Genomic DNA, 112044 nt, shown 5'->3' with positions numbered 1-112044 from the left:
AGGCGGCGGCGTTACCCGGCAGGTCGCCGTAGCGCACGAGGCAAAGCGCGACGAGCAAACTCATCACCACCGTTATCGCCGTGGCCAGCAGCATGATGGGCCAATCGTGAGCAATGCTCGCAAGCGTTTCGGCAGTGAGCGAATGAGCCACCAGCAAGCCGATGCAACCCTGACCGAATTTGAAAGCGAGCGCGGGTACGCGGATGCGGGCCCCTCGCACGCCAAGTCCAATGGCGACCAGCATGGAGCCAAGGAAGTCAGCAGCTGGCATTCCGATCTGTCGCAGCACTTGACCTGCGATGACCGCAAGAACGAGCAGAAGCAGCCACTGCCACATAAGGGCAATGGAGTCGAGAGAGGGAAGGGTAGGCAAGGCGATTCTCCGTACGCGCTGTGGGGCTGGGTGTGTCCAACGCGCAACGGCAGTATTCTGGTGCTGATTCATCAAGTCTATTTTCTAATTGTGATGAACCGATAATTCAGAGTTATCGATTATGGATCTGCGCGACCTTGCCTATTTCGAGACCATTGCTGAGCTTGGCCATCTGGGCCGTGCTGCGGAGCGTCTGTGTCGTAGCCAGCCTGCTTTAACCAAGAGCATTCAACGCCTGGAGGAATCCCTTGGAGTCAGCTTGTTCCAGCGTGATGGCCGACGCATCAAGCTGACCCCGGCGGGGCATTTGCTCCTGGAGCGAAGCCGTCAGTTACGCCACAGCGTTGATGAGACGCGTCGCGAGGTGCGCGACTTCGCCAATGGTTTGGTAGGAAATATTCGACTGGGCTGTGCAGTCTCTATGGCCGAATACCTGCTGCCGCAGCTCACAGCAACGCTGCTGAGTCTCGCTCCCAATGTGACATTGACACTTACGGTTGGGATGGACGATGTGCTTCGCGAGGGGTTGTTGCAGGGAAATCTGGACCTGGTCATTAGCCCCTTCGTCGACAAGGTAGAGGGACTGGAAACCCATGCTCTGCTGGAGGACCAAGCCGTGGTTGTGGCACGCCGCGATCATCCGCTTTTCAGCAGGCCTATCAGCCAGCGCGAGCTGTGCCGTTACCGCTGGGTGCTGCCACCTCTTTCAGCCAGTGCGCGCAAGTGGATTGACAACGCCTTCATCAGCCGACAACTGCCGACACCCATGGTGCAGGTGGAAAGCACGTCGATTTCCTTGATGCCACGTTTGATTGCCCGTACTGACTTACTCAGTTTCATTGCCCGTGAACACCTGTTAGGTGGGAAGGCGGAGGCCAGTCTGCGGGAAATTCCATTGGCGGATACCACCATGACGCGGGTAATCGGGGTGAGCTATCGCTCCGAGGGTTACAAGTCGCCGGCGACGGCAACTCTCCTGGATATTCTGCTGACTCATCAGGCCAACCTGTTTCTACAGCTTGATTCATGAGGTCCGGCCAACCTTCTCCGGCATGGCAACCCGACGCGACGGGGCATCAAGCAGGCGCGCTGGCTATTGCTGCGCAATCCGGACGAGCAACAAGTCTAAGTCCGCTTTTGGCCGATTCTGTTGAAAAAGTAGCTGGCGCCCCATGCCGCCGGCAAAATCACGCGCTCAGCGTGCGTGGAGGCAGGCAGCATGATGGGCAGTTATCGGGAGGACAGGCGCGCCTGTTTTAATCGTTCAATCTGGAAGAGCACGTCCATGCGAGTGCTGTGGGAACGCTCGATACTTGCGGGCGTTACAATGGCGCCCGCGCCGATTCCCCGAATCGGGCACGCCCGGAGCCAGCTTCAGATGTTCACCCTTGTAACCCTGGACACATCACCGCCCGAATCCCTGAAGAGTCAGGTACTACAAATGGTGGTGGACTACTTCAGCGACATCAGCCCGGTGCCGCTGATGCCCAGCAATCCGCTCTATCAGTTGTATCAGTACGTGATTGGCTACGAGGTGCACCTGTATCTGCAAGCCATGGACAGCTCTCTGGATACTGCGGCGCGCTTGATCCTTGCGCTGGATGATGAAGATCCCTCCCAGGTGCTGGGTTTTGCCCTGTACCTGCCGAGCCAGGATGATTCCGAGGCCTGCACTCTGGCCTATATGGCCGTCAAGGCCAGCCACCGCCGACGCGGTATTGCCCGGGATTTGTTGCAGCAGATGGCCAAGCATCGGCCCCACGTCGAACTGGCCTGCGTGGCGAACAAGGTGCCGACCTTTGAGTCGATGGGGTTTCAGGTACTGGCAGCGCAAGGGCCACATGTGCTGCTGAACACCCGCGATCACCGCTCGGACGGCATGGTGGCGGTGCAGGACCTGACCCCGATTTTCCAATCCAAGGAAGTGCGGCAGATCCACGCGTATCTGGTGCAGCAACACGGCAAGAAGGCCATGAGTGAGGCCGAGAACAAACGCGACCGCCTGCTCGACCAGATGGCCTACCAGGCTCAGGGATTGGTGAAAGAGCGCTTCCCTACGATTCACTGACAGCCGAAGTGGCAGAAGATTTTTTCTGCTTTGGACGTCCGTTATTGGTCATTGGCTTCGGTAAGGCTGACCTGGCGAGTCGGCGTCCATCTTGCTCAGCGGGAGAATCCTCCTGTGCCTTGACTATCAGGGCCTGAGGACGACGATTGCGAGCCGCTGCCAGACATATGCGTGGGAAAAAACGAGTTCCGCGCGGCATGCGCGCTGTTCACAATAAGACTCCCAACGATTGAATATCCCCCTGAGACGCTTTATTTGCCTGCCTTTGAACTCACAACAACAGGACTTCCTCCTTTTTTGTGCTTCGTAAGTTTAGTTGAATTTGTAACAAGGTTTGATGTTGGATGGCTGTTATAAATTTACCGGCAATGTAATTTGGAAGTCGGTTCTGAATATCTGTTCGGATAAGACGAGGTGGAATCGGTGGTTCACTCGCATTGTTCCTCAAGGCAGAGAGACCGCTTGGCTAACCGGGTATTTGTTTCCGCAGTCAACAAAAGAGACCGGCACGGCCCAGGCTTTTGGGGGGACTACATCCGTGCCAGCCAACGCTCGTCGGATTGAGCATTTTCAGCTTGAACGAGAACTGGCTGCGACCGCGTACCATTTATCAACCTGGCCAGACCGTCCGGTAACTATGCCTACAAAGAGGTACGCCAGTACTTCATTAGTTGTAACGCCAATGATCCAAACAGCCGCGCAGAAGTATAAATAACGGCATTGCGACGGCGTCGGAAAAGTGTCGGAGTTTCAGGTCGCCAATTATTGGTACTTGCCAGTTTGGCAAATTTGAAAGACTCGGAGTGGTTATTCGTTTGTGTCGCTTAATGGCTGGTTTTGGCCGTTACCAGTCCTCTGGAAACCCTTGCCATCGACCTGTCGTCGGCACGCAGGTGGCCTGAGAGTCCGGCAATGTCACTCAATGTGCGACAGCGGGACTACCGGGATTGCCGCGGAAGGCACCGATTGCTTTCACCACGCCGAGTACGATCAGCGAAATTCCGAGCACTTCCGGAGCCGTGGGCCACCGATGGGAAAAAAGCAAACCCAGGCACGTGGCGAAAACCATCTCCATGGACAGCAGTTGACTGGCGAGCGTTATGGGAAGGCGCTGGGACGCTATGGTCCAGGCCCACGCGCCGCCAATCGATGCAACCGCCGCAAGCATGAGGGCCGGGAGATACAGGTGACCAATGGCGCTCAGTCCAAAACCCAGCATCGGGGCGTTGAACAATTCCATGCCCGCACCCACGGGTAGGAATACGAGGGTTTGCAGGCTGCCGCCGACCATCATCATGGCTGTCCAGAGCCAGGCATTCATGCCGGGACGTTTCAATAGCGCTCGTTGATTGGCGAGTCCGAACCAGACCCATAGCGCCACTGCAACCATGGAAGCGCCAACGCCGAGGGCTAACGAGGCGTATGGCAAACCCTCAGGCTGGGCGACGTTCTGGACATTTACCAGGACCAGCCCCAGAGCGGCCAGCGAAAACGGAATCTGCAGCAATCGCCATGAGATTCCACCTTGGACATTTCCGCTGATGGCCAGAGCCACGGGCACCAGGCCCAGAAAGGCGGGCGCTATGACAGGGCCCGCATAGGTGGCGGCGATGGCGACCGCCATGAAGTACCCCACATATCCAATGAATCCCAGCCCTGCAGCGGCCAGCCAGTCTTTCCACCCGAGGTTTCGGCAGGATTCGAAATTTGCCATCAGAATCACTGCGCCAATCAATCCGGAAATGATGAATCTGCAGGCCGCAAGATCGAAGATCGAGTACTCGCCGATGAATAGCGGCGCGATGAAGTTCATCGACCATGTCAGGGAGGCGAATGTCGCTGCGGCAATGCCAGTCGTGAGCCCATGTTTCATCTTCGTCGCTACTCATCCTGGATGAACTTGATTGCATGCTGGTTCGTTTCGCTCCCGAACAAGTCAGCTCGGAAGTCGCGACACCAGAAGACAAGGCGCGCATCGAGACCAATAGGGATCTCGGTCCGCCAGAGGATTCTCTGGTGTGCACAAAAAAATTAGAATCCATTGGATTTTCCAAGCACCTGTTCCATAGCGGAACAAAAGGGGGACTCGGATGGACAGGTACAGCGACATGTTGATCCTGGTCGCAGTGGTAGACGCAGGTGGCTTTTCGCCGGCCGCGCGCAAGCTTGGGATGACCCACTCGGCCATCAGCAAACGGGTTCAGCGGCTGGAGGATCGGCTTGGCACGCAGTTGTTGTTGCGCACGACTCGGACGTTGGCGCTGACTGAAGCCGGAGGGCGGTATGTGCGTGAAGCGCGCCCGATCCTCGAAGATATCCGGGCTTTGGAAGCTGCCGTATCGCTTGATTCCGACGCGCCAAGGGGCATGTTGAAAGTCACCTCTTCAAATGCCTTCGGCCATCATCATGTGGTGCCAGCCGTCGTCGATTTCATGCGGGTCTATCCGGAAATAAGAGTAGATCTGACCCTGACGGATGCCATTGTCGACATCAGGCACGAACGCATCGATGTGGCGATAAGAAGCGGTGCGCTATCCGACCCAAGCCTTGTCGCGCAAAAACTTGGATCGAATGAACGTGTCGTTTGCGCATCCCCCACCTATCTCGAGCTGAACGGGATGCCCGCCAGGCCCTCCGACCTGTCTGAGCACCTGTGCTTGAAGCTCAACTTTGAAAGCCGGTTCAACGATTGGGAGTTCCGTTCAGCTTCCAATCGGGCGATTCGGCTGGAGGGGAGTTTTTCCTGCAACAGTGTCGAGGCCATTCGTACTGTGTGTCTGGCTGGGGTCGGAATAGCTCGTCTGCCAGCGTTCATGGTGCGCGACGACCTAGCGTCCGGTCGCCTGATTCCGCTGCTAAAGGATTTTTCACGTTCCTCAGACGCCGCGATCTATGCGCTCAGGGTCGCAAGCGATTTTGTTCCGGCCAGGACTCGAGTGTTCATCGAGTTTCTGTCGGCCCGTTTCGCTTCGACGACCTGATCGACACGAAAGGTCGACAGGCCCTTCAAGGCGGGCTGCTGCCGGCGCCTGGCCGGCGGTTGGGGAGGAGGGCGTCAGTCTGGCAAGGCCACAGCATGCAGCGGCTAGTGTGGGAAGTCTGTTTTCGGGCGGGATTGCTCGGGGCTGAGGTACCATGCTGCGCCGAAACTTACGTCGAACCTCTCTGGCTGCTTATGTCCTCCAACGCGCTGTACACCGACCTGTCCGCTTACTACGACCTGATGTGCGCCGACATCGACTACCGGGCGCAGAGCCACTGCGTACGCCGGCTGCACCAGTTGTTTGGCAATCAGGGGCGCAGGCATCTGGATCTCGCCTGTGGCACCGGGCCGCACGTGCGCCATTTCCTCGATTTCGGTTACCGCAGTGCCGGCCTGGACATCAATCAGCCAATGCTGGATATCGCCCAGCTGCGCTGCCCCGAGGCACAGTTCAGCCGACAGGACATGGCGAGCTTCGGAGTGGGCGAGCCGCTGGATCTGATCACTTGCTTCCTCTACTCGATCCACTACAACGCCGGGCTGAAACAGCTGCAGGAGTGCCTGGCCAGCGTGCACGCAGCGCTTGAGGATGGAGGCGTGTTCTGCTTCAACACGGTGGACAAGCGGCAGATCGATAACCGCTCATTCGTGCGCCATACCGTGGAGCACGAGGGCAGCTGCTTCACCTTCGGTTCCGGCTGGTACTACAGCGGCGAGGGCGAGCAGCAGGCACTGCGCCTCAGCATCGAGAAGACCACGGCGGGGGAGACCCAGGCCTGGCAGGACGAACACGCCATGGTCGCTCTGAGTTTCACCGAGCTGCAGCAGCAGTTGCAGCCCCACTTCGAGGTCCACGTCTTCGAACATGACTACGAGCGGATCACGCCTTGGGGCGGCAAGTCCGGGAATGCATTGTTTGTCTGCGTGAAGCGCTAAGAACCGGTCAGCGATCAGTTGATCGTCGGCCATGCAGCTACGCAACTCAGGGCCAGCCCTACTTCTTGCCGCCTCTGATGTTGCCCACCACGCCACCGGCGACGGCACCGACTGCGGCGCCGGTCCAGCCGCTACCGCCAGCGATGGCCGCAATACCGGCGCCGGCCGCGGCACCGATTGCGGCACCACTCAAGGTACCCTGCTGCTGGGAACTCATCGAGGTGCAGCCGATCAGGCCCGCCGCGACGAGGACGGCGGCAAACGCTTGGAACCCTTTCATGTTCTTCTCCGCTACTTGTTCTGCTGCAAGCCGGGCACGACCATCTCGAACCAGATGGTCTCGATGACCGGCCGCTTCACGCGGTCGGGGTTGGCGGCATACCACTGGTCGAGTCCATCGCGCACGGTGTCGAGCGTGTGGCCCTTCAGGCCTCTGCCGAAACGGGGAATCAGACTCTGTTCATCGGACGGCGGCTTGGTCGCGTGGTAGGCCGCCTCCACCTCGAACGCGTTGGCAATACCAATGAGATAGGCTTTCTTGAGCTCCGGCGATGATTGCGTCCATTGCTCGCCGGTAATCATGGGCACCTTGTCAGCGCCCCACGCCGTCGCCAGGGTCACGCTCAGCGCCAATGCCAGCATGCCCATCCGAACTGTCTTCATCGTCTCCTCTCCTCGTCAGGCTGAACCCCACGCCGTGGCCGGCCTCCCTGCCCGATCGCTGGCAGGGAGGCCGTATCGATGACTCAGTAAGTGTAGGTGGAGGGGGTGCAAACCGCGGCAGCCTTCATCTTCACGATCACTTGACCCGCCCGTTGGATGGCCGGTGAATCGCGATTTCACTCAAGGCCAAGAGGGCGCCTTTGCCGGATAGCCGGGCAATCCCGGCCATCCCTGTTTGCAGGATCCAGACAATCGCTGGATTACCGGAGCAGCTATGAGCCGTTCAGTCGTGACAGGTTGGGATGGTATTTCCGCACCGATAGTGCGTTACCGCACCGAATGCTGGGTTCCCAAAGGGCTTTATCCAGAACTCTATCCATGGCCAGGGACTGACCAGCACTGCACTGGAGAAAGCGATGAGAAGCAAGCTGGAGAACCGACTGGAGGGGAAGCTCGCTGCAATTCTTCCTGAACATGTCGTCAAGTGTTCATATGGGGCGGACGGCATCGTGGCTGTCGCGATTGAAAAGCCCGCAACGAAGGAAAGCTGGTGGATCACCGGAATCGCCATGCAATCGTTGATTAGGAAGGAGACGCTGACAGAAACCGCCGAGCAGATTCTGGTCGAGGTCAATGCCGCGAGCGGGGGGGGCACTGAATTGCTGGCAGATCAGGCCGCCAGTGCGCAGTAGCACAGGCTCGATCATCGCCTTCCAATCAAACGACTTTGATGAGATGTGCATGTACTTCGGCGGTCAGCAGTTCGATACGCACCGTCAACTCTTTGGTAAGCGCTGTGAGCTGAGTGTTTTGCTCCAGCAGTTCCAGCAACTGAGCGCTGGTTTTTGCCGCATTTGCGTGGTGCCGTTCATTGGTGACTGCAAGTGCCTCCCGATGTTTTGCATCCGCTTCGGCATGCGCTTTGTCTCGAGCGGCCTGACGTGTTTGTGCAAGCAGAATCAGGGGCGCGGCATACGCTGCCTGGAGACTGAAGGCCAGGTTGAGCAGGATGAACGGATAGATGTCGAAGTGCGCCAGGCCGGCGACGTTTACACCTATCCACGCCATGACAACCAATGTTTGCGCCCCCAGAAATAGCGGCGTACCAAAGAACCGGGCAAAGGCTTCGGCTTTGAGGGCGAACTGGTCGTTGCCAAATGTTGGAGCAAGATGTTCGTGCGGGCGATGGAAACGCAGGTGATCAGTTTCAGCTAGGGGCGCGGTGTTAGAGGGTGACGTTTTCATTGAACACTCCTGCTCGAGACTGGAACCAGTGCAACAACCTTCCATGAGTTTATGTGCTTGATCGGAGATGGAGCCGACACGGCTTAATCCGTGGGACGTAGAGGGAGTCGAGCCGGGCCTTGGCACTTTTTCCAAGGTGGAACGATGGGAGCTGGGGTAGAAGGGAACCCGGCACATGGCCGGGTCCCGGGTGGTGTGTTGGCCGATGGTTATTCGGGGATTATGCGGGGATTGTGTTCGTCGGGTTTGACGGGCCGCTCTACGCCAGGATCGCTGGGGTCTACCCAATCATCAGGCCGGTCATCGCGCTGGGGATCAAGCGGGTCCTGGGGGGCGTTCGGGTTTTGATTGCCCGGATAGTTCTGGTTCTGACTCTGAGTCATACATCACCTCACGTGAGGCCCAGATTGGCCTCAACCGTTTGAGGTACAGGGAATCAGCCTCGTTCAACCTTTCCGCTGGGGCGACCGTCAAGAGTTTCGAAGCAAACCCATGTGATGGATGTGGCCTAGACGGTGGCTTGCCAGCCACTGCCTTGGAGATTGCCCGAAACATAGCCTTCCACCTACCAGGGCCGAATGATCACTTTTGGTCGATAGCGACCGACTGCTTCCGGCAGATTCTGTTGAAAGAAGGCGGTTCTGCGGCAGCCAGTCGGCCAGATGTTCCAGCTTTTGAAGGGGTTGCAAGCCACTCCAAGTTGCCTTTCGGCCTTTCACTGAGCGTCCGGGCTCAGGTTTGCCGTGCTCCAGCATCCCGTGTGTGCGACAGGCCCAATGAGATGGCGTACAGGCCCGATGACGGCAGGGTCAGATCGAGCCGCGAGGTGTCGGCACCGCGCACTATTGCGGCCAATTGGCCAAGAGCGGGGTCATTCAGTTCGTACTTTTTCAGGAAGGCATCGAAGCTGCACAGCTAATCATCGTGGCTGATCATGCAGCACCTCTTGCCTGTGTCTACAGGCTCTGGGTGGGCTGACCGGCGTCGCGCCAGCCGGTGAAACCATCGATCAGGTAGCGGGCGTCGAGCCCCATGGCTTCCAAGGTCGCGGCGATACCCTGGCTGATTTCGTGGCCATGGGCGCAATAGAGCACCACGGGCCTGTCCCGTGGCACCGAGTCCTTCCAGGCGAACACCGACTCAGGCTCCAGCCACCGCGAGCCGGGGATGGCCGCCGCATCTGCCGCGCGGATACCTGCGCGGCGCACATCCAGCAGCGTGAAATTGCGTCCTGCCGCTTGCCACTCCATCAATTCACAACTCGTGATCCGACTCATCGCACACCTCTCAGGTACGCAACAGATGCACCACCAGCCCTACGAGTGCGCAGGCCAGCAACACCTGAATGACGCCCCGCTTGTATCGGAACAGGGCGATCGCTGCTGCCACGGCGATCAGCGCCGACGGCCAATCGAAGCGGCCGTCGAAGCCTTGGGGCCAGAGCACGTGGTAGCCGAAGAAGAGGGCCAGGTTGAGGATCACCCCCACTACCGCAGCGGTGATCCCGGTGAGCGGAGCGGTGAACTTCAGCTCGCCATGGGTGGATTCCACTAGCGGTCCGCCGACGAGAATGAACAAAAACGACGGCAGGAAGGTAAACCAGGTAACCAGGGTGGCGGCTACGGTGCCGGCGAGGAAGGCTTGTTCGGCGCCGAACATGGGGTGCACATAGCCGCCGATGAAACCGACGAAGGCGACGACCATGATCAGCGGCCCCGGTGTGGTTTCCCCCAGGGCCAGGCCGTCGATCATCTGAGTCGGTGTCAGCCAGCCGTAGTGGCCCACCGCGCCCTGGTACACGTAGGGCAACACGGCATAGGCACCGCCGAAGGTGAGCAGCGCGGCCTTGGTGAAGAACCAGCCCATCTGGGTCAGGGTGCCCTGCCAACCGAACAGCGCAGTGAGCAGGCCCATCGGCAGCACCCAGAGTAGGGCGCCCACGGCTACCAGGAGCAACAGGCGTGACCAGCGAAAGCGCGCATGCTCGGGTGTAGGCGTGTCGTCATCGATCAGCGCCGGGCCGTAGGTGGTCTTCGCTGCGCCATGGCCGCCACCGAGAGCGAACCTGTCCGGGGCGAGACGACCACCGATGTAACCGATCAGGGCAGCTCCCAACACGATCAAGGGGAAGGGGACATTCAGCGCGAAGATGGCCATGAATGAGGCGGCGGCGATGCCCCACAACCAGTTGTTCTTCAGGGCGCGCGATCCGATGCGGTGGGCGGCCTGGACCACGATGGCGGTGACTGCCGGCTTGATGCCGTAAAACAGACCGGCGACCACCGGCACTTCGCCGAAGGCGATGTAGACCCAGGACAGGGCGATCAGGATGAACAACGAGGGTAATACGAAGAGCGCGCCGGCAATGACGCCTCCCCAGGTCCGGTGCATCAGCCAACCGATGTAGGTCGCAAGCTGCTGGGCCTCCGGCCCGGGCAGCAACATGCAGTAGTTCAGGGCGTGGAGGAAGCGTCGCTCGCTGATCCAGCGCCGCCGCTCCACGAGCTCCTGGTGCATGATGGAAATCTGCCCGGCGGGTCCGCCGAAACTGATGAAACCCAGCTTCAGCCAGAACAGGAAGGCCTGGAACAGCCCCACGGGGGCGGTTCCGGTTTGTGTCTGCCCGGCGGTACGCATGGTGTGCTCACTCATCGTTTTTCTCTTCATTCGCAAAGGCGGTCAGCAGGCCATCGAAGATGGCGCTGGCGGCGGCCAGCAGCTGATCGTCATCAAGGATGCTTTCCCGCAGGCCGGCCAGAACGCGTTCGATGCCAGCTGCTTCCACCGGCTGAACGCCCCCTACATCCAGGTAGTGCACCAGGGCAGCGACCCGTTCCAGGGAAAATGCATTCAGCTCGAAGCTGGCTTGCAGGGTCTCGAAGGTGACGCGGTTGCCGACGTGGCTGAAGGTGGCACCGTCGAAATCGAATCCGAGCGCATCCACCGGGCAATCTTGGGGAGAGTCTAGCCAGAGGATGCGTGCGTCGTGATCGATGAAGCGGCGGATCAGCCAGGCGCTGGCCAAGCGGTCGACCCAAGGGCGCTTGCGGGTCGCCCAGCTACGGCCCTGGTAATCCTGTTGCCTGAGCACTGGAATGGGCTGGTCATGGCTGCATGGCTCGTCTGCCGACAGGGCACGGCTGACGGCGGTTTCCAGCTCTTGCAGAGCCGTATCGACGTCCTGGCGGGGCTGGCCAGGGAAATAGTCGATGGCGATCAACTGGGCGAAGGCCTTGCGCAGCTTGCGGATTTGCTTGGTAGAGCCCAGCGCATTCTCGGTCGTCAGCTGGCCACGGCATGCGTCGACCTCGGCGCGCAGGCTTGCGTAGTCCTCGCTGCGGTCGAAAAGCGGAATGAAGCGCTCACCCTGCGGGTCCTGGATGGGGAGCAGGTAGGCGGTGCCATTGATCGAAAGGATGTCGCGCTCGATGTCGGCGAGGGCTTCGCGGCAGGCGTCGCTGTCAGGGAGCAGATACACCCCGTCCCGCAGCACTGCGGCGCCGCAGGCTTTCAGCGCCCGCCAGGCGCGCATGCGCGCGGTGGCGTTGGCAGTAGGGAGGGCGAGAACAAGGGATATCCAGCGCATGATGTAGAGTATCTAACAAAATATGTCTGATACATTACATTAGTACTTGCTGTCGTATAAAAGAAGATCCGCCTGTCCAAGCGACCTCGGCTTTTGGGGCGATTGGATATTGGCGAGCCGGACTACCCGCTGCACGCCGTCCGGACCGCAGGCGTGCAGTTCGCCGAACATGGCGCGCTTCCAGCCGCCGAAGCTGTGGTAGGCCATCGGTATCGGCAGCGGCACGTTGACACCGACCATGCGCACTTCGATCTCGTCGCAGAACAGGCCTACTCGTGAACTCTCTGCACTGTGGTCATGCCTGCGTTCCTCGTCAGATATCCAGGACCAGTGGCTGTACGCCGCTTTCATCTTCCGCGGGCACGGCGCAGCAGATGAGCGCCGTGCCCGCTTCCGGCATTTCTGCCGGGGGGTTGGGATAGTGCACCTGCCCGCTGAGCACTCGTGTGCGGCAGGTGCCGCATGAGCCGCCGCGGCAGCTGAAGTCGGGAGACAGCCCACGGCTTTCCGCCAGTTCCAGCAGGCTGCCGCTATCCGGTTTCCAGCGGGCTTCCTTGGCCGAGGCGGAGAAGTACACCGGCACCGGTGATGTCGCCGCCGGCGGCTGGGCGGGCTTTGGCGGTTGCGCGTCGTCATTGCGTCGCAGCGTCGAGGGGCCGAAGGTTTCGGCGTGGATGCGCCCATCGGCGATGTTCAGCGCGCGCAGACCGTCGTAGATGGCCTGGGTAAAACTCCCCGGCCCGCACAAGTAGAAGTCGTAGTCGTCCAGTGGCAGGTGGGACTTGATCTCCGCGATGTCGATGCGTCCGGTCAGCTCATGGTCGCGCCCCTGAATGGCGTCCTCGCCCGGATTGCTCAGCGCACGGCGCACCCGCAACAAGTCAGGGCAACGCTGGCGCAGTGCCTCGATCTCCTGTTGAAAGGGCAGTTGCTGCAAGGTCCGCGCGGACTGGAACAGGTAGATGCGGCGGTTGCGACCCTGTGATTCGTTCTGCGCAACGAGTTCCCGCAGCATCGAGAGCAGTGGGGTAATGCCAACGCCCGCGCCGATCAGCACCACGGGCCGCTCGGTGTCGCCGGCAAGGGTGAAGTTGCCCATGGGCGCGCGTACTTGCAGCCGGTCGCCGACCTGGAGCTGTTCGTGCAGGTGGCGTGAGGCCCTCCCTTGTGCCTTGACGCTGATGCGCAGGTGGCCGTCCGACGGCGCGCTGGAGAGGCTGTAGGTGCGGATCAGTACGTCTTCGCCGTTACCCGCGGGAATGCGCAGCGGCAGATGTTGACCCGGTGTGAAGCTCACCGTCGCACCGTCTGGGGGCTGGAGGTAGAAGGAGCGGATGTCCTGGCTCTCCTGTTCCAGGCGAGCCACTTGCCATTCCTGCCACTGCTGGCGCTGTTCGCGCTGGCGCAGCTTTTCGTCGGTCTCGGCCCATGTGCCGGTCATCAGGCTGGTTGGCGCGTACTCCTGGAAATCCCAACGGATCGACAAGGCGTGCGGCCGTAGCACGGCCTTCTGCACGTCGAAGTTCCAGAGACGCTCGGCGCCCTCGAAGGCGGCGATCATCGGGTTGTCGAATATCAGTTCCGTGGTCCCGGACAGTTGCAGCACGTCGCCGCTGGCGAAGTCGACGAAAAGTAATCCGGCGATCGGGTTGAGCTGCAGGTTGCCCAGGGTGTTGAAGTGCAGGTTGCCGGCGTAGTCCGGGATGGTCAGGCGATTGCCCGTGACCTTGACGAAGCCGGGCCGACCGCCGCGATGGGAAACATCCACCGAGCGTTGCCCGTCCTCGTGTTCGACGTAGCTGGCAACGAAGAAGGTGTCGGCCTTGCGGATCATGTCCGCCAGCGTCTCGTTCAGCGCCAGGAAGTCCTGGCGCGGGTTGCGCTCGCCGTTCCGTTGTTCGTCGCGGGTATAGGCGCGCTGCTGGATGTACTGCGGGCAGTTGCCGAAGGAGTGTTCGACGGCGACCTCCAAATGGTCCGCTTCGACTCGCTGCAGGATGCCGTTGATGCGGTTGCGCCGACGTGTGTGCAGCTCGATGCCCAGCATGCCGATGGCGCCGCCGGCTTGCAGGCCGCTGGCGGCTGGGTCCTGGCCGTCTGGTTTGGTGGCCAGCACCAGACGCCGGGGATCGGGCGAGGTGACGAAGCCTTCTGGCCCTTCGAGCAGCGTCGCCCAGGGGCGTCCCTGGTCATCCACCGCGCCGGCGACCATGAACGGCAGCTGGTGATAGAAGTCGCGGTGCTGATCGGGCATGTAGTCGCGGATTACCCGCTGACCGAAGACTTCCATGCGCTCGGAGACACCGACGCGTTCCTGGAGCGCCTTTTCACCGGCATGCCAGGGTGAGTGGCGGTGCTTGGGAAGATGGTCCATGGCAGACACCTCGTTGGAAGGCTGCCGGATTCCCGGCAGCGGACGGCTGATTCAACCGGCTTGCAAGCCCGCGGCGGTGCGCTGCATGGGGACGAAACCGGGGAGCGCCTCGATCCGGGCCAGCCAGGCACGCAGGTTCGGGTAGTCCTGCAGCGACACGTTGCCTTCCGGCGCGTGTGCGATGTAGGCGTAGTTCGAAACATCGGCGATGGTCGCGGCATCGCCAGCGAGGAAGGGGGACTTCGCCAGCTCGCTGTCCATCACCTGGAACAGTGTGTGGGCGCGGGTGAGGACTTCCTCGGTGTTGAAGTTGGCGCCGAACACCGTGTTCAACCGCGCTGCTGCCGGGCCGAAGGCAACCAGGCCGGCGGCTACCGACAGCCAGCGCTGCACGCGTGCCGCTCCCTGCGGGTCTTCAGGCAGCCAGTTGTTGCCGTACTTCTTCGCCAGGTAGACGAGGATGGCGTTGGAGTCGCTGACGATGGTGCCGTTATCGTCGATGACCGGCACCTGGCCGAAGCTGTTGAGGGCGAGGAATTCGGGGTGCTTGTGGGCACCCTTGGCGAGGTCGACGAAGACCAGCTCGGTAGGCAGCTCCAGAAGCGAGAGCAGTAGCTCGACGCGGTGCGCGTGGCCGGACAGCGGGTGGCGGAAGAGTTTGATGGGGCGGGACATGGCAGCGACTCCGAATCGGGTGGGGGGAGGCAGCGCCGAGTCGGACCGGGTCGGGGTTCTCGCGCTGACGGATGCATCCTGCGCCGTGACGAGCAGCAGCAGAATCACCAGTCAGGACAATCCAGCATTTCAGAATCCGAAAGAATGGCGCCAAGGCTCAGCCGCGCAGGGCCGGATGGGCGCGCAGGCGGGGCACCGCGAAGTCGAGGAAGGTCCTGACCCGCGCAGCGGCGCGGCGGCCCTCGCGGTAGATCAGTCCTACCGGCAGGCCGGGCGCCGCGAAGTCTTCCAGCACCGCTTCAAGCCGGCCTTCCTGCAACTCCTGATGCGCCTCATGGCTCATGCAGCGCGTCAGCCCCAGGCCCAGGGTGGCGGCACGGATCGCCGCGTTGCGGGTACTGCAGGTCAGCCGCGGGGCCAAGCGTACCGAGCGCGGCGCCCCTTGGTGGAGGAAGCGCCACTCGCTCATGGCGCCGGTGGCAATGATCAGATGCGCCTTGAGATCGTCGGGCGTTTGCGGCCGCCCCTGGCGAGCCAGGTAGTCCGGTGCCGCGCAGACGATGGGGTTCACCATTCCCACCGGCAAGGCAAAGTCCGAGGAATCGGGCAGGTGGCCGATTACCAGAGCGACATCGATACCGTCCTCCAACAAATGGGGCACGTCTTCGTGGGTCTGCGCGATCAGTCGCACGTCCGGGAAGGCTGCCAGGTAATCGAGGGCGATGGGCGCGAAAACCTGGTGGGTCATCAGCAGCGGCACCGAAATGGTCAACTGCCCGGCCGGGTGCGCGTGCAGGCCAGTCACCGAACTCTCCGCTTCGGCGATCTCCTGCAGGAGCTGCCGACTGCTCGTGGCGAAGGCTTCCCCGGTGACGCTCAAACCGATGCCGCGCGGCCCCCGCAGCAGCAGCGTGGTCTGCAGGCGCGTCTCAAGCGCGGTGACCATGCGCATCACGGTCGCCGTGGACAGGCCGAGCAGCCGGGCCCCGGCGGCAAGGCTACCGGCCCGCGCCACGGCGTCGAACACTTCCATTTCCCGGTAACGGCCCAAGGCACTACTCCGCCGCAATGGCCTGCAGCGCCGGATCGTTGCGCAGGCGCTCGAAGCAGTGGTCGACGAAGGTGCGGACCTTGGCGGATACCCGCGTGCCGCCCTGATGCAGCAGGTGAATGGGGAGCGGCGGGATGCTGTACTGCTCGAGGACGATTTCCAGCTCGCCTCGGGCGACGGCTTCGGCAACCTGATAGGACAGCACCCGGGTATAGCCCCAGCCCCTGCGTGCGGCGTGGATCGCCGCATTATTCGAACTGACCACGAAGCGTGCCTGGGGGCGCTGGGTAATGGGCCCTTCAGGTCCGATGAACTGCCAGTCGGTCAGCAGTGAGCTGGCCGAGGACATCACCACCGGCGCGCCGAGCAGATCGGCAGGTGTCGCGGGCCTTCCAGCCGATTCGAGGAAGGCCGGAGCAGCACAGATCACTTGGCGGACTTCACCGACCTTCAGCGCGGTCAGGTCGCCCTCGGGTAGCTGGCCGATGCGCAGGGCGACGTCCACACCTTCGTCGATCATGTTCACCACCCGATCCACCAGCATGGCGTTGATCGTCACCTCGGCATGGGCGGCGAGGTAATCGGCAATCAACGGCACCATGTACAGCTCGCCGAAGATCACGGGGGCGGTCACGGTGAGATTGCCGCGTGGGCGCAGAGCGCTGCCGGAGGCCAACTCCTCCGCTTCCTCCAGCTCCAGCAGGATGCGCCGGCAGTCTTCCACGTAGCGCCGGCCGGCCTCGGTCAGCCGGACGCTGCGCGTACTGCGCGCCAGCAGCAAAGTGCCGAGCCGCGCCTCCAGCGCCGCGATCGCACGGGTCACGCTGGGCGGCGAGAGACCCAACTGCTTCGCGCCCGCCGCGAAACTTCCCGCTTCCGCCACCACCACCAGCACTTTCATTTCCTGGAACCTGTCCATGCTTCACCGCTTCGTGCCTGCAACCTGACGAGGAAGTATGCATGGCGACGATTGGCTGCAGTGCTGAAATCATCGCGAAGCAGGCATTTGGCTGATGCAGTCAGCGCAGGGAACTGAAAGCGGCACGCACCTCGCGGCTGAATAGATCCGGTTCTTCCCAGGCAGCGAAATGCCCGCCCTTGTCGACGCGCTGGTAGTAGACGAGGTTGTGGTAGGCCCGCTCGGCCCAGCTCTTCGGCGGTTTGTACACCTCGCCGGGGAAAATGGTCACCGCGGCGGGAATGTTGATCGGAGCCATGGAGGGGGCGTTAGCAGCGTTCTCCCAGTAGATGCGTGCGCTCGAGGTTGCCGTGTTGGTCAGCCAGTAGAGGGAGATGTTGTCGAGCATTTCGTCGCGGGTGAAGGCACGTTCCGGCTCGCCACGGCTGAACACCCATTCGCCGTACTTGTCGTAGAACCAGGCCGCCAGTCCCGCCGGTGAATCGGCCAGGCCGTAACCGAGGGTCTGCGGCCGGGTTCCCATGATGGCAGCGAAGCCGAATCCCTTGCCGAGGAACTCCCTGGCCGTATCGAACACTTCCCGTTCTTCTGCATTCAGATTCGCCGGAGCAGGGTCGCCGCACTTCAGCGCCTTGGCCACCTCGGGTGGAAGGGTGGTCGCACGCTCCACCCGATTGACGTGGATGCCAAGCAGGCCAGCGGGGGCCTGGCGCCCCATGGCGTCCGAAATGATGGCGCCCCAGTCGCCACCCTGTGACACGTAGCGGCTGTAGCCGAGTCGTTTCATCAGCGCATCCCAGGCGCGCGCGATGCGATCGGGGTTCCAGCCCGTGCTGGTGGGCTTGCCGGAAAAGCCGAAGCCGGGAATGGAGGGCAGCACGAGGTGAAAGGCATCCTTGGCCGCGCCACCATGTGCCGTGGGATCGGTCAGCGGGCCTATGACTTTCAGCAACTCGAAGACGGAGCCGGGCCAGCCGTGGGTCATGATCAGCGGCAACGCGTCCGCATGGCGGGAGCGGACGTGAATGAAGTGGATGTCCAGGCCGTCGATGCTGGTCAGAAACTGGGGAAAGGCGTTGAGTTTGGCTTCGGCCTTGCGCCAGTCGTAGCTGCCGTACCAGTAGCGCACCAGCGCTTGCAGCTTGGCGAGTGGCACCCCCTGGGAACGGTCGTCGACGGTTTCCCGATCAGGCCAGCGGGTTGCGGCAAGGCGGCGGTGAAGGTCCTGCAGCGCCGACTGCGGAACATTGGCGCGGAAGGGGCGCAGCGCGTCAGCCGCAAGCGGCTTCTCGGCGGACTGAGAAAACGCCGCCATTGGCCGGAACATCGTGAGGGCCGTCAGTGCGGCGCCTTTCAACATCAGGGAACGACGGGACAGGGCGGTGGTTTTGATCAGTTGCTGGATGGCCATGGTCGTGATTCCTACCAGATGCAGGATCGAGGTCACCGGCAGGCGCTTACGTCGAGATCACAGCCAAGCACGAGGAACGAGCACCAATCGGCACCGGCATCGGACCGCAGCAGCCATGACCTCAACTACGCGACGCACACGCACTGATGTCCTGGACGGGCGGGATGTAAATGGAACTCTAGTGGATGGCATGAGGAATGCCATGAAGGCGCTTGGCAGGCACGACAGCCGCCTTTCCAGGGGGGAGGGCCCTCAAATTCTGCTCGAACGTGATGGGCCGGGCCCTGTGGGAGCGACTTCAGTCGCGAAGACACTTCACGGCAACACGTCCTTGCCATCTGCAATAAACGCCGGCAAATCCCGCCAGGCTACCCACAACTCCCGCTGCCAGCGCACTACACCAACCTGCCGGTTGGACCAGCTGATAAAGCACCGCCGCGGCTCTGCGCTCGGGTCACGGTGATAGTCATGCAGCGTCGGCACCAGCACCTCGCTCAGCCAGCGACTGATGTCGACATGCTCCGGCCGGGCGAAGCGAAACAGCGCCTTGTAGGCACCCGCATCGCTGATGGCTTCCACTTCCTCATGAAAGCCGCATACGTTCGCGAGCAGGATGGTGCGCTTTTCAAAGCGTTCCAGGACGTGGAGCAAGCGACGGGAACTACGGACACCCATCAACTGGGCAAAGTCTTGGGCGACGAACCAGGGCTGGTTGTCGATCATCAGGGCGCGCAGGCGGAGGTTGTGATGATGGAAAACGATGGGGGCGTATGCGTCGTGCATGGTGGAGCTCCTGTTAGCTGGTTAGGAACTGCCATCAACGTCGCCAAACGGAGGTGGCAGACCGCGCAGGGTTGGCGAACCGGCTAACAGGCCCCGGCAGACCCGAAGGTCTCCCCGCGCGATCTGCCATAAAGCGATGCAGCTTTTCTGCAATCGTGCGGGGGCCTACGAGAACATTCGCTGTTCTCGCAAACACCTTATGGCGCTGTCGCGCCTGTTAGTAACGGGTCGCCAAACCCGGCCACGGGATTGACCGTGGCCGGGGCAGGATAGGGATGGAGAAGGGGGAGGGCAAGGGGAGGGGGCTATTGAGGCTGCCTTTGACTCGAATCGGAATTTTTCTGGTTGTTGCGTCTGGCGATTAGCTGTCCACCGCGAGCGGCGGCCAAGAGCGGTCAACGAGTGGCCGCAATGTCAGGGGCTATTCACCGATGCGTGACGAGAATGTGGGTTGTAAGCGAGCTTTGAAGGGGCGAGTAAGTCCGCTTGGCTAGCTGATCTTGAGGTTCGCTGCGAGAAAATCCATGAAGGCTCTGACACGAGTAGGCAGCTGTCCGCCTTGCCCAATGTAGACGGCATGAACCTCGATCTTATCCGTGGGCATGAAGTCTTCCAGAACCGAGACAAGGCGGCCGTCGTCCAGATCCTGCTCAACCTGGCAAAGCCCAACGCGCGCGAGGCCAAGCCCAAGAATCGCCAGTTCCCTTACACCATTACCGTCGCTTACCCGGGCGTTTCCGGTCACGGATATGGGGGTGAGTTGGCCATCAGCTCCCTTGAGGCTCCACTCCATGGCGGGTTGGCTGAAAGTGAACCCCAAGCAGTTGTGGCCCTCGAGATCGGCCGGAACCTTCGGGGTACCCCGGGCGGCCAGGTAGGTCGGTGATGCGACGATAAGGCTTCGCGTATCGCCCAGGCGCCTGGCCACCAGATTGGAGCTTTTAAGTGGGCCGCTGCGGATTGCCACGTCTGCCCGCACGCTTATCAGGTCGACGACTTCGTCGCTGAGGAAAACTTCCACCGATACCCCTGGGTAGTCTCGCAGGAACTCGTTCAACAGAGGCAGCAGATACAAGCGCCCGATATCGACGTTGCAGTTCACCCTTACCGTTCCCTGTGGTGCTGAACTCGCTGCTGCTTCCTGCTCGGCCTCATCGAGTGCAGTCAGGATGGTCAGGCTGCGCTCGTAGAACGCTGCCCCTTCAGACGTGAGCAACTGCCGCCGTGTCGAGCGATTAAGCAAGCGAGCACCCAGCCGGTTTTCCAGCCTCGAAACCAGTTTGCTGACTGCCGAGGGAGTCATGGCACAACTCTTGGCCGCTGCGGTGTAGCCGCCGTCTTCGACGACCCTGACGAACACGCTCATTTCCGCGAAGCAGTTTATGTCCAAACGTCTCATATGAATTCACGTCACAAGTTGAATGCCCCGGGACCGGCTATATCCGCCGTGACGGCGCTCTTACTCTGTTTTCCAGAGCCTGCACCAGAGCTCGAGACTGAGCAATAGATGTGCCAACGATGGAAATGCCGAGTCCGGAGGATGAGATGAACAGCAAGATCAAACTGATCCTGATCTACGGCGGTAAGGATGAAGAAGGCCTCTGTCCTGCGCTGGTGAAATGGGCCTCTGAGGTTATAGCGCAACGTGCTGAGTTCGAATTCTGTGTCATCGAGCTCGATGACCTCGTAATCAGTCCTGACACTGCCGAACACGTACAGCGACACGAAAGTCTGCGACATCTCGCAAAGGCTGATGCCTTCCTGATCGTCACCTCGGAGCAGAGCAATGGTTACCCCGCCGAGCTGAAAGCGTTCATCGACCAGGTTTCGGTTCGTTGGCACGCAAGACCGGTGGCGTTCATCGGTTACGGCGAAGAGTCGGGTGGAATGCGCGCGATCGATCAGCTCCGCCAGGTTCTGGCCGGGCAGCACGCGGTCCCCATCTGCAATTTCGTGTCCTTTCCCAACCCCCGGGCGCTGATCGATGAGTCCGGGGTAATGCGTCAGCCCGATCAAACCAGGCTTCCAATGGCTCGGATGTTGGTGCAACTGAACTGGTGGGCAAGAGCCCTAAAGGCTGCGCGGGAACAGGTGTCCTATGAACTGGTGAGCTAAGCGTCAACGCATCGGAGTCGAAGCAGAAATGGGCAAATACTCCGGAGGAATCGACTAACGGGCTCTTGTTGCCCGTCCTTAACCTTATTTCCAGGCCCGCTAGCTGGGCGAACAGAAGAGGAAACCGACCATGTTGAACATCGAAGGAAAAGTCATCGCAATCACCGGCGCAAGCAGCGGTATCGGTGAGGCGACCGCGCGACTGCTGGCTAGCCATGGCGCGAAAGTTGTGCTCGGCGCTCGGCGTACCGACCGCCTGAGAATGCTTGCTGGCGATATCAGTGCCGCAGGCGGCAACGCGAAGTTCCGCGCTCTGGACGTCACAGACCGCAAGGACGTCCAGGACTTCATAGGCTTTGCCGTTGCCCAGTACGGTCGGGTCGATGTGCTGGTCAACAACGCTGGTGTAATGCCGCTTTCCAAACTTGAGGCGCTCAAGGTGGATGAGTGGGACCGCATGATCGATGTGAACATTCGTGGCGTGCTGCACGGTATCGCCGCGACCCTACCGCTGATGCAACGCCAACGGGCGGGACAGATCATCAACATCGCCTCTATTGGTGCCTATGCGGTGAGTCCGACTGCGGCCGTTTACTGCGCCACGAAGTACGCCGTGCGAGCCATTTCCGAAGGCCTTCGCCAGGAGGTCGGCGGGGACATCCGGGTCACCGTCATCGCGCCTGGCGTTACCGAGTCGGAACTGGCCGAAAGTATCTCGGACGAGGGTGGTCGCGCCGAGATGAAGGAGTTTCGCAAGATCGCCATTCCGGCCGACGCCATAGCGCGAGCGATTGCATACGCCGTCGAACAGCCTGCGGAAGTTGATGTGAGCGAACTGATCGTACGGCCCACGGCGAGCCCGTTCTGACGGGGCGCGCAATTGAGTACGAAGGTCGACGCTGGCCTGCGGGCCAGCCCCGTGTTTTGGTTGTTGTCCTGGAGCTTGCTCATTGCTCCGCTGCTGCCGCTCTCAATGGCTGGGGCGGGGCAATCCTCAACTCGACTCGCACATAGGAACGATGAAATGGCACGTCCCTCAAGTGATCAGAACAAGTATGTCGGCATGTGGGTGACCGCAGATGGCCGTATTCGTCATGAACTGCTGCCCGGGGGCCGCTACGATGAGGCTCGTGGGAACAAGAAAAGCGCTTACCAGGGGCGCTACTGGTTGGAAGGAGACCACATAGAGTACGTCGACGACACCGGCTTCACCGCCGACGGTGAGTTCCGAAGCGATGTCCTTTATCACGCAGGGATGGTCTTGTACCGAGAGAAGTAGCGGGTGGTGGAAGTGGTGCGCTTATGAAAGATGAAAACGCTGGGGCTCTCTCGCTTCGTGAGGTCCTAAATGCAAAGCGCGTCTGTGTAGTGCTTGTTCGGGCAATCGATGGCGCGGGCCAAACGGAAGGCCAGAACCCAAACTAGACAGGTCGAACCTGATTGTTCTGTCGCAGTTCTTGAGAAGTTTATGAAGCACTATCCGGTGTCCGGTACCACTCGCACGTCAGCTGAGGGGCTGGAGTCCTTTATCCAGGGCGAACTGCTTGCCGCATCCGCAGGCAGTGCCTCCAGGGACGTCCTGATACAGATCTTCAACCGTCGGCGGGTTGAGGAGACATTCATAGTTCCCGCGGTAGCTGAACCTCTGGTCGTCTGGGTCCTTTCCGGGTGCGCCATTGTGGAAGAACGGGAGCTTGGCGGCGAATGGGCGTGCTCCGAAGTTTCCAAAGGTGATTTCTTTCTCACGACCTCTGCCGTGCCCTATGAGATGCGCTGGCGGGCTAGCGGCCCGGAACCATTCGAAGTGATGCACATTTATCTCGGCATCTCGTTGCTTGAGCGTGCGATGCAGGAGGTGCATGGCAGAGGGGCGGTTCGCTTGAGAGAAATCTCTGGCGGACAGGACGCAGCGCTTTCTCGGCTCCTCGATCAGTTTCGTATTGAGCTGAGCAGTCAGTATGAGGTCAGTGGGTTGTTCATCGATGGCATCGCCCAATGTCTGGCCGTGCACCTGGCGAGGAACTACCTGGATACCTGTGCCGAGAACCTCGCTCGGCGTAATGCCCTGCCAGCCTACAAACTCAAACGCGTCGTAGGTTCGATGGAGAATGGGCTCCATCTGGAGTTCAGCCTTGGCGACCTGGCGCTGGAGGCGGGTATGAGCGATTACCACTTCAGCCGACTGTTCAAGAAAGCCACGGGCCATCCACCCTCCCAGTACTTCATCAGAATGCGGATGGCCAAAGCACGTCAGCTGTTGACGGAAACGGAGCTGAGCATCATCGACATCGGCATGGAAGTGGGCTATTCCAGCCCCAGTCATTTCTCCCAGGTGTTCCGACATCATGTGGGGCTGACACCTAGCCAATATCGGGCTCAGCGTTAGTGCCCGGGCCGGGTTGCTGGGGTCAAAGATTTTGCGGCAGGAACTGATCACGAAAACAGAGTGTGTCCCCGGCCACCATGAACTCGCCGTGCCCGCGGTAATGCAGCGTTCTGGGGCTGGCCACGTCAATTGCTACATGAGCCTTCACGACCTGCCAGACGAATAGACCGTACTCACCGATAAGTGCTGAATCCCACAGTTGGCATTCGAAATTCGCGTAGCACTCGTTGATGAGAGGGGCCGCGATTTTCTCCGCCTTGAAAGGCGATAGCTCAAACTCTGCGAACTTGTCTATTGAAGCCCCTGAGCTGTTGCCCACGTTCACGACTTGTTGGGCGATTTCGACCGTGGGGATATTGATGCCGCACTCCTGGCTGTGCCGAATGAGGTCGTAGCTGTGGTTGCCGGTCCAGATGTAGCAGCCGAACAACGCAGGGGAAAACTGCATCATCATGTGCCACCCCATGGTCATGATGTTCCTCTCGCCTTTGTAGGCAGAAGTCACCAGCACAATGGGGCCTGTTTCAAGGTGGCGTCTGGTCTCGACGAGTGGGTAATCGAATTTCTTGTACGCGGGCATGGTTACGTCCTCTCCTTGTCCCGTGTCGCACTGGGAAGGGGATACAGCGACTTGCTGTACCCCTTGATCCGCGTGGATTAGCCCACTCGAACACTCATCCCGCCGTCGGCCATCACCACCGAGCCGACCATGAAGCTGGCGCGATCGGACGCGAGGAAGGCAACTATCTCGGCAATTTCCTCGGGAGAGGCTGCGCGACCGATCGGAGCCGACTTGCCATGTTCCGCCAGGAAGCTGGATCCGTCCTCCATGAAGTGGTTGAGGAGGTTGGTCACCACATTGCCGACGCCAATGGCATTGACCCGAATGCCATGCTCGATGACTTCCAGGGCCAGCGTGCGAGTCAGCTGGGCTAACGCGCCCTTGGACGCGGTGTAGGCGGCGATGTCAGGGAAGGCGAAGTAGGACGCGTAGGAGGCGATGTTCACGATCGCTCCCGACTTCTGTTTAATCATCTCCTTCACCGCTTCGCGCGAATGCAGGAAAGCTCCGGTGACGTTGGTCTCCATCTGCCAGTTCCACTCCTCGCGAGTCAGCTCCACCACCGGTTTGTAGATGATGCGGCCGGCGTTGTTGACCAGGATATCCAGCCTGCCGAACTCCTTTACCGCCAATGCAACAGCCTGTTCCGCTGAGCCGTCTTTGGTGATGTCGGCAACGAAAGGGACCAGCCCGGGACGCGCTAGGGACACAACGCTCGGGTCAATATCTTCGGCGATGATTTTTGCGCCGCGGGTGTGCAGAACCTCGGCTATCGCTTTACCGATACCGCTGGCTGCACCGGTTACCAGGACGACCTTGCCGGCTACTTCATTTGGGGTAGGTGTGAAATCAGTCATGTCATCTCTCCAGTGAGAAGGCTTGGTTACTGAGATTCGAAGCAGAACGCTTCGGACGTTTTCACTTTCTCCCGGGACGGCGAGTTCCTCTCTTGGGGAATTGCGGAGCCTGTTGGGGTTTTGCGCGAAACTGACCAAGAAGGGGTAGAAAGGTCCGCACTTCGGTCAGGTGCACCAGCTTTCGAAGTGGCCGCAAGCCACTTCACGTTGCCTTTCGGCGTTGCACTGAGCCATCGGGCTCCGGTTTGCCGGTTAATTCGAGGGTTTCTGCTCGCCGCAGGTGTACCTATCCCGTGAGCGGTGATCCGCTTGAGGTGGGCAAAGGGCATCTCGACTTTCTTGCGCTCGCAGCGGGAGCGGAGGTACTCCGGCGTCTTGGCCATGCGTCGCGCTGCGGCGCGAGCCGCTTCATGGATGCTGCGGACGATCATGCGGTTTGACGTTTTGGGACAGCACGTGGCTTTCAGCGGGCAGGTGGCGCAGCCGGCTTGGCTGGAGCGGTAGATGATGGTGTTGGCCTTGGTCACCCACGTCCTCTGTTGGAGGCTATCGTCCTTGCGCTCGGTCTTGTCCCACACCGGCGCATGCGGCTCGATGTCCTTCTCTATTCCGGTGCGCAAGGCGTATTTCATTCTCGGATGAGTCCGGCCCGGGCGGATAACGATGACAACTTTGCCGTCGACTACCTGGGCCTGTCCCGCCCCGGCTCCGCTACACGCGGATGAGACTTGCGCCCGGCCCTGGCAAGCCGGAACGACGCGTCGTGCGAGCAATCAGTCCTGCGTCACGCGGGAGCGCCGACAGCCCGTACGTCAAAGCAGCCTCCAAGGCCGGTTGCAAGGGTTATAACTACTAGAACAAACGGTGGGTCACTCAGGATAGGCCCTCCAAAGGCAGCGCCTGGGAAATCCCGGGGGCCTGTCAGTGACTAGAGCACGGCGAGCGTGCGCAAAGCTCGCTTGGGGCTACCGCTGGCGACGAAAGTCCCAGTTGGTGTTTCCTGGTTGCCTGGGCTAGCCCTCAGGCCTGATCGGCGCCTGCGGCGCGGAGCGAAGTGATGAGTTCCAGAGCACGGCGATGGGCTCGCAAGAGCCTTCTTGGCTGTATCGAGCTGGCCTTGCTGGCCGCTCCGCTGTGCGCCAGCGCCACGTTCAAGTGCCAAGCCCGGGACGGAACTATCAGCTACACCAGCCAAGCCATCGCCAGCGCCCGCTGCACTCGCCTGGATGGCATGGCGGGCGCCACTGTCGGCGCCAAGGCCCCGGCCCAGCCAAGGCTTGTGCGGGCCGACAACTCAGGCGCGGTGCGCATTCGGGTGTACACCTTCGTCCACAAGGGGATTCGTCAGTATGTGAGCCGGCGCCCCGTGGGGATCTCCGCTCGGGTCGATGTCCTTGAGCTCTATTACATCAAGGGCTGCTATCTGTGCATGGCACCGAAGGATTTCAAGGTCGCCTCACTGCGCCTGGACACCCGTTCCTATCGGCGGGAGATCGAAGCCGCTTCGGGTCATTACGGCGTCGACAGGGCGCTGGTCCGCGCAGTGATACATGCCGAATCGGCGTTTCGCCCCAACGCCATTTCCGAAGCCGGCGCCCTGGGGTTGATGCAGTTGATGCCCGCCACCGCCGAGCGCTTCGCCGTGGACGATCCGTTCGACGCGCGACAGAACATTCGCGGCGGCGTGCGATACCTGGCTTGGCTGCTCAAGCGCTTCAACGGTAACCAGGTGCTGGCGTTGGCAGGTTACAACGCCGGCGAAGCGTCCGTGGTCGAGTACAACGGGGTGCCTCCCTACGCCGAGACGCAATCCTACGTCACCCTCGTGCAATCCTTGGCCGAACGCTATCGCAAGCATCGCTAGTAACGTAGGGCGCATAACCCGGATTAGGTCATACGCCGCCCCCCACGGCGGATAGCGCTGGCTCGTTATCCGCCTTGCGCAAGCAATCAGGTTCCGCGCTCAATCAGTACGCCGGGCGGGACATGACTCAACCGAACTCCCACGCTCACTGGTAGCTAACGGCCCCAAACGGCCTGTCTATCGGCCAAAACATCCCATCTGGGCTGCGATTACTACCTTGAAGGGCTCCTCATCGTCACCGCTACTCTCGACGTAAAGGCAAAAAAAACCTCGACCCACACCAGCAATGAGCCGAGGTTAAAAAACGGTTGTCTGCTTCGCCTGTTCCGATGGCTATTTCAGTGCCCAGGTGGACGTTCGGAAACTGCGAAGCGTTGCACCAGTTAACTCTTGGGCGGTGCCTACAGAAGGGACAGCGGATAGCTGATGATCAGCCGGTTCTCATCGAAGCTGGTGTTGCTACCCCAGTCACGACGCATCGTGGAGTTACGCCATTTGATGTTCAGGGCCTTGAACGCGCCCGACTGCACCACGTAAGACAGCTCGGTTTCGCGCCCCCATTCCTCGCCGTCAGTCACGGCACCAACGTGGACGTTGTCGCCACTGAGGTAACGGTTCATCAAGGTCAGACCCGGAATACCAAGAGCCGCAAAGTTGTAGTCGTGACGCAGTTGCCACGAACGCTCGCCCGCGTTGTCGTAGCTGGAGCTGAAGCTGTCATTGCCCAGAGGGCTTCCGCTGGCGCCGTTGACGCGCATCCAGGCGTCGTCGCCGCTGACCTTCTGCAGGCCGACGTAAAAGGTGTGGGCGCCGTACTTGGCAGAGAACAACCCGTACGAGGTGCGGTTGTCGAGGTCACCCGCAAGGGCACTCCCATCTTCTTTGCCATTGAAGTGACCGAGGTTGGCACCCAGTGTCCAATCGCCTACCGGTTGGCTGTGCACCAACTGAACATACTGCTGCTGGTAAATATCTTTCAGCTCGGCGCTCCACAGACCCACCAGGGTTCGGTTGTCGTTGAAGCTGTATTCGCCGCCGACAAAGTTGAAGCTATCAGACGTGAAGGTGGGCTTTCCGTTCATGAACATGTCTTCCATGCTCGCGTCGTTGCGTGGGCTGTTGCCGCGGAACTGACCGCCGTACAGGGTCAAGCCATCGATTTCTTTCGAGGTGACTTGCGCACCCTGGAAAGTCTGCGGCAGGGATCGGCCATCGTCAGAGCGCAGAATCGGCAGCAGCGGCATCCATTCACCCACCTTCAGTTCGGTGTTGGAGATGCGCATCTTGCCGGCTACCGCCAGGCGGCCGAAGTCGTCTGCGGGGCGGCCATCAGAATGCACAGGAAGGAGTTGAGTACCCTTCGTGCCCTTGCCGCCGTCGAGTTTGACGGAAAGCAGACCGAGGACATCCACGCCGAAGCCCACAGGGCCCTGAGTGAAACCCGACTTGGCATCGAGGATGAAACTCTGGGTCCATTCTTCCGCCATGCCTTGGGTCGTTGAGTCGCCAACGAAATTGCGGTTCAGGTAGTAGTTGCGGAGGTTCAAGGTGGCCGCGGCGTCTTCGACGAAACCACTGTCTTCGGCGGCATAGGCATACCCGCTGCTGCCGATGACGCATTGGGCGGCAAGACCAATGGCGCAGAAGCGACGGGTCGGGGCGCGAAAATTCATTGTTGTTATGTCCTCGCTAGGTTGGTGGTGAGGGGAGGCCCTAAAACTTCAAGGTTCGGGCCTTTGCCATGGCTGCCAGGCGCACGGCGACATTGGTCGCGCCGTAGCCGGCGTAGCCGTTCTTGCGTTGCAAGATTTCAAAGAAGAAGCGCCCCTCGAACGGTTCCGTGTAGACGTGGAACAGTTCGCCTCCCTGCGCGTCGCGGTCGTAGAGCACGTTGTAGTAGGCCAACTCGCTGAGGAACTCGTCGTCGAAGTCGAAGCGCGCCGCCAGGTCGTCGTAGTAGTTCAGCGGGATATCCAGCAGCGGCACGCCGGCAAGCTTCGCGCGGCTCACCTCGGCGAAGATGTCCTCACAGGAGAAGGCGATGTGGTGCGCGCCCGAGCCGCCGTAGCTGGACAACGCGTGAGAGATTGCGGTGTTGCGGTTTTCCGAGATGCTCAGCGGCAGGCGGATGCTGCTGCAGCGGCTACGGACGGCGCGGCTCTTCACCAGGCCGTACGGGTCCGGCAGCACCACCTCATAATCGGCCTCGAAATCCAGCACGCTCTTGTAGAACAGCACCCAGCTGTCCAGCCCATCGGCCGGCAGCGCCAGGGCCATGTGGTCGATGCGATCGAGGTTGCCAGTCTGCTCGGCGCCCGCATCGAGGACGAAGTCGCTGTCAAAGATGGTCTGCCCTGCGGGGGCCTGCCCCACCAGGTAGATCAGGCTGCCATCCGGCGCGCGCACCGCGGGGATCTCGCGTTCGTTTGGCCCAACCAGGCCACGGAACGGCTGGGCCTTGAACTTGCAGGCGCGGGCTAGTGCGCCGCTACTGTCCTTCACCCTCAAGCCGGTTGCGCACAGCGACGGGCCGTGGGCCTCGAAGTAGCCGTGGGCAAAGGAATAGGGTTCGGCATTGAGCACGATGTTGATGTCCCCCTGGCGCAACAGGCTCACGGCCTTGGAGCGATGCTTGCCGGCGCGGGCGAAGCCCAGGCGCTCCAGCCAGTTGGCGAGCTTGGCGCCCTGGGCCTCGTCCACGGCGAACTCGAGGAATTCCACGCCGTCGTAACGGCTGGCCTGTGGTGGTGCGAAGAGGGCGTTCCGGTTGGCGGCGGGACTTGCGTCTTTTTCCAGCAGCTTGCGGGTCTTCTCTTCGAGGTAGAGCAAGGAACGCAGACCATCGGCGGCATTCGCACGGGGCGGCGCGGCGCGGAAGCCGTCGTTGAAGATTTCCAGCGACAGCGGGCCGGTGTAGCCGCTGCGAATGATGGGGGCGAGGAATCCCGCCAGGTCGAACTCGCCCTGGCCGGGGAAGCAGCGGAAGTGTCGGCTCCACTCCAGCACGTCCATGGCCAGTACGGGCGCGTCGGCCATCTGCACGAAGAAAATCTTGTCGCCGGGAATCTCGGCGATACCGCTGGGGTCCCCCTTGATCGACAGGGTGTGGAAGCTGTCCAGCAGCACGCCGAGGGCCGGATGATCAGCCTGGCGCACCAGGCTCCAGACTTGCTGCCAGCTGTTCACATGGCGACCCCAGGCCAGAGCCTCGTAACCGATACGCAGGTTGCGTGAGTCAGCACGCTCGGCCAGCAGGCGCAGGTCGTCGACGAGGATTTCCTCATCGGGCAGGGCGTCAGGCTGGACGTTGCTGCACACCAGCACCAGGTCGGTACCCAGTTCCTGCATCAGGTCGAACTTGCGTTCGGCGCGGTCGATATTCTTCAGCAGGCGGTCGCGGCGGCAGCCTTCGAAATCACGGAACGGCTGGAACAGGGTGATGGCGATGCCGAGATCAGCGCACATCTGGCGGATATCGCGCGGGCTGCCGGCGTAGTACAGGAGGTCATTCTCGAAGATTTCGACGCCGTCGAAACCAGCGGCGGCGATGGCCTCGAGCTTTTCCGGCAGGGTACCGCTCAGGGAAACGGTGGCAATGGAACGCTGCATGCTTCAGATCCTTTGTAATTGTTAGTTGCGGTTCACGAGCAGCTCAATTTGGAGCGGGAGCACTCCTGAAACCTGACCGAGCCGACCCTAGCTGCTGTGCATTTCGGGGCGCCGAAACGGCAATCGCCGCTCGCCATGCCCGATCTCCAGGCGCAATAAAATCCGGCTGGACCGGCGAGCCGCCGTCCAACGGCTACTTGGCAACGTTTACTGACTGCTGCGAGGGGTATCGAGAAAGGCGAAATGCTGAATCGCCAGTTGGTAGCCATGGGTGCCGAAGCCAGCCAGAACGGCTTTAGCCACAAGCGAGACATAGGAGTGATGGCGGAAGCTTTCGCGCCGGTGGACGTTGGATATGTGGACTTCGATGACGGGCACCTCCGCGGCAATCAGCGCGTCGTGAATGGCCACCGATGTATGAGTCCAGGCGCCCGGATTGATGACGATGCCATTCACCCGGCCACGCGCCTGGTGAATCCAGTCGATCATCTGGCCTTCGTGGTTGGTCTGTTGGAATTCAATTTCAAGGTCGAACTGGTTGGCAGTTTGGCGACAAAGCGCTTCGACATCGGCCAATGACTCGTGTCCGTAGACCTCTGGCTGGCGCTTGCCGAGCATGTTGAGGTTCGGGCCATTCAAAACGAGAAGGATGGACATTGGCAGCTCCAGTCAGATTGGGGCTCCTCGCAAGGCAGCCCCCGGCAATTCGTTGTGCTTGCTGCTCAGGCTGGATCACCTCCTGAACAGTCCTCTGCAGTAGCTGGATTTATTCCCAGTAACGGGAATTTAATTAATCAATCACACTCGAAATCGGCAATAAGCCCGAGGAATACTGAGCCATCTGCTGTCGGAGGGAATACTATTTCCCAATTGGTAGAATTTCAATGGAAAAATGAGAGCTCAACCGAAAACTCAAATAGCAGTAAAGCCCATGTATTTCATGTATTTACAGATTTTATATGCGACAAAGATATAAATATCTCGCTTATTAGAATTATTTTAATTCCTTTATTGGGGAATTTAGGCGCTACGCCTTGAGCGTGAGCAGAGGCAGCTGAGCGATGAGTTGCCAGAGGCGCAAGTCATCTGAAGCCCACGATTTGGGGCTGAGAGAGGTGCAGGTCTTGGCGCCGGCAAGGCTGCCGCGGCTGGCGTTGGAGGACGAAGGTATTTGCCCGCGAGGTGCGAGGCCGCACCGCTCCGAGCTTCGCGGTGGCTGCTTCAGGGGCGGTCAGAGAACGTCAAGCAGGTGCTATCTCGAGGCGTCCTGGAAGCGCTGGAGGCGACCCTCGGCACGCCCGACGGCCTAGACGCGCAGTTGAGCGTGCAGCTGCAGGACATGGAGCGCAGCACCTACACCAAAGCGCTCTTTTAAGCCAATCAGCCAAACAAAAAGCCGCTCGTTGAGCGGCTTTTAGCTTGCAAGACAGCGCTGCATCGTCAGCGCACTAGGAAGCCCAGTATTACCTCGGTTACGTGGGAAAGGCGTTCATTGAGCGCCTTGGGCGTAACCAGGTCACGACCATGGATGGTCGACAGGGTGTATTGGTTCGCGAGATAGAAATAGGTCATCCCCACGAGGGTGAAATAGAGCTGCACAGGATCGACACCGCCACGAAATGTGCCATCGATGCGGCCTTGCTCAAGAATCCGTCCCAGACTCCCCACCAGGGGCGAACCCAGCTCCGGCAGATGCTTGGAAGTCGAGAGGTAACGAGCGCGATGGAGGTTCTCGTTGTTCACCAGCGCCATGAAATCAGGATGCTCATTGTAGTAACGCCAGGAGAACTCGATCAGACGGCGAATGGCATCCATCGGCTGCAGACTTTCCAGGTCAAGCTCTCGCTCGGCCCGACGCAAGTCCAAGTAGCCGTTTTCCAACACGGAGAGAAACAACTCTTCCTTGCTGTCGTAGTAGTAGTAGATCAATCGCTTATCGACGTTGGCGCGCTCAGCGATCTCTTCGAGGCGAGCGCCTTCCAGCCCCTGCTCCGCGAAAACCGAGCGAGCTGCCTGGAGAATTGTCTCTTGCGTACGCTTGGCGTTGCGCGAGCGCTTCCCTTGAGTTGCTTCGATACTTGAATCTGCCATGCCCGAAAATACTGTCGTATTCCTGATTGGGTGAGCATCGCAGAATACCTCAACTTTGCAACCTGGGGTGGAGACCTGCTCCTTGGTCTCCACCCTGTCTGCCGAGGCTGTCAGTCGGCAGTCTTCAGCTGGATGTTGAGCGGGTTCGGCTGGGGCCTGTGATCATTGGCTCCAGGATGCCTACCCAAGTCATCCATTTTGATTTTGTACGTTTCCCGCGCAGTCCAGGTTGCCACTGCGGCGATGGCGCATCCCACCAAGGCGAGGCCTGCAGCTGCTAGCCATGGCGTGCTGCCCTTCATAAAGGCTGCGGCGACGATTGGTGCGAGCCCCGAAAGTGCAAACCCGACCTGCGTCCCGATGGCCATGCCAGAAAGCCGAACCTTAGTGCTGAACATTTCGCCGAAGAAGGCCGGCCAAATCCCATTCGCAGCGCTGAAGCACACGCCCGACATCAACACCCCCAGCACAAAGCTCAGCGGCAAATTGTTCTGGCCGAGCGACCAGAGGAAGGGAGTCATCAACGCACCGGAAGCAAGCACGCCAAACAAGTACACCGGACGGCGACCAATCTGATCGGCCAGGCGCGCCCAGAGCGGGATTGCGAAAAGTGCCACAATGTTGGTGATGATGGTCAGCCAGAGCATCGTGCTGCGCTCAACGCCGACAATGTTTACGGCATAGGACAGGGCGAAGATGCCGAACAGCGTGCTCACGGTAGACACCATGGCCGCCATGGCCACGCGAAACACGTCCGCTTTATAGTCACGAAGCAAAGCTACCAGTGGAATTTTTGCGGTCTGCTTGGTCTCCTTCGCTTCCTGGAACACTGGCGTCTCTTCGATGTTGCGCCGGATCAGGTAGCCAACTACCAGCACGATCAAGCTCAACCAGAAAGGAATGCGCCACCCCCAGGACAGCAGATCCTCTTCCGGCAGACTGGCGATCGGCAGGAACACCAGGGTTGCCAGGATAAGGCCCGCTTGGGTGCCGCTAATCGTAAAGCTGGTGAAGTACGCTCGTTGATGGTCGGGCGCATGCTCAAGCGTCATGGAGTTTGCGCCGGACTGCTCGCCAGAGGCCGAGAAGCCCTGACATAGGCGAAGTATCACGAGCATGATCGGAGCCGCGATCCCGATGCTCTCGTAGGTGGGCAGGCAGCCCACGAGGAAGGTCGAAACGCCCATCAGCAGCAGCGTTAGCACCAGCACTCGTTTACGCCCGTATTTATCACCGAGGTGACCAAGGAAAAGGGCACCAATTGGTCGGGCGAGATAGCCGACGCCGAACGTGCCCAGCGCCAGCAGCACGCCCATGGCCGGGTCGGAACCTGGGAAGAAGATCTTGCCGAAGACCAGCGCTGCCGCTGTTCCGTAGATGAAAAAGTCGTAGTACTCCATCGCGCTACCGATCCAACCGGCGAATGCGGCCTTGCCCGGCGTTTTCTTGTGTTGTGTTGCCTGGGTGTTCATGCTACCTCCGATATCGCCCCGCTCTCCCTCGGATTAGGTTGGGAAAGCGCGGCGTGTGTGCGTCAACACACACTCTGGATTGCGTTTTGTTCTTGTTGGTCCAGCAAGGCCCTATTCGGCCTGATTCTGTTTGCTCGCCAGTAGATGAACCCTCCTCAGCGATTATCCGAAGTTGAGTGAAAGCTCCACCGCTCAGTGATGAGCGGCGGGCGCAGAACTCGATTCGAAATGGATTTCTTGCGGCAGGCTTGCAAGCAAAGCCTGAGTTTTCTCCAGCATCCGCCGAGCCCGCTCAACGGCAGGCAGCTCAGCGGAGAGGCTGCGCATCGGCACCTCCAGGCTGAGGGGGATGCCCGGCGGTAGCGCCCGTAGCAGGCCCACCAAATTCAGGCCGCCGTCGCCCGGCATCAGTCGCTCGGCGCGGGCCTGATACAAGAGGGTGTCGAGGTCAATCGGTCGCCGAGCCGGTGCGTCACACAGCTGCATCAATCGGAAGTAGTGCGCCGGCAGAGCGGTAAGCGTCTCGAGTCGCTCCCCGGCCCGATCAAAGTGGATCGGGTCCACGAGGATGCCGGCATTTGTGCAGCCTGCCGCCTCAATCAGGCGTGACGCAGCTGAGAGGTTGCAGATATCAACCCAGGGGGTGGGCTCCAGGTTAGCGGAGATGCCGTATTTACCCGCCAGCTCGCAGAACCCCGCGAAGAGATCGGTCATCTGAGCAAAGTCGGCGACCTGACCCGATACGACAGCGTTACGCGCGCCGAGTAATGCGCCGGTTTCAAGTGCAGCACGAAAGTCTTCGAGTCGGGTCTCCGGCCGCAGGCGGAACAGTTCGATATCCGATACCTGGATCCCGGTGTCTCGCAGGCGACGAGCCGTTTCGCGAATCAACGGGGTGTCCCCAATACTGTCGCGTTGCGGCTCATCGGGGGTCGCCGGAATTAGTCGCAGGCCGACGCAGTCAAAGCCGGCGGTAGAGGCGCACTCCACCATATCGGCAGGCGACAACTCCAGGTGCGAAAGGGGCGCAAGGCCCAGCAAGCGCTTCATGAGCCCCCCTCGCAAATCTGCGGCAAGGCATTGCTCACGACGCTCATGATGCGCCGCCCACCAGATGTACGACGGAACCCGAGGTGGCAGCTTCGTGCACGGCCAGTGTCGCTTCGAGGGTGCGCAGGCCGTCTTCTGCGGAGCAGATGGGCTGCTCGAGCCCCTCCATCACTGCACAGAAATGCCGCAATTGCTCGGCGTAGGGGCAGCCGATGTGGGGCACGGCGCGCTCGACGGTGATCTGGTCATGCCATCCCGCCTGGTTGTGGTAGCGCCACAACTCCAGGCGAGGCAGAGTCAGTGAGCCTTCCGTGCCCGAGAAGAAGTGCGAGTTGACATCATCCTGGCGCGGGAAGCGTTCGGCCTCACCTGCCGACAGGTCCCAGTTCCAGGGGGCGGCCGTCGTATCCGAAACCGATACTGTGCCCAGGGCTCCGTTGCAGAAGCGCAGCATCACGGCTGCCGTATCTTCTACTTCAAAGCGGCGAATTCGGTTCGAGGTGATTGCTTGCAGGCTTTCGATTTCACCGAAAAGGAAGCGCAACAGATCGATGTCGTGAATCAGGTTGATGAGCACCGGACCGCCGCCTGCCTGCCGACGCCAGGTGGTTTCGAAATACTCGTCCGGCTTCAACCAGGTGCACAGTGCTGTGACGCTGACCGGCTTGCCCAGCGCTCCGGCCTCAACAATGGACTTGGCCTGACGCATGATCGGGTTGTAGCGGCGCTGGTGGCCGACCAATGCGGGTACGCCATTAGCCACTGCGGCCGCACAGATTCGACGGGCATTCTCCAGGGTGTCAGCGATTGGCTTTTCCACCAACACGGCCACCTTGCGCTCAAGGCAAGCCACGGCGACATCCGCGTGAGTCACATTCGGGGTGGCCACCACCACGCCTCGCGGCTTGGCCGCCTCCAGCATCGTGACGTAATCCGCGAACCACGGCACCCCGAGCGACTTAGCCAACTCCTGCGCGGCGGGAGAGGGGTCGGCAATGCCTACCAGTTCCACATTCTCAAGCGCTTGGGCGCGCTCGATGTGCGTCTTGCCGATCAGCCCTGCGCCGATGACTCCGAGCGGGATCCTATTCATCTTAATTCCTGTTTTTGTGAATTGATCAATGCGAATCGCCAGGAAAATTCGCAAGAAAGCCGAAATCGTGCGGATTCGCGTAAGCCAAGTAAAGATTATTTCCCCAAAACAGGAATATCAAACTGAAAATCAGAAGAATAAAAATTTCAAGCAACTATAAAAAGTCTTTGTTAACAGAGGCTTATGATTTTTTAATAACAAAAAAGTCATTTTGTGCGTGTAAATAATCATAAAACGGTATATTAATAATTCCCTATATGGGGAATTCTGGAGTGGTCTGCTGCCCCACGAACGGGAGCGACAAGCCAACACTGATCAGGTGGGTAGCAGTAGGCCGGCGCGCGATATCTGTTTGCACGCCCCAGCTCGAAGACGCGTCCAGCCTCGTAAGGAAGTTGCGACGAGCAGTCAGTGATGTACCGAAGAGTTCAGATGGGAGAGGCCAATCAAGTGACCGGGCGAGAGGCAGGCGGGGTGCGGCAGGCGGAGCCGTTCAGGCAGTCAAGCGCAGAGTCTGTAATGTGGACCCATCGCTACCGAGGCCCGGGATGGACCAGCACCAACTATCTGGGCCAGTGGAGCCCTGTTTCGCAATCGACAATCGGAAGAGACACCCCAGCCGAAGCGATTTATTGTTGCCAACGTCGGTTGATACAGCTGGGGAGGCCAATGTAATGAGCGCAGGTACCGCCAAGCGAGACTGGATGCTCCATAGTCACTTTCCGAGCAAGGTGGAACGAATCGAGGCCTATTTCACCGGCCACGGTTACGAGCCGCATCGGCATGACACCTACGCCATCGGTCGAACACTCTCCGGCGTGCAAAGCTTTCGTTACCGCGGCGCCATGCGGCACAGCCTTCCCGGTGGAGCACTGGTACTCCATCCGGATGAGCTTCACGATGGCATGGCTGGCACTGATGAAGGCTTCCGCTATCGCATGCTCTACGTCGATCCTGTGTTGATCCAGCAAGCGCTAGGCGGCAGAACCCTGCCTTTCATTGCAGGCGGTCTGTCCAATGACGCACGCATCCTTCGGGCAACCGACTCGTTTTTGCAGGCTATGGAATACCCGGTCGAATCGCTGGAAGAAGACGATGCCATCCATGACCTTGCTCAGGCTCTGGAGGCGGTGGCGAATACCAACCGGGGACGCCGCGCCCTGGACTATCAGGCCGCCGAACGCGCCCGGACTTACATTCTCGACATGAATGGCGCGAGCATCACGATTGAAGAATTGGAGCAGGTCAGCGGGCGAGACCGCTGCAGCCTGTCGCGAGACTTTCGCGCACTTTTTGGCACCAGCCCCTATCGCTATGTGACGATGCGACGCCTGGATATTTGCCGTGAGCTCCTGCTGGCAGGCTCAAGCCTTGCCGATGCAGCCCTCTCTGCGGGCTTTTTCGATCAGAGTCACATGACACGCCACTTCCGTCATGCCTTCGGACTGTCACCAGCACGCTGGCTGTCGCTGATGAAATCCCGCTAGGTTGCAGGATCGTACAAGAGGCTCTGTTCGTGCCTGGATAGGCTTTTGAAAAGCCAACACGAGGAGCCAACCATGTCCAGCCACCTCCATAACCTCAACCAGCAGCCGATCAACCTCCTTCACAAGCTCTCACAGGTCACTGAGCTGTGGTCACCCAAGGTGGTCGCTGAAATGAACGACTACCAGTTCAAGGTCGTACGCATTCAGGGTGACTTCGTCTGGCACTCTCATTCAGACACGGACGAGGCTTTTTTCGTGCTGGAGGGTGAGCTTCGCATCGAGTTCCGGGATCGGTACGTGACGCTCGGCAGTGGTGATCTGTTCATCGTGCCAAAGGGCGTCGAGCACAAGCCTTATGCCGAGAAGGAAGTAATGCTGATGCTCATAGAGCCCCGGGGCGTAGTGAATACTGGCGACGAGGTCGGAGATCGCACAGCAGAGAGCAATGTCTGGATATAGGCCTGATACAGCAACGGTGGACCACGCTTCACCGGTCCATCGTGCGGGGTCCGGCTGGGCCCCGCCGGTAGCTGCCCCTAACAAAGGGCAACTACCGGCCCCAGAACACCGCAAGGCCAGAAAACCAATCAGCCCACAATTGCATCTATAAACGGCGCCTTCCGAGCCAGATACTCACCAGTCCCCTCGCGATTGCTCGCCTCCAATGCGTTGTCGGTAGCCCGGCTCCTGGGGTCAGGCAAAGTCATCACCCACCCAGCGCAATGATCGCGAATATCAGCGCCGTGCCAACGAGCGCCATCACCGCGCCCGTGGCCCACGGGTTGCCGCCGGAATAGCGGGCCAGCAGCCAACCTGAAAGAAAAAGCATCGCCAACGACACCAGGTTGGAAGTTCGGATCGCCGGTCCGGTCTGGTCGATCAGCAGAAAAGGTATGACCAAGGGGAATGTCGCCAGCACGACCAGCAGGAAGGTGCCCAGTGCCCCGGCGAAATCTTGCAGGTCCAAACGCGCGCGAACGGGTTGATCGGCGTTGGCAAGCAGGCGCAAACGCAACGATTCCAGTCCGTCCGGGCCTGCAGATTCGGTAATGCGCAGTGGCAGGGCGTCGGCAATCAGCTCCCGGCCTTCGGCCGGACTTGCATCGCTTTGCAGACGCGCGAGCAAGGTGCGGCTGCGGGTGCGTTCGGTCCAGGTACGCAGCAGGTAGATGACGGCATCGGCCAGGCCCCAGGCGAGGTTGCAGCCGAAAGCCGCGATCAGCATGGTTCTGGCTTCTTCACGGCCTGCCGTGGCAACGCTCAGCGATCCGATGAAGGTCATTGCCATCAGCAGTCCGAATATCACTTCGGTGATGCGGTCGACGGGTTCGAGTATTCGCTGCCGGGTGCCTCTTTCCTTGTTTTCCATCGCATACCCTCGCTCTATCAGCTTCGCTAGAGGAGTGTAGGCAAGGCGTCAGACCAGCGCGGGCTTCAGGGGGGAGTGGGGGGCGGTTTTCTAGCCGCAGTCGTGGTCCTGTGCACGCGCCTTGAATAGCCTGTGATGCGGACTGGAACTCGGCATAGCGCCAACTACGCTTGAGCCTGTCCCCAAGGCGGGGATTGCCCTGACGCCCGACCTGATAGCGGGAGTAGTAGCAAGGGGACAGATTCTCTTTTCCGCACTTTGCATTCTGCTTTCCAGGCAAATGGAAGGCGGGCATTCAGATTATTTTCATGGGGGCTTCATCATGCGTTCGAACTTGATTGCTGTAACGGTCGCTGCACTTCTGGCTGCGGGGGGATGCTCGAGCACAATGGTCGAGCCCGCTAATTACTCGGGGTTCCTCCCCAACTACAAGGTGCTGGAAGAGCAGAAGTCCGTCAGTGGGGCGAAGGTCGCCCGCTGGATAGACCCCGACATCGATCTGTCGCGCTATAGCAGCATTTATCTGGAACCCAGCCAGTTCTACCCGCGTCCTCAGACCAGTGCGCAGATACCCCAGGCCACGCTGGATGACATCACCCGCTACTACGATGCGGCGCTCAAGCGAGAGCTCGGATCGGTGGTGAGGATCAGCGACTCGCCCACGGCCGACAGTATCGTCGTGCGCCCGGCCATTACGGCTGTTTCGACGTCCACCGAGGGGCTCAAACCTTACGAGGTGATTCCCATCGCTCTTGTCGTCGCCGCAACCTCCACCGCGATTGGCGCCCGGGACCAGCAAGTGGAAATCGCCACTGAAGCGATGTTCCTCGATGGGGGCAATACCCGGCTCCTGGCGGAGGTCGTGCGCAAAGGCACTGGCGAAAGTCTGGAGAACAAAGAGGCCGTGCTTTCGGTGAAGAACATCCAGCCGGTGATCGACGGCTGGGCAAACGACATGAGACTCGCCTATCTCCAGATCCACAAACGCCCCTGATTCAGGCCTGCTGCCGCAGGGTGAGGCCAGGGAGCAACCTCTGTCGCGGCGCAGCTCTTTCTCGCAGGCAAAAAAAGGCCCGCCATAAGGCGGGCCACAAGACATCCTGCATAAAACTCAGTAGGCGTCGTCCATGCCATCGTCGATGGTGATGCCTTTTGCGCGCATCCGCTTGATCTGGAGAAAGAGGGGAGAGATCTAATTGTCTACCTGATGTCCCTTATGGCCGGAAGCTGCCGATGGCGAGCGGCAGCTATCGATTGAATCCACAAACACTGGGTTTAGGTAGGACATGGGGCGATCGGTCACTGTGCGTGGCGGAAGCCCGGCCAGGGCCGGAATTCACAGGCTGTTTCGAGCCTCATGGGTTGAGCGCACGCAAGCTTTCTGCGGGCAGCGGGCGTCCCAGGTAATAGCCTTGGAGCTCATCGCATCCCAGGTCGCGCAGTGACTCGAGCTGTTCAGCGGTTTCCACGCCCTCTGCGGTGACTGTCATCGACAATGCATGGCCGAGCTGGATGATTGCGCTCACGACAGCGAGGTTGCTGCCCTCTTTGAGTCGGGAAACAAAACTGCGGTCTATCTTCAGGGTGTCGAACGGGTACCGCCCCAGGTAACTGAGGGAGGAGTATCCCGTTCCGAAATCATCCATGGACAAGCGGACCCCAAGCTCACTCAGTCCTTTCAAGGTCTCAAGCGCTCCTTGGGCATCATCCAGCATCATGCTTTCGGTGATCTCGAGTTCCAGACGGCTAGCCGGTAGGCCATTGTCTTCCAATGCAGACCGCACCTGCGCCACCAGTCCGGGTCTGCGGAATTGTTCGGCGGAAAGGTTGACCGAAACGAAGAGGGGGGCACCAAAGCGCTTGCCTTGCATGCAGGCTTCTCGTAATACCCAGGTGCCCAGCGCCACAATCTGGCCACTGCGCTCTGCCAGCGGAATGAAATCGCCAGGACCGATAAGACCTAGCCGGGGATGCTGCCAACGCACCAGGGCTTCCATCCCACTCAGCTTCAGGTCACGAGCACGATGACGTGGTTGGAAGTGCAAACGCAATTCATCGTTCGCAATGGCGTGGCGTAGTTCCAGCTCCAGCTGCCGTTCGGAAACCATTTGGCGTTCGAGCTCGCGACTGAAGAAGCACCAATAATTGCCAAGCTCCAGTTTTCGTGCCTGATGAAGCGCGATTTCGCTACAGCGCAGCAGTTCGCGTGCTGTATCCGCATCCTCTGGGGCTACTGCTATTCCGACCTGGATGCCGAGCCTGAACTCTTCATCGGCGATGAACAGCGGGCGTTCGACATATCCCACGAGCTGCTTGCACAGTTCGTTGACCTTCTCTCGGTTCGAGTAGCCAGCATCGAGCAGCACGACGAACTCATCGTTGGTGTAGCGAAATATCTGGACCTCGGCAGCGAAGAATTCTTCCAATCGTTGTGCAAACTGGACCAGTACCTGATCTCCCCCTGTGCGCCCCAGGTGATCGTTGAGTTGCTTGAAGTGGGCAAGATTGATTGCCATCAAGGTCAACCTCTCGCTCTCTGGCTGCAGCAAACCCAGGCGTTGTCTCAAGACCTCAAACAGGTGACTGCGATTGGGCAGACTGGTGAGCTCATCGAAGTGCTGAAGGTGCTGCACGCGCAATTGGCTTTCTGTCAGCGCGGTGGTGTCGCAGGCGGTTCCGCGATATCCCGTTATGCCGGATGGCCCACTGATTGCTCGTACCATGAGGTTACACAGACAGTATTTCCCGCCGGCTGACCGGTAACGGCACTGCAGAGGCGCGTGAGGTGTCGCGATTTCTGTTGGACGGTTGAGCCAGTCGGCGCCCAGCTCCGTACTCGCCTGGAGCAATTCACCAAGGGGACGTCCGATCCAGGTATCAGGGGTGTGCCCGGTGACCGCCTGAAAGCGACTGGAGAGGAACGTGAAACGCAGCTCTACATCGGTTTCCCAAAGCCAGTCAGAGGTCGCTTCGGCGATGTCCTGAAACCGTGCCTCGCTGGCTTGCAAGCTGGAGTAGCTTTCATCCAGCCGTCTTGCCGAGGCCAGGCTCTGACGTGTCACCAGCCAGCCAAGCCCAGCCACGATAAGGCCCGCGACACCCAATAGTGGCAACAGGATCATGAGCAGCTCATCACCAGGCCTCAGCGGGGTCCAGCGCAGGAGTAGCGGCGTCTCCTGCCCGGATGTGAGCATCAGGCGCGGCTGTTCCTCTGCATCCTGGGCGCTTCTGGGGCTGCGAAGCTGCGGCAGTGCGTGATCTTTCCCGAGCGAGTCCAGCTTCGTGGGTGTGAGCGTATCGGCGAAGAGCAGGACCGAAGGCGCGCCGGGGACCGCGGGGGTCATCGGGTCGCCCCCTTGAGTGAATACAGCGGCGACAACCAGTGCTGGCTGGCCGGATACCTGAAACGTACCTATGACAGGCGCGGGCTCACCTGCCAGCGACCTTGCTCGCTCGACCAGGGCCGAGACATCCCCCTGGAGCCAGTGCTGGGCAGAGGTCGGCTCCAATTGCCCGTTGATTACCGCGTAAACCGTCTGATTGCCGGGTGCAATCACGAAGATTCCTTCATAACCGAAGTCTTCGAAAAGAGAGGGCCCCAGGTTACGGCGCGTGTAAGCCCACTCGATGTCGACCCGCGCGTGAAGGTTCTGGTACGCGTCTCCCCAGAATGCGTAGTCGCTGATAGACCTCAGGAGGTTCTCTTGCCGTGACTTCAGGGCTTTCTCAGCAAAGAACGTACTCTGCACCAGGGCTTGTTCATTCTGGCTAAGGGCAATTCTGACCAGGAATGTCGCCATCAGAACGAAAGCCAGGGCAAGCAGGGAGGCCGTGCGCACCAGGGTCTTACGGGTAAACCAGGCACTGGAACCAGCGGCGATTCGGGATGGTTCTTCAACGTTGGGAAAGGCCATGCAAATCCTTCTTGACCAATCGACAGGGCCATAGCGGCTTCTGGCACCCAGGCATCTGAAGCATCAGTACTTCGCTTGCCCACTGCTGGAGCCAGATTGTGGCTGCATCAGTACCACCACTCAAGCTATCAGTTGTGGGCAGCAAGGCTCTTTCCCGCAGGCAAAAAAAAGGCCCGCCATAAGGCGGGCCACAAGCCGTCCAGCATAAAACTCAGTAGGCGTTGTCCATGCCATCGTCGATGGTGATGCCTTTTTCGCGCATCTGCCTGATCAGGCCCGCACGGGTGTCCGGCAGGTTGAGCAGGGTGACGCTGCGGATTTTCGCGACTTCAGCCTCGGTGTAGGGCTTGTAGTCGTCCGGCACGCTGCTGCCGGCAATGCCGTCCTTGCGCATCATCCAGTTGATCAGATCGGCCAGCTGGGCGTTGTTCAGCGCCGACTGGGACATGCCTGGCACCCGCACGAGGAACTCACGACCGCCTTCCACTTTGAGGAAGTTGCCGACGAAGCCTTTCATCTTCGGCGTGTCGTTGGCCTTGGAGCCGGTACCGTCGCCCAGGTGGCAGCCAGCGCATTGCAGCTGGTAGTTCACCGGGGTGCTGTAGCCGGCCTGGGAAATGGGCTTTTGTGGCTCTTCGTTGCCCGGCGCGTGCTTCTGGTTCGGGTCCGGAATGGCGCGGGCCATGGCCAGCGGGGCCGCCATGGCGCACATCAGTCCAGCGATCAACAGGTAACGCATGGCAGCCCTCCGGCGGGTCAGATCGCGACGCCGCGGATGATGGAAACGGTGCAGTGGTAGATGTGCGACTTGGCCGCCAGGCACCAGTTGACGTCGTTGTTGTTGAACGGACGGTACGCCGGTTCCTCGCTGTCGTTGCGGGTACAGGCGCACTGGGCGCAGCTGTGCTTACCGCAGCAGTCGTTGTAGGAAATGATGTAGTCCTTGTTGTCGGCCGGGTTGCGGCAGGTGCCGATCCAGGTCACCTGGGAGGCCTCGGTGCCGGGCGGGCAGGAGGTCACCGAGCCGCCACAGCAGCTGCACAGGAAGCCGTCGACGGAGCAGTAGCGCCAGTAGTCGCAGCTGTTGGGATCACCCGGATCGCCGGCCTTCGGGGCTTCGGCGGCCAGGGCCTTGCTGGTGCGGTCGATCGGCAGCAGTACCGGCAGGGCGGCGCCAGCCACCATCAGCGAACCCAGGCGGGCCAGAAGTTTGCGCCGCGAGGTGGTGTCGGCCACGTGGCGCGTGGAGCGTTCGAACAGACGGTCTAGCAGTTTCATTGGGTGCTCCCTTCCTTGTTAGTGGTTATGTGCGCCGTGGGAATGCGAGTGGTTGTGCAGGTACTGCTGCAGAGTGGCGCTGCCCAGGTGTTCGGCCTCGAACAGGCTGTCCAGGTGCTCGCGGGAGTTCACCAGGCCTTTGGAGCGCAGCACACCGGCCTTGTCCACCAGCGCTGCGTAGGGGAGCTTGCCGATCTGGTAGGTCATGCCCACTTCCGGGCCGACCACGTAGGTGGCGTCTTCCAGCTTGTGCTCGGCGATCAGTGCTTGCTGGGCGTCCATGTCGCCGTCGCTGACGTAGATCACTTCGAGGCGGTCGGCCTGGTCCTTGGCGATGGACTTGATGGCCGGCAGCAGGGATTTGCAGATGGGGCAGGTGGGCGAGAGGAAGAACAGCAGCTGGGCTTTCTCGCCGGCATAGCCGAAGTTCACCGGGCGGCCGTTACGGTCGGCGGCAGTGACTTTCGGGGCGGGTTCGTTGACAGCCACGCCTTTATCGACCATCAGCGCGCCGGCCGGGGCCAGGCGGCCGTGGAGTACACCAATCTGACGCACCAGGCCCATGACGGCAAAGGCCAGAGCGATCAAGAGGCACCAGAGCAGGACGTTGGAAACGATCAGGGCTTCCATAATTCACCTTCCAATGAGTTTGAGCAGACGTGGAGCGTTGGCCATCAGGCCATCCGCAGCGGCATAGAGGAGCAGGGTCGCGGCGCTGGCGGCGATTACGACAAAGATGTCGAAGGCGCCTAGCTCGCGGGTGTGGGGGGCGACGCTGGCGACCAGCGCCAGGCTCACCAGTACGGCGTTGCGCGCCAGCAGCACCGGGCGGATCGGCTGGGCCTGTTCAGGGCCTGCGCAACCGCAGTCGATGTCGCGGCGGCCACGCCACAGGTTGATCGAGATGGCCCCGGCGTAACCGGCCAGCAGTGCGGCTGCGGTCAGCGCGGCAGCGTGGCGGCTAGCAGGTACCAGCAGGGCGAAGGCCACGGCCACTTCGATGAAGGGCAGTACCCTTGCGACCGGGCGCACCAGGCCGCGAGGCAGCAACTGGTAATCCTCCACCTGGTTGGCGAAGCGCGCCGGCGCACGCAGCTTGTGGGTCGCCGCGCTGGCCAGGATCACCGCGACCGCGAGGGCGGCGGCGATGATGAAAATGGGATCAAGTTGCATGGCTGCACCTCGTCAGTGGCTGAGGATCTGGGTCGCGGTCTTCTGGATGCGTTCCATGGTCCCGGTGTGCTTGCCGCTCTTCAGATCGAATATTTCCAGGCCGCCGGCGATGTTGGTGCCCAGCAGCAGGGGATTCTCATCGCTGGTGGCTTGCAGGCTCCAGATCGGGTTCGGCGCTTCCAGGGTGCCGATGCGCTTGTGGGTCTTGAGGTCATAGACCCAGACGATCGGGCTCGGGTCTTCCCACTTCATCGGCTCATGGGCGTCGTGCATCAGCACGTAGAGGCGATTCAGCTTCGGCGCAACGGTGATCAGCTGCCAGCCACCAGGAGCCCAGCCTGCCTTCTTCTCGGCGGCGTCGGTTACCAGGTCCCAGGCTTCGAGGACCTTCGGCTGCTTGCCGGAGAAGTCCACACCGCGCACGGTGCCGGTGGTGGTGACGAAGTAGTAGATGTCGCCCACGGCGTAGGCCCGCTCCACCAGTTTCTCGGCATTGGGGTCGAAGAAGGCGGTGTGGGTGCGGGAGATTTCCTTGCCTTCGTCGTTCAGCGTCACCAGTTGCACGCTGCCGTCTCCGCAGAGGGAGGCGAAGGCGCGCTTGCCGACGGGGTAGTTCAGCACGCAACCGGGAATGGAGATTTCGCCGGCCACGGCCTTGGCCTTGACGTCGACCACGGTCACCGAGGTGGACGGGGTGAAGTTGTAGACGTAGACGAAGCGGTCATCGGTGCTGGTGCCCAGGGAGTAGCGCTGGGTCAGGGCCTCGGCACGTTTGGTGGGGATCAGCACTTCATAGGAAGGCGAAAGGGTGCTGGTGTCCCAGGCGGTCAGCACGTCGGTGCGAGTGCCACGGGTGCCACGGGAGTAGAACAGGTCGGCGGTGAAGAGCGTCTTGCCGTCGCGGCTCAGGGTGGACGGCGCGGCGAAGCCGGTGGGTACCATGCCGAGCATTTTCTTCTTCTCGGGGTCGACCACGGTCACGCGGCCGGCGACGAAGCTCTCGAACTCGACGTCGATGATGTAAGCGCGGTGCGGTTCCGGCGGGAAGGGCAAGGTGGTCTGGCCGATGCCCGGATCGGCCGGCAGCTCGGCGCTGGCGGTGCCGATGCCAGCGAGGGCAACGCCCAATGCCAGCGTCGATTGGGCGAGGATCCTGGATATTCGCATACGGGGCGGCTCCCTGAATTATTGGTCTTTGTTGCGGGTGCAGGGCAGAAATCTGCAGTCCTAGTCTGCCGCTGGCAGTCGGCGTGGAGCTTGTTGTCCGTGCCAACCCCTTGTGTGCCTGTGCCACTTCTTTTGGCAGGCTGCCAACGCTTTGGAGAACGCGTCAGAAAGCATAGACCGGGTGGGGGATGAACTGAGGCAGGGAGAGTGAGTGGCGGAATTGCATTGGGGGGGCAGTTACGCCGCCTTTGGCGCTTGAAATGGCTATGCCTGCATTACATGTTGTGGGCAGCTGCATTGCCCGTAGGAGCTGGCTTGCCAGCGAATGGCGGCGTTTCGCTGGCAAGCCAGCTCCTACAAGGCTCTAGGCCCTAGGGAAAATTTCTCGCAACAGCTAACGCAGACGTAGCGATTGAAATCGCCCCTACAGGGAGCCGCGAGGCCGTCAGGTCCCCGACTTCAGCTTCGTCCAGGCACGGGTGCGGGCACGTTCGGCATTGCGCTCGAGCGGCAGCAGGGTGAAGAGGGTGGCCTGGGCCTCGGCGGTGGGATAGAGGTTGGGGTTGTTGCGGATCTCCGGGCTGACCAGGGCGGTGGCGTCCTTATTTGGATTCGGGTAGCCGACGAAATCACTGACCGGGGCGATCACCTGGGGCTGCAGTAGGTAGTTGATGAAGGCATGGGCGTCCTCGGGGTTCTTCGCGCCCTTGGGGATCGCCAGCATGTCGAACCACACCGGCGCACCTTCCTTGGGCAGACGCATGTCCACAACCACTCCGTTGCCAGCTTCCTTGGCGCGGTTGGCCGCCTGGGAGAAGCTTCCCGAGTAGCCCACGGCTACGCAGATGTCGCCGTTGGCAATATCGGCCATGTACTTGGAGGAGTGGAAGTAGGTGATGTTGGGGCGGATCTTCTGCAGCAGTTCGCCAGCCTTGTCGTAGTCCTTGGGCTGGTTGCTGTTGGGCGGCAGACCGAGGTAGTGCAGGGCAATGGGCAGGATTTCCGACGGCGAATCCAACAGGGCCACGCCGCACTGCTTGAGCTTGGCGATGTTCTCTTCCTTGAAGATCAGGTCCCAGCTGTCCACCGGGGCGTTCTCGCCCAGCGCTGCCTTTACCTTGGCCGGGTTGAAGCCGATCAGCACCGTTCCGTACATGTAGGGCACGGCGAAGCGGTTGCCCGGGTCATTGGCCTCGATCAGCTTCATGAGCTGCGGGTCCAGATGGTTCCAGTTGGGCAGCTTGCTGCGGTCCAGAGGCTGGAACACGTCTGCCTGGATCTGCTTGGCGAGGAAGACGTTGGACGGCACCACCACGTCATAGCCGGAATTGCCGGTGAGCAGCTTGGCCTCCAGCGCCTCGTTGGTGTCGAAGATGTCGTAGATCAGCTTGGCGCCGTTCTCTTTCTTGAAGTTGTCCAGAGTCTGCGGGGTGATGTAGTCGAACCAGTTATAGACGCGCAGGGTGCGTTCTTCGGCCAGGGCATGGGTGGCGAGCAGGCCGCACAAAGCGGCGCCGAGGAGGCGGGGGAGTCTGTGCTTGATCAATTGCGGCAACCTTTGGGTGGCTTGAGTTGGACCTAAATCGATATCTATCTGTTTGGGTCGCAATTTTGAAAGCAAATGCCGCGCCATATAAATGGAAAGGCCGATATACATCGGTTAATGGTCCCGGTGGCGGGGAATTGAAGTGAGTGGGGATTACCGGGCGTAACGGCCAGTGGCACCAGGCTACCCAGCTGACCGTATCGATTTGCTGTAGGAGCGAGCTTGCTCGCGAAAGATTGTGCTCGGGCTATTCGCGAGCAAGCTCGCTCCTACAAGTTCGGGGATGAGCCCGGCGCAGGGATCCTGCCTCAGCGCGTGAAATCTTTTTCGCGATTGAAATCGCTCCCACAGGATTCAACTGGCAATCACCCGCACCAGCTGCCAGGCGGCAAAGCCCAGCAGGAAAACGCCTGCAGTTCGGTCGATCCATTGGATGGCGCTTACGCCCAGCCGGTGGCGAATCATGGATACGCCAAGGCTCAGGGCCAGCCACCAGAGCGCCGAGCCGCAGAACACGCCGAGCACCATCACCAGGCCGTCCGCGCCGGACAGTGCCTCGCCGCCGGACAGGGTGGCGAAGATGGCAACGAAGGAAAGGATGGTCATCGGGTTGCTGAGTGTCAGCAGGAACACCGACGCAAAGGCCGGCAGCGCCTGGACCGGGTCACTGGCGCTGGCGGCGCGTTCCGAGGGCGTTGCGCGCAGCATCTTCATGCCCATCCAGGCCAGGAACAGGGCGCCAGCCAGGGCGAGCGGCGAGGCCAGTGCAACGAAGACGCTGGTAATGGCGCCGATGCCGAAAGCGCCCAGTGCGCCATAGCAGGCGTCTGCGGCCGCCGCGCCCAGGCCGCTGATGAAACCGATACGCGCGCCGTGGCCCAGGGTTCGCTGGATGCACAGGAGGCCGATGGGGCCGACGGGGGCGGCGATGGACAGCCCAATCAGGACGGATTTGAGAAACAGAAGGGCTTCCATGCGGAAGGCTCCGGGGTAGTGGACTTGGGCAATAGTCTGCGCTGCACTGCACTTAGCCTGAATGCAGGGATTACGGTAGTTTTTGCGGATCTCCTGAATATTTAACGAGTTTTAGCGAGGGGGCCTGAAAAATATGGAGTTGGATGCAAAGTCCTGGAAAATCCTGCAGGTCGTGCAGCGTGAGGGGCGGATCTCCCTGACCGACCTGGCATCGAAGGTGGCGCTGTCCCTACCCGCCACCTCCGAGCGCCTCAAGCGTCTGGAGGAGGCCGGGGTAATCGAGGCCTACCGTGCCTCGGTGTCGCCAGAGAAGGCCGGCTACCAGGTGATGGCACTGGTCGGCATGACCACGCCGCAGCCGGAAAAGGCGCGGCTGATCGCCCAGTTGCAGACGATGCCGGAGGTGCTGGAGTGCCTGCATGTCACCGGGCAGGACTCCTTCATCCTGCGGGTTGTGACGCGGGATATCCGTCATCTGGAGCGCTTCGTCGGCAGCATCAACCACTTCGGCGAGACCCGTACTTCCATTGTCATGTCGGCACCGATTCCCCTGCGCGGGGTGGAGCCGCCGCGCGATTGATCGCACGGGGGCAGAACCTTGTGGGGGCAACTGCGCAGGTGGTTATCCTCGCGTTCTATACGTCGCTGGACCTGGCCGGGCGGGTATCCAGCAGCCAGGGACGTGGCGCGGTGCTTTGGTTCTGCGGCGGTGCCGTTGCCATGGGCATCGGTATCGGGTCCATGCACTTCATCGGCATTCTCGCGTTCAGTTTGCCCACTGCACTGGGCTACGACCTTCCGCTGACGCTACTTTCGCTGCTGATTGCCGTGCTGGTTTCCGGCTTCTCGCTATGGAACCAGCCCGAGCAACCCTTCTGGCAGTGAGCTGAAGATCGACCGCGGCTTTGCCCGCGACCTGGAGCGCGACAGCGACGACGCGGCGATCATTTCCGCCACCGTCGCCTTCGGCCAGGCGCTGGACCTGCGCATCGTCGCCGAAGGGATGGGGACCGAACCCAGCAGGCCTTCCTCACCGGACTAGGCTGCAATTCCCTGCAGGGCCTCCTGTTTGGCAAGCCGGTGCCGGCGGAGCAGTTCATGAGCGGAATCAAAGCCTGGCATGAGGCGGGGCGCTGCGATAATTTCATACCCCCAGGGGTAATCGTCAGACGAGGCAATCGATGACCAGCGATGTGGTGGCGAAGCATCAGGAGGCCATGCTGAAGCGCCTCGCCCGTGTCGAAGGACAGATTCGCGGACTGCAGGCCATGATCCGCCGGGGCGACGACTGTGAAGCCATCGCCCAGCAGTTCGGCGCCTCACGCAAGGCGCTCGACCGCGCCTACCAGCAGATGCTGATGTGCCTGCTGGAAGCAGCCGTGCTCGACCCGCAACAGGAAACGGCCGACACCCTCGAGCGCGTCCGCGCCATCTTTACGAAGTACACCTGACACCAGATGGGCAAGGATTGTGGATGTGGGGGACTTGCGCGTCTGGATCGTATACCCCTGGGGGTATATTATTTCACCAACCTAATCCCTGCGGCCGTCACGGCCAGGAGTCCACGATGACAATCGACTGGCCTGCTTTCACACCCTGGAGTGCCCTGGCTGGCGGTGCGCTGATCGGACTGTCCGCCGGCCTGTTCATCCTCGCTAATGGCCGCATCGCCGGTATTAGCGGGTTGCTCGGCAGCCTGCTGGAGCGGACGGGCGACGGTCGGGCCGAGAAGGCATTGTTCCTCGCGGGCCTCCTGCTGGCGCCGCTGCTCTGGATGGCCGTCGCCGGGGCACCTCGGGTCCGCTTCGAGTCGGGTTGGCCGGCACTGCTGTTGGCCGGTTTGCTGGTGGGCGTCGGCACCCGCTATGGATCAGGTTGCACCAGCGGCCACGGTGTTTGCGGCCTATCGCGCCTGTCGCCGCGTTCATTGGTGGCGACCCTGTCCTTCATGACGGCAGGTTTTATTACCACCTATTTGCTGCGGCACCAGATCGGAGCGGGCCTGTGAGCCGGGTCAGCGCGTTGCTAGCCGGGGTGCTCTTCGGCCTGGGGCTGTTGCTTGCCGGTATGGCCGACCCGGCCAAGGTACTGGGTTTCCTCGACCTGGCCGGTGCCTGGGACCCTTCTCTGGCCCTGGTGATGGCCGCGGCCATTGCCGCGACCATGCCGGCGTTCACTCTGGCCAGACGCCGGACCAGATCGTGGCTGGGGCTTCCCATGCAACTGCCTACCCGGCGTGATCCAGACCTGCGGTTGATCGGCGGCAGCCTGTTGTTTGGGGCGGGTTGGGGGATTGCCGGTATCTGCCCAGGCCCAGCGCTGGTGCTGCTGACCGCTGGCCATTGGCAGGCTTGGCTGTTCGTTCTGGCGATGCTCGCCGGAATGTGCCTCTACGCCTGGCTGGAAGCTCGGCACAGGCCTTGACCAGGAAACTAAGCTGAAAAGACCTGCCTTGGAGCTCATTCCATGAATCCGCGCGTGGAAGCCTTCTTCGACGAGGCCACCTGTTCCTACAGTTACGTCGTCAGCGATCCCGCCAGCGGCCACTGCGCCGTCATCGACCCGGTGCTGGATTACTGCGCCGCCAGTGGCCGGACGTCCCATGCCGGGGCTGGGCGCATTGCCGACCATGTGCGGGCGCAGGGCCTGACGGTCGACTGGCTGCTGGAAACCCATGTGCATGCCGATCATCTGTCCGCCGCCGCCTGGCTCAAGCGCGAGCTGGGAGGGCGGCTGACCATCGGCGGGCTGATCACTGAAGTGCAGCAGCGCTTTGGCACGCTATTCAATGCCGGGCAAGGCTTTGCCACCGATGGGCGCCAGTTCGACCGTCTGCTACAGGACGGTGACCGCCTGGCCATCGGCAACCTGGAGCTGCTGGCGATCCATACGCCGGGTCATACCCCGGCCTGCATGACCTACCTGATCGGCGATGCCGCGTTCATCGGCGACACCCTGTTCATGCCCGACTACGGCACGGCCCGCTGCGATTTTCCGGGTGGTGACGCCCGCGCCCTGTATCGATCTATCCGGCGTCTGTTCGATTTGCCGGATGCGACGCGGCTGTTCCTTTGCCATGACTACAAGGCGCCGGGGCGGGACGAGTACTGCTACGAGACCACGGTGGCCGAACAGCGTGCGCAGAACGTGCATGCCCACGAGGGCATCGACGAAGACGCCTTCGTCGCCATGCGTACCGCGCGGGACGCCACTCTTTCCATGCCGGCGCTGATCCTGCCGGCGGTGCAGGTGAACATGCGTGCCGGTCAGTTACCGCCCGCCGAAGACAATGGCATCCACTACCTGAAGATCCCCTTGGACGTGCTCTAAGGCCAAACAGGGCAGGGCACCTCAGTTGGCCAGCCCCAGTTCCTTGGCCCGGGCGATGGCCTGGGTGCGGCGCTCTACACCGAGCTTGAAGTTGATCCGCTGGGCGTGGGTTTTCACCGTATGCAGGGAGATGAACAGGCTTTCGGCGATCTGCTGGTTGGAGTGGCCACGCACGATCAGCCGCAGCACTTCCAGCTCACGCCGGCTCAATAGGGAGGCCGACACGTTGTTGTCGGCACCAGCGCTTTCGCCAGACCAACGCATCATTGCGGGGTTGCGCAGGGCGAATGCCCGTTCGACGCTGGCCAGGCCCATTTGCCGCGAAAGCGCCAGAGCCTCCAGCAAGGCCTGGCGGGCTCGCGCCTGGCGGTTGTCGGCGTACAGGCCTTCGGCCAGGCTGAAGCCGATTTCGCAGGCCAGTGGTCGGCGCCCTTCTACCGTTGCTTGCTCGAGCATGGTTTCCAGTTGCGCCAGGGGTTCACTTACCACGCCATTTGCCAAGCGCGCCTGCGCCAGTAGCAGGCGCAGGCGCAGGTGCAGGTCGGGCGCACCATAGGGGGACATCTCAAAAGCTTCGGGGGGCAAGGCGAGCAGTGCTTTCTCGGCATGGCTGGAGCGACCCTGGTGCAGCCACAGGCGCGCTTTGGCGCGCACCAGCAGGCCCTGGTACATCGGCACGCTGATATGCCGGTACTGCATCATTCGTTCGGCATCGGCAATGCGTGTGAAGGCCCTCGGCAGGTCTTCCTGAAGGGCATCCAGTTCTGCCAGGCCGAGGAAGGCCCAGAACGCAGCCGCGTCGGAGCACGCCTGGCTTTCCTGAAGGCCGGCGAGGTAGGCCTCTTCGGCTGCCTCATAGCGCCCTTGCTGCAACAGCAGGGCGGCGCGACGCAATTGCACGCGTCCGCGCATGGGGCTGGCTTCCGCGCCCCAGGCGACGCTCAGTTCGCTGTACACGCGCTTGAGCAGGGTTTCCGCGCGCAGCAGTTCTCCGCGCAGTTCCAGCAGCTTCACATGCCCCAAGGCGAACACGGCTTCCATGGCCGGGCTCGCGTGCTCGCGGGCTTCCTTGATGGCCACGCGATTCAGGGCCTGCGCGTCGTCCAGGCGGCCTTCGATCAATGCCAGTTCCAACTGCAGGGCACAGCAGAACAGACGCTGCGCCCAGGCGTGTTTTGGGAGTTCGGGGACGGCTTCGTCGAGCAATTGCCGGGCCTGGCCGGATTGCCCACGGTGGAAGGCCAGGTTGCCCGCCAGGGCTTTCCATTGCGCCAGCAACCCCCGCTGACGGCGTGCATCGGGTTGGGGGAGGAAGCGCGCCAGGTTGTCGGTAAGTCGCTGGGATTCGTCCAGTCGGCCGCATAGCAACAATGCCCAGGCGTTCAGCAGGACCAGGCGCGGAGTGCTTTCCAGCAGGGTCTCCGGCAGCTCGCTGCGCCATTGCATCAGCAGGGCCAGGCTGCGTCCCTGCAACAGGCGGTCACGGGTGTAGTGCTGCATCAGGCTGGCAGCCACTTCCGGTTGCTCGGCCTTGAGGGCATATTCCAGCGCCGGGCGAATCTGGTCCTGGCTCATGTACCACTGGCATGCGCGGCGATAGAGGGTTCGGCTCATGCCTGAGGGCAGCTGGGCTGCCAGCAGGGGCGCGATGGCCGGCAGGATGCACAGGGCATGTTCGTCGTCGCCAAGCGCTTCGATGAACAGGCCGCACTCACGCAACTGCGACAACAGGTGGCCACCTTCGCCCGTGCCGAGCAGGTGCTCGCACAGCTCGAGGTCAAAGCGCGGGAAGTGGGCCAGGGTGAATAGCGCCTGCTGCCATTCGGGTGGCAGGGCATCGAGCAGCTCGTGGCGCAGGTAGTCCTGCAACAGCGAGCGATACAGCTCCGCGGCCTGCTGGGTGCCAGCCTTGAGACCAAGCATCCGTAGCAGGGTGCCGGCACACCAGCCGCGCATTTCCTGTTGCAGGTCCTGGGCGGCCGACCAGGAGGCGCCCTGGTCAGCGTGCTGGAGCAGTTGGGCAGTTTCCGCTGCGGTGAACGCCAGTTCGTTGCTGCCCAGTTCGAAAAGGTCGCCATCGAGCAGCATGCGCGCCAGCTGAAGCTGCGGCCGGCGGCGGCTGGAGATCCACCATTGCACTTGTCGCGAAGCTGACTGGATCAGTTCGTTGAGCAAGCGGTCGAGTTCTACTGCTGGGAAGCGCGAGTAGTCATCCAGCACCAGCCACAAGGGCTGCTGTTCGCGCGCCAGCAACTGGCGCAGGGTGGCGAAGTCGGAGGTTTCGCAGCCCAGGGACTCGGTCAGGCGCCGGGTGAAGTCGTTCGGCGACAGCGTTTCGCCGCGCAGGTCGAGGTAGGCCACGCGGGTGCCTTCCGGGATTTGCTGGAGGCATTCGGCCAGCAGCACGCTCTTGCCGTAACCGGCGGGGGAGCAGAGCAGGCGCAGGCGGCAGTCGCCCTGAAGCAGGGCCTCATGTAGGCGTGGGCGGGGCAGATGACCGGGTGGCAATCGCAGTGGGTGTTTGGACGGCATTGAGGCGCTCGAAGACGTCACGCAGGGTGAATTCATCCTTGCAGAGGAAAACGCAGTACGCAAAAAAGGCGGCCCCTGGGGGCCGCCGAACACAGGAGTACATCGATGACACAACAGTGCGCCGGCTGATTTCTCAGCGCACGCCAGTCTGGCGCAGGGCAGCCGGGGTGTAGTCGGCGGCCGAGGCTGTGGCGCCGAAGACGAAGCTCTGTTTTTCCTCGTTCTTCAGGCCCAATACCGAGTAGCGACCGGAGATCAGGTCGTACAGGGATTCGGCGGTGTAACCCGGCACCTTGTGGTTGTAGTACTGCTGGGCATGGCCTTCACCCACGCGCCAGAGCTGGCCACGGCCGTCGTAGTGGTCGACCTCGGCGAGCTGCCAGGTGTCTTCGTCGAAGTACATGTCGCGCTTGGCATAGATGTGCCGTTCGCCCGGCTTCAGCGTGGCCACGACGTGCCACACGCGGTGAAGCTCGTAGCGGGTCAGGTCCTGGTTGATGTGGCCGGCCTTGATGATGTCGCTGTACTTGAGCTTCGGATCATCCAGCTTGTAGCTGTTGTAGGGGATGTACAGCTCCTTTTTGCCGACCAGTTTCCAGTCGTAGCGGTCCGGCGAGCCGTTGAACATGTCGTAGTTGTCGGAGGTGGCCAGGCCATCGGCGGCGGTGGCCGGGCCGTCGTAGGCCACCTGCGGGGCGCGGCGTACGCGGCGCTGGCCGGCGTTGTAGAGCCAGGCCATGCGCGGTTCCTTGACCTGGTCGATGGTCTCGTGGACCAGCAGCACGTTGCCCGCCAGGCGAGCCGGACCGGTTACCCGCTGGATGAAGTAGAAGAGCACGTTCTCTGCCTTGGCCTTGTCGAGGTCCGGCAGGTTGGCCGGGTAGGACACCTCGTCCTCGAAGTGGACCATGTTGAAGGCGCCGTTGGCCTGCGGCTGCACGCGGGTCATGTAGCGGTGGATGTTGCCGCCGCGATAACGGGTGGTGTGGTTCCAGACCACTTCGACACCGGACTGGGGAATCGGGAAGGCGTAGTAGCGGCTTTCGAAATTCTTCAGGCCATTACCGCCATCCAGACTTTCGGTCCTTTCCGCGCTGGTGCGGATGGCTGCATAGAGCTCGTCAGGCAGGGCTGCCGTGCGGTGGGTCTTGTAGACCGGGATCTTGTAGGTGTCCGGGTAGCGCTGGAGCATCGCCAGCTGACCCGGGGTTAGTTTGTCCTTGTACTGCTGGGCATTGGCCGCGGTGATGGTGAACAGCGGCTGCTCACCCGCGAAGGGGTCGGCAAGGAAGCCCTTGGCGTCTGGCTCGCCGGCGCTGGTGGGCAGGCCGCCAGTCCATGCGGGGATGCTGCCGTCGGCGTTGCCGGTCTTTTCCGCGCCGATGGGCGTCAGACTGGTTCCGAGTGTGGCCACCTGGTCGGCCGGAGCCGCAGCCATCACGCTGGCGGCCAGCAGGGAAAGTGCCAGTACGCCCGATTGCAGGATGCGCTTTTTGTTTTTCATGGGGATCGCCTCCGGGGCTCTCAGAAGTTCACGCCGACGCTGAATGCGAGGAAGTCGCGGTCGATCGAGGTGTTGAAATCGCCACCGAAGAAGTCGGTGTACGACAGGCTGGCGGTGTAGGTGTTCTGGTAGTCGGCATCCAGGCCGAGGCTGACGGCCTTGCGGCCTTCCTCGAAGTTGCCGCCGGGACCGGGGGAATAGCCGTCGACGTCATGGGACCAGGCGATGCTCGGCTTGAGGTTCACCCCGGCGAACACGTCGTTGTAGTCCCACACTGCGCGGACTCGGTAACCCCAGGAGGTGCTGGTGGTGAAGCCGTCGTCGTTGCAGTACTTGCTGACGTTTTCGCCATTGGGGCCGACGGTGCCGGCGTTGATCGCGCGGCAGGTGTTGTTCGGCAGGGCGCCGGGGCCGTACACCGGGTCGCGGCCATAACGCGCCTGGTTGGTGCTTTCCAGGCCGCCCACATGGGTCACGCCCACTTCGCCGACCATGGTCAGTCGCTCGGCGCCCATCACCTGGTCGAAGAAGTGCACGAATGTGGTCTGCAGCTGGGTGATTTCCTTTCGGTCGTAGCCGTTGAGCGTGCTGCCCGGAATGGACGCCGGATTACCACCGAGGATCGAGAAATTGGAGAACGCCGCGAACGGGCCGCCGAACTGCGCCAGTCCGCGCACGCCGCCGTAGAGCAGGTCGGTGGTGTTCAACTGCACCGGAGCATTGGGTCGGTAGCTGACCTCGCCGCTCCAGGCCGTGCCGGTGGGCAGGGTGGTAGAGAAGCTCAGGCCGTACAGGCGGATGTCTTCAGGGTACTCGATGAAGTAGTTGCTACCGCCGGCGACGTTGGCGATGGCCACGCCCTGTCGAGCCGCGCCCGGCACCACCGGTGTCGAGGTGCCGGCGAGAACGCCGAGGGATTCACGGTAGGTGGCCTGGTTCGCAGCCTGGACGCTGAAGATCGGCGCTCGGGAGTGGTAGTTCATGAAGTAGGCGCCGAACTCGGTGTCCAGCGGCTCGAACATATAGCGGATCGCCAGGCCCCACTGGCCATCGTCACGGGCATCGCGGTCAGGGCCACGGGGCACGATCACGCCTTCGCCGGTGGTCTGGTAGCCGAAGGCGCGGCCAAAGGGCGCCAGGGCCGGGGTCAGCACCGCCAGGTTGCCGTCGCAGCCGTCGGCGACCACGTCCGGTTGAGAGAAGAAGGTGCCGCAGTTGTCGACGACGGTTTGGTCCCACTCCAACTGGTAGAAGGCTTCGGCCGACAGATTGTCGGTCAGGCTCTGGGACACGTAGAACATGTTCACCGGGATCAGGCCTTCCTTGATCTCGGCCCCGGGACGGCGGAATGCCGACACATCGATGGGGTTCACGGTGTTGATGCCGTTCTGGATGAAGGTGCTCTCGCCCCAGCTCACCACCTGTTTGCCCAGGCGCACGCTGCCCGGCATCTCGGCAAAGGTGTAGTTGTGGTGGATGAAGGCATCCAGCAGCTGGGCGCCGGCGGACTTGGCGCCTTCCTTGCGGCCGCTGTCGTCGATGTCCTTGAACGGACGCTGCTCGTCCTTCAGCTCGAAGTCGTACCAGTACTTGCCGCGCAGGAAGACGCCCGTGTCGCCGTACTTGAGTTCGAGGTCATGGATCCCCTTGAAGATCTTCGAGAAGGTCTCCCCCTTCTTGAAGTTCAGGTGCGCGTCGTCGGAGGTATGCGCCAGACCGTCGCCGCCGCTGTTGGCGCCGATGAGGTCCGGGTCGGCGCTGCGCATGGACCAACTGGCACCTACCGAGAGGGATGAATCGAACTGCCCTTCGATCTCCCCGATATTGAAGGTCACCGCCTGGGCTGTGGCGGAAAGACCCAGGGCGATGGCGGCTGCCAGTGCGTGGGGTCTGAAGTCTGCGTGCCTTGTTCTTGTAGTCATGGGGCCACCCTTATTGTTCTGTTGGCGGCCGAACGTTAATGAATCCTCCCAAGGCGGGTAACGGACGAAGTAGTGATATTCAAAGTCATACTTTGTAGTGACACGACTCCGGCGCGGCAGGTGCAGGATGCGGGGTGGCATCTCGTCCTGGTGGGGCGGCACCGAAGGCGCGCATGCCGCAGGTTGCGCATCCGGGGGCTGAAGGGCGGTTATCGTCCGATGGAAGGCCTGGGCTTCTACGTGGCGGCGCATAACCTTCCTGTAAGACCAATGTCGTCGCCACGGGGTGATCGACGACCCCCGGGGCCGTTGGCCGGGAGCAGTGCCTATGAGCAGTCGATCGTCTGTCCTGTATGGCCGGCGGCTTCGCCGGAATAACCGCTGGCCATTGGCCGGTGCCTGTCTCTGGTTGTTCCTGATGACGTTGCTGGGTGCCGAGGTGGCCGCCGGCGAGGCGCAGGGAATCCCCGACGAGGGGTACGGCCTGGAGGAGGGCAGGGGACGGACGGGCGAGGGACACAACGGCACGGGCTTATAATCGCCGGTGCAGTACTTCCAGAGTTCAGCACCCCCGCCATCTTGCTATTCGCGCTCGTGCCAACTCTGACGGACGGTTGGGGCCTTGGGCCCACATACCACCGGAGGAGAAGGGCGGTTCGCACGGCGATCCTGCACGGCCAGCGCCAATCCAGCGACCCATCCATCCGGCGGCACCTCACCTGCCGCCCGGTCACTGCCCTCGCGATAGGGCTTGCCGACCCGCCTCCTTTCTCCGCTCAGCGGCCACCTGCCATGTCCAGGGCAGATGCCTGACAGGAGGTACAGAAATGAAAAGAACAATTGCACTCGCCATTCCAGTGCTGCTGCTAGCCGGCGCATTGGCCTCCACGGCCCTCGCTGAGGACGACCTGTTGCGCTTCAGGGGTGGTATCGGCGTGCTGCCGGTTTCCAGCGGTCAGGGCACTGAAAACATTGCCACGGTCGTCAATCGCAACCTGGTGCGCGGTGTGCAGCCCGCCGGGCAGATCTGGGTTATTCGCACCTTCGAGGCCAGGGTCAGCATCACGGGAGCATTCCGGGCCGAAGGGCGGGGGCTGATCCTGGGCGGTGGCAACAACATCGGCAGGGCCACTGGACAATCGGTGTTCGCTACCCTGTTCTGCGGCGGCGTCGCGCCCTTCATTGAAAGCAGCACCGACCTGGTCGGCGTCCCCCTGACCGAGGATGGTGATTTCGTGATCAACGACGTCTTCGATCCCGTCCCACCGAATCCCTGCGACAGCCCGGTGCTGCTGATCCGCAATGCCGCCAACTCCAGCTGGTTCGCGGCAGGCATTCCGCGGGTGAGAAACAACCTGCCGGATGACATGAACGACGACCTCCCCATTCCTTTGACGCCCAGAGGCTCCACGCTCATAGCCCTCTCCCTGGCGGGAGAGGGCGTCTCGGCAGGCATCCTTCGCCGTCGGCGGCAGCACGGATATACTGGCCCACATTTCCCGACCGATCCGACAGGAGTCTGCCTTGGACTACCTCGCAGCATTGCTGGCCATTTCCGGCGTCCTGGTGCTGAGCGTCGTCAGCCCCGGTCCCAACTTCGCCATTGTCACTTCCACCGCGACCCTCAGCTCGCGCCGTGCCGGTGTGGCCACCGGGCTTGGCCTGGCAGCTGCCTCCGCCACCTGGGCGCTGCTGGCTGTCGCCGGGTTGGGGCTGATCGTGTCACAGGTGGAGTGGCTTTATCTCGGCATCAAGCTGGCCGGTGCCGCCTACCTGATCTGGCTCGGCGGCCGGATGATCCTCGGGGCGCGCAAGCCCCCGGTTCCCACGCCTGAGGCCCTCGAGTCCGGCGTTTTCGCTGCCGCCCGCAAGGGTTACCTGGTCAGCATGACCAACCCCAAGGCGCTGGCCTTCTACGGCAGCATTTTCGCCGTGATGGTCCCGGTCCAAGCGCCGGTCTGGTTCCATGCAGCCATCGTCGTCATCGCCGCCGGATTCTCCGGCCTGTGGTACTGCAGCATGGCACTGCTCTTCTCCAGCCCCGCAGTACGCAGCGGCTTCATGCGCTTCAAGGCGGTGTTCGAGACTCTGATGGGCGTGTTCCTGCTGGGCTTGGGCGGACGGTTGCTGCTCAGTCGCTGAGCACCAGGGCGAGACGTGCAGTTCCGTAGGATGCGGTGGAGCGGAGCGATACCCATCAGAGCGTGTGTCGATGCGGCCGAAGGGCGAACCTGCGGTCCGCTTGGCGATTGAAATGGCTCTCTCTGCATTACGTGTTGCAAGCAGCTGCATTACCCGTAGGAGCTGGCTTGCCAGCGAATGGCCCCGTTTCGCTGGCAAGCCAGCTCCTACAAGGTTCTTGGCCCAATGGTGAATCTCTCGCAACAGCTGACGCAGACATGGCGATTGAAATCACCTCCACAGGAAAGTCGAGTGCCCTGAGAAGGGGCATGCTGGCTACGTAGTATTACGTAGTCGTGCTTCGTAGTTGTGCGAATGTCTCCGCGGGCTCAAGGCGCCGATAGTGTCCGCTGCCCCTATCCGGGCATAAACAACAACAAAAGCCGCCGCAGGTGACCCCCAGCGGCAGGAGACAATTCAATGACTCAACTGGCTACCCGAATCGCCTGGTTCGCCGTTGCCCTGCTTGGCGCATTCGCGCTGGGTACCGTGGCACTGCGTCGGGGCGAAGCCATCAACGCCCTCTGGATCGTTACTGCTGCAACTGCGATCTACCTGATTGCCTACCGCTACTACAGCCTGTTCATCGCCAACAAGGTGATGCAGCTGGACGCCTCCCGCGCAACACCTGCAGTGCTCAACAACGATGGTCTGGACTACGTTCCGACCAACAAGCACATCCTCTTCGGTCACCACTTCGCTGCCATTGCCGGCGCTGGTCCGCTGGTCGGTCCGGTACTCGCCGCGCAGATGGGCTACCTGCCCGGCACGCTCTGGCTGATCGCCGGCGTGGTCCTGGCCGGTGCCGTGCAGGACTTCATGGTGCTGTTCCTCTCCACCCGCCGTAACGGCCGTTCCCTCGGGGACATGGTCCGCGAAGAGATGGGGCGGATTCCGGGCACCATCGCCCTGTTCGGCTGCTTCCTGATCATGATCATCATCCTCGCGGTGCTGGCTCTGATCGTGGTGAAAGCCCTGGCCGAAAGCCCGTGGGGCATGTTCACCGTGATGGCGACTATCCCGATCGCGGTGTTCATGGGCGTCTACATGCGCTACATCCGTCCGGGCCGCATCGGCGAGATTTCCCTTATCGGCGTGGTGCTGCTGCTGGCCTCCATCTGGCTTGGCGGCATAGTGGCCGCCGACCCGGTCTGGGGTCCGGCCTTCACCTTCACCGGCGTGCAGATCACCTGGATGCTGATCGGCTATGGCTTCGTGGCCGCCGTGCTGCCGGTTTGGCTGATCCTCGCTCCGCGTGACTATCTGTCGACCTTCCTCAAGATCGGCACCATCGTCGGCCTGGCCATTGGCATCCTGGTCATCGCCCCCGAGCTGAAAATGCCGGCCCTGACCCAGTTCGTCGACGGCACCGGACCGGTGTGGAAGGGCACCCTGTTCCCCTTCCTGTTCATCACCATCGCCTGTGGTGCGGTATCCGGCTTCCACGCGCTGATCAGCTCCGGTACCACGCCCAAGCTGCTGGCCAACGAAACCCACGCCCGCTATATCGGTTACGGCGGCATGCTGATGGAGTCCTTCGTTGCCATCATGGCCATGGTCGCCGCCTCGGTGATCGAGCCGGGTGTGTACTTCGCCATGAACAGCCCTGCCGCGCTGGTCGGCACCGACGTCAACGCCGTCGCCGCCACCGTCACCAGCTGGGGCTTCGCCATCACGCCGGAAGTGCTCCAGCAGACGGCGACCGATATCGGCGAGCACAGCATCCTGGCCCGTGCCGGCGGTGCGCCGACCCTGGCCGTGGGTATTGCGCAGATCCTTCACCAGGTGCTGCCGGGTGAGAACACCATGGCCTTCTGGTACCACTTCGCGATTCTCTTCGAGGCGCTGTTCATCCTCACCGCCGTGGACGCCGGTACCCGTGCCGGGCGCTTCATGCTGCAGGACCTGCTGGGCAACTTCGTCCCGGCCCTGAAGAAAACCGAGTCCTGGACCGCCAACGTCATTGCCACCGCCGGTTGCGTGGCCCTGTGGGGCTGGTTGTTGTACCAGGGCGTGGTCGACCCGCTGGGCGGTATCAACACCCTGTGGCCGCTGTTCGGTATCTCCAACCAGATGCTGGCGGGTATCGCCCTGATGCTGGGCTGCGTGGTGCTGATCAAGATGAAGCGCCAGCGCTATGTCTGGGTCACCCTGGTACCGGCCGTGTGGCTGCTGATCTGCACCACCACCGCAGGCCTGATCAAGCTGCTCGACCCGAACCCGGCCGTCGGCTTCCTGGCCCTGGCCAAGAAGTACAGCGATGCCGCGAGTGCCGGCCAGATCCTGGCACCGGCCAAGGATATGGGCCAGATGCAGCACGTGATCTTCAACGCCTACACCAACTCGACCCTGACCGTGCTGTTCCTCTTCGTGGTGCTGAGCATCCTGTTCTACGCCATCAAGGTGGGACGCAGTGCCTGGATGAAGTCCGAGCGCACCGACAAGGAAGCGCCGTTCCAGCCGATTCCGGACGCTTGAGGAGACCGCGAGCATGTTCAATGACCTCGGCCGCATGGGTAAGTACCTCGGGCAGGCCGCGCGCATGCTCGTGGGCATGCCGGACTACGACAACTATGTCGAGCACATGCAGAACAAGCACCCGGACAAGCCGGTGATGAGTTACGAGGAGTTCTTCCGCGAGCGGCAGGACGCCCGCTACGGCGGTGGCAAGGGACGGCCCATACGCTGCTGTTGAACGCCTGATGCGGTAACCTGAGCGCCACGCCTGTCGTGGCGCTCTTGTTTCCGGTCATCCCCCCCGGAGCCCAATTTTTTGTAGGAGCGAGCTTGCTCGCGAAGAACTGTTCGCGAGCAAGCTCGCTCCTGCGGGTTGAAACCTGATTTCGAGGATTGCCCCGATGTCTGCCCATCTCCCCATTCCCGTCACCGTGCTCAGTGGTTTTCTCGGTGCCGGCAAGACCACTCTGCTGAAACACATACTCAAGGCCGAGCACGGCCTGAAGATCGCCGTGATCGAGAACGAGTTCAGCGAGACGCCCATCGACGGCCAACTGCTCGGTGAAGAGCCGGTGCAGGTGATGACCCTGGCCAACGGCTGCGTCTGCTGCTCCATTCATGTCGAGCTGGAGAAAGCGCTTTTCCTCCTGCTGGAGCGCCTGGATGCTGGCGAGTTGGCCTTCGACCGTCTGGTAATCGAGTGCACCGGCCTGGCCGACCCGGCGCCGGTAGCGCAGACCTTCTTCGCCGATGAAGAGCTCTGCGAGCGCTACGTACTGGACGGCATCATCACCCTGGTGGACGCGGTGAATGCCGAGCGCCACTTGCAGGAAACCATCGCCCAGGCCCAGGTCGGCTTTGCCGACCGGATCCTGGTGAGCAAGCGTGACCTGGTGGATGAAGGCCACTTCGACGTGCTCTGCCAGCGCCTCTCACGCATCAACCGCCGTGCCCCGATCCGCGTGGTGGACCATGGCCGCATCGATCTCGCCGAGTTGCTCGACGTGCGCGGCTTCAACCTCAATGCCGATGTCGGCCCGGCGCTGACCCTGCGCCCCCTGAGTCCGGCCGGCACCCCCGATCGCATCGGCACCCTGGTGCTGAAAAGCGAGCGGCCGCTGGATATGGACCGGCTAAGCGCCTTCATGGAAGCGCTGCTGGAGGAACACGGCAATTCCATGCTGCGCTACAAGGGCGTGCTCTGCGTCGAGGGTGAGCCTCGCCGACTGGTGTTCCAGGGCGTACTGCGGCTCTACGGCTTCGATTGGGACACCGAGTGGCAGGAAGGCGAGGCGCGCGAAAGCGTGATGGTTTTCATTGGCGACCAGTTGCCGGAAGAGAAGATTCGCGCCGGGTTCGAAGCCTCGCAAGTGTGAGGTCGGCGCATCGCGAATGAATTCGTTCCCACGGTTGGGTCACGCTTCATCGATCCACCATCGGCGTCGCCCAGGTACCTGTGGTGGAAGTGAAAAGCGACTTCCACCCTACGAGAAGTGAGTGACATGCAGCTCAAGTACAAGATCGTGACGCTCAGTGTCCTGCCGCTCATCGTGTCGGTACTGTTCATCTGCGTCCTGGTGTTCGCCCAGAGCCAGAAGCTGGAGGAAGAGCAGGCCAAGCTGGTGGAGAGCAGCATCATGGCGGCCAAGAAGGCCGAGCTGAAGAATTACCTGGAGCTGGCCCTGAGCCTGATCGCGCCCCTGTATGAGAGCGGCCGCGACGACGAGGAGGCGCGGCAGCAGGCGCTGCGCATGCTGGCGCGGGCGAGTTTCGGGCTGGACGGCTATTTCTTTGTCTACGACCGGCATGGCAAGAACCTGATGCATCCCCGTCAGGCGAACCTGGTGGGCAAGGAACTCATCGGCATGAAGGACAAGAACGGCCTGCCGGTGATCCAGGCGCTGCTCGACAGTGCCGAGCGCGGCGATGGCTACCAGCTCTACGCCTGGGAAAAGCCCTCCACCCGCCAGGTGACTGAGAAGCTTTCCTATGTGGTGATGCTCGACCGCTGGGGCTGGATGCTGGGCACCGGCATCTACATCGACGACGTGGAAGTGGCCACGCTCAAATCACGGCAGGAAGTGGCCACGGGGGTGCTGACGACGGTGCTGGCCATCGCTTCGTTCTCGCTGATCGCGATACTTGTGGTGTTCACCGGCGGCCTAATGCTGAACTTCACCGAGCACCGCTTGGCCGACCGCAAGCTGTCGGCCCTCAACCAGCGCATCGTCCACCTGCAGGAAGAGGAGCGCTCACGGGTATCCCGTGAGTTGCACGATGGTATCAGCCAGCAACTGGTGTCGATCAAGTTCCAGTTCGAGCTGGCCGGCCTGGAGTTGGAGAACGGGCGGGAGAGGGGACTGGAGAACCTGCGTGCGGGCACGGCGCGCCTCGGCGAGGCCATCGGCGAGATCCGCCGCATCTCCCACGACCTGCGGCCGTCATTGCTGGATACCCTCGGCCTGTCGCCGGCCATCGACCAACTGATTCACGAATTCGAGCAGCGCACCGGCATTCGTACCCAGTACGAGCGCGGCCTTGACGATGCCAGCCTCGGCATGGACGTCCGCGTCACGCTGTTCCGCATCATCCAGGAAGCCCTGGGCAACATCGAGCGCCACTCCAGGGCCAGCGCCGCTATAATCTCGCTCGCCGCCAGCCAGGGCGCCATCGTCCTGCGGGTCGAAGACAACGGCGTGGGATTCGACACCGGGCTGGTGGACAGGAGTCACGGTATTGGCCTGAGGAACATCAGGGAACGGGTCGATCATCATCGCGGGGCATTCACCATCTCCTCTTCTCACGGCCGAACGGAGCTTCAGGTCGAGATACCCGTGCAGAGAGCTTGATCGGCTCGACTTCCAAGCGAACCAAGAGGCCGTCATGAGCTTTCCCAACCCCATCAGAATCGCCCTGATCGACGACCACGTGCTGGTCCGCGATGGCGTGAAATCCCTGCTCTCGGCAATGCCGCACTTCGAGGTGGTGGCCCAGGCCGAGTCCGGTGCCGAGGCGCTGGAGCTGGTGGCCAACACCGAGCTGGACCTGCTGCTGGTGGACGTCGGCCTGAAGGACATGAACGGCCTGGAGCTGACCCGCAGGCTGTGCAGCCTGTATCCGGGCATCAAGATCCTGATCCTCAGCATGTACGACAATCAGGAGTACGTGCGCACCTCCATCAACGCTGGTGCCTTCGGCTATGTGCTGAAGAATGCTCCCTCCACCGAGCTGATTGCCGCCATCGAGGCCATCGTCGCCGGCGGCAGCTTCTACAGCCCGGAAATCGCCCGCAAGCTGGCCACCAACGTCCGCGACGAGAACGAACTGACCCCGCGGGAGTTGCAGGTCTTGTCGATGCTCGCCAAGGGGTTGAACAACAAGGAAGTAGCGCGCGAGCTGGATATCAGCGTGCGCACAGTGGAAACCTACCGCCTCAGCATTCGCCGCAAGCTGAACATCGATACCCCTGCGGCGCTGGTCAAGTACGCCCTGGAGCATGGGCTGATCTCGATCTGAGGAAGCCGCAGGTTGGCGCCTCGCGCTGCGAGGCCCAGCGCAGCGATGCCGAGCCTGGAGCGTTGGGCTTCGTTCCTCTGCCCAACCTACGGCAGGACCGGTCTAGAACAGCGCCATCTGCTTGTCGATCAGTGACGCGAAATCATCCCCCACGAAGGGCAGGATTGCGTCCGCAATGGGTTGCAGCTGTCGGGTCAGATAGTGGTCGTAGTCGATGGCCGAGCGGCGCGTCTCCAACGGTTCGGGGCCGTTGACCGTGATCAGGTAACTGATCCAGCCGCCGTTCTGGTACTGGCGCGGGCGGCCCAGGCTGTCGTTGAAGTCGTCGGCCATGCGCGCTGCGCGGACGTGGGGTGGTACGTTGCGGGTGTAGTCGTTGAGTTGGCGGCGCAAGCGCTTGCGATAGACCAGCTGCTCGTCCAGCTCACCGGCCAGGGTCCGTTGAACGTAGTCGCGCACGTAATCCCTATACGACTGACGGTTGAAGATGCGCTGGTAGAGCTCCTGCTGGAACTGCTGGGCCAGTGGCGACCAATCGGTGCGAACTGTTTCCAGGCCCTTGAAGACCATTTCCTGGCTGCCGTCGGCACGCTTCACCAGGCCGGCGTAGCGCTTCTTGCTGCCTTCCTCTGCGCCACGGATGGTGGGCATCAGGAAGCGCTGGTAGTGGGTTTCGAACTGTAGCTCCAGGGCGCTCTCCAGTCCGTATTCCTGTTGCAGGTGCTCGCGCCACCATTGGTTGACCTGCTGTACCAGGCTGCGGCCGATGTGCGCGGCTTCGCTTTCCTCGTGGAGACGCTTGAGCCAGACGAAGGTGGAGTCGGTATCGCCATAGATCACGCTGTAGCCCTGGGCTTCGATCAGCTCGCGGGTGCGACGCATGATCTCGTGGCCACGCATGGTGATAGAGGACGCCAGGCGCGGATCGAAGAATCGGCAGCCACTGGACCCGAGCACACCGTAGAAGGCATTCATGATGATCTTCAGCGCCTGGGACAACGCCTTGTTGCCGTCGCGCTTGGCCTCATCGCGGCTCTGCCAGACTCTCGCCACGATGGCGGGCAGGCTGTGCCGCGTGCGGGAGAAGCGTCCCCCGCGAAAGCCGGGAACGGAGTGCTCGTCATCCGGTTGCCTGAGGCCCTCTATCAGGCCCACCGGGTCGATCAGGAAGCTGCGGATGATCGACGGGTAGAGGCTCTTGTAGTCCAGCACCAGGACCGACTCGTAGAGACCGGGTCGCGAGTTCATCACGAAACCGCCCGGGCTCGCTTCGGGTTTCTTCTCGCCAAGATTGGGTGCGACGAAGCCCTGGCGATGCATCAGCGGCATGTAGAGGTGGGTGAAAGCCGCTACCGATCCGCCGCTGCGGTCGGTGGCCAGGCCCGTGACCGTGGCCCGCTCCAGGAGGAAGTGGAGCAGTTCGGTTTTCTCGAAGATGCGGGTGACCAGCTCGCAATCCTTGAGGTTGTAGCGCGCCAGGGCGGGTTTGTCCTCGGCGAACATGCGGTTGATCTCGTCCATGCGCTGGTAGGGCGTGTCGATCGCCTTGCCTTCGCCAAGCAGTGCCTGGGCCACACTTTCCAGGCTGAAGGAGGGGAAACTCCAGGTTGCTGAGCGCAGGGCTTCGATGCCATCGATGATCAGCCGTCCGGTGGCCTCGGCGAAGAAGTGGTTGTTGCCGCTGCCGTGCTCGCGCCAGCCCATGGGATCGCCGCCTCGTCCCAGGAGCAGCGGTACCTTGAGTTTCTCGGCGTGGGCCTGCAGCACGCGCAGGTCGAACTGCACCAGGTTCCAGCCGATGATTGCATCCGGGTCGTGTTCAGCGAGCCATTGGTTCAGCGCCTCCAGCAGCGCGGCGCGGCTGTCCCGGTAGTCGAGCTGGAAGTCGACCTCGCTGGCATCGCCATTGGCCGGGCCGAGCATGTACACCTGGCGTTGGCCGCAGCCTTCCAGGGCGATGGAATAGAGTTCGCCGCGCTCGGTCGTCTCGATATCCAGCGACACCAGCCTGAGCTTCGGGCGGTAGTCGGGCTCTGGTTTGAGCTGGGCATCCAGCAGCACGCCGTTGGCGTCCGGGGTGCCGCCAAAGCGCACGGGCGCGGTAATGAAGCGCTCCATCAGGTAGCGTTCCGGCGGGCGGATATCCGCTTCGAAGACATCCACGCCGGCCTTGCGCAGGGCCTTGTCCAGGCGCATCAACTGGCGATGCTGGTTGCAGTAGAGCCCTAGCACCGGCCGATGCTGGAAGTCGCAGAGGGCAAGGTCGCGCAGCTCCACGTCGCGCTCGCCGGCCAATACCGATTCGGCGCGCTCGCGTTGCACGGCGGGAATGAACGCAACGGAGGTCTGAACCGGCAGGCGCACCTGTCGCGGGCCAGCATCGGTGGCCAGCCAGAATTCGACTTCCGTGCCCTCCGGCGTGTCCCGCCAGTGCCGGGTCAGGACGAACCCTTGCTGTAATTCCACCACCGCTACCTCGGAACCTTTCTTCACCGCGGGATTCTACTCGTCATCGTTCCGGCGCGCGCGCCGGGCGAGGCGCGGCTGATAATTTCTGTTCGACATGAAGAAATTTAGCTAAGCCATTGAATTGACAGCATACGCCCTGTCTGAAGAACCTGATTTTTCCTGGCCAGAGAGGGGGCTTTTCTTTATGCTCCCCGGCCTTTTTCACCCGTCCGGGAGACGACCCCATGCTGGACAATACCCTCGTACAACTCGAACAGCTCGTGACCGAACTGCTGCAGCAGAACCAGGCCATCGCCGACGATAACGCACGTATTCGCGCCGAGCTGCGCAAGGCCCGCGAAGAAAACGACAGCCTGCAACTGTCGATGATGGAGCAGGAAGAGAAGAGCAACGCCGCCGCCGAACGCCTGCAGGCCCTGGTCCGCCGCGTCAGCGAGAGCCGCGCCAGCGCATGAGTACCGACAGCGTCCGCGTGCTGCGCATCCTGGGGCGCGAGTACAACATCAAGGCGCCGGCCGGCGAAGAGCAGGTGCTGCAGGACGCGGCAGCAATGCTGCAGGCGGAGATCGCCTCCAACAAAAAGAAATTCCCCTACGTCACCGCCAATGAACTGGTGGTGCTTTCTGCGCTCAACCTTTGCGCACGCCAGCTGAACGCCGCCGACACCCCCCACGATGCGGCGGACGTCAGTCAGCGCCTGGCCAGGCTGAACCGGCGAATTCGCGCGCAGCTGGACAGCGTCGGTTCCTGAGTTGTCCGCAGGTGCCACTTATCCTGCTAGGTCGTAGTGGGAGCGATTTCAATCGCGAATGAATTCGCTCCTACAAGGTAAACGCTCCACGAGGAACTAAGAGCGAACCTGCGGTACGCTTGGCGATGGAAATCGCCCCCACAAGTGCTGTGCCGGGGATTGGCCATTTTGTGGGGACGAATTCATTGGCGAAAGGACGGCCAAGCCGTCCCCTCGGCACGGGGTCAACCGATGACGCGGAAAATATCGGCGCGGTTGATCTCGGTGCGGCCATCTTCGTACCACACCGGAATCGCTTCCTTGAGCAGTTCCTTGTCGCCATCGAGCTTGAACGGCTGGGTGTAGCGTTTCTTGCGATAGGCGTAGATGTAATAGGTGCCTTCGCGATAGAGGATGCGGTCGAAGGTGTAGAAGCCGATGTGCGACCCGTTGCAACGGGCAGTCAGCACAACGTCGCCTTCCTCGTAGGGCAGGGCGCCCTCGGCGCACTCGTAGGTGAAGAACTCGCGGACATCGTCCCAGGCCACGCCATCACTGCTGGATTTCAGGTGATCGCGGGCTTCGTCTTCGGACTGCTTCGAATGGTCGCTGTACCAGATGAACAACGGGATGCTCTGGTTGGTGTCATCGCCCAGCCAGCCTTCGCTGTCCAGGTATTCGGCGGTACGCGCCAGACCCGCCTGCATACGGCGATGGTTCTGCTTGTAAACGTCCAGCGCATCTTCAAAGGCCTGGGCGTGGTTGCAGGCCATTACGCCTTCGATGCCCTTGATCGCCTGGACGCGTGCCAGGTAGGCGTCGTACAGGGCGGCGTCGGTGATGACGGTGCAGGTATCGCGCACAAGGCTGACGCCGACCTGGGTGAGGTTGGCGCTGCCGACGATGACGACATCCGGCTCGATCAGGTAGAGCTTCCAGTTCACGCTCGCCTGGTAGCGGAAGTCCACCGTCAGGGCCAGATCAGGATTGGACTCGTTGAGGCAGTGTTCGATGAAATCGGGGGCGGTCAGCGAGTTGATGGTGCCAACCAGAATATCCAGCTGGTTGCCATTCTCGATCAATTGGTCGATCAGGGGCTCAGTGCCGCTGGCGAAGGCAGAAACTATCGTGATCTTCTTTCCGCTCAGTTCGCCCAGATAGGTTTCAAGGCTGTCTTCGTAATCCAGAATTTCCATACAGTCTCCAGCGACATCTGTTTCAGCAATTCAGCCATTTTCGCACAGGCAATGCCATAAACCAGAGTCCGAAATGCTTCGCGGACCCGCTGATCGTCTCGGACGCACGTTGAGTCGTCCAAAACACCAGGCAAGAAGCTGCGGATGCTGGAGTTCCTGGTCTCAACCGTTGCTTTCGGCGAACTCGCGCAGGGCGTCGCCGTCCAGGCGATAGCGCACCCATTCGTTCTGGGGCCGGGCGCCGATGGAGTGGTAGAAGTCGATGGCGGGTTGGTTCCAGTCCAGCACGCTCCATTCCAGGCGACCGCAGTCGTTGGCGCGGGCTTCGCGGGCGATTTCCCGCAGCAAACGGCGGCCTGCGCCAATGCCGCGCTGATCTGGCGTGATGTAGAGATCTTCCAGGTAGATGCCATTGCGGCCTAGCCAGGTGGAGTAGCTGTAGAAGTACACGGCATAGCCGATCGGCTGGCCGTCTTTCAGGCACATCAGCGCGCGGGACGGCGCGTTGTCGGCGAACAGGGTGCGGCGGATGTCTTCGACATTGGCGATGACCTCGTTGCCGGCCCGTTCGTAAACCGCCAGTTCGATGATGAAATCCAGGATCTGTTGGGCGTCTTCAGGCCTGGCGGGGCGGATTTCGATGGTCACGGGGAGTCTCCACGGGTAAGTGATGCCGCCATGCTAGAGCCTTTGATAGAGTGCATGAAGTGCATTTGTATCATTGGAAAGTGAATATCATGCATTCCGCTCTGCGCCGTCTCGACCTCAACCTGCTCCTGGCCTTCGACGCCCTCTATCGCCATCGCAGCGTCACCTCCGCCGCCGCCGAGCTGGCCATCAGTGCTTCGGCCTTCAGCCATGCCCTGGGCCGGTTGCGCGAGGCGCTGAACGACGAGCTGTTCATTCGCCAGGGCAACCGCATGCACCCGACTCACCGCGCCGAGCTGCTGGCGGAATCCGTGAGCGGCGCCCTGAAGACCCTCGCCGAGGGGCTGGGACAGTGGGAACCCTTCGACCCGGCCAGCAGCCAACGCACGTTCACGTTCGCCGCCACCGACTACACCGCTTTCGCCTTGCTGCCCTCCTTGATGCAGCGTTTGCAGGTGGTCGCACCGGGAATACGTGTGCGCCTGGTGCAGTCCGAGCGCAAGGTGTCCATCGAAGACCTGGCCAGCGGCCGCATCGATTTCGCCCTCGGCTACAGCGAAGGGCGGGATCAGTTGCCTGGCGGGGTGGAAGTGCTGGACTGGCTGAGCGACCGCTACCTGGTCATCGCCCGGCGCGCCCACCCACGGGTGCGCGGCACCCTCGATGTCGCTGGCTACCTGGCGGAGCGCCACGTCGTGGTAACGCCCTGGAACGAATCCAGCGGCGCTATCGACCATGTTCTGGAGGGGATGGGGTTGCAGCGAGAAGTGGCGGTGCAACTGCCTACCGTGATGGCAGCGCCGTTCATCGTCGGCAGCACCGACCTGCTCATGACAGTGCCCGGCCATGCCGCGCGTACGCTGCAGCAGGTGGCCGGTGTCGAACTCTTTCCGGCGCCTTTCGAGATCCCGCCCTATGCGCTGCGGCTCTACAGCCACGCCAAGTACGCGCGCAGTGATGCCCACGCCTGGATGCTGGAGCAGTTGCGCTCTCTGAGGGTCCGCTAATCTTGCCCTAAGACCCGGCCTGTGGAGGGCGAGGGCGTGATTGTGTTGGCGAGTGTGTTTCTTGCCCTGCTGATGGGCTTTGCCGTGCAGCGTGGTGGCACCTGTATGGTGGCCGCACTGGAAGACGTGGTGAACAAGCGTCGATGGGCACGCTTTCGCGCGTTGCTGGAAACCTCTCTCTGGGTGCTGGGTGGATTCGTCCTGCTGCGGGCCTTCGATGTCCTGCCGATGGTTCCCATGGGCCGTGCATTGCACTGGCATGCGGCATTGGGCGGCGCGTTACTGGGAGTCGGTGCGTTCATCAATGGGGGCTGCGCCTTTGGTGTAGTGGCGCGGATCGGCTCCGGGCAATGGGCCTGGCTGGCAACGCCGCTGGGCTTTCTTGCCGGCTTTGCCCTGGCCGGCCGTATTGTCGGCATGACCTCCGCCATGCCAGTGGCGATTCCCGACTGGCTGGAGCAGGTGCCCATTGGCCTGGTCCCGATGATCATTGCGGCGTTGGTGGCGCGCCTGGGCTGGTTGGCCTGGAACCGGCACAACGGCGCAGTTCAAGCAACGATCTGGTCTCCGCACCACGCCACCATCGTTCTCGGCGTGGCCTTCCTCCTGCTTTTCGTTTGCGTCGGCGCCTGGGCCTACACGGACATCCTTGCCGAGATGGCCACCGGTCGGTTCATGGAGCTGGGCCTGCGCGGTTTGCTGTTGCCGGCGATGTTCATTGGCGCGTTGCTGGGTGGCTGGAGCGCCGGGCTCTGGGAGCACCGCTGGCCGACACCCCTGGCCTTGCTGAAATGCTTCGGGGGCGGGGTATTGATGGGGTTCGGCGCTACCCTGGTGCCGGGCGGCAATGACAGCCTGATCCTGTTCGGCATGCCGCTTCTGTGGCCGAACGCCTGGCTGGCGTTCGCCTGCATGTGCGTGGTGGTGGTGCTGACGCTGTGGCTGGCGAGGCTGGGAGGAGGGCGACAGCGGTGAACAGGGCGGATCGGCGCACCCTACGAGAGCAAGATCAGCCTCGAGCCGTTCACCAGACATGAAAAAGCCCGGCAATTGCCGGGCTTTTTCATTCAACGGGTGCGGTCTCAGGCAGCGTGATCGAACGCCTTGCCCTTGGCCTTGCGTTCCACCTGCTTGCGGCAGGCTTCACCAAAGGCTTCGAAGATCTTCACCGAGTCGGGGTTCTTCGCGGCCTGCCATTCCGGGTGCCATTGCACCGCGAAGAGGAAGGGCGAAAGGTTTGGTGCGTGAATGGCTTCCACCAGTCCGTCTTCAGCGCGGGCGATGGCCTCGATGCCCTTGCCGAGGGTTTTCAGGCCCTGGCCGTGCAGCGAGTTCACCTGAATGGTGTCGGTACCCAGGACCTTGTGCAGCCAGCTGTTCTGAACCACACGCACGCTGTGCGCCGGGGCGTACTGGACGTCCACCGGATCTTCAGTGTTTTCGCGGTGGTCGTTGAAGCCGGGCTCGGCATAGACCTTCTGGTACATGTCGCCGCCCAGGGCGACGTTGATTTCCTGCATGCCACGGCAGATGCCGAAGATCGGCAGGCCGCGCTCGATGGCAGCACGAACCAGGGGCAGGTCGAAGAGGTCGCGATCCTTGTCCTGACCTTTCTCCGGCGTCAGGTTCTCCTGGCCGTAGAGGGTCGGGTCGATGTTGCTGCCGGCACCGGTGAGGTAAACGCCGTCAGCCATATCGAGGTACTGCTGGAGGTCTTCGGTGCCGCAGCAGGTGGGCACGAGGACCGGTACACATTCGGAGATTTCTACCAGCGGGACGATGTACTTGTGGGTCATCACCTGGTAGTCGTGGCCCTTGCGTTCCTGGGCGCCCATGGACATCAGGACGACCGGTTTACGAGTGGTCTGTTTCTTATTGCCAATGTTGCTGTTGGACATATTTCACCTTGGGACAGGCTCAGCCTATCGTTGCTGTGCAGGCGCGCCAGTCAGTTCCAGCGCTACCTGAGATCTCGAGCACTGCCGGCAATCGGCGGGCGATTTCCGGTCGAGACCTGCTATATAGCCTGCCAGAGCCGTTTAATATGTCAAACGAAGCCGACGAAAAACGTAAAAAATAATGGCCGATTTTTATCGGTTTTTAATTGTTAACTGATTGATATTTATAGATATTTTCTAGCAGATAAAAATATTTTCTGGTTCAGCATCTAAAACGAGTGTTCAGAATGCTGGACCATTGCGCCCGACATGGGAGCCTCGTCCTAGAGGGTCGTCGCCTTGCCCTGGCTATCCAGCTCGAACACCTTGTTGCGCATCAGCCGCTCCCTTAACCAACGCTTGGCTTTGCCCCGGCCTTGCCGACGCGGCCAGATCAGGTCCACGCCCACCAGCCAGTCCGTATGGGGATAGGCCACGAGATCCAGCTCCATCAGATCACCGACGGCCAGCTCCCGATGGATCAGTTGGCGGGGCAGGGTGGCCCAGCCGAGGCCGGCGCGCACCATCTCCAACAGCGCCATATAGCTTTCTGCCTGCCATAACTGGGTGGAACGCAGGTATTCACTGCTGGGCAGTTTGTTGGCGTGGGCACTGAAAGCCAGTCGCCTATGGGCGTGCAGGTCGGCAAAACTGACCTGGGCCAGCTGCGCCAGCGGATGTGAAGGGTGGGTGACGTGCACCATGATCAGCTTGCCCAACTGCTGGAACTCCAACTCCCGTGGGTATTCAGGCTGGGAGAAGGCGATGCCCATCTCGACTTCGCCCTTCTGCACCATGCCTGCCACATCGCCATACACCGGGTGGCGGACGACCAGGTCGACATAGGGAAAAACCTGCTCGAAGTCGCGCAGTACCGGCATCACGGTGTTGTAGGGCACCTCGATGGCCAGCGTCAGGCTCGGCTCGGTCTCCACTGTCAGGCTGTCGGCATGGCCTTCCAGAGCCAGGCAACGCTCCAGTACAGCCTCGGCCTCCAGCAGAAGCTTCTGACCGGCAGCGGTCAGTGCGGGAATGCGCGTGGACCGGTCGAACAGCTCCACGCCCAGGTCGGTTTCCAGGTTGGCGATGGCGGCACTGACCGTCGACTGCGTGCGCCCCAGCCGGCGCGCCGCCGCGGAGAAGGAGCCCGCCTGGGCAACGGTGACCAGCACCTGCAACTGATCCAGTGAAAAACGCATGGCGAACTTCCATTGATCCATCGATAGAAACGATGGTTATTCATTTGTTCCATCGTCAGCAAGCAGGGAATATGCCCCGCAGCCAGCACTGCCTCCTCGAATCGCTGGGCAACCCACACCCAAGAACAAGAACACGTTGCTTTGCAGGAGTACCTCCATGAACCATCCGCACCCGGTGGACCAGCTGCTTCCCGTTCGCCAGCTCGTTACTTACGGCCTGCAACATGTGCTGGTGCTATATGCCGGCGCGGTGGCCGTGCCTCTGATCCTCGGCAGCGCACTGGGGCTTTCCAGCGCCGAAGTGGTGTTGCTGATCAACGCCAACCTGCTCACTTCGGGCATTGCCACCCTGATCCAGACCCTCGGTTTCTGGCGCTTCGGCGCGCGCCTGCCGCTGGTGCAGGCCTGCTCCTTCATCGCGCTTGCGCCGATGATCATGATCGGCAAGTCCTACGGACTGACCCAGGTGTTCGGTGCGGTGATCGCCGCAGGGGGCATTACCATTGCCCTGGCACCCGTGTTCAGTCGTCTGCTGAGGTTCTTCCCGCCGGTGGTGATCGGCAGCCTGATCACCATCATCGGTATTTCGCTGATGCCGGCGGCGGCCATCTGGCTGGGGGGCGGCAACCCCGGCGCGGAGGATTTCGGCAAGCCCGCCAACTTGCTGCTCGGTCTTGCCACGGTCGCCGTCACCCTGGTGATTCATGCGCGATTCTCGGGCTTCGTCGGCAATCTCAGCGTATTGATCGGGTTGTTCGCCGGTAGTTTGATTGCCGCTGCCTTCGGTATGACCGACTTCGGCCGGGTAGGGGAGGCGGCCTGGTTCGAACTGTCCATGCCGATGGCCTTCGGTGCCCCGGAATTCTCCCTGACGCCCATTCTGATCATGACCCTGGCGATGCTGGTGATCATGGCCGAGACCACTGGTAACTGCCTGGCCATCGGCAAACTCACCGGCCGCACCATCACCCAGCGCACCTTGGGCGACGCGTTCCGCGCAGACGGCCTGTCCACGATGATCGGTGGACTGTTCAACAGTTTTCCCTACAACGCCTTCACCCAGAACACCGGCCTTATCGCCCTTTCCAACATCAAGAGTCGCTTCGTGGTGGCTGCCGCGGGTGGACTGATGATCCTCATGGGGCTGTTTCCCAAGCTCGGCGCGCTGATCGCCGCCGTGCCCACGCCAGTGCTCGGCGGCTGCGCCATCGTGATGTTCGGCATGACCACGGTGGCTGGCATACAGGAGCTGTCGCGAGTGCGCTTCGAGGGCACCCGCAATGCCCTGGTGGTAGCAGTGTCGGTGAGCGTCGGCGTGCTGCCCATGTCCTTTCCGGCCCTCTTCGAACACTTCCACGGCGCGCTGCGCCTGGTGCTGGAGAGCGGCATCTTCCTCGGCGCACTGAGCGCCATCGTCCTCAACCTCCTGCTGAACCGGGAGGCGTCCGCCAGCCAGGGCGAAACCGCCAAGCTGGCCGACTGATTCGCGCATTCGCGCCTTTACTGCCAAGGAGCCATCCATGACTTTCAGCAACCTCGTTCCCGCCGGCGTCAACGAACTCGATCTGGAACTGCTGCGCCTGTCCATCCGCCTGTCCGAGGAGTCCCGCGAACGCGGCCGGCATCCGTTCGCCGCAGTTGTGGCCGATCGCAGCGGCAGGGTCATCGCCCAGGCCGGAAACAACTCCATGCCGCCGGAAGGCGACCCGACCCAGCACGCCGAACTGGCTGCGGCCGCCCAAGCCGCCAAGGTGTTGAGCCCTGATGAGCTGGCCCATTGCACGCTCTACACCAGCGCCGAACCCTGCTGCATGTGTGCTGGCGCGGTGTACTGGACTGGCATCGGGCGCGTGGTCTACGCATTGTCGGAACACGCGCTGCTGGGCCTGACCGGCGCCCATTCGGAGAACCCCACCTTCTCCCTGCCGTGTCGTGAGGTGTTCGCGCGCGGTCAGCGCGAAGTCGCTGTGCTGGGACCGATGCTGGAGACCGAAGCCGCTGCCGCTCATGAGGGGTTCTGGACGTGAGTGGTGGCATCTCCATCCATGTGGTGGATGTCGCCAGCGGCTCCGTGGCCCAGGGGCTTGCCCTGCGCCTGGAGCGGCTGGAGGGAGATGTGCGCGAGCTGATCTGCTCCGGCCGTATCGGCGTCAATGGTCTGCTGGACGAACTGGCTGGACTTACCGATCGCTGCCGTCCCGGTGTCTATGAAGTCCGTTTGCAAGTGGCGGACTTCTACCGGGCGCGTGGGGTGCAGCTGCCTGAGCCGCCGTTCCTCGACGAAGTGGTTTACCGCTTCGGCACCGCCGATGCCGCGCAGCATTACCACCTGCCATTCAAGCTCACCGGCTGGGGGCTTTCCTGCTTCCGTGGCGGGGCCTGAACGCTGCGCCTTTCGCAGGTTGAGTCGGGCGGCGTTCCGCGAGCGAAGCGAAACCCAACGAGTCACTGGCCCGGCCCATGTTGGGCTTCGCTGCGCTCAGACCAACCTACGGCAGGACTGCGTCCTGCCTCGCGAATGAATTCGCTCCCATCAGCGCTGTCTTTCATGCCATGTTTTCCCGGCATTAATCGCAAGGCAGCCCCCTTCATGAGCAACTTCGTTCCTCGCATCGTCATCCTTGTAACGCTCCTGGCCCTGGCCGCTTGCGGCACGCAACGACCGGAGGAGCTGGTGCTGCGACCGGCCGAGGTGCGTGCCAAGGTCGTGAAGCTGATGCCGGCCAAGGTGCCGGACCGCCAGGGTTGGGCCGCCGATATCCAGGCCGCCTTCGCCGCCCAGGACATCGCCCCCAGCGACAGCAACCTTTGCGCGGTGCTGGCTGTCACCGAGCAGGAGTCCACCTACCAGGTGGACCCACAAGTGCCCGGGCTGGCGAAGATCGCCCGGCAGGAAATTCTGCGCCGCGCCGGTGGCCTGCACGTACCGGCCTTCGTGGTGAACTCCGCCCTAAAGCTCGACTCGCCTACGGGCAAGACCTACGACCAGCGCCTGTCGGCCGCGCGCACGGAAAAGGAGCTGAGCGCCATTTTCGATGACTTCATCGGCATGGTGCCCCTCGGCCGGCAGCTGTTCGGCAACTTCAACCCGGTGCACACCGGCGGCCCGATGCAGGTGAGCATTGCCTTCGCCGAGGCCAGCGCCAAGGACTACCCCTACCCGGTCAAGGGTTCCATTCGCCAGGAAGTGTTTACCCGTCGTGGTGGCATGTACTTCGGCATCGCCCACTTGCTGGGCTACCCGGCGCACTACCCGAAGCAGCTGTACCGCTTCGCCGACTTCAACGCTGGCTGGTACGCCAGCCGTAACGCTGCCTTCCAGAGCGCAGTGAGCCTGGCCTCAGGGATTGCACTGGCGCTGGACGGTGACCTGGTCATCCACGGCTCCAGCAAGGCCGGCTCCACTGAGCTCGCAGCACGCGCGCTGCAGCGGCAACTGGATCTCAGCGATTCGGCCATCCGCCGTGCGCTGCTCAAAGGCGACACCCTGGAGTTCGAGGAAACCGACCTGTACGAGCGGGTGTTCGCCCTGGCCGAGAAAGTCGAGCGGCGCAAATTGCCCCGCGAGGTGATGCCGGGCATCGACCTGAAGAGCCCGAAGATCACCCGCAAGCTCACCACCAAGTGGTTTGCCGAGCGGGTGGATGGGCGCTACCAGGGCTGCATGAAACGCGCGTCAGGGCTCTGAGCGTCAGGTCAGAGGAAGGCCTTGGAGTAGGTGCCGCGTTCCATGTCCTGCATCTGCACGCTGAGTTGCACATCCAGGCCGTCGGGCTTGCTGAAATTCTGCTCGATGGCTTCCAGCACGCCACGGGAGAGCGCCTGCTTGACGTTCTCCGGGCGACCGGAAAGCAGCCACAGCGTGGCATGCACGAAGCCTCGACCATCGCAGGTGGTGCCCACCAGGAAATGCTCGTGGCGTACGGCGCGGCTCTTGATGTCCGCTTCGGAGAAATGGCCGGTTTCGGCCAGGAAGCCATTGCAGGCTGCGAGGGTGGCGGCGGCATCGAAGCCGGGGAGGTTCGCGCTGTATTCGATGACGAGATGGGGCATGGGGCGTTCCTGTTCTTTAGGTTGATCGTGTCCCGCTCGCCTCAGGCGCCCGGCTGTGAAGCGCTTTCTGCCTCCAGGGCGTGCCACAGCAAAGGCACCGCGCCCATCACCGCGCCCACTGGGAGGCGTCCGCCCGGGCCCCGGAGAATGCCGAACACCTCTTTCCGCAGGTGCGCCAGGTCGGTGTGGATCAGCCGCACGTAGCGAATCGCGCAGTGGCCCAGGTCGTTGGCTTCCAGTCCCTGGCGGGTGCGATTGAACAGGCACAGCTGCTTCAGGCGCAAGCGGGAAACCAGTGCTGGGAGGGCAGCGATCATGGGGGATGACTAAAGGTTATCGCGGGATCAGAAGCTCTCATTAGGCAGGCCTGTCGGGGATTCGTAAAGTCCCCGCCAACACCCAGCAATGAGAGTCATCGTCATGAGACTGATCCAGTTCGAGAGCACATCCGGCCAGCGCCATGTGGGCGTGATCGAGGGCGAGAGGGGGCAGTTGGTGCGCGGAGCCGCCACCACCCGCGCCCTGGCCCTGGCCGCCATCGCGGCGCGCTCCGGCCTGCAGGACGAAGTCCTGACTCGCGGCACCGAGCCCGGACCGAACTACCGCTTACTACTGGAATCCGCCGTTCGCGATGGCCACCTTCAACCCACCAGGTCAGGGAGACGAGCATGACCGTCATCACTGGTTTCAACTTCATCGCTGGCGGCCGCAGCGCCGCCGGCGCCGTCACCGTGCAGAGCTTCGATGCCACCAGCGGCGAAGCGCTGCCCCATGCCTTCCACCAGGCCACCGAAGCCGAGGTGGATGCCGCGGCGCGAGCTGCCGAGTCGGTCTATCCCGCTTTTCGCAGCCTGCCTGCCAGCCGCCGCGCCGAGTTCCTCGACGCCATTGCCGATGAACTGGACGCCCTGGGCGACGATTTCATCGCCACCGTGTGCCGCGAAACCGCGCTGCCAACCGGCCGCATCCAGGGCGAGCGCGGCCGCACCAGTGGCCAGATGCGCCTGTTCGCCACCGTGCTGCGCCGGGGCGATTTCTACGGCGCCCGCATCGACCGTGCGTTGCCGGAGCGCAAACCCCTGCCGCGCCCGGACCTGCGCCAGTACCGCATCGGTGTCGGCCCGGTTGCCGTGTTCGGCGCCAGTAACTTCCCCCTGGCCTTCTCCACGGCCGGTGGCGACACCGCCGCTGCCCTGGCCGCTGGTTGCCCGGTGGTGTTCAAGGCCCACAGCGGCCACATGGCAACTGCCGAATGGGTGGCCGATGCCATCGTTCGCGCGGCAGAGAAAACCGCCATGCCGGCGGGGGTGTTCAACATGATCTACGGCGGCGGAGTCGGCGAGTGGCTGGTCAAGCACCCGGCGATCCAGGCCGTGGGCTTCACGGGTTCTCTGCGCGGCGGTCGTGCCCTCTGCGACATGGCAGCGGCGCGTCCGCAGCCGATCCCGGTGTTCGCCGAGATGAGCAGCATCAACCCGGTCCTGCTGTTGCCCGAAGCCCTCAAGGCCCGTGGTGAGCAGGTCGCCGCCGAACTGGCCGCTTCCGTGGTGCTGGGGGCAGGGCAGTTCTGCACCAATCCTGGCCTGGTGATCGGCATCCGTTCGCCGGAGTTCAGTGCCTTCCTCGAACGGTTCGCCTCTCTCATGAGCGACCAACCGGCGCAGTCCCTGCTCAACGCTGGCGGCCTGAAGAGTTACTGCCATGGCCTGGAGAACTTTCACCAACACCCCGGCATCACTCACCTGGCGGGCAACCGGCAGGAAGGCAGCAAGGCCCAGGCCCAGCTGTTCAAGGCCAAGGCCAGCCTGCTGCTGGACGGGGATGAACTGCTTCAGGAAGAAGTATTCGGTCCTGCGACCGTGGTCGTCGAAGTGGCCGACAAGGCCGAACTCACCCGCGCCCTCCAGGGATTGCGCGGCCAGCTCACCGCCACCCTGATCGCCGAACCGACCGACCTTGCCGCCTTCGGTGAGCTTTCCAGCCTGCTGGAGCAGAAGGTCGGACGCTTGCTGCTCAACGGTTACCCGACCGGCGTGGAAGTCTGCGATGCCATGGTTCATGGTGGGCCGTACCCGGCCACCTCTGATGCACGCGGCACCTCGGTCGGAACCTTCGCCATCGACCGTTTCCTGCGTCCGGTGTGCTACCAGAATTACCCGGACGCGTTGCTGCCGGACGCGCTGAAGGACGCCAATCCGCTGGGCATTCAGCGGTTGGTTGACGGGCAGAGTACGCGCGACGCACTCCAGGGGTGACTCGTCGGGGCCACCACTGAAGCTCCATCCGGTGCAACGCCCGAGGCACGCGCCGGGTGGGGGATGCCGGCTTCATTCCGGGGGCTGCTAGATTCAGGAAGGTCGGCGAAGGTCCGGAGATCATTCCACCATGACTGAAGAACAGCAGAAAGAACGGCTGGATGACGATATTTGCGTCCATATCTTTGCTGCATCGGCGGCGATGGTCGGCGTCTGCATTACCGTCATCGGCATCTTCCAGGTCGTGGTTGCACTCAAACGCGAGGACGCGGTCGGGGACGACCTGCTGGCAATCAATGCCATCCTCTACCTGACCACGGCTATCCTCTCCTACTGGGGCCTGCGAACGCGGAAGTTGAATCGCAATCACCTGCTGGAGCAGGTGAGCGATGCCTTGTTCCTGATCGCCCTGGCCTTCACCACAGTGGTTGCCGGCCTGATTGCCTGGACCATTACCCTGGATTGAGTCGAACTTTTCGATTCAGTCGTCCGTCCCTGCGCGCGGCTTGGCTGCGGGGCTCGGGGTGTAGAACAGGAAACGCCTGGTCTGCGCAGTCTCGACGTACTCGTGGGCCCAATCCGGTGAAACGTCGCGGTCATGGAAGTACAGCGCGCCGCCGGTGCGGTCCTTCAGTTGGCCGTTGAGCGCCTTGCGCGCAATTTCCGTGGCCAGTTCGTAGCGATCTTCCTCCACCACTTCGTCGGGGCGGCCGTCGCACCACCAGGAAAACTGGCAGCTCTTGGTTTCCGAACCCTGCTTGACCACGGCGCAGACCGTATCGGGAAAGTCGTCGCTGGCCAGCCGGTTCATCACGACATTGGCGACCGCCTCCATTTCGTGCGGCGGCTCGCCCTTGGCTTCCCAGTAGATGGAGCGGGCGAGGCAGGTGATGGCGTCATCCAATGGCGCCTCGCCAGCCGGGTCAACCGCTTGTGCCTCGCTGGGGGTAATGGGGGCGGTCTTGCCGCTGGTTGGTGGTTCGTCCCTGGCTGCCTTCTCTTCCAGAACTTCGGCTTTGTTCTCTGCCGCCTGGGCCTTCTGCTGAGTGTCTGTGGCTGATGCGTAACCCCCCAGGAGCAAGGCGGCTACGCAGAGTGACCCTGCTATCCAGCGCATGTTGGACCTCGCTGATGCCATGACATCGAAGCCGTCACGTGACAGCGAGGAACGGGACGGCAGTCGGCGAGTATGCGTCGCTGGGCAGACCCGCTTGAGGGATAGACTGCGGCCCCTGCTATTCATTCCAACTAAAGGCACTGGAGCCCACGGGCGGCGTGGGCTCTCGCCGTTTCACCCGTTTTGTTCAGGGTGCCTGGTGGTCAGTGTTCCATCACATAGGTGCCGGGCGCTGCGCAGAGTGGCGGGTACTTGCGCGAGCCGGCTTTCTTCGGTGCCGCAAGGCTCTCGCCCGAGCGTTGCTGGATCCACTCACGCCAATGGGACCACCAACTGCCCTGTTGCCGCTCGCCGGCGTTCTGCAACCAGGATTCCGGGTCACTGAAACTGGCCGGCGCTGCATAGTAGAACGACTTCGGATTGCCCGGCGGGTTGACCAGGCTCTGCAGGTGCCCGGCATTGGACAGCACGTAGGTGGCGTCCTCGCCGAACAGGCGGGCCGTGCCGTAGCAGCCTTGCCACGGCGTGATGTGGTCGGTGGTGCCGCCGATCACGTAGGCACCGACCTTCACCTGGGTCATGTCGATGGATTCGCCGGCAATCGAAAGGGTTCCCGGATTGCTGTAGGGGTTCTGCTGGACCAGATCGAGGTAGTCCGCATGCAACTGTGCCGGCAAACGTGTGGTGTCGTTGTTCCAGGCGAGGATGTCGAAGGCGGGCGGCTTGTTGCCCAGCAGGTAGTTGTTGACCCAGTAGTTCCAGATCAGGTCGTTGGGGCGCATCCAGGCGAACATACGCGCCATGTCCTGGCCGCTCAGCACGCCCTTGCGCTTCGAACTGGCCTTGGCGGCACGCAGCGCGGCCGGAGTCGCGAATAGCCCGAGGGTGGTGTCGTCCAGCGCGGACGGCATGTCGAGCACGCACACTGCCCAGCTGGTATTGGCCACCTTGTGGCCCTCACCGCGGGCCGCGAGCCAGCCCAGGTAGGCCGCCAACGTGATTCCGCCGGAACAGGAGCCCCACATGTTCACGTCCGGGCTGCCGGTGATCTGGCGCGCCACATCCACCGCCTGATCGAGGCACAGGGCGTATTCGGACAGACCCCAGTCGCGGTGCTCGCTGGTGGGGTTGCGCCAGCTGATGACGAACAGGTTCACGCCGCTGTCCTGGATCCACTTGATCAGGCTTTTTTCCGGAGCGAGGTCGATGGCGTAGTACTTGTTGATCTGCGGCGGTGACATCACCAGGGGCCGCGCATAGGCGCTCCCGGTAGTGGGCGCGAACTGCAGCAGCTCGAACATCTCGTTACGGAACACCACCTCACCCTTGGATGTGGCGATGTTCTCCCCGACCTTGAACGATGTGCTGTCGACCTGCGACGGCAGCCCACGCTTGCCCAGGATGTCCTGGGCGAAGTGCCGAATGCCCCTGGCCAGGCTCAGGCCGCCTGTATCCACCAGCTTGCGCAAGGCCGCGGGGTTGGTAAGCGGTGAGTTGCTGGGGGCAATCGCGTCGGCCAGCAGGGACGCGACGAATTGGGCCCGGCTCTTTTCCAGCGGCGGTAGATCAGTGGATTCGATGAAACGGTTGAACTCGCCCTGGCCAGCCAGGTAGCTCTGCAACAGGGCACGCAGGAAGACGTTGGATTGCCATGCCGGATCAGCGAAACGCTTGTCCTTGGGGTCGGGTGCAATGGTGGAAGTGCCGCCGACGATGGCGCGCAGTTCCTTCAGGTACCCGCCCAGATGGGCGCCGGCCTTCAGCGGCGACTGGCCGAGTGCCTTGAGCAGATAGCCGGCCGAGCCCGCCAGGTCCGCAGCACGCACGCTGACCAGCGGATTGCCCGCCAGGGTCTGGTTCGTCGCCGTGCCAATCAGTTCATGTTGCTGCGGGTTGCAGGGGAGGTCGGCGTCTTTGCGGGGGCGACGGGGTTTGGTTGCTGCGGGGCGTTGCCTGGCAGTAGCGGTCTTCGGCGTACGGGGGGATGGGCTCATGAAACTCTCATTTTTCTTGTTCGGAAACGGTGGACGGCATCGACTCTAGGCCCCATGGGGCGCGGGAATCGTGCATCCCACGACAGGCGTTTTTCATTTCATGACAGGGGTCGGGCGGTCCGACGAGGGGCGCGCGCCATTCCAAGGAGCGGAGGGCCGCGAATAGCCGAATTGGCCTGGTTGCAGGCGTCGGTGCGCGTCGGGCCTGTCAGGCGCAGACCCTCGCGGGAGAGAAAAACGGGGGAGAAGGGTGGGAGGCCCGCCTGCGTTACCCGGCCTGCGAGCCCATGACCCTCGCCAGGTTTTCTGGCTGCGGCACGCCCTGCTGTACTACTTTCCCTGCTCTTCGAGGGATTCCAGGGCGCGCGCCAGGCTTGCCTGCGAAAGCTCACCCAGGTGGCTGCCGATCTGGCGGCCACCGGTGTCGTAGAACAGCGTGGTGGGCAGCGCCATGGAGCCCACCCGCTGGCCCAGCCGGTTGCCGCTATCGAGCAGGACGTTGTCCAGGACCAGACTTTCACCATCCAGGAAACGGCTGACGGCTTCAGCTGTCTCGCCCTGGTTGACGAAGAGGAACAGCGTGTCGGGATGGGCGGCTTGCGCTGCAGCCAGCACTGGCATCTCGCGTCGGCAAGGTGGGCACCAAGTGGCCCAGAGATTGATCACCAACGGCTTGCCGGCAAGGTTTTGCAATGCCACGGGGCGACCCTCGATATCCATCAGGGCCAGTTCCGGCAGGCGTGTGCCGCGATCGAGTGCGTGCCAGGTGAGGGTGCCCAGCCCCCAACTCGCCACGCCGACAGCCATGGCGATGCCCAGCGGCTTGCGTATGGCGGGCATGCGCCACAGCAGCCAGCCACCCAGGAGCAGGGCGGCAAGCACGCCCGGCCAAGCAATGAAACCGCCGTCGCGGATGTCGATCACCCGCCAGGGCTCCTCGCGGAAGTGCTCGAAATAGGCAACCACGAAGACCAGTCTCGCCACCAGCAACGCCAACAGCAGCAGGCGGAATAGCCAGCGCTCCGGGTTTTGGCCGTTGCGCCGGCCTATCCACCAGCCGGTGAGGGTGGCCAGCAGCAGGCTACCGAGAATCAGCACATGGGGCAGTGCCAGGGCCAGGGGTCCAATGTTCAGGGTCAGCATCGGCCACTCCGAGCCAATACTTCGACCGCCCCCTGCACCTTGTTCGTGTACCAGATCACCCGGCTCACGCCACGCGTGATGGCCACGTAGGCCAGACGCAGGCTTTCGTCCTGCATGGCCTGGTCGTAGCTGTTGCGGAAGAACCCCGAGTAGGCATAGAGCGCATTGCGCAGCGGGTGTTTCTCCGGCGGTGCGCAGTCGTCGACGATGATCGCCACTTCCGCCTGCAAGCCCTTGGCTCGGTGGATGCTGTAGGCTCGCACCGGCAGCGCCGAATCGAGCTGGGCCTGTATCTGCCGGAGTGGTTCGTTGCGCCGGGAGAGCAGCAGCACGGGATTGCGGTCGGCATTCGTGCGGCTCGCCACATGGGTGCACTGGGCCTGGATGTCCTGCACCAGCTCGGGCAGGCGCGTCTTGAGGTCGAAGCGGCTCACCAGCTTCACACCGTGGTCGCCTGGCTGCATGGCCTTGAACGCCTTGCTGCCCTTGGCCTGCTTGAAGGCCACGCCCTCCAGCACCGCTTCACCATCCCGCAGAATCGGCTCGATGGAGCGGTAGTTGGTTTCCAGCGTCAGCACGGTGCTCTTCTTCGTCTTGCCCTTGCTGGGGAAGTGTCGGTCGAAGTCCATGAACAGCTCCGGCGAGCTGCCACGCCAGCCGTAGATGGACTGCCAGTCGTCGCCAATGGCCATCAGGCTTACCGTTTGACCCTGTCGCGCCAGCGCGCGATGCAGTGCCTGCAGCCACTGGACGATCTGCGGCGAGATGTCCTGGAACTCGTCGATCAGCAGATGGCAGAAGGGCGCCAGGGCCTCGCCGGGCAGGCCGTTACCCTTGGCCAGCACTTCTCCCAGGCGCTGGAAAGCGGCATTGAAAGTCATCAGTCCCTGCTGTTGCAGCACGGCCTCGAAGTGCTTCCAGAACTGCACCAGGGCCTCGACGAAGGCGCGCTCTCGTGCCGAGCAGGCCAGGGCTCGGGGTTTCAGGCGGTCGAGGCGGATGCCGATGCTCTCCATGAACCCGGCCTGCATGTAGAAGGCTTCGAATAGCGGCAGCGGGGTGAATTCGCCGGCCAGCTTGAAGCTGTCCAGTGGTGCCTTGGGTATCCGTTGGGGCTCGCCCTCGACCGGGGCAGGCAGGGGCGGCAGGTCCAGCAAGCTATGCACCCGCTCGCGGAAGTCCGCATTGGCCGCGTAGCAATCCTGGTAGGCCTGCTGCAACAGGCGCTGTTGGGCCGGGCGGAGTCGCCCGGCGAGCAGTGGGTTGTCCAGCTCGCCGCTGCCGGCTTCGTCCAGTTGCTCGAACCAGCGCGGATTGCCCAGCAGCTCCTTGGCCAGGGTGCCCATGGCCGAGTGGAAGGTGCGCACGCACTGCCGAGCCTGGGCGGCATCGAAGGGGAACTGCCAGAAGGCCAGAACTCTGAGCAATTGCTCGCGGAGCTGGGCGCAGGAGGCATTGGTAAAGGAAATGACCGTGAGCCGCTCCGGCGCCACACCCATGTGGCAGAGCATGAAAACCACCCGCAGCACCAGTGTGGTGGACTTGCCGGAACCGGCACCGGCAAAGATGCGCGTGAGCGGGGCGCGGCCGAGGATCATCGCCCATTGCTCATCGGACGGCGGGCTGACCACCCCGGCGGCCACGGCCTGGACCACGCGCTCGCGCATGGCCTCCATCTGCGCGTCGGTCACCTTCATCCGCGCGCCGGCGTAGATGCCTTCGTCGGCAGGTTTCTCCGGCTTGGCGGGGCCATCGCCAGCGGCGGCCTTCCTGGTGCCTGCGGCCTTGGTCTTGCCGGCACTGGCGGACTTCTTCGCCCTTGGTGTGGGCTTGCGCATCTGGGCGGCCGCTTCACTCTCGGCGCGCAGGTACTCGGTGGTTCGCGGGAAGTAACGCGCCAGGGCGCGTTTCATGGCAGACAGCATTGGATCGATCCCTGTAACCACGACAAAGCGCGGAATTCTAAGCGCTTTTGCGTGAAGACTGGATGATGGCGGATTGGCTTCAGGGGGCTAGGAGCATGTGGGTATGTGCCCGAAGTCGGCTTTTCCCTTGTGGGAGCGAATTCATTCGCGAAAGGGCAGCGGAGCTGCCTCTGGGGCTACCGGGCCGGTCTTCGACCTGCATCGCGATTGAAATCGCTCCCACAGTACCAGCACGGTGCCACCGCACTTCGTGGGGGCGAATTCATTCGCCAAGGGTGGCGTAGCCGCCCTGCGAGGTTGGGTTGGCGAACCTGCAGTCCGCCTGGCAATTCAAATCGCCCCCATGGTTGCCCGTAGGGTGCGCTGTGCGCACAAACCCCAATGCCCGGTGCGCGTGGCGCACCCTACCATCGGACACGGTTTCGTTCTTCAGGCTGGCGCGTGGTGCTGCCACCACTGGTGAATGGCGCTGGCCAGCTCGCCCACTGACAGGGTGCCGTCAAGGATCAGGGTCAGGGGTTCGTCCAGCGGTTCTTCCAGATCCGCGAACTGACTGTCCAGCAGGCTGACCGGCATGAAATGCCCGCGGCGCTGTGCCATGCGCTCGGCGGCGGCTGTGGGGGAGAGTTGCAGGTAGGCAAACCCCAGCGCCGGAATGGCATGGCGCAGGCCATCGCGATAGCTGCGCTTGAGGGCAGAACAGGTAAGGATGGGATGCTCGCCAGCGCGGTAGGTCTGCTTCAGCTGTTTTTCGAGCGCATGCAGCCAACTGGCGCGGTCCTTGTCGGTCAAGGGCAGGCCGGCGCTCATCTTCTGGATGTTGCGGTCGGGGTGGAAGGCATCCCCCTCGATCAGCCGCGCCCCAGTGCGCACCTCCAGCGCCCGGGCCACGGCGGACTTCCCGCTACCGGCAACACCCATGATCACTACTGCGTTTATGGGCTCGTACATCGCGATATCTCTGCTGCTGGTACTTAAACCATAGGCAATGGCAGCGAAAAGAGGGTTTCAGCCGCTTGTTCGAGGGTCGCGAGGACTATCCGCAGGATGGGTAGGGCGAAGCGAACCCATCCTGCCCGATTGATGGGATTCGCAGATGCGCGGAACACCGCCCGACCCATCCTGCGATGGAGCGAGGCGTCAGCTGGCGAGGGCTGCCTGGCCCCACAACCCCCGCACCACCTCCTGACTCTCCCACCTGCTTGGCTGGTCCCTTGGCGGCACCCTGGACTGGCGCTGCTCGCCACTACTGGCCCCGGACCTCTCAGGCCTCGCACCGGTTCTGGTCTAACTCGTCGGGCTCGACCCGCTGCACGACGAAGGCGTGGCCTATGCGCAGAAGCCTGAAGCTGCGGGTAACGAGGTGAAGCTGCTCAGCCAGGCTGGCCTGACCCATGATTTCCTGCCAATGGCGGGGCTGCTGTCCGAGGTGGAAGGGATTCACCTGGAAGTAGTGGAGTGGGTGGCGGGGAAGCTCGTGGGCTGAAGGCCTCCGTCAGGCTTGCCTTGCCATTCTTGTGGGGACGAACTCATTCGCCAAGGGCGGCGCAGCTGTCCCTTGCAACGCTCTGGGGAGAACCTTCGGTCCGCTTAGAGATTGATATTGCTAACACAAGGTTTGGTCAGGACTCGTGCTTCCTAAAAACAATCGCGACTTTATTGTTTGCGCTTTAGAACGCAAGAGTTCCGGCATATTGTCGAAATCAGCCGCTGTGGTATCTGTATCGTCCAGACAAATCGGTAATGGCATTACCGTCGCTCACCAGCTTAATTTATGAGTAGTTCTAGTCGATACGCGTCTGGGGTCGGGCGCTTGCCCCGATCATTACCAATGAAAGGACTGGCATTACCTATGCGCATTATGGTCGTGGACGACGATCCCTGGCTGTCTGATCTGCTCAAGCAAATGATCCATGCATCCCGGCCGACAGCTGAGGTGGACAGATTTGATCGTGTGCAGGATGCACTGGATGCATGGGAGCTGGGGCGTTACCAGTTGGTACTGGCTGACTGGAATCTGCCCGATGGCACGGGTATCGAGCTACTCCAGCACATTCGTGATGAGGACCTGGAGATACCGCTGGTGGTCGTTACCGGGCGCTCGGACCGCGAAAGTGTGCTGGAGGTGAGAAAGCTCGGGATCAGTGCCTACATATCCAAACCCTTCGATATTCCTTCGGTGATGACCAGGATCGAGGCCCTCCTGCCAAAGGACGAGTCCGCGCCCGAGCAGTCCCTTGGCGACGGTGACCTGGATGGCTACTTGAGTCGCCTGTCGGCTATCGATCTGGACCTGCCACTACTGTCCACGGTCAAGGAGCGGCTTCAACAGGCGTTCAACGGGGTACCGGTGGATTTTCGCGAACTGACTGCCCAGTGGCAGCATGATCCGGCGATCTGTGCCTACTTGATCTCCGCCGCCAGTAGCGCGGCCTATAGCAGCACGGCGCAGCCTTGCCACAGCCTGGCGGAAGCGCTGAAGCGCCTGGGTGGGCGGACGGCCTTGAACCTTGCCATTGCCGTGGCCCTGCGTCAGGCGTCTACGTCGGATGATCCTTTGATCGGATTGATGATGGAGGAGCAGTTTGCAGCTTCTGAGCGTCTGGCCGAGCGTGTAGTGGGTCTCGCCCGGCAGGGCAGTCTCGATCCTGCGCCATTCCATGCCGCAGCGTTGCTGCACCGGATTGGTGAACTGTGCGTGCTCTATCAGGCTCAGCGCTGGGGCAGTCAGGGTAATCATGTCGACGACAACAAACTCTTGTCGGCGATCAAGACCTATGGACGCTCGTTTGCGATTGCCCTGAAGGCTCACTGGGCCCTGCCGATGGGCCTGCGTGAGTTGATCGGTGCCGTTTACGCCCTGCCTCAGTCCCATTTCCGCCGGGAGTTGGTTGTCATGCGTCTGGCGGCAGCGCTCGGTAGCGGAGAGTCGCCGGAGGCGATTGAACGTCTCAAGGCGCTGGCGGGCATTTCTTGAGCGAGCTTACTGGCTGAGTTGGTCTAGTCTCTCCAGCAGAAAGGGATTTCCGGGAGTTCGGCATGCTAGATTTTGCGGCAAAGATGGGCCCGGTCATCCTGATCGTGGATGATCAATCAACTGACCTGGATATCCTTCGCGAAGCCGTGGCCGACCTTGGCAAGGTCCATGTCGCCAGCGATGGGCAGATTGCTCTCGAGGTCGCTGGGTTCTGTCGCCCCGATCTGATTCTGATGGATATCGAGATGCCCGGTATGGATGGTTTCGCACTCTGCCGGGCGCTCAAGGCCGACCCCAAACTCTGCGACGCCGCCATTCTTTTCGTCACCTCCCATACCCAGACCGACAATGAGATCCGTGCGCTGGACTTCGGAGGGGTCGACTTCATCCAGAAGCCCCTGAACATTCCGGTGGTGCGTGCGCATGTGCGCGCCCATCTCAATCTGCGCAATGAGGCCAAGCGACTGGCCTACTACGACCCGCTTACCGGCCTGCCCAACCGGGTACTGTTGATGGACCGCGTCGAGCAGGCCCTTCAGCAGGCGTCGCGAAATGGTGGCAAGGTCGCCCTGTTGCTGCTCGACCTCGATCATTTCAAGAGCATCAACGATTCAGTAGGCCACTCGGTCGGGGACGCCATCCTGGCAGAGGTCGCAGAGCGGTTGAGCGGCAGTGTCCGTCGAATCGATACCGTGAGCCGGCCTGGCGGCGACGAGTTCGTGGTCCTGCTACCCGAGGTGACGCGGCTGGATGCCATCGGCGACTTCGTCGAGCGCGTGCTTGCAATTCTCGCAGCACCGATAGAAATCTGTGGCAACCGCTACAACCTCTCCACCAGTGCGGGCGTGAGCGTCTATCCCGACGACAGCGATAGCCTGGAAGCGCTCTACAGCCATGCCGACACTGCCATGTACCAGGCCAAGCGTCAGGGGCGAAACCGCTACCGCTTCTTTTCCCATGCCCTGGAGGACAGCACCCGTGCCCGGCATCTATTGGAGCAGCACATGCGCAGCGCCCTTGAACAGGGCATTTTCGAGGTTTTCTATCAGCCCAAGCTGGATGCGCGGGATAGGACCTTCTGCGGAATGGAAGCCCTGATCCGCTGGCGCCAGCCTGACGGAACCCTTGTGTCGCCGGCGGACTTCATCCCGGTTGCCGAGGAAACCGGCTTGATCGTCCCGCTGGGCCGGCACGTCCTGTCCCAGGCCTGCAAGGACGGCTGGAGCCTGCTTCAGACGGGGGTGCAGGTTCCTGTCAGCGTCAACATCTCGGCCGTGCAGTTTCGCGAGGACAGGTTCTTCGAGATGGTGCACGGGATCCTTGAAGATTCGGCTCTTCCACCCTCCCTGCTGGAGCTGGAAATCACCGAGGGCGTACTGGCCGACGATATCGCCAAGGCACGGGAAGTGCTGGATGCCTTGAAGGCACTTGGTGTCCGGGTGGCCATCGATGACTTCGGCACCGGCTATTCCAGCCTGACGTACCTCAAGCGGTTGCCAATCGACGTGCTCAAGATCGACCAGAGCTTCGTTCGCGACATGCTGGATGACCGCAGCGATGCTGCGATCATCGAAGCCATTGTGCGGATGGGCCAGGCTTTAGGGTTGGAGCTGATCGCCGAAGGTGTTGAGACTCAACGGCAGGCAGATAGGCTCATGGAGCTGGGATGCTGGCTGATGCAGGGTTACCTCTATGGCCGTCCGATGCCATTTGCCCAACTTAAACTCCTGCTCGAATCCGGCAGCCTGAAACGGGCTTAGACCGGAAACCTTATTCCCGTTCACTTGCCACCTGCCATGGGGGTCATTTGAAAAAGCGTTTCCTGGATCTCATTCCGAGTACGGCCGTCACAGCGACCTTTGTGGCCGGAATAGCCGTCACGTCCCTGGTCACTGACTGGTTGCAGGAGCATAACCGCGCACAGACAGAGGCTGCTCTCACCAGGGCGGTCGAGCGCACCAGTCAGGCCGTGACCAACCGCATGCACGTCTACCAGTTCGGTCTGCGTGGTGCGCGGGGTGTCATACAGGTAGTTGGCGAGGACCAGATTACCCGCAGTCTGTTCCACACCTACGGTCGGACGCGTAACGTGGAGAGCGAGTTTCCCGGGGCTCGCGGATTTGGCTTCATTCGGCGCGTTCCTGCTGTGGAAGAGGCAGCGTTCCTGGAACGGGCGCGGGCCGATGGCAAGCCGGATTTCTCCATTCGCCAGTTGACGCCCCATGATGGTGAACGCTTCGTCATCCAATACATTGAGCCCGTGGAGCGCAACCTGGCCGCAGTCGGGCTGGATATTGCCTCAGAGCAAAATCGGCGGGCGGCCGCCGAAGCGGCTATCCGCACCGGAGAGGCGCGTCTAACTGGCCCCATTACCCTGGTCCAGGCGACCGGAAAGCCACTTCAGTCCTTTCTCTTCCTGATGCCCATCTACCGGACGGCGGTCACGCCGGCATCCGAGGCAGATCGGCTGTCGCAGAGTTTCGGCTGGAGCTATGCCCCGCTGTCGATCGAGGAAGTGCTCACTGGCCTGCCGCTGCCGTCCGAGGGCGTCAGACTGCTGCTCCGTGACGTGACCGACCCTAACGCGCCAGTTCAGTTCTACGAACGTCCGCAGGTTGATAGCAGTGACGTGGAGCTGATGCGCACCCACGCTTCCCAAGATGTATTCGGGCGGCGCTGGGACATTGAACTGGTAGCCTATCCCCGTTTCGCCCGTGAGTTGAATCAGACCTCGCCCCGAACTGCTTTCGGCGTTGGGGGACTGCTTACCCTGCTGCTCTCCACCTTGGTCGGGGTCCTGGGCGTCAGCCGCAGGCGTCGCGCCGATGTGCTGTCGGAGCAGGCCAAGCTCGCGGCCATCGTCGAGAACTCCAATGACGGCATCATCGGCCAGAACCTGGACGGCATTGTGACCGCCTGGAACCGTGGTGCTGAAAAGATATTTGGCTTCAACAGCGACGAGGTGATTGGTCGGCCCCTGGCGGGGCTCATCCTGCCCCTTGAACTCGCTGAAGAAGAACGGGCGCTGCTCAAGAGCACGGGGCGGGGCGAGCGCATCGAGCACTTCGAAACTCGCCGCATGCACAAGGATGGCCGGCAGCTGGACGTTTCTGTGACCGTCTCACCGATCTGTGACGAGAGCGGCGCGGTGATCGGTGCCTCCAAGACCGTGCGCGACATTTCCCTGCAGAAGCAGGCTGAGGCCCGGATCCTGGAACTCAATGCCGGCTTGGAACATCAGGTCGCCGAACGTACAGCGGAGCTGCGCGAACTCAATCTGCTGCTGGGCAATGTGCTGAACTCCGCGTCACAGGTGTCCATCATCGCCACTGACCTGAACGGCATCATCACCGTTTTCAACAGCGGAGCGGAGCAACTGCTGGGCTACCGTGCCGATGAGATGATCGGTGTTCGGACGCCCAACATTCTCCACGTGCTGGAGGAGGTTGAGCAGCGCGGCAAGGAGCTGAGTCAGGAGTACGGCGAGAAGATCGAAGGCTTCCGCGTCTTCGTCCATAAGCCTGAACTGGAAGGGGCAGAGGCGAGGGAGTGGACCTACATACGCAAGGACGGCACACATTTCAGCGTTACCCTGGTCGCGACTGCAATGCGTGACACCGATGGAAAACTGGCCGGTTATCTCGGCATTGCCATCGATACCAGTCAGCGCAAGGAGGCAGAGCAGAGGCTGGCTGACAGCCTGGCGGTGACACGCACCATTCTGGATACCGCGGTCAACCCTATCATCAGCATCGACCAGAGCGGCGTCATTCAATCCTGCAATCACGCCACCGAAAAGGTCTTCGGTTACCAGCCCGACGAACTCATCGGGCAGAACGTACGCATCCTGATGCCGGAGTCTCTCAGCCGCGACCACGACCAGTATCTCGATGCTTTCCGTGACCGAGACGCTGCCGGGGAAGTTGGCATCAATCGCGAGGTGGAAGCCCATCGCAAGGACGGCAGCGTCTTCCCGGTGGAGATCAGCCTGGGCGCCATGCAAATAGGCGGGCAGCCCATGGTGGTGGGCGTGCTCTTCGACATTTCCGAGCAGCGCCGGCAGCGCGACGCTATCGCTTCCGCTCGTGACCAGTTGGCCCTGGCCTCCGATGTGGCGAAGCTCGGGGTCTGGTCCTGGACACCCGATGATGATTGCCTGCAATGGAACGACCGGATGTTCGAAATCTACGAACAACCGATGTCTCTCAGGGACAGTGGGCTGAATTACCAGCATTGGCTGGAGCGTTTGCACTCTGACGATGCCGCCGACAGCGTCGAGCGACTCCAGGGGCTGGTAGACGGTCGCGGCGCCTTTGAGACAATGTTCCGACTGACGTTGCCCAGCGGCGAAGTGCGTTACGTGCAGGCGGCTGCGCGGATCGAACGCGCTTCCGATACCGGACGGCAGAAAGTCACGGGCATTAACCGCGATATCACGGAGGAGCATGAACTGCAGTCGCGCCTGTTCTTCGCCAAGGAACAGGCCGACGCGGCCAGCGCCGCCAAGAGTGCCTTCCTGGCCAACATGAGCCATGAGATCCGTACTCCCATGAACGCCGTGCTCGGCATGCTGCACCTGGTTCAGTCCACCGAGTTGAGTGCTCGCCAGCTCGATTACATCCGCAAGGCCCACGGTGCGGCAAAATCCCTGCTGGGTTTGCTCAACGACATTCTCGACTATTCCAAGATCGAGGCAGGCAAGCTGCAGCTCGACCTTCATGCGTTCGAGCTGGAGGGGCTGATGACAGACCTGGCAGTGGTGTTGGGGGGCAACCAGGGCGGAAAGGATGTCGAAGTGCTATTCGACCTGGATGCATCGTTGCCCAAGGTCCTGATGGGGGACAGCCTGCGCCTGCAACAGATCCTCATCAATCTGGCGGGCAATGCGTTGAAGTTCACCGAACGGGGGCAGGTCACGGTAAGCCTGCGCGAACTCGCTCGCCGGGGCGCGCGGATTAAGCTGCGGGTTTCGGTCAGCGATACCGGTATCGGCATCAGCGAAGAACAGCTCGGGCGTATCTTCGAAGGTTTCAACCAGGCAGAAACGTCCATCAGCCGACGCTACGGCGGAACCGGCCTGGGCCTGGTGATCTGCAAACGGCTGGTCGAGCTCATGGGCGGGGCCTTGCAGGTGGAAAGTCGGTTGGGCGAAGGCAGCCGATTCTGGTTCGAAGTGGAATTGGGCGTGGTGGAAAGCGTTGATTCCTTTCCCACGGACCCGGCGAGTGACCTGGACTTGCGTGTCCTGGTGGTGGACGACAACGTGGCTGCCCGCGAGCTACTGGCCCGGACCGCCACCGAGCTGGGCTGGGAAGCGGACCAGGCGTGCGGCGGGCGTGAAGCGTTGTCGCGCGTGGCCTCTGCTGCCGCGGAAGGTCGCCCATTTGACGTCGTCCTGATGGACTGGCGCATGCCCGATGTCGACGGACTGGCCGCTGCTTACATGCTGCGAGAGGCGGCGGGTGATGCGCTGCCGCCCCTTGTGGTGATGATCACGGCATACGGTCGCGAGGTGCTTGCGGACATCCAGCAGGATGGCCGGGCTCCCTTCGCCGCGTTCCTGACCAAACCTGTCACGCCGCAACAACTTGCCGCCACTTTGCGCAGTGTCGTGACCGGGCAACAGGTACTGTCTGAAGGCGCACCAATTCGCGCGGAAGGTCGCCTAGGGGGTATGAAACTATTGGTGGTCGAAGATAACGCGCTCAATCGACAAGTGGCCCAGGAACTGCTGCAAGGTGAGGGGGCCGACGTTTCCCTGGCTGAAGGCGGCAATCAGGGGGTCGATGCCGTCTTGCTAGGGACGCAGCGATTCGATGCCGTGCTGATGGATATCCAGATGCCCGATATGGATGGCCTGGAAGCTACTCGCCTGATCCGCCAGAGCCCGCTTCACAAGACGTTGCCCATTATTGCCATGACCGCCAATGCCTCGACTTCCGAGCGTGAGGCGTGCCTGGCTGCTGGGATGAATGAACATGTGGGCAAGCCCGTGGACCTGGAAAGACTGGTGACCGTGTTGAGGCAGTCGCTGTGTGGGGGGCAGGCCGCCCCCGCTTCTGAAGGTACTGCACACGCAACGGAGATTGAGTCCGCTGAAGGCGTGCTCAGGAGATTTGGTGGAAATCTAGTGCTGTTGCGGCGTGTGTTGGGCAACTTCGCCGGGGATATGAGTAATCAATTGGCCCGTCTGGAGCAAATGGCGAAGGCTGCCGACACACGGGGCGTGCTGATGCAACTGCATACGCTCAAGGGAAGCGCTGGAACCATGGGCGCCAGTGGTCTCTCTGCCCGCGCGGCGGCGCTGGAGCAGGAGCTCAAAAAAGCCGATGAGACCGAGGCGCAGGCGTTCATGGCCGACACCGGCTGGCTGCTGGAACTGGGAGGTCTGCTGGTTCGTAGCGATGCTGAACTCAAGGCGCTCTTCGCGGCTTCTGGCGATCAGGCGCAGAGCGAGATTGTGGAGGTCGGCAACGGGAACGACTGGCAGCGCACTCTCAAACAGTTGCAGGAGCTGCTCGCCAGCGGCAATCTCCTGGCCATCGAACGGACCGAAGCCCTCGAAGCCACGGTTCCAGCCCGCTGCAGGGAGGTCTACGACGATCTGCGGCGGGCTGTCGAATCCCTGGATTTTCGTGCTGCCAGGGTGTTGAGCGAGAAACTCATAAATGCGTTGGAAGGGGCTTGAGATGGAAAAGGGGTCCTATGCATCAAGGGTAAAGCCCAGGCTGTTGCTGGTGGATGACCAGCCGCTCAATATTCGCGCGCTGAGCGAGTTATTCCGCTTTGACCACGAGATCTACATGGCCACGGATGGGGAACAGGCGATCGAGTTGGCCGAGAGGCTGCACCCAGACCTGGTCCTGCTCGATGTGGTCATGCCCGGTATCGATGGCTATGAAGTTTGCCGCCGGTTGAAGAGCAGCCCGATTACCGTTGATATTCCGATCATCTTCGTCAGCGCCATGGGAGAGGAGGAAGACGAGGCAAGGGGGCTCGAGATGGGGGCTGTCGACTATATCGGCAAGCCGTTCCATCCGGGAATCGCCCGTGCCCGGGTGAAGACACACCTGACCCTCAAGCTGCAGAGCGACCGGCTCCGAAACCTGGCGACGCTGGATGGCCTCACGGGGATTCCCAATCGTCGTGCGTTCGACCAGCGGCTAGCCGCGGCCTGGAACCAGTCTTGCCGTGATGCTGGATGGCTGGGACTGATCCTGATCGATATCGACTACTTCAAACGGTTCAACGACCACTACGGGCATCTGATGGGCGACGAGTGCCTGCGCAGGGTGGCCGCGGCACTCGAAAATGCGATCAGGCGGCCATTCGACATGGTCGCTCGTTATGGTGGTGAGGAATTCATCTGCATCCTGCCAGGCACCAATCTCAATGGTGCCGCCACTGTCGCGACGCAGCTGGCAGCCAGTGTCAGGGACATGCAGATCCCCCATGCCCAATCAGCGGTAGCGGACAGCGTCACGATTTCCCAGGGCGTTGTCAGCCTCATGCCTGTGATTGGCCAGGATCCGACCCAGCTTGTGTCCCTGGCGGACAAGGCACTTTACAAGGCGAAAGAGGACGGTCGCGCACGGTTCAGCTTGGGCGAGCCGGTGCTCTGAAGGCTCTCCGCCAAGGCCACCTGTCGGCAACTCGCCCCTGAACGACGGACCAGTTCGATGGCTGCCCGCTTGAATTCGGGGCTGTATTTCTTGCGCTTCATGAACACTCCTTCAGCTTTGTGTGAGCTTACTCGAAAGTGTCCGTGTTAACGGGGTAGAACCCCGACGGCGCTACCGCCTCAGGGCAGGCGCATGGCACCGCGCACGCTGCCCAGTACCATCCGCTTCATCAACTCCAGCCCTTGTTCAGCCGGCAGGCCGCTGGCGTCCAGCCAGGCAGGCAACTGGTTGAGCAGTGACACGATGCTGGCTACGGCACCGCGTCCGGCGGCATCCAACGGGTGGCCGGCCAGTTGCTGCAAGGGTTCCAGCAGGGCGGCTTCATAGGCCTGGCGCAGTGTGCGGGCCTGTTCCAGGCGCTCGCCGGATAGGCAGCGGGCTTCCAGTTCGGCGAGGCGAAAGTGCAGGCCCATGGGCTGATGCAGGGAGAGGTGGGCATCGATCAGCGCGGCCAGGCACGCGGCCGGGTCGCGGTGTCGTCGGGTGGCCAGGGCGGCATTGTCCAGCAACTGCTCGTAGAGTTCTTCGATGAACTCGAACAGCAGCGCTTCCTTGCTTTCCACATGGTAGTAGATGGAGCCTGCCTTGATTCCCAGCTGTGCCGCCAGGTCGCGCATGCTCACCTGGCCGTAGCCTTGCTCGGCGAACAGAGCCAATGCCAGGTGACGGTTTTCCAGATAGCGGGAGGGGCGGGTGGTCGTGGCGTCGAGCATGGTGTTGGCCCTCGAATGGCGTGCCCCGGCACTCTATCCAGCGCATGCGGCAGGGCCTAGGTCGAAAGCGCTCCAGTACCTTGGCGTTTTTTTCCATTGATCGGCTGTGGGCCCGCAATCGAGGCCTGGCCTTACTGCGTATCAGAACTGAATGCTTGAAATAATTCGGATCAGGAGTAGAGTTGAAGCCATAGCAAATCTCCCAGGAGACGCCATGAGCATTCCCGTCGGCCATGTCATTCCGGACCTTCAGAGCGGCGAAGCCGGCCGTGTGGCCCTGAAGTTCTTCTTCAACCTGATGGACAAGTGGGGTTGCACCAAGGAACAGCAGCGCACGCTGCTGGGCTCCATCGGTAACACCACCTACTTCAGCTACAAGAAGCTGCCCAGTGTGCGCCTGCCCCACGACACGCTGGAGCGCATCTCCTACCTGATGGGCATCCACAAGTCCCTGCGCATCCTCTTCAGCAACCAGGAGGCGCGAGCCTACGAGTGGGTGCACAAGCCCAACAGCGCCGCCCCCTTCAACGGCCGTAGTGCCCTGGAGTACATGCTTGGCGGTCAGGTGGTGGATGTTGCCGATGTGCGTCGTTACCTCGATGGAGTGCGCGGCTGATGACCCAGGAGTTGCTGGTGGAACGGATTCCTGACTGGAACAAGGCCTATCGCCTGGTCAACAGCGCCTTCCCGCCGATATCCGTATTCGAAGACACTCTCGATCCTGCTGACCTCGAGTTAGCCTTCGCCATCGAGGCGATGACCAACGACCGCCTGCGCGACCAGGTCGGGGAGATTTCCCGTGTCGCCGCAAAGGACCGTGTCAGCGGCACTGGCGCCACAGTGGTCATGGCCGTGTTCACCCATATCGGCCGCAGCAGTCGCTTCACTGATGGCAGCTTCGGTGTCTATTACTGCGCCAGCTCGATCGACGCCGCCATCGCCGAGACCCGCTACCACCAGGAACGCTTCTGGCGTGCCACCCAGGAGGAGAGCATAGAGGTCACCCTGCGTGCCTACGTCAACAAGGTGGTCCAGCCGATGCTCGATGTACGTGACCGCACGGAACTGCACGACCCCGACCCGGCGAGCTACGCCACCAGCCAGGTCTTCGCCGGGCTGCACCGCAACGAGGGCAAGTGGGGCTTGCTGTACAACAGCGTGCGCCTGCGGGGGCATGAGTGCGTGGCGGCTTTCCGTCCGCCAGCACTGACGCTTCCGGTACAGGGAGCGCACTTCCGCTACATCTGGGATGGCCGCACGCAGAGCTTTTCCTGCGTGATGAAGATGAGCCCCGTCGGCTGACCGCTTCCCCCGAGATCACCCGCCGGAGGTTTCCGCGATGAGTTCGTCCACGACCGCCACCAGCGCCTGCTGGCGAGGCAGGCCGGCCTGCAAGGCCTCTCGGTAACGCAGCAGCTGACGGTCCGCGCTGCTGCCGTAGCGCAGCACATGCCGGCCGCGCACGAACGCCTGGCTATCTCCCTCGGACTCGGCCAACGCACCGAAGCAGCCATGGGCCCTCGCCAGCCAGGCACCGGCGGAGAGGCTGGCCTCGCCCGAGGCATCCAGGTACATGCCGTGGATGCCGAAGCGCATGGCACGCCAGTAGTTTTCCTTGAGTACCAGGCGTTGCAGCTGGGAATCCTGCGGGTCGCCGTCGTCCTGGGCCATGGCCCAGCTCACCAGCGCGCGGAACAGGGCGACGATGCACAGCGCATCTTCCACCGAGGGGCAGGCATCCGCCGCCATGAGCTCCAGGCTGGGGAAGCGCGGCGATGGGCGCACACACCAGGCCAGGTCGCTTTCGCGGCGTATCGATCCCGAAGCCATCAGCCACTGCACGTAGGCATCGAAGGCAGGTTCGTCCGGGAAGTGCTCGGGAATGCCCTTGTGCGGCCACTCGGCGCAGACAGCCTGGCGATAGCTCATCAAACCGGTCGGTCGGCCGTTCCACAGGGGTGATGAAGTGCTCAGGGCGAGAAGTAGCGGGAGCCAGCCGAGCACCCGGTTCATCACCCGGATGCGGTCGATGTCCGGCGGGACCAGCACATGCACGCGCATGCCACAGACCAGACTGCGGTGGGCAATCATTCGCTGGTCTTCGAAGAGCGGTTGGTAGTGCGAGTCGTCTGATGGCACCTGCACGTGCCAGTCGGCGAACGGATGGGAGCCGGCGCAGATGGGCGCCAGCTGAAATTCCCCGGCGAGGCTCGCGAGACGCGTGCGGCGTTCCAGCAGGCAGGCGCGTGCTTCGGCAATTTCAAGCAGGCTGGGTTGCACCATGTCCAGCCGAATCAGGCTCTGGAACATCTCCTGGCTGAAACCTTCCTTGAACGCATTGCTGGCCGCCTGCAGGAAACCGTCGGGTAGCTGCGACGGCAGATTGCGGCTGCGCTTGTCCACCAGAAAGAATGTTTCCTCGACGCCGAATCCGGGTGCGAGCGGATCTTTAGGCATGCCGGCCGCCTCAATCTTGCCTAATGCAAAGTGACGTACCGGCTGGCCGAGGTTTCAAGGACCGTTTGTCAGCAAAGGCTCTGCAATGGGAGTGTCATCGGGGCGAGGGATGCTTTCCGAAGAAAAAACCGACCGAAGACATTTACGTGGTGAGTTTCCCTGCTAGGTTTTTCAGTCCGGCCACTCGATTGGTGGGGAGGACTGAGAATGAATAATTTGATGCTTCGCCAGGTTGAGGACACCTTGAACAAGATGAGCGTCACGTTTCAGTTCGAATGCTTGTGGGAGCCCGATGGCAGCTACTCCATCACTCTGCGCAACCAGCATCTTGCGATACCGCGAACCAAGGTGGCCGGCATCAGCCAGCGTGAGTTGAAGGATGAGACCAGTACCCAGCGGCTGGGACTGGAGCTGATGGACCGGGTCCTGGAAGACTGATGAAGCACCAATCCCAGTCGCCGAAGCTGCAGGTCCTGCACCAGCCTTCCGGCAAGAACCCCAAGGTGGTCGAGCGTGTCGCCATCTTCATGGTGATCGGTGTTTTCATGCTGGGTGTCTACGGCCAGTATTCCGGCCGTGGACCGGGCATCGAAGTCGCGAAGAGCAAACCGGTGAAAATGCCGGTGTTCGAGTTCCAGCGCCTGAGCGCCAACCCCGCTGAACGGACTGCCTCGTCCGGGCAGCGCCCCCAGCAGGACAACCGCAGCGCCCAGGGGCAGCAGGCGCGGGTGCAGTTGTAGCCGACTGCGCATGATCCCCCTGTAGGAGCGACTTCAGCCGCGAAGCGGGCTGAAGGTTTGCCTGTCAGGCTTGCAGGCCGGTGCGTGGTAGATCGCGAATGAATTCGCTCCTGCAAGGACGAGTGCCTTCCCGTGGGGGCGGGTCCAAAAGGTCGGTCGTTACTGCTCAAACCACCAGGCACCCTGGCACATGCCGGGTCCAGGCGCTGGCCTGTTCATAGGCATGGGCCAGTTGCAGCACGGCGAGGTCCGCCCTGGGCGGGCCAATGATCTGCAGCCCCATGGGCAGGCCGCGGCTGTCGAAGCCCACCGGAACGTTGGCCACCGGGCAGCCGGAGAGGGTGGCGGGGATCACCACTTCCATCCATCGGTGGTAGGTGTCCATGGCTCGGCCCGCAATCTCCTTCGGCCAGTGCTGGGTCTTGTCGAACGGGAACACCTGGGCGCTGGGCAATAGCAGGTAGTCGTAACGTTCGAACAACTGGCAGATGGCGCGGTACCAATCGGTGCGTGCCGCAGAGGCGCGGGACACGTCCATGGCCGAGAGCCCGAGGCCGTTCTCCACTTCCCAGATAGCTTCCGGCTTGAGCTGCTCGCGCCTGGCCAGGTCGGCATAGTGTCCACCTAGCGAACTGGCCACCTGCCAATGCCGCAGGGTGCGCCAGGTGTCCCAGAGCTGGGGCATGGCGTACTCGGGCCGGGCATCGTCGATGCTGCAACCGACGGATTCGAAGTCCTTGAAGGCTGTGCGGCATAGCTCAAGTACACCGCGTTCCATGGGCAGGTAACCGTCGAAGTCGCCCAGCCAGCCGAGGCGGGCACCCTTGAAATCCCGCTGCAGGGCGCCGGCGAAGTCCTGGCCGCCTTCGGCGATGGACAGCGGCGCGCGTGCATCGCCACCGGCCTGTACCGACAGGAGCAGGGCGACATCACGGGTGTTGCGGCCCATTGGGCCTTCGTAGCCGAGCTGGTCGAAGAACAGGTCGGCGGCATCATCGAAAGGCACCCGTCCCTGGGACGGGCGAAAACCGATGATGTTGTTGAAGGCCGCCGGGTTGCGCAGCGAACCCATCATGTCGCTGCCGTCGGCCACCGGCACCAGGCGCATGGCCAGGGCTGCCGCCGCGCCACCGCTGCTACCACCCGCGGTGCGGCTCGGGTCGTAGGCGCAGCCGGTGGCGCCGAACAACGGGTTGTAAGTCTGCGAGCCGAGGCCGAATTCCGGTGTGTTGCTCTTGCCAATGATGATTGCGCCAGCGGCCTTCAGGCGTTCGACCATGATGCCGTCGCGTTCGGGAAAATGGTTGCGGTACAACGGTGAGCCGAGGGTCGTGCGTATGCCTCGGGTCAGTGAAAGATCCTTCACTGCATGGGGTAGACCGTGCATCCAGCCCTTGTACTCACCTCTGGTGAGTTCCGCGTCACGCTGGTCGGCTTCGGCGAGCAGTTGCTCGGCCGGTTGCAGGCTGACCAGGGCGTTCACGTGCTGATTGAAGCGTTCGATATGGGCCAGGTAATCCTTCATCACCTCGCGGCAGGACACCTGGCGCTGGCGGATGTGCAGGGAAAGCTGGTGGGCCGGCAGTTGCACCAGCTCACTGATGGGTTCGTTCTTGCTCATGTTTCTGCCTTGGGCAAACGGCGGGTTGCGGGAAGCCCCGTCCGCTTGGACGGGGCCGGGCGGGTCAGCGCATCAGGTTGGTCCAGACGCGGTCGGCCAGGCGGATGGCGCCGGCGCCGCAGGTCTTGCTGAAGAGCACCTTGGTGCCGTCGGGGATATGCAGCTCCGGGGCATCCTTCAGGCTGGCATCCAGATAGGGCTCCACGCCCTTGACCGGGCTCTGGTGCTTGAGGAAGTTCTGCGTCAGCGCGGCGTTTTCCGGCTGGCTGAGGAAGGCGATGAAGCGCTTCGCGTTATCCGGATTGCGCGCCCCCTTGGGAATCACCAGGTTGTCCACCCAGGCCATCACGCCTTCCTTCGGATAGAGGTAGTGCAGGCTCGGCTTCATTTCGCGGGCACGCATGGACGAGCCGCCCCAGAACAACGACATGTCGATCTCTCCCGAGGCCAGGTTCTCGCGGATGGAGCCGGCCTTCGAGCTGTAGGTCTTCACAAAGGGCTTCTGCGCCTTCAACAGGTTCAGCACCTGCTGCATCTGCTTGGGGTCTTCGCTGCACAGGGGGATGTCGAGGTAGACGCTGGCGGCATCGATCACTTCGCTGGCCGAGTCGAACATGTTGATCTTGCCCTGCAGTTCGGCTGGCGGCTGGAACAGCAACGCCAGGCTGTCGGTCGGACCCTTGTAGATGCTGGTGTCCACCACGACGCTGGTGGTGCCCCAGATGAAGGGCACCGAGTAGGCGCCCTCAGGGTCCCAGGTCGGTTTCTTCAGGTTGTCGACGAGACCGGCATAGTAGGGCTGTTGTGCCGGGTCGAAGCGTTCTAGCAGGTTCTCCTGCACCAGGATCGGAATGAACTGGTGGGAGGGGATGGCCACGTCGTAGCCGGTGCCGCCCTGCTTGAGTTTGGCCAGCAGGGTTTCGTTGGAGTCGTAGGAGTCAACCGTGACCTTGATGCCGGTTTCCTTCTGGAACTTCTCGAGGATCTGCGGCGAGAAGTAGCCGCTCCAGCTCACCACATTGAGTTGGCCATCCGCCTGGGCAGACAGGCTCAAGCCAAGCGCCAGGCCGGCGGCCAGGGTTTTCATCACTGTATTCATGGGTTGGCTCTCCGGTTCAGTGTTTCTTCTTGCCGAGCAGGTAGGACAGGGTCACGAACAGCACGGAGACCCCGAGGATCAAGGTGGAAACGGCGTTCACATCGGGCGTCACGCCCATCCGCAGCAGGCCGAAGATGAAGATCGGAAGCGTAGTGGTGCCGGCCTGGGAGACCATCATCGAAATCACGAAGTTATCCAGCGAGACGATGAAGGCCAGCATCAGCCCCGAGACGATCCCCGGCATCAGCAAGGGCAGGGTGACCTTGCGGAAGGTTCGCCACTGGCCGGCATAGAGGTCGGCGGCAGCCTGTTCCAAAGAGAGGTCCATGTCGTCCAGGCGGGCACGGATCGGCAGGTAGGCGAAGGGGATGCAGAACACCGTGTGGGCGATGATCAGGTTGCCGTAGCCCAGCGATAGGCCGAGGGTCGAGAACAGCGCCAGGGTGGCGACGCCGACCACGATCTCCGGCAAAACCAGCGGCAGCATAATGGCTCCGATGGACAGGCGCATGCCCTTGAACTTCGCGCCCCGCGAGGTGCCCAGCGCCGCCAGGGTGGCGATGGCCGTGGCCGCCAGGCTGGCGCACACGGCGATCAGCAGGCTATTGCCGGCGGCCTGGCGCAGCGCCTGGTTGGCGAAGGCGGCTCGGTACCAGTCGAGGCTGAATCCGGTCCAGATGGTGGCCGACTGGTTGGCGTTGAAGGAGAAGATCACCAGCACCAGGATCGGAGCGTAGAGGTAGAGATAGAACAGGAAGCTGAATCCGCCGAAACCGGGGAAATCCTGCACGCCCAGGCGGGCCTTGCCGAACAGGCGCAACATCAGACACCTCCGCGAGCGGCGCGCTGGCGTTCGGCACGCAGCGCATAAACGGTCAGGACCAGCATCACCGCGGCCATCAACACCAGCGACAGGGCTGCGCCGAAGGGCCAGTTACGGGCGTCGCTGAACTGCCGGAAGATCAGGTTGCCGAGCATCATCTTCGTCCCACCGCCCAGCAGTTCCGGGGCGATCATGGCGCCGAGGCAGGGCACGAAGGTGAGGATGGCGCCAGCGAGGATGCCCGGCTTGGCGATGGGCAGGACGACCTTGCGCAGGGTGCGCACGCGGCCGGCGTAGAGGTCTTGGGCGGCCTCCAGCAGGCGCATGTCCATTTTTTCGAGACAGGCGTAGATGGGCAGCACCACAAAGGGCGCATAGGTGTAGACCAGCCCCAGCAACACTGCGCCGTCGGTGTAGAGCAACTCCAGCGGCTGGTCGATCAGCCCCAGGCCCATCAGGCTGGTGTTGATCACGCCGCTGCCACGCAGTAGCAGGATCCAGGCGTAGGTACGAATGAGCAGGTTGGCCCAGAAGGGCACGGTGATCAGGAAGATCAGCAAACCACGGCGATGGGGCGGCTGCATCGACAGCCAGACCGCCACTGGGAAACCAACCAGCAGGGTGACTAGGGTTGTGGCTGCGGCGATACCCACCGAGCGCAGGGCGATCACCAGGTAGGAGTCGGCGAAGGCGAGGCTGTCGTCCAGTTGGCGCTCGAAGAGCAGCGACAGATAGGACTCGGTGCTGAAGACGCGATTGACGCCGCCGTAGGGGTTGGCCTCCATCAGCGAATAGGCGACCACTATCAGGATCGGCAGGATCAGGAACAGGCCGATGGCAACCAGGGCGGGTGACACGCCGAGGAAGCTCTGCATGGCCTGGCGGCGCGCAAGCAGGGCACCGGACGCAAGGGATGTCGGATTCATGGCAGTTGACCGTTGGCAGGTGGCGGGTTCAATCCAGCAGCACGCTGGCGCTGTCCGGGTCGAGCAGCAGGGCGGCGGCTTCGCCAGGGCGGAAGCGCTGGCCCTGGCCGCCACGGTTCGGCGTACGCACGGTCAGGCGGCTGCCATCACCGAGGCTGACGTGGTAGTGCAGGTCGGTGCCGAGGTAGATCTGGTTGTCGACGCGGCAGGGAATGGCGCCGCCCTGGGCCGGCTCTACCAGATGCAGGCGTTCCGGGCGAATCGACAGGCAGACGTCCTGACCAGGCCTGACGCCTTCACGGGCGGCCGCGCGGAACGGCTTGCCGCCCGGCCCCTGGTAGATCGCCTGGTTGCCGTCTTCCTGCAGCAGCCGTGCCTCGATGAAATTGGTCTCGCCAATGAAGTCCGCCACGAAGCGATTGCGTGGTTGCTCGTAGATCTCGTCCGGGCGTCCGACCTGCTGGACCTGGCCTTCGGAGAGCACGGCGATGCGGTCGGACATCGCCAGGGCTTCTTCCTGGTCGTGGGTGACGAAGATGAAGGTAATGCCGGTGCGCGCCTGGATGCTCTTCAGTTCCTCGCGCATGGCCTGGCGCAGCTTGAGATCGAGGGCTGAGAGCGGCTCGTCCAGTAGCAGGACCTTGGGATGCGGCGCCAGGGCGCGGGCCAGGGCCACACGCTGTTGCTGGCCGCCGGAGAGCTGGCTGGGACGGCGCTCGGCGAAGCGTTCCATCTGCACCATCGCGAGCATCTCGCGGACCCGCTCGGCCACCTGGGTGCGGTTCATGCGCTTGCCCATGGGGTGGGACTCCAGGCCAAAGGCGAGGTTCTCGGAAATGGTCATGTGGGGGAACAGGGCGTAGTGCTGGAACACAGTGTTGACCGGCCGTTGGAATGGCGGCAGGTCGGCGATGTTCTCGCCATAGAGGAGGATTTCCCCAGCGCTGGGGAACTCGAACCCGGCGATCATCCGCAGCAATGTGGTCTTGCCGCAGCCGGAGGGGCCGAGGAGGGTGAAGAACTCGTTGTCGCGGATATCCAGATCCACGCTCTTCAGGGCTACCGGCCCGTTCTGCGGGTCGCCGTACACCTTGCGTACCGAACGAACCGAGACCGCCGCCGCAGGCAACGGGACATGCACAGCATTCATCACTACTTCTCCTGTTCCCTGTGGTTCGGGCGGCCGCGTATGCTGGCGGACGTCCCGGGCCTCGGGCTTTCGATTGTTGTTCTAGGCAGTCCCGGCAGTGCCGGGGCAACAGGGAGTTGATCGGGCGAGGTTGTTGTTCTTCGTGCCTCGGGACCGATCATCTGGCAGGGGATGCGGCCTATAAAGCTCAATTTTCTTACATGTGCTATTAAAAAAACTAACAACTAGAAGGTGCCTTCGCGTCCATGCCCATTCGCCGTTTGCCACCCCTCAACGCCGTGCGCGCCTTCGAGGCTGCCGCTCAGTTGGGCAGCTATGTCGCTGCATCGAAGGCCCTGCATGTCACCCAGCCCGCCATCGGTCGCCATGTGAAGCTGCTGGAAGAGTGGCTCGGTGTGCGGCTGTTCGACCGCACTCCGCGTGGCGTCGAGCTCACGCCGGCTGGGCGTCAGTACTATGCGTGCATCAGTGCCGCCTTGGCGCAGATCGCCGATGCCGGTGACGAGGTGTCGAAGAAGGGCACCGTGCGCTGGCTGAAGATCCTCGCTGTGCCAGCCTTCGCCAAGCGTTGGCTGACCCCCAAACTGGAGGCCGTCAGTCGCATGCGGCCGGGGCTGAAGATCGTTATCGAGCCCAATTCCACCTTCACCGAAGTCGATGGCAAGAGCGCTGACCTGGGCATCGTCTATGGCATGCCGGGGGACTACAGCGGTGCCCGCACCATCCTCATGCAGCCAAGGGTTTTTCCTGTGTGCTCACCGGAATACCTGGCCCGCACCGGACCGATCGAAGGTGCTGAGGCGCTCGCCCGCCTCGATCTCATCCACTACGACAGCGAATGGTGGAACCTCTGGTTCGCCCGTGTCGGCGTCGACGTGCAGGTGAGTGCGGATGTGCTCTACGTCAGCAACGACTACGTGTTGTCACTGGCCGAGGGCGGGCGTGGGATTGCCCTGGCCAATGAAGTGCTGGTGCGTCGTGAACTGGAGAATGGCCTGCTGGTAAAGGCCGTCGATGTGGATGTGCCGCTGGAGAGCTACCAGCTGCTGACCCCGCCGGGGCCGGTGTCGGCGGATGTGGAGTGGCTCAGCGAATGGATCTCGATGGTCTTGCGGGAAGAGTTTCCGGAGGCGTTCGAGGGGGATGCAGGGGTGAAATCGTTGTAGGGGCGATTTCAATCGCCAAGCAACCCGAAGGGATGCCATGCAGGGCCAGAGGGGGACACTGCGTGTCCCTTGGCCAATGAATTCGCCTCTACAACAAAAGGCTCAGACGGCCTCAGAACTTCTCGGCTTGCCCCAGATAGCGCCACTGTCCCACCGGCACCTTGCCCATGGGCACGCCGCCAATGCGGATGCGCTTCATGCCAACTACCTTCAGGCCAACGGCTGCGCAATAGGCCGCAATCAGTCCCTGCTTCGGGTTCTTCAGGGCGAAGCGCAGGTGGGTCTCGTTCTGCCAGCTGGCCTTCACCGGGGGCAATTCGCCGCCTTTGATGCGGATGCCGCGCTTGAGCTTGTCCAGACCGTTGTCGGCCATGGTGCCGGACACCTCGACCACATACTCCTGTTCCAGTTTCGCGGCGTCTTCGTTGAGCTTGCGCAAGGCGCGCCAGTCCTGGGTCAGTACCAGCAGGCCACTGGCGCCCGGCTGCAACGGCAGGGTGGTGGTCAGGCGGGCGAAGTGGCTACGCAGCAGGCGTACGCTGGCGCGATCTTCCGACCAGCGGCTTTCAGCGGTGAGCACGCGCTGAGCGGCTTCGAAGGAAAGGCCGGCGGGTTGGTTCATCAGCAGTGTCACTGGCTCCTGTGGCTCAGGCGTAGCGCCAGGGAGCAGGGCGACTGTCTGACCCTCTACCTTGAATTGCGGCTGTTCCACCACCTCGCCATCGACGGTGACCCAGCCACCCTCGATATAAAGTTCGGCCTCCCGGCGGGAGCAGCCGGTGAGTTCGACGATGCATTTGGACAGGCGGATGGGGTCGGTCATGGGAACTGCCAGTGGAGGGGAAAGGGCGCAATGGTAAACCCTTTGGCGGCTTTCCTGTGGGCTTCCTGCCTGTAGGGGCGATTTCAATCGCCAAGGGCTGCGTAGCAGCCCATTCCCGGTCGGTGGGGCAGGTCTGCGGCCTGCTTGGCGAATGAATTCGCCCCCACCGAAGGAGCGCTCAGCTCCACCACCCGGCCAACGCCTTGCGATGTTCCTGATGGGCGGCTTCCTGCACCGTAGGCACGAAGTGCAGTGCGGCACCGGGCAGGCATTGCGCCAGGCGTGACACGGCCAGCGGAGTGAGGGCGCCGAGACGGGGGTAGCCGCCGATGGTCTGGCGGTCGTTGAGCAGGGCGATGGGCTGACCGTCCGGTGGGACCTGCACGGCGCCCAGGGCGATGCCTTCGGAAATCATCGACTGGGTCCTGCATTCCAGTTTCGGCCCGAGCAGGCGCACGCCCATGCGGTCGGCGCGGGTGTCCACGGTCCACTGGCTGTTGAAGGCGTCGAACAGGCTCTGCCCGGAAAAGTCGCCGATCTGCGCGCCCAGGATCAGCTCCAGGCGGGCTGCTGCGCTGAAGTCTGGTATCTGCGCGCGCGGCATGTTGCGCACTTGTGGAGTCTCGCCCTGCCAATGGAGTTGGTCACCCACGGCCAGGGCCTTGCCATTCGCGTTCAGGCCGCCCAGCTCTTCACGAGCCACCGTGGACAGGCTGCCCAGTTGCCGCTCGCCCTGGAAGCCGCCCGGTGCTGCAAGGTAGGCGCGAGCACCCTGGCGAGGATGGGCAAAAGCCAGGCGCTGGCCGCTGCGTACCTTGAAGGCGCCCCAGGTGGGCAGTGGCTGGCCGTCGAGCGTGGCGCCCAGGTCGGCACCGGCGATGGCCAGGTTGCCGTCCCGCTGGCAGGTGAGGCTGAAGGCGCCAAGGCCGACCTCCACAACTGCTGCATCCAGCTGATTGCTCAGCAGCCAGTTTGCCCAGCCCATGGATACCCAGTCCAGCGCGCCGCCCTGGGTAACGCCCAGGTGACGGCAGCCGAAACGGCCCCGGTCCTGGAGCAGGATGAAGGGCGTGCTGCGGTCGATCACGAGGCTCATGGCAGGGTCTCCAGCGGGGTGTCGTCGCCGCCCAGGCGGATGAATTCGGCACGGTCGACGGGCTCGAAGCGCACTCGGTCGCCAGCCTGCAGCAGGCTGTAGCCGGGAAGCTCCAGGTCGAACAGGCGCACCGGCGTGCGTCCCAGCAGGTTCCAGCCGCCGGGGCTTTCCACCGGGTAGACCGCAGTCTGCCGTTCGGCGATGCCGACGCTGCCGGGGGCGATGCGCTTGCGTGGCGTGGTCAGTCGTGGCGCGGCGAGCGCTTCCTCCACCAGCCCCATGAAGGCGAAACCGGGGGTGAAGCCGAGGGCGAATACCTGGTACTCGCGCTGGCTGTGCCGCTGCACCAACTCAGCCACGCTCAGGTGCTTGCGCTGGGCCAGCGGCTCAAGGTCCGGGCCCACGCTCGGGTCATACCACGTGGGGATGACATGGCTGCGGCCGCTGGCACGGGTTTCCGGGCAGAGGTCGGCGAGGGCACGGGCAATCAGTTCACGGGCCTGGCGCGGGTCCAGTTGCTGGAGGTCGTAGTGCAGCAGCAGGGTGGTGTAGGAGGGCACCAGATCTACCAGCGCGGCGCC

At 62.2% G+C, this 112044-nt stretch carries 105 protein-coding genes and 6 pseudogenes (2 of these 111 running past the window's edge); 48 read left to right on the top strand and 63 right to left on the bottom strand.

The genetic code is table 11. The features are described 5' to 3' along the window. Positions 1–337 carry the beginning of an AbrB family transcriptional regulator gene (locus SA496_RS13740; RefSeq protein ID WP_330115573.1) on the bottom strand. The gene continues 692 nt to the left of window position 1, outside the view, so the window shows 337 of its 1029 coding nt (coding positions 1–337); the start codon lies at positions 335–337; its stop codon lies off the left edge, out of view. A gap of 157 nt (positions 338–494) precedes the next feature. Here SA496_RS13740 and SA496_RS13735 point away from each other — a divergent pair, with 157 nt between their 5' ends. Beyond that, the gene (locus tag SA496_RS13735) at positions 495–1403 is read left to right on the top strand and encodes a LysR family transcriptional regulator (RefSeq protein ID WP_120650659.1); all 909 of its coding nucleotides are present in this window, start codon (positions 495–497) and stop codon (positions 1401–1403) included. A gap of 348 nt (positions 1404–1751) precedes the next feature. Next, positions 1752–2441, top strand: a complete 690-nt coding sequence (locus tag SA496_RS13730; protein WP_330115572.1) for a GNAT family N-acetyltransferase — start codon at positions 1752–1754, stop codon at positions 2439–2441. A 919-nt stretch (positions 2442–3360) separates the two neighbouring features. Here SA496_RS13730 and SA496_RS13725 read toward each other — a convergent pair. Then, positions 3361–4314, bottom strand: coding sequence for a DMT family transporter (locus SA496_RS13725; protein WP_280359602.1), 954 nt, complete (start codon positions 4312–4314; stop codon positions 3361–3363). Between the two features lie 235 nt (positions 4315–4549). Here SA496_RS13725 and SA496_RS13720 point away from each other — a divergent pair, with 235 nt between their 5' ends. Together SA496_RS13720 and SA496_RS13715 are read left to right on the top strand one after the other, a co-directional pair. Further along, on the top strand, positions 4550–5422 hold the full coding sequence (locus SA496_RS13720) for a LysR family transcriptional regulator (RefSeq protein ID WP_330115571.1): 873 nt from the start codon (positions 4550–4552) through the stop codon (positions 5420–5422). Positions 5423–5616: 194 nt separating this feature from the next. Then, positions 5617–6360, top strand: a complete 744-nt coding sequence (locus tag SA496_RS13715) for a class I SAM-dependent DNA methyltransferase (protein WP_120650667.1) — start codon at positions 5617–5619, stop codon at positions 6358–6360. A gap of 58 nt (positions 6361–6418) precedes the next feature. Here SA496_RS13715 and SA496_RS13710 read toward each other — a convergent pair whose 3' ends face one another. Continuing rightward, entirely contained in the window at positions 6419–6640 is a 222-nt protein-coding gene (locus tag SA496_RS13710) for a YMGG-like glycine zipper-containing protein (protein ID WP_120650669.1), read from the bottom strand. An 11-nt stretch (positions 6641–6651) separates the two neighbouring features. After that, a complete protein-coding gene (locus SA496_RS13705) occupies positions 6652–7023 on the bottom strand; it encodes a hypothetical protein (protein WP_280359595.1) in 372 nt (123 codons plus the stop codon). 416 nt (positions 7024–7439) lie between these two features. Between SA496_RS13705 and SA496_RS13700 the strand changes: the two genes are divergently transcribed. Further along, a complete protein-coding gene (locus SA496_RS13700) occupies positions 7440–7715 on the top strand; it encodes a hypothetical protein (protein WP_120650673.1) in 276 nt (91 codons plus the stop codon). Between the two features lie 25 nt (positions 7716–7740). Here SA496_RS13700 and SA496_RS13695 read toward each other — a convergent pair whose 3' ends face one another. From SA496_RS13695 to SA496_RS13635, 13 genes and pseudogenes are all read right to left on the bottom strand, one after another. Then, a complete protein-coding gene (locus tag SA496_RS13695) occupies positions 7741–8268 on the bottom strand; it encodes a DUF1003 domain-containing protein (protein ID WP_120650675.1) in 528 nt (175 codons plus the stop codon). 732 nt (positions 8269–9000) lie between these two features. Beyond that, complete coding sequence (locus tag SA496_RS13690; protein ID WP_256661014.1) at positions 9001–9183, bottom strand: chromate resistance protein ChrB domain-containing protein; 183 nt, start codon at positions 9181–9183, stop codon at positions 9001–9003. A 41-nt stretch (positions 9184–9224) separates the two neighbouring features. Next, positions 9225–9518 (bottom strand): rhodanese-like domain-containing protein, encoded by a 294-nt coding sequence (locus tag SA496_RS13685; protein ID WP_330115643.1) that lies wholly within the window; start codon positions 9516–9518, stop codon positions 9225–9227. 37 nt (positions 9519–9555) lie between these two features. Next, the gene (gene chrA / locus SA496_RS13680; RefSeq protein WP_120650679.1) at positions 9556–10920 is read right to left on the bottom strand and encodes a chromate efflux transporter; all 1365 of its coding nucleotides are present in this window, start codon (positions 10918–10920) and stop codon (positions 9556–9558) included. Beyond that, on the bottom strand, positions 10913–11854 hold the full coding sequence (locus SA496_RS13675) for a chromate resistance protein ChrB domain-containing protein (RefSeq protein ID WP_371924330.1): 942 nt from the start codon (positions 11852–11854) through the stop codon (positions 10913–10915). The genes chrA and SA496_RS13675 overlap by 8 nt, the downstream gene beginning before the upstream one ends. Positions 11855–11979: 125 nt before the next feature. Beyond that, a pseudogene (locus SA496_RS13670) lies at positions 11980–12121 on the bottom strand (hypothetical protein); the annotation flags it as partial. A 46-nt stretch (positions 12122–12167) separates the two neighbouring features. Beyond that, the gene (locus SA496_RS13665; protein ID WP_330115570.1) at positions 12168–14228 is read right to left on the bottom strand and encodes a pyridoxamine 5'-phosphate oxidase family protein; all 2061 of its coding nucleotides are present in this window, start codon (positions 14226–14228) and stop codon (positions 12168–12170) included. Positions 14229–14279: 51 nt separating this feature from the next. Continuing rightward, positions 14280–14903, bottom strand: coding sequence for a glutathione S-transferase (locus tag SA496_RS13660; protein WP_330115569.1), 624 nt, complete (start codon positions 14901–14903; stop codon positions 14280–14282). 157 nt (positions 14904–15060) lie between these two features. Continuing rightward, on the bottom strand, positions 15061–15954 hold the full coding sequence (locus SA496_RS13655; protein ID WP_178123585.1) for a LysR family transcriptional regulator: 894 nt from the start codon (positions 15952–15954) through the stop codon (positions 15061–15063). Positions 15955–15958: 4 nt separating this feature from the next. After that, a complete protein-coding gene (locus SA496_RS13650) occupies positions 15959–16873 on the bottom strand; it encodes a LysR family transcriptional regulator (protein WP_120650691.1) in 915 nt (304 codons plus the stop codon). A 100-nt stretch (positions 16874–16973) separates the two neighbouring features. Next, positions 16974–18284 (bottom strand): epoxide hydrolase family protein, encoded by a 1311-nt coding sequence (locus SA496_RS13645; protein WP_442965084.1) that lies wholly within the window; start codon positions 18282–18284, stop codon positions 16974–16976. A 315-nt stretch (positions 18285–18599) separates the two neighbouring features. Further along, positions 18600–19067 (bottom strand): BRO-N domain-containing protein, encoded by a 468-nt coding sequence (locus tag SA496_RS13640; protein ID WP_153921689.1) that lies wholly within the window; start codon positions 19065–19067, stop codon positions 18600–18602. A 490-nt stretch (positions 19068–19557) separates the two neighbouring features. After that, complete coding sequence (locus SA496_RS13635; RefSeq protein WP_120650697.1) at positions 19558–20466, bottom strand: LysR family transcriptional regulator; 909 nt, start codon at positions 20464–20466, stop codon at positions 19558–19560. Between the two features lie 146 nt (positions 20467–20612). Here SA496_RS13635 and SA496_RS13630 point away from each other — a divergent pair, with 146 nt between their 5' ends. The 4 genes from SA496_RS13630 (at position 20613) to SA496_RS13615 (ending at position 23568) form a co-directional block, all read left to right on the top strand. Further along, entirely contained in the window at positions 20613–21182 is a 570-nt protein-coding gene (locus SA496_RS13630) for an NAD(P)H-dependent oxidoreductase (RefSeq protein ID WP_120650699.1), read from the top strand. A 130-nt stretch (positions 21183–21312) separates the two neighbouring features. Continuing rightward, on the top strand, positions 21313–22050 hold the full coding sequence (locus SA496_RS13625; protein ID WP_153921694.1) for an SDR family oxidoreductase: 738 nt from the start codon (positions 21313–21315) through the stop codon (positions 22048–22050). 156 nt (positions 22051–22206) lie between these two features. Then, entirely contained in the window at positions 22207–22461 is a 255-nt protein-coding gene (locus SA496_RS13620) for an Atu4866 domain-containing protein (protein ID WP_120650703.1), read from the top strand. 189 nt (positions 22462–22650) lie between these two features. Then, positions 22651–23568, top strand: coding sequence for a helix-turn-helix domain-containing protein (locus tag SA496_RS13615; RefSeq protein WP_120650705.1), 918 nt, complete (start codon positions 22651–22653; stop codon positions 23566–23568). A gap of 22 nt (positions 23569–23590) precedes the next feature. On the opposite strand, the gene SA496_RS13610 is transcribed toward SA496_RS13615, so the two are convergent. The 3 genes and pseudogenes from SA496_RS13610 to SA496_RS13600 all read right to left on the bottom strand — a co-directional run. Beyond that, positions 23591–24148: a flavin reductase family protein gene (locus tag SA496_RS13610; RefSeq protein ID WP_153921697.1), complete on the bottom strand. Its 558-nt coding sequence runs from the start codon at positions 24146–24148 to the stop codon at positions 23591–23593. Between the two features lie 77 nt (positions 24149–24225). After that, entirely contained in the window at positions 24226–24987 is a 762-nt protein-coding gene (locus SA496_RS13605) for an SDR family NAD(P)-dependent oxidoreductase (RefSeq protein ID WP_120650709.1), read from the bottom strand. A 302-nt stretch (positions 24988–25289) separates the two neighbouring features. Further along, positions 25290–25592: pseudogene (locus SA496_RS13600) on the bottom strand (transposase); the annotation flags it as partial. Between the two features lie 452 nt (positions 25593–26044). Between SA496_RS13600 and SA496_RS13595 the strand changes: the two are divergent. Next, positions 26045–26851 carry a lytic transglycosylase domain-containing protein gene (locus tag SA496_RS13595; protein ID WP_120650711.1) on the top strand — a complete coding sequence of 269 codons (807 nt, stop codon included), beginning with the start codon at positions 26045–26047 and terminating at the stop codon, positions 26849–26851. A gap of 401 nt (positions 26852–27252) precedes the next feature. Here the strand turns inward: SA496_RS13595 and SA496_RS13590 are convergent, their stop codons facing one another. The 3 genes from SA496_RS13590 to aroQ form a co-directional block, all read right to left on the bottom strand. Beyond that, positions 27253–28524 carry an OprD family porin gene (locus SA496_RS13590; RefSeq protein ID WP_153921704.1) on the bottom strand — a complete coding sequence of 424 codons (1272 nt, stop codon included), beginning with the start codon at positions 28522–28524 and terminating at the stop codon, positions 27253–27255. Positions 28525–28564: 40 nt separating this feature from the next. Further along, a complete protein-coding gene (gene quiC, locus SA496_RS13585) occupies positions 28565–30460 on the bottom strand; it encodes a 3-dehydroshikimate dehydratase QuiC (protein WP_330115568.1) in 1896 nt (631 codons plus the stop codon). A 207-nt stretch (positions 30461–30667) separates the two neighbouring features. Next, on the bottom strand, positions 30668–31117 hold the full coding sequence (gene aroQ, locus SA496_RS13580) for a type II 3-dehydroquinate dehydratase (protein ID WP_120650717.1): 450 nt from the start codon (positions 31115–31117) through the stop codon (positions 30668–30670). 592 nt (positions 31118–31709) lie between these two features. On the opposite strand from aroQ, the gene SA496_RS13575 reads away from it, so the two are divergent. Then, on the top strand, positions 31710–31835 hold the full coding sequence (locus SA496_RS13575; RefSeq protein WP_330115567.1) for a hypothetical protein: 126 nt from the start codon (positions 31710–31712) through the stop codon (positions 31833–31835). 65 nt (positions 31836–31900) lie between these two features. Here the strand turns inward: SA496_RS13575 and SA496_RS13570 are convergent, their stop codons facing one another. The 4 genes from SA496_RS13570 to SA496_RS13555 all read right to left on the bottom strand — a co-directional run bounded on the left by SA496_RS13570 (position 31901) and on the right by SA496_RS13555 (position 36220). Continuing rightward, a complete protein-coding gene (locus SA496_RS13570) occupies positions 31901–32551 on the bottom strand; it encodes a TetR/AcrR family transcriptional regulator (RefSeq protein WP_120650721.1) in 651 nt (216 codons plus the stop codon). 110 nt (positions 32552–32661) lie between these two features. Then, positions 32662–34023, bottom strand: a complete 1362-nt coding sequence (locus SA496_RS13565) for an MFS transporter (RefSeq protein ID WP_120650723.1) — start codon at positions 34021–34023, stop codon at positions 32662–32664. Between the two features lie 192 nt (positions 34024–34215). Then, complete coding sequence (locus SA496_RS13560; protein WP_120650725.1) at positions 34216–35073, bottom strand: sugar phosphate isomerase/epimerase family protein; 858 nt, start codon at positions 35071–35073, stop codon at positions 34216–34218. Positions 35074–35116: 43 nt separating this feature from the next. Further along, entirely contained in the window at positions 35117–36220 is a 1104-nt protein-coding gene (locus SA496_RS13555) for a Gfo/Idh/MocA family protein (RefSeq protein ID WP_218569235.1), read from the bottom strand. A gap of 620 nt (positions 36221–36840) precedes the next feature. Between SA496_RS13555 and SA496_RS13550 the strand changes: the two genes are divergently transcribed. Both SA496_RS13550 and SA496_RS13545 read left to right on the top strand, forming a co-directional pair. Beyond that, a complete protein-coding gene (locus SA496_RS13550; protein ID WP_120650728.1) occupies positions 36841–37653 on the top strand; it encodes an AraC family transcriptional regulator in 813 nt (270 codons plus the stop codon). Between the two features lie 72 nt (positions 37654–37725). Then, the gene (locus tag SA496_RS13545) at positions 37726–38112 is read left to right on the top strand and encodes a cupin domain-containing protein (RefSeq protein WP_120650730.1); all 387 of its coding nucleotides are present in this window, start codon (positions 37726–37728) and stop codon (positions 38110–38112) included. A 247-nt stretch (positions 38113–38359) separates the two neighbouring features. Here SA496_RS13545 and SA496_RS13540 read toward each other — a convergent pair whose 3' ends face one another. Then, positions 38360–39022 (bottom strand): hypothetical protein, encoded by a 663-nt coding sequence (locus SA496_RS13540; protein ID WP_120650732.1) that lies wholly within the window; start codon positions 39020–39022, stop codon positions 38360–38362. A gap of 322 nt (positions 39023–39344) precedes the next feature. Here SA496_RS13540 and SA496_RS13535 point away from each other — a divergent pair, with 322 nt between their 5' ends. Then, a complete protein-coding gene (locus SA496_RS13535; RefSeq protein WP_120650734.1) occupies positions 39345–40016 on the top strand; it encodes a DUF3313 domain-containing protein in 672 nt (223 codons plus the stop codon). Positions 40017–40377: 361 nt separating this feature from the next. On the opposite strand, the gene SA496_RS13530 is transcribed toward SA496_RS13535, so the two are convergent. The 8 genes from SA496_RS13530 to SA496_RS13495 form a co-directional block, all read right to left on the bottom strand. After that, a complete protein-coding gene (locus SA496_RS13530) occupies positions 40378–42936 on the bottom strand; it encodes a bifunctional diguanylate cyclase/phosphodiesterase (protein WP_330115566.1) in 2559 nt (852 codons plus the stop codon). A gap of 211 nt (positions 42937–43147) precedes the next feature. Next, the gene (locus SA496_RS13525) at positions 43148–43675 is read right to left on the bottom strand and encodes a cytochrome C (RefSeq protein WP_153921717.1); all 528 of its coding nucleotides are present in this window, start codon (positions 43673–43675) and stop codon (positions 43148–43150) included. A gap of 17 nt (positions 43676–43692) precedes the next feature. Then, a complete protein-coding gene (locus SA496_RS13520; protein ID WP_120650740.1) occupies positions 43693–44214 on the bottom strand; it encodes a methylamine dehydrogenase light chain in 522 nt (173 codons plus the stop codon). Positions 44215–44232: 18 nt separating this feature from the next. Beyond that, positions 44233–44844 (bottom strand): methylamine dehydrogenase accessory protein MauD, encoded by a 612-nt coding sequence (gene mauD / locus SA496_RS13515; RefSeq protein WP_120650742.1) that lies wholly within the window; start codon positions 44842–44844, stop codon positions 44233–44235. 3 nt (positions 44845–44847) lie between these two features. After that, on the bottom strand, positions 44848–45387 hold the full coding sequence (locus tag SA496_RS13510; RefSeq protein WP_330115565.1) for a MauE/DoxX family redox-associated membrane protein: 540 nt from the start codon (positions 45385–45387) through the stop codon (positions 44848–44850). Between the two features lie 12 nt (positions 45388–45399). Beyond that, positions 45400–46554, bottom strand: coding sequence for an amine dehydrogenase large subunit (locus SA496_RS13505; protein ID WP_330115564.1), 1155 nt, complete (start codon positions 46552–46554; stop codon positions 45400–45402). Between the two features lie 445 nt (positions 46555–46999). Further along, entirely contained in the window at positions 47000–48100 is a 1101-nt protein-coding gene (locus SA496_RS13500) for a polyamine ABC transporter substrate-binding protein (protein WP_280359553.1), read from the bottom strand. Positions 48101–48454: 354 nt separating this feature from the next. Continuing rightward, entirely contained in the window at positions 48455–49075 is a 621-nt protein-coding gene (locus tag SA496_RS13495; RefSeq protein WP_330115563.1) for a LysE family translocator, read from the bottom strand. A 133-nt stretch (positions 49076–49208) separates the two neighbouring features. On the opposite strand from SA496_RS13495, the gene SA496_RS13490 reads away from it, so the two are divergent. From SA496_RS13490 to SA496_RS13465, 7 genes and pseudogenes are all read left to right on the top strand, one after another. Next, entirely contained in the window at positions 49209–49655 is a 447-nt protein-coding gene (locus SA496_RS13490) for an Lrp/AsnC family transcriptional regulator (RefSeq protein ID WP_120650752.1), read from the top strand. Between the two features lie 140 nt (positions 49656–49795). Further along, the gene (locus SA496_RS29225; RefSeq protein WP_371924403.1) at positions 49796–49960 is read left to right on the top strand and encodes an MHYT domain-containing protein; all 165 of its coding nucleotides are present in this window, start codon (positions 49796–49798) and stop codon (positions 49958–49960) included. Next, a pseudogene (locus SA496_RS29220) lies at positions 49956–50260 on the top strand (EAL domain-containing protein); the annotation flags it as partial. The gene SA496_RS29225 and the pseudogene SA496_RS29220, both read left to right, overlap by 5 nt. After that, on the top strand, positions 50257–50526 hold the full coding sequence (locus SA496_RS13480; RefSeq protein ID WP_120650754.1) for a metal-sensing transcriptional repressor: 270 nt from the start codon (positions 50257–50259) through the stop codon (positions 50524–50526). The pseudogene SA496_RS29220 and the gene SA496_RS13480, both read left to right, overlap by 4 nt. A gap of 116 nt (positions 50527–50642) precedes the next feature. Continuing rightward, a complete protein-coding gene (locus SA496_RS13475; RefSeq protein WP_120650756.1) occupies positions 50643–51083 on the top strand; it encodes a YeeE/YedE family protein in 441 nt (146 codons plus the stop codon). Further along, positions 51080–51499, top strand: a complete 420-nt coding sequence (locus SA496_RS13470) for a YeeE/YedE family protein (RefSeq protein ID WP_330115562.1) — start codon at positions 51080–51082, stop codon at positions 51497–51499. The genes SA496_RS13475 and SA496_RS13470 overlap by 4 nt, the downstream gene beginning before the upstream one ends. A 42-nt stretch (positions 51500–51541) precedes the next feature. Further along, positions 51542–52405 (top strand): MBL fold metallo-hydrolase, encoded by an 864-nt coding sequence (locus SA496_RS13465; protein ID WP_330115561.1) that lies wholly within the window; start codon positions 51542–51544, stop codon positions 52403–52405. Positions 52406–52426: 21 nt separating this feature from the next. Here SA496_RS13465 and SA496_RS29215 read toward each other — a convergent pair. The 5 genes and pseudogenes from SA496_RS29215 to SA496_RS13445 all read right to left on the bottom strand — a co-directional run. After that, positions 52427–52621, bottom strand: a pseudogene (locus tag SA496_RS29215) (response regulator transcription factor); the annotation flags it as partial. 105 nt (positions 52622–52726) lie between these two features. Then, a pseudogene (locus SA496_RS29210) lies at positions 52727–53851 on the bottom strand (helix-turn-helix transcriptional regulator); the annotation flags it as partial. A 1219-nt stretch (positions 53852–55070) separates the two neighbouring features. Then, positions 55071–56441, bottom strand: a complete 1371-nt coding sequence (locus SA496_RS13455; RefSeq protein ID WP_120650765.1) for a DUF1329 domain-containing protein — start codon at positions 56439–56441, stop codon at positions 55071–55073. Positions 56442–56461: 20 nt separating this feature from the next. Continuing rightward, positions 56462–58363 (bottom strand): DUF1302 domain-containing protein, encoded by a 1902-nt coding sequence (locus SA496_RS13450; RefSeq protein ID WP_330115560.1) that lies wholly within the window; start codon positions 58361–58363, stop codon positions 56462–56464. 866 nt (positions 58364–59229) lie between these two features. Further along, the gene (locus tag SA496_RS13445) at positions 59230–59859 is read right to left on the bottom strand and encodes a hypothetical protein (protein ID WP_330115559.1); all 630 of its coding nucleotides are present in this window, start codon (positions 59857–59859) and stop codon (positions 59230–59232) included. Between the two features lie 28 nt (positions 59860–59887). Here SA496_RS13445 and SA496_RS13440 point away from each other — a divergent pair, with 28 nt between their 5' ends. The 6 genes from SA496_RS13440 (at position 59888) to SA496_RS13415 (ending at position 66517) form a co-directional block, all read left to right on the top strand. Beyond that, complete coding sequence (locus SA496_RS13440) at positions 59888–60505, top strand: LysE family translocator (RefSeq protein WP_330115558.1); 618 nt, start codon at positions 59888–59890, stop codon at positions 60503–60505. 459 nt (positions 60506–60964) lie between these two features. Next, positions 60965–63022 carry a carbon starvation CstA family protein gene (locus SA496_RS13435; RefSeq protein ID WP_120650775.1) on the top strand — a complete coding sequence of 686 codons (2058 nt, stop codon included), beginning with the start codon at positions 60965–60967 and terminating at the stop codon, positions 63020–63022. A gap of 13 nt (positions 63023–63035) precedes the next feature. Beyond that, positions 63036–63239 carry a YbdD/YjiX family protein gene (locus SA496_RS13430; protein WP_120650776.1) on the top strand — a complete coding sequence of 68 codons (204 nt, stop codon included), beginning with the start codon at positions 63036–63038 and terminating at the stop codon, positions 63237–63239. Positions 63240–63402: 163 nt separating this feature from the next. After that, positions 63403–64377, top strand: a complete 975-nt coding sequence (gene yjiA, locus SA496_RS13425) for a GTPase (protein ID WP_120650778.1) — start codon at positions 63403–63405, stop codon at positions 64375–64377. A 126-nt stretch (positions 64378–64503) separates the two neighbouring features. Beyond that, complete coding sequence (locus SA496_RS13420; protein WP_330115557.1) at positions 64504–65850, top strand: cache domain-containing protein; 1347 nt, start codon at positions 64504–64506, stop codon at positions 65848–65850. Positions 65851–65884: 34 nt separating this feature from the next. Next, entirely contained in the window at positions 65885–66517 is a 633-nt protein-coding gene (locus tag SA496_RS13415) for a response regulator (protein ID WP_120650782.1), read from the top strand. Between the two features lie 102 nt (positions 66518–66619). On the opposite strand, the gene SA496_RS13410 is transcribed toward SA496_RS13415, so the two are convergent. Then, positions 66620–68983: a DNA polymerase II gene (locus tag SA496_RS13410; protein ID WP_120655181.1), complete on the bottom strand. Its 2364-nt coding sequence runs from the start codon at positions 68981–68983 to the stop codon at positions 66620–66622. Positions 68984–69210: 227 nt separating this feature from the next. Between SA496_RS13410 and SA496_RS13405 the strand changes: the two genes are divergently transcribed. Both SA496_RS13405 and SA496_RS13400 read left to right on the top strand, forming a co-directional pair. Further along, a complete protein-coding gene (locus SA496_RS13405) occupies positions 69211–69441 on the top strand; it encodes a hypothetical protein (protein ID WP_120650785.1) in 231 nt (76 codons plus the stop codon). Continuing rightward, entirely contained in the window at positions 69438–69737 is a 300-nt protein-coding gene (locus SA496_RS13400) for a cell division protein ZapA (RefSeq protein WP_120650786.1), read from the top strand. The genes SA496_RS13405 and SA496_RS13400 overlap by 4 nt, the downstream gene beginning before the upstream one ends. A gap of 224 nt (positions 69738–69961) precedes the next feature. On the opposite strand, the gene SA496_RS13395 is transcribed toward SA496_RS13400, so the two are convergent. Continuing rightward, positions 69962–70912 carry a phospholipase D family protein gene (locus SA496_RS13395; RefSeq protein WP_120650787.1) on the bottom strand — a complete coding sequence of 317 codons (951 nt, stop codon included), beginning with the start codon at positions 70910–70912 and terminating at the stop codon, positions 69962–69964. A gap of 162 nt (positions 70913–71074) precedes the next feature. Then, positions 71075–71560: a GNAT family N-acetyltransferase gene (locus SA496_RS13390; protein WP_280359532.1), complete on the bottom strand. Its 486-nt coding sequence runs from the start codon at positions 71558–71560 to the stop codon at positions 71075–71077. Positions 71561–71649: 89 nt separating this feature from the next. Here SA496_RS13390 and SA496_RS13385 point away from each other — a divergent pair, with 89 nt between their 5' ends. Together SA496_RS13385 and SA496_RS13380 are read left to right on the top strand one after the other, a co-directional pair. Beyond that, complete coding sequence (locus tag SA496_RS13385) at positions 71650–72567, top strand: LysR family transcriptional regulator (protein ID WP_120655182.1); 918 nt, start codon at positions 71650–71652, stop codon at positions 72565–72567. A 36-nt stretch (positions 72568–72603) separates the two neighbouring features. Then, positions 72604–73542, top strand: coding sequence for a YeeE/YedE thiosulfate transporter family protein (locus SA496_RS13380; protein ID WP_330115556.1), 939 nt, complete (start codon positions 72604–72606; stop codon positions 73540–73542). Positions 73543–73649: 107 nt separating this feature from the next. On the opposite strand, the gene SA496_RS13375 is transcribed toward SA496_RS13380, so the two are convergent. Then, positions 73650–74465, bottom strand: a complete 816-nt coding sequence (locus SA496_RS13375) for a gamma-glutamyl-gamma-aminobutyrate hydrolase family protein (RefSeq protein WP_120650790.1) — start codon at positions 74463–74465, stop codon at positions 73650–73652. Positions 74466–74788: 323 nt separating this feature from the next. After that, complete coding sequence (locus SA496_RS13370; protein WP_120655183.1) at positions 74789–75703, bottom strand: LysR family transcriptional regulator; 915 nt, start codon at positions 75701–75703, stop codon at positions 74789–74791. Positions 75704–75860: 157 nt separating this feature from the next. On the opposite strand from SA496_RS13370, the gene SA496_RS13365 reads away from it, so the two are divergent. The 4 genes from SA496_RS13365 (at position 75861) to SA496_RS13350 (ending at position 79391) form a co-directional block, all read left to right on the top strand. Beyond that, on the top strand, positions 75861–77186 hold the full coding sequence (locus SA496_RS13365; protein ID WP_330115555.1) for a nucleobase:cation symporter-2 family protein: 1326 nt from the start codon (positions 75861–75863) through the stop codon (positions 77184–77186). A 37-nt stretch (positions 77187–77223) separates the two neighbouring features. Continuing rightward, entirely contained in the window at positions 77224–77730 is a 507-nt protein-coding gene (locus SA496_RS13360; RefSeq protein ID WP_330115554.1) for a nucleoside deaminase, read from the top strand. Beyond that, positions 77727–78086, top strand: coding sequence for a hydroxyisourate hydrolase (locus SA496_RS13355; RefSeq protein WP_120650793.1), 360 nt, complete (start codon positions 77727–77729; stop codon positions 78084–78086). Before SA496_RS13360 ends, SA496_RS13355 begins: the two co-directional genes overlap by 4 nt. A 207-nt stretch (positions 78087–78293) precedes the next feature. Next, positions 78294–79391, top strand: a complete 1098-nt coding sequence (locus SA496_RS13350; protein WP_162945800.1) for a DUF1615 domain-containing protein — start codon at positions 78294–78296, stop codon at positions 79389–79391. A gap of 8 nt (positions 79392–79399) precedes the next feature. Here the strand turns inward: SA496_RS13350 and SA496_RS13345 are convergent, their stop codons facing one another. Together SA496_RS13345 and SA496_RS13340 are read right to left on the bottom strand one after the other, a co-directional pair. Beyond that, the gene (locus tag SA496_RS13345) at positions 79400–79756 is read right to left on the bottom strand and encodes a 5-carboxymethyl-2-hydroxymuconate Delta-isomerase (protein WP_330115553.1); all 357 of its coding nucleotides are present in this window, start codon (positions 79754–79756) and stop codon (positions 79400–79402) included. Positions 79757–79806: 50 nt separating this feature from the next. Then, positions 79807–80073: pseudogene (locus SA496_RS13340) on the bottom strand (LysR family transcriptional regulator); the annotation flags it as partial. 103 nt (positions 80074–80176) lie between these two features. Here SA496_RS13340 and SA496_RS13335 point away from each other — a divergent pair. From SA496_RS13335 to SA496_RS13325, 3 genes are all read left to right on the top strand, one after another. Continuing rightward, complete coding sequence (locus SA496_RS13335; RefSeq protein WP_153921747.1) at positions 80177–80428, top strand: hypothetical protein; 252 nt, start codon at positions 80177–80179, stop codon at positions 80426–80428. Further along, the gene (locus tag SA496_RS13330) at positions 80425–82011 is read left to right on the top strand and encodes an aldehyde dehydrogenase (NADP(+)) (protein WP_330115552.1); all 1587 of its coding nucleotides are present in this window, start codon (positions 80425–80427) and stop codon (positions 82009–82011) included. Before SA496_RS13335 ends, SA496_RS13330 begins: the two co-directional genes overlap by 4 nt. Positions 82012–82141: 130 nt before the next feature. Then, the gene (locus SA496_RS13325; RefSeq protein WP_330115551.1) at positions 82142–82477 is read left to right on the top strand and encodes a hypothetical protein; all 336 of its coding nucleotides are present in this window, start codon (positions 82142–82144) and stop codon (positions 82475–82477) included. 15 nt (positions 82478–82492) lie between these two features. On the opposite strand, the gene SA496_RS13320 is transcribed toward SA496_RS13325, so the two are convergent. The 5 genes from SA496_RS13320 to SA496_RS13300 all read right to left on the bottom strand — a co-directional run bounded on the left by SA496_RS13320 (position 82493) and on the right by SA496_RS13300 (position 89141). Continuing rightward, complete coding sequence (locus SA496_RS13320) at positions 82493–83128, bottom strand: cell wall hydrolase (protein ID WP_153921753.1); 636 nt, start codon at positions 83126–83128, stop codon at positions 82493–82495. A 203-nt stretch (positions 83129–83331) separates the two neighbouring features. Further along, on the bottom strand, positions 83332–85122 hold the full coding sequence (locus SA496_RS13315) for an alpha/beta fold hydrolase (protein WP_330115550.1): 1791 nt from the start codon (positions 85120–85122) through the stop codon (positions 83332–83334). 330 nt (positions 85123–85452) lie between these two features. After that, positions 85453–86265: a TlpA family protein disulfide reductase gene (locus SA496_RS13310; protein ID WP_330115549.1), complete on the bottom strand. Its 813-nt coding sequence runs from the start codon at positions 86263–86265 to the stop codon at positions 85453–85455. Beyond that, positions 86259–88190, bottom strand: a complete 1932-nt coding sequence (locus SA496_RS13305; protein ID WP_120650800.1) for a DEAD/DEAH box helicase — start codon at positions 88188–88190, stop codon at positions 86259–86261. The genes SA496_RS13310 and SA496_RS13305 overlap by 7 nt, the downstream gene beginning before the upstream one ends. A gap of 429 nt (positions 88191–88619) precedes the next feature. Further along, a complete protein-coding gene (locus tag SA496_RS13300; protein WP_120650801.1) occupies positions 88620–89141 on the bottom strand; it encodes a gluconokinase in 522 nt (173 codons plus the stop codon). Positions 89142–89499: 358 nt separating this feature from the next. On the opposite strand from SA496_RS13300, the gene SA496_RS13295 reads away from it, so the two are divergent. The 5 genes from SA496_RS13295 (at position 89500) to SA496_RS13275 (ending at position 98789) form a co-directional block, all read left to right on the top strand. Then, a complete protein-coding gene (locus SA496_RS13295; RefSeq protein WP_330115641.1) occupies positions 89500–89676 on the top strand; it encodes a hypothetical protein in 177 nt (58 codons plus the stop codon). Positions 89677–90021: 345 nt separating this feature from the next. Next, positions 90022–91167 carry a response regulator gene (locus SA496_RS13290; protein WP_178123593.1) on the top strand — a complete coding sequence of 382 codons (1146 nt, stop codon included), beginning with the start codon at positions 90022–90024 and terminating at the stop codon, positions 91165–91167. Positions 91168–91229: 62 nt separating this feature from the next. Continuing rightward, a complete protein-coding gene (locus SA496_RS13285; RefSeq protein WP_153921767.1) occupies positions 91230–92927 on the top strand; it encodes a two-component system response regulator in 1698 nt (565 codons plus the stop codon). Between the two features lie 47 nt (positions 92928–92974). Beyond that, positions 92975–97855: a PAS domain S-box protein gene (locus tag SA496_RS13280; RefSeq protein WP_330115548.1), complete on the top strand. Its 4881-nt coding sequence runs from the start codon at positions 92975–92977 to the stop codon at positions 97853–97855. Position 97856: 1 nt separating this feature from the next. Beyond that, on the top strand, positions 97857–98789 hold the full coding sequence (locus tag SA496_RS13275; RefSeq protein WP_330115547.1) for a diguanylate cyclase domain-containing protein: 933 nt from the start codon (positions 97857–97859) through the stop codon (positions 98787–98789). Between the two features lie 179 nt (positions 98790–98968). Here the strand turns inward: SA496_RS13275 and SA496_RS13270 are convergent, their stop codons facing one another. Beyond that, entirely contained in the window at positions 98969–99562 is a 594-nt protein-coding gene (locus tag SA496_RS13270) for a TetR/AcrR family transcriptional regulator (protein ID WP_330115546.1), read from the bottom strand. A 214-nt stretch (positions 99563–99776) separates the two neighbouring features. Here SA496_RS13270 and SA496_RS13265 point away from each other — a divergent pair, with 214 nt between their 5' ends. Together SA496_RS13265 and SA496_RS13260 are read left to right on the top strand one after the other, a co-directional pair. Continuing rightward, positions 99777–100178: an MbcA/ParS/Xre antitoxin family protein gene (locus SA496_RS13265; RefSeq protein WP_120650806.1), complete on the top strand. Its 402-nt coding sequence runs from the start codon at positions 99777–99779 to the stop codon at positions 100176–100178. After that, positions 100178–100864 (top strand): RES family NAD+ phosphorylase, encoded by a 687-nt coding sequence (locus SA496_RS13260; protein WP_174235572.1) that lies wholly within the window; start codon positions 100178–100180, stop codon positions 100862–100864. The genes SA496_RS13265 and SA496_RS13260 overlap by 1 nt, the downstream gene beginning before the upstream one ends. A gap of 15 nt (positions 100865–100879) precedes the next feature. On the opposite strand, the gene SA496_RS13255 is transcribed toward SA496_RS13260, so the two are convergent. Then, positions 100880–102019, bottom strand: a complete 1140-nt coding sequence (locus SA496_RS13255) for a carboxylate-amine ligase (protein WP_120650807.1) — start codon at positions 102017–102019, stop codon at positions 100880–100882. Between the two features lie 207 nt (positions 102020–102226). Here SA496_RS13255 and SA496_RS13250 point away from each other — a divergent pair, with 207 nt between their 5' ends. Together SA496_RS13250 and SA496_RS13245 are read left to right on the top strand one after the other, a co-directional pair. Next, positions 102227–102457, top strand: a complete 231-nt coding sequence (locus SA496_RS13250) for a hypothetical protein (protein WP_162945803.1) — start codon at positions 102227–102229, stop codon at positions 102455–102457. Then, positions 102457–102759: a hypothetical protein gene (locus SA496_RS13245; RefSeq protein ID WP_120650808.1), complete on the top strand. Its 303-nt coding sequence runs from the start codon at positions 102457–102459 to the stop codon at positions 102757–102759. Before SA496_RS13250 ends, SA496_RS13245 begins: the two co-directional genes overlap by 1 nt. Before the next feature lie 166 nt (positions 102760–102925). On the opposite strand, the gene SA496_RS13240 is transcribed toward SA496_RS13245, so the two are convergent. The 5 genes from SA496_RS13240 to SA496_RS13220 form a co-directional block, all read right to left on the bottom strand. Then, the gene (locus tag SA496_RS13240) at positions 102926–104380 is read right to left on the bottom strand and encodes an amidase (protein WP_280359508.1); all 1455 of its coding nucleotides are present in this window, start codon (positions 104378–104380) and stop codon (positions 102926–102928) included. Between the two features lie 64 nt (positions 104381–104444). Beyond that, positions 104445–105479: an ABC transporter substrate-binding protein gene (locus SA496_RS13235; protein ID WP_120650810.1), complete on the bottom strand. Its 1035-nt coding sequence runs from the start codon at positions 105477–105479 to the stop codon at positions 104445–104447. A 16-nt stretch (positions 105480–105495) separates the two neighbouring features. Next, complete coding sequence (locus tag SA496_RS13230; RefSeq protein ID WP_377669645.1) at positions 105496–106302, bottom strand: ABC transporter permease; 807 nt, start codon at positions 106300–106302, stop codon at positions 105496–105498. Then, the gene (locus SA496_RS13225) at positions 106302–107228 is read right to left on the bottom strand and encodes an ABC transporter permease (RefSeq protein ID WP_120650812.1); all 927 of its coding nucleotides are present in this window, start codon (positions 107226–107228) and stop codon (positions 106302–106304) included. The genes SA496_RS13230 and SA496_RS13225 overlap by 1 nt, the downstream gene beginning before the upstream one ends. Before the next feature lie 28 nt (positions 107229–107256). Then, on the bottom strand, positions 107257–108378 hold the full coding sequence (locus SA496_RS13220; RefSeq protein WP_153921786.1) for an ABC transporter ATP-binding protein: 1122 nt from the start codon (positions 108376–108378) through the stop codon (positions 107257–107259). Between the two features lie 245 nt (positions 108379–108623). Here SA496_RS13220 and SA496_RS13215 point away from each other — a divergent pair, with 245 nt between their 5' ends. Next, positions 108624–109544 (top strand): LysR substrate-binding domain-containing protein, encoded by a 921-nt coding sequence (locus SA496_RS13215; protein ID WP_330115545.1) that lies wholly within the window; start codon positions 108624–108626, stop codon positions 109542–109544. A gap of 112 nt (positions 109545–109656) precedes the next feature. On the opposite strand, the gene SA496_RS13210 is transcribed toward SA496_RS13215, so the two are convergent. The 3 genes from SA496_RS13210 to SA496_RS13200 all read right to left on the bottom strand — a co-directional run. Further along, positions 109657–110367 carry an rRNA pseudouridine synthase gene (locus tag SA496_RS13210; RefSeq protein ID WP_330115544.1) on the bottom strand — a complete coding sequence of 237 codons (711 nt, stop codon included), beginning with the start codon at positions 110365–110367 and terminating at the stop codon, positions 109657–109659. A gap of 178 nt (positions 110368–110545) precedes the next feature. After that, positions 110546–111463, bottom strand: coding sequence for a biotin-dependent carboxyltransferase family protein (locus tag SA496_RS13205; protein WP_330115543.1), 918 nt, complete (start codon positions 111461–111463; stop codon positions 110546–110548). Next, a protein-coding gene (locus tag SA496_RS13200; protein ID WP_330115542.1) for a 5-oxoprolinase subunit B family protein crosses the window boundary here: on the bottom strand, positions 111460–112044 show its 3' portion. 129 nt of this gene lie beyond the right edge of the window; only the last 585 of its 714 coding nucleotides appear in the window; its start codon lies off the right edge, out of view; its stop codon occupies positions 111460–111462. The genes SA496_RS13205 and SA496_RS13200 overlap by 4 nt, the downstream gene beginning before the upstream one ends.

It is taken from the genome of Pseudomonas sp. JS3066 (assembly GCF_036328175.1).
In the GTDB taxonomy this organism is placed as follows: Bacteria; Pseudomonadota; Gammaproteobacteria; order Pseudomonadales; family Pseudomonadaceae; genus Metapseudomonas.
The sequence above is the reverse complement of the archived record's forward strand: the minus strand, read 5'-3'. Positions and strand labels throughout refer to the sequence as shown.

Bases quoted from the DNA above. Each gene is read 5' to 3' on its own strand.
- SA496_RS13735 (WP_120650659.1), top strand. From the start codon at position 495: ATGGATCTGCGCGACCTTGCCTATTTCGAGACCATTGCTGAGCTTGGC.
- SA496_RS13730 (WP_330115572.1), top strand. From the start codon at position 1,752: ATGTTCACCCTTGTAACCCTGGACACATCACCGCCCGAATCCCTGAAG.
- SA496_RS13725 (WP_280359602.1), bottom strand. From the start codon at position 4,314: ATGAAACATGGGCTCACGACTGGCATTGCCGCAGCGACATTCGCCTCC.
- SA496_RS13720 (WP_330115571.1), top strand. From the start codon at position 4,550: ATGTTGATCCTGGTCGCAGTGGTAGACGCAGGTGGCTTTTCGCCGGCC.
- SA496_RS13715 (WP_120650667.1), top strand. From the start codon at position 5,617: ATGTCCTCCAACGCGCTGTACACCGACCTGTCCGCTTACTACGACCTG.
- SA496_RS13710 (WP_120650669.1), bottom strand. From the start codon at position 6,640: ATGAAAGGGTTCCAAGCGTTTGCCGCCGTCCTCGTCGCGGCGGGCCTG.
- SA496_RS13705 (WP_280359595.1), bottom strand. From the start codon at position 7,023: ATGAAGACAGTTCGGATGGGCATGCTGGCATTGGCGCTGAGCGTGACC.
- SA496_RS13700 (WP_120650673.1), top strand. From the start codon at position 7,440: ATGAGAAGCAAGCTGGAGAACCGACTGGAGGGGAAGCTCGCTGCAATT.
- SA496_RS13695 (WP_120650675.1), bottom strand. From the start codon at position 8,268: ATGAAAACGTCACCCTCTAACACCGCGCCCCTAGCTGAAACTGATCAC.
- SA496_RS13685 (WP_330115643.1), bottom strand. From the start codon at position 9,518: ATGGAGTGGCAAGCGGCAGGACGCAATTTCACGCTGCTGGATGTGCGC.
- chrA (WP_120650679.1), bottom strand. From the start codon at position 10,920: ATGAGTGAGCACACCATGCGTACCGCCGGGCAGACACAAACCGGAACC.
- SA496_RS13675 (WP_371924330.1), bottom strand. From the start codon at position 11,854: ATGCGCTGGATATCCCTTGTTCTCGCCCTCCCTACTGCCAACGCCACC.
- SA496_RS13665 (WP_330115570.1), bottom strand. From the start codon at position 14,228: ATGGACCATCTTCCCAAGCACCGCCACTCACCCTGGCATGCCGGTGAA.
- SA496_RS13660 (WP_330115569.1), bottom strand. From the start codon at position 14,903: ATGTCCCGCCCCATCAAACTCTTCCGCCACCCGCTGTCCGGCCACGCG.
- SA496_RS13650 (WP_120650691.1), bottom strand. From the start codon at position 16,873: ATGGACAGGTTCCAGGAAATGAAAGTGCTGGTGGTGGTGGCGGAAGCG.
- SA496_RS13645 (WP_442965084.1), bottom strand. From the start codon at position 18,284: ATGGCCATCCAGCAACTGATCAAAACCACCGCCCTGTCCCGTCGTTCC.
- SA496_RS13640 (WP_153921689.1), bottom strand. From the start codon at position 19,067: ATGCACGACGCATACGCCCCCATCGTTTTCCATCATCACAACCTCCGC.
- SA496_RS13635 (WP_120650697.1), bottom strand. From the start codon at position 20,466: ATGAGACGTTTGGACATAAACTGCTTCGCGGAAATGAGCGTGTTCGTC.
- SA496_RS13630 (WP_120650699.1), top strand. From the start codon at position 20,613: ATGAACAGCAAGATCAAACTGATCCTGATCTACGGCGGTAAGGATGAA.
- SA496_RS13625 (WP_153921694.1), top strand. From the start codon at position 21,313: ATGTTGAACATCGAAGGAAAAGTCATCGCAATCACCGGCGCAAGCAGC.
- SA496_RS13620 (WP_120650703.1), top strand. From the start codon at position 22,207: ATGGCACGTCCCTCAAGTGATCAGAACAAGTATGTCGGCATGTGGGTG.
- SA496_RS13615 (WP_120650705.1), top strand. From the start codon at position 22,651: ATGAAGCACTATCCGGTGTCCGGTACCACTCGCACGTCAGCTGAGGGG.
- SA496_RS13610 (WP_153921697.1), bottom strand. From the start codon at position 24,148: ATGCCCGCGTACAAGAAATTCGATTACCCACTCGTCGAGACCAGACGC.
- SA496_RS13605 (WP_120650709.1), bottom strand. From the start codon at position 24,987: ATGACTGATTTCACACCTACCCCAAATGAAGTAGCCGGCAAGGTCGTC.
- SA496_RS13595 (WP_120650711.1), top strand. From the start codon at position 26,045: ATGAGTTCCAGAGCACGGCGATGGGCTCGCAAGAGCCTTCTTGGCTGT.
- SA496_RS13590 (WP_153921704.1), bottom strand. From the start codon at position 28,524: ATGAATTTTCGCGCCCCGACCCGTCGCTTCTGCGCCATTGGTCTTGCC.
- quiC (WP_330115568.1), bottom strand. From the start codon at position 30,460: ATGCAGCGTTCCATTGCCACCGTTTCCCTGAGCGGTACCCTGCCGGAA.
- aroQ (WP_120650717.1), bottom strand. From the start codon at position 31,117: ATGTCCATCCTTCTCGTTTTGAATGGCCCGAACCTCAACATGCTCGGC.
- SA496_RS13570 (WP_120650721.1), bottom strand. From the start codon at position 32,551: ATGGCAGATTCAAGTATCGAAGCAACTCAAGGGAAGCGCTCGCGCAAC.
- SA496_RS13565 (WP_120650723.1), bottom strand. From the start codon at position 34,023: ATGAACACCCAGGCAACACAACACAAGAAAACGCCGGGCAAGGCCGCA.
- SA496_RS13560 (WP_120650725.1), bottom strand. From the start codon at position 35,073: ATGAAGCGCTTGCTGGGCCTTGCGCCCCTTTCGCACCTGGAGTTGTCG.
- SA496_RS13550 (WP_120650728.1), top strand. From the start codon at position 36,841: ATGAGCGCAGGTACCGCCAAGCGAGACTGGATGCTCCATAGTCACTTT.
- SA496_RS13545 (WP_120650730.1), top strand. From the start codon at position 37,726: ATGTCCAGCCACCTCCATAACCTCAACCAGCAGCCGATCAACCTCCTT.
- SA496_RS13540 (WP_120650732.1), bottom strand. From the start codon at position 39,022: ATGGAAAACAAGGAAAGAGGCACCCGGCAGCGAATACTCGAACCCGTC.
- SA496_RS13535 (WP_120650734.1), top strand. From the start codon at position 39,345: ATGCGTTCGAACTTGATTGCTGTAACGGTCGCTGCACTTCTGGCTGCG.
- SA496_RS13530 (WP_330115566.1), bottom strand. From the start codon at position 42,936: ATGGCCTTTCCCAACGTTGAAGAACCATCCCGAATCGCCGCTGGTTCC.
- SA496_RS13525 (WP_153921717.1), bottom strand. From the start codon at position 43,675: ATGCGTTACCTGTTGATCGCTGGACTGATGTGCGCCATGGCGGCCCCG.
- SA496_RS13520 (WP_120650740.1), bottom strand. From the start codon at position 44,214: ATGAAACTGCTAGACCGTCTGTTCGAACGCTCCACGCGCCACGTGGCC.
- mauD (WP_120650742.1), bottom strand. From the start codon at position 44,844: ATGGAAGCCCTGATCGTTTCCAACGTCCTGCTCTGGTGCCTCTTGATC.
- SA496_RS13510 (WP_330115565.1), bottom strand. From the start codon at position 45,387: ATGCAACTTGATCCCATTTTCATCATCGCCGCCGCCCTCGCGGTCGCG.
- SA496_RS13505 (WP_330115564.1), bottom strand. From the start codon at position 46,554: ATGCGAATATCCAGGATCCTCGCCCAATCGACGCTGGCATTGGGCGTT.
- SA496_RS13495 (WP_330115563.1), bottom strand. From the start codon at position 49,075: ATGGAAGCCCTTCTGTTTCTCAAATCCGTCCTGATTGGGCTGTCCATC.
- SA496_RS13490 (WP_120650752.1), top strand. From the start codon at position 49,209: ATGGAGTTGGATGCAAAGTCCTGGAAAATCCTGCAGGTCGTGCAGCGT.
- SA496_RS29225 (WP_371924403.1), top strand. From the start codon at position 49,796: ATGGGCATCGGTATCGGGTCCATGCACTTCATCGGCATTCTCGCGTTC.
- SA496_RS13480 (WP_120650754.1), top strand. From the start codon at position 50,257: ATGACCAGCGATGTGGTGGCGAAGCATCAGGAGGCCATGCTGAAGCGC.
- SA496_RS13475 (WP_120650756.1), top strand. From the start codon at position 50,643: ATGACAATCGACTGGCCTGCTTTCACACCCTGGAGTGCCCTGGCTGGC.
- SA496_RS13465 (WP_330115561.1), top strand. From the start codon at position 51,542: ATGAATCCGCGCGTGGAAGCCTTCTTCGACGAGGCCACCTGTTCCTAC.
- SA496_RS13455 (WP_120650765.1), bottom strand. From the start codon at position 56,441: ATGAAAAACAAAAAGCGCATCCTGCAATCGGGCGTACTGGCACTTTCC.
- SA496_RS13450 (WP_330115560.1), bottom strand. From the start codon at position 58,363: ATGACTACAAGAACAAGGCACGCAGACTTCAGACCCCACGCACTGGCA.
- SA496_RS13445 (WP_330115559.1), bottom strand. From the start codon at position 59,859: ATGTGGGCCAGTATATCCGTGCTGCCGCCGACGGCGAAGGATGCCTGC.
- SA496_RS13435 (WP_120650775.1), top strand. From the start codon at position 60,965: ATGACTCAACTGGCTACCCGAATCGCCTGGTTCGCCGTTGCCCTGCTT.
- SA496_RS13430 (WP_120650776.1), top strand. From the start codon at position 63,036: ATGTTCAATGACCTCGGCCGCATGGGTAAGTACCTCGGGCAGGCCGCG.
- yjiA (WP_120650778.1), top strand. From the start codon at position 63,403: ATGTCTGCCCATCTCCCCATTCCCGTCACCGTGCTCAGTGGTTTTCTC.
- SA496_RS13420 (WP_330115557.1), top strand. From the start codon at position 64,504: ATGCAGCTCAAGTACAAGATCGTGACGCTCAGTGTCCTGCCGCTCATC.
- SA496_RS13415 (WP_120650782.1), top strand. From the start codon at position 65,885: ATGAGCTTTCCCAACCCCATCAGAATCGCCCTGATCGACGACCACGTG.
- SA496_RS13405 (WP_120650785.1), top strand. From the start codon at position 69,211: ATGCTGGACAATACCCTCGTACAACTCGAACAGCTCGTGACCGAACTG.
- SA496_RS13400 (WP_120650786.1), top strand. From the start codon at position 69,438: ATGAGTACCGACAGCGTCCGCGTGCTGCGCATCCTGGGGCGCGAGTAC.
- SA496_RS13395 (WP_120650787.1), bottom strand. From the start codon at position 70,912: ATGGAAATTCTGGATTACGAAGACAGCCTTGAAACCTATCTGGGCGAA.
- SA496_RS13385 (WP_120655182.1), top strand. From the start codon at position 71,650: ATGCATTCCGCTCTGCGCCGTCTCGACCTCAACCTGCTCCTGGCCTTC.
- SA496_RS13375 (WP_120650790.1), bottom strand. From the start codon at position 74,465: ATGTCCAACAGCAACATTGGCAATAAGAAACAGACCACTCGTAAACCG.
- SA496_RS13370 (WP_120655183.1), bottom strand. From the start codon at position 75,703: ATGCGTTTTTCACTGGATCAGTTGCAGGTGCTGGTCACCGTTGCCCAG.
- SA496_RS13365 (WP_330115555.1), top strand. From the start codon at position 75,861: ATGAACCATCCGCACCCGGTGGACCAGCTGCTTCCCGTTCGCCAGCTC.
- SA496_RS13360 (WP_330115554.1), top strand. From the start codon at position 77,224: ATGACTTTCAGCAACCTCGTTCCCGCCGGCGTCAACGAACTCGATCTG.
- SA496_RS13350 (WP_162945800.1), top strand. From the start codon at position 78,294: ATGAGCAACTTCGTTCCTCGCATCGTCATCCTTGTAACGCTCCTGGCC.
- SA496_RS13345 (WP_330115553.1), bottom strand. From the start codon at position 79,756: ATGCCCCATCTCGTCATCGAATACAGCGCGAACCTCCCCGGCTTCGAT.
- SA496_RS13335 (WP_153921747.1), top strand. From the start codon at position 80,177: ATGAGACTGATCCAGTTCGAGAGCACATCCGGCCAGCGCCATGTGGGC.
- SA496_RS13330 (WP_330115552.1), top strand. From the start codon at position 80,425: ATGACCGTCATCACTGGTTTCAACTTCATCGCTGGCGGCCGCAGCGCC.
- SA496_RS13325 (WP_330115551.1), top strand. From the start codon at position 82,142: ATGACTGAAGAACAGCAGAAAGAACGGCTGGATGACGATATTTGCGTC.
- SA496_RS13320 (WP_153921753.1), bottom strand. From the start codon at position 83,128: ATGCGCTGGATAGCAGGGTCACTCTGCGTAGCCGCCTTGCTCCTGGGG.
- SA496_RS13315 (WP_330115550.1), bottom strand. From the start codon at position 85,122: ATGAGCCCATCCCCCCGTACGCCGAAGACCGCTACTGCCAGGCAACGC.
- SA496_RS13310 (WP_330115549.1), bottom strand. From the start codon at position 86,265: ATGCTGACCCTGAACATTGGACCCCTGGCCCTGGCACTGCCCCATGTG.
- SA496_RS13305 (WP_120650800.1), bottom strand. From the start codon at position 88,190: ATGCTGTCTGCCATGAAACGCGCCCTGGCGCGTTACTTCCCGCGAACC.
- SA496_RS13300 (WP_120650801.1), bottom strand. From the start codon at position 89,141: ATGTACGAGCCCATAAACGCAGTAGTGATCATGGGTGTTGCCGGTAGC.
- SA496_RS13290 (WP_178123593.1), top strand. From the start codon at position 90,022: ATGAAAGGACTGGCATTACCTATGCGCATTATGGTCGTGGACGACGAT.
- SA496_RS13285 (WP_153921767.1), top strand. From the start codon at position 91,230: ATGCTAGATTTTGCGGCAAAGATGGGCCCGGTCATCCTGATCGTGGAT.
- SA496_RS13275 (WP_330115547.1), top strand. From the start codon at position 97,857: ATGGAAAAGGGGTCCTATGCATCAAGGGTAAAGCCCAGGCTGTTGCTG.
- SA496_RS13270 (WP_330115546.1), bottom strand. From the start codon at position 99,562: ATGCTCGACGCCACGACCACCCGCCCCTCCCGCTATCTGGAAAACCGT.
- SA496_RS13265 (WP_120650806.1), top strand. From the start codon at position 99,777: ATGAGCATTCCCGTCGGCCATGTCATTCCGGACCTTCAGAGCGGCGAA.
- SA496_RS13260 (WP_174235572.1), top strand. From the start codon at position 100,178: ATGACCCAGGAGTTGCTGGTGGAACGGATTCCTGACTGGAACAAGGCC.
- SA496_RS13255 (WP_120650807.1), bottom strand. From the start codon at position 102,019: ATGCCTAAAGATCCGCTCGCACCCGGATTCGGCGTCGAGGAAACATTC.
- SA496_RS13250 (WP_162945803.1), top strand. From the start codon at position 102,227: ATGAATAATTTGATGCTTCGCCAGGTTGAGGACACCTTGAACAAGATG.
- SA496_RS13245 (WP_120650808.1), top strand. From the start codon at position 102,457: ATGAAGCACCAATCCCAGTCGCCGAAGCTGCAGGTCCTGCACCAGCCT.
- SA496_RS13240 (WP_280359508.1), bottom strand. From the start codon at position 104,380: ATGAGCAAGAACGAACCCATCAGTGAGCTGGTGCAACTGCCGGCCCAC.
- SA496_RS13235 (WP_120650810.1), bottom strand. From the start codon at position 105,479: ATGAATACAGTGATGAAAACCCTGGCCGCCGGCCTGGCGCTTGGCTTG.
- SA496_RS13230 (WP_377669645.1), bottom strand. From the start codon at position 106,302: ATGTTGCGCCTGTTCGGCAAGGCCCGCCTGGGCGTGCAGGATTTCCCC.
- SA496_RS13225 (WP_120650812.1), bottom strand. From the start codon at position 107,228: ATGAATCCGACATCCCTTGCGTCCGGTGCCCTGCTTGCGCGCCGCCAG.
- SA496_RS13220 (WP_153921786.1), bottom strand. From the start codon at position 108,378: ATGAATGCTGTGCATGTCCCGTTGCCTGCGGCGGCGGTCTCGGTTCGT.
- SA496_RS13215 (WP_330115545.1), top strand. From the start codon at position 108,624: ATGCCCATTCGCCGTTTGCCACCCCTCAACGCCGTGCGCGCCTTCGAG.
- SA496_RS13210 (WP_330115544.1), bottom strand. From the start codon at position 110,367: ATGACCGACCCCATCCGCCTGTCCAAATGCATCGTCGAACTCACCGGC.
- SA496_RS13205 (WP_330115543.1), bottom strand. From the start codon at position 111,463: ATGAGCCTCGTGATCGACCGCAGCACGCCCTTCATCCTGCTCCAGGAC.